The sequence below is a fragment of the Antrihabitans stalagmiti genome (genome assembly GCF_016482825.1).
Classification (GTDB): domain Bacteria; phylum Actinomycetota; class Actinomycetes; order Mycobacteriales; family Mycobacteriaceae; genus Antrihabitans; species Antrihabitans stalagmiti.
The window spans coordinates 1-115,343 of record NZ_JAEMNV010000006.1 but is presented as its reverse complement, the minus strand read 5'-3'; the positions used below and the strand labels follow the sequence as shown (position 1 = coordinate 115,343).

The window sequence follows — 115,343 nt, the reverse complement described above, 5'->3', positions numbered from 1 at the left end:
GCAAGCCCCTCCGGCGAAGGCTCAAGCAGCGAAGCAGGAGGCTGCCAAGCCTGCTGACGCCAAGCCTGCTGACAAGCCCGCCGAGAAGGCGCCTGCCAAGGCCGAGGCTCCGAAAGCCAAGCCCGAGCAGCCGAAAGCCGCGGCAGCACAACCGGCCTCGAAGAGCTCCGATCGGGCGGCACAGTCCACCCCCGCGCCGTCGTCGAACGCACCGAGTCCCAAGGCTGCGTCCAACGGCAAGGCCGAGGAGACGAAGATTCTGCGCGGCGCCGCTGCTGCGGTCGTCAAGAACATGTCGGCATCGCTGACCATTCCGACGGCAACGAGCGTGCGGGCGATCCCGGCGAAGTTGATGATCGACAACCGACTCGTGATCAACAACCACCTCGCTCGTACGCGCGGTGGCAAGATCTCGTTCACGCACCTGCTCGGGTACGCGATCGTGCAGGGCGTCAAAGCACTGCCGAACATGAACCGGCACTTCGCCGAGATCGACGGCAAGCCGAATTCGGTGACGCCTGCGCACACCAACCTCGGCCTCGCAATCGACCTTCCCGCAAAGGATGGTGGCCGCACTCTCGTCGTCGCGGCGATCAAGAACTGCGAGACGATGAACTTCGCGCAGTTCCACGCCGCGTACGAGGACGTCGTCCGTCGTGCCCGCGACGGCAAATTGACGGGCGAAGATTTCGCCGGCGTGACGATCTCGCTGACCAACCCGGGCACCATCGGAACGGTCCACTCGGTGCCGCGCTTGATGCCGGGCCAGGGCACGATCGTCGGTGCCGGTGCGATGGAGTACCCCGCCGAATTCCAGGGTGCAAGCGACGAGCGGATCGCCGACATCGGCGTCGGCAAGTTGATGACGCTGACCTCGACCTACGACCACCGAATCATCCAGGGTGCGGAGTCGGGCGAGTTCCTTCGCACGATCCACAACCTGTTGATCAGCGACGAGTTGTTCGACGAGATCTTCCACGCGATGGGGATTCCGTACGAGCCGATCCGGTGGCGCAAGGACATCCGCGAGCGGGGTGTCGACAAGAGCACGCGGGTGCTGGAAATGATTGCGGCATACCGTCAGCGCGGTCACCTGATGGCCGATTCCGATCCGCTGCGCCTGGTCAAGGACAAGTTCCGCAGCCACCCGGACCTCGACGTCATCACGCACGGACTCACGCTGTGGGATCTCGACCGCGAGTTCAACGTCGGCGGCTTCCAGGGCAAGGAGCGGATGAAGCTGCGCGACGTGCTCAGCATCCTGCGCGACTCGTACTGCCGCCACGTCGGCGTCGAATACATGCACATTCTCGAACCCGACCAGGTCAAGTGGCTGCAGGAGCGGGTCGAGAAGAAGCACGTCAAACCGACTGTTGCGCAACAGAAGTACATTCTGAGCAAGCTCAACGCCGCCGAGGCGTTCGAGACGTTCCTGCAGACGAAGTACGTCGGCCAGAAACGGTTCTCACTCGAAGGCGCCGAGACCGTCATCCCGATGATGGACGCGGTCATCGATCAGAGTGCCGAGCACAGCCTCGACGAGGTCGTCATCGCAATGCCGCACCGCGGTCGCCTCAACGTGCTCGCCAACATCGTCGGCAAGCCCTACTCCAAGATCTTCACGGAGTTCGAGGGCAACATGAATCCGTCGGAGGCGCACGGCTCCGGCGACGTCAAATACCACCTCGGCGCATCGGGCACCTACATCCAGATGTTCGGCGACAACGACATCGAGGTTTCGCTCACCGCCAACCCGTCACACCTGGAAGCAGTCGATCCGGTGCTCGAAGGTCTGGTTCGTGCGAAGCAGGATCTGCTCGACAAGGGTGACGGCGCAGGCGGCTTCTCGGTCCTGCCGCTGATGCTGCACGGCGATGCCGCGTTCGCAGGCCAGGGCGTCGTTCCCGAGACGCTCAACCTCGCGGGCCTGCGTGGCTTCCGCACCGGCGGCACGATTCACATCGTCGTCAACAACCAGATCGGTTTCACGACCGCTCCGGAACTGTCGCGTTCGAGCGAATACTGCACCGACGTCGCAAAGATGGTGGCAGCACCGGTCTTCCACGTGAACGGCGACGATCCGGAAGCGTGCACGTGGGTGTCGCAACTCGCAGTCGACTTCCGGCAGCAGTTCCACAAGGACGTCGTCATCGACATGATCTGCTACCGCCGTCGTGGCCACAACGAGGGCGACGACCCGTCGATGACACAGCCGTACATGTACGACGTGATCGACACCAAGCGCAGCGTCCGCAAGACCTACACCGAATCGCTCATCGGTCGTGGCGACATCTCGCTCAAGGAGGCCGAGGACGCACTGCGCGACTACCAGGGCCAGCTGGAACGGGTGTTCAACGAGGTGCGCGAGCTGGAAAAGTACAAGGCGGAGCCGACCAAGTCGGTCGAGATGGATCAGGTCATCCCGACCAAACTCGTTACCGCCGTGGACAAGTCGATCCTGCAGCGCATCGGCGACGCGTTCGTCAATGTGCCGGAAGGTTTCTCGGTCCATCCGCGGGTCAAGCCGGTGCTCGAACGTCGTCGCGAAATGGCGTACGAGGGCAACATCGACTGGTCCTTCGCCGAGGAGTTGGCGTTCGGCACCCTGATCGACGAAGGCAAGAGCGTTCGCCTCACCGGCCAGGACGTCCGTCGCGGCACCTTCACGCAGCGCCACTGTGTGATCATCGACCGCAAGACCGGGGCCGAGTACACCCCGCTGCACAACATCGGCACCGAGAATCCGGGCCGGTTCGCCGTGCACGATTCGTCGTTGAGCGAATTCGCGGTGCTCGGCTTCGAGTACGGCTACTCGCTCGGCAACCCGGACGCACTTGTGTTGTGGGAAGCGCAGTTCGGTGACTTCGTCAACGGTGCGCAGCCGATCATCGACGAGTTCATCTCGTCCGGTGAAGCCAAGTGGGGTCAGCTTTCCGAGGTCGTCGTGCTGCTCCCCCACGGTCACGAGGGGCAGGGTCCCGACCACACGTCGGGCCGTATCGAACGTTGGCTGCAGCTGTGTGCCGAAGGTTCGATGACGGTTGCGGTTCCGTCGACACCGGCGAACTACTTCCACCTGCTTCGCCGCCACGCGAACGACGGCATTCGTCGTCCGTTGATCGTGTTCGAGCCGAAGTCGATGCTGCGCAACAAACTTGCGGTGAGCAACGTCAAGGACTTCACGGACGGTAAGTTCCACTCGGTGTTCGACGAGCCGACCTACGAGAGCGGCGACGGCGACCGGAGCAAGGTCAAGCGCGTGCTGCTCACGAGCGGCAAGTTGTACTACGAGTTGCTGACGAAGAAGCAGAAGGAGAATCGCGACGACATCGCGATCGTGCGTATCGAGCAGCTGTACCCGATTCCGAGGTACCGGATCAACGAGGCGCTCGACGGCTACCCGAACGCGACCGAATTCTTCTGGGTACAGGAGGAGCCGGCGAACCAGGGTGCATGGCCGACGTTCGGTCTGTACCTACCGGAGTACCTGCCGGAGAAGTTGACCGGGATCAAGCGCATCTCGCGGCGCGCGATGTCGGCACCGTCCTCCGGGTCGAGCAAGGTGCACGCGGTCGAACAGCAGGACATCCTCGACAGGGCGTTCGGGCCGAACGACTAAGTGCTGGAAAGAGATACACGACTGCCACTCGCGCGGGTCGAGCTTCGTCCTCGGACGAACTTCGATCCGCGCGCGTGGTATTTCGACCTGCCTGTGATCGCGGCTCTGCGCGACGACGGCATCGAGTTCGATTCGCCCGTGACGGTGATCGTCGGAGAGAACGGGGTCGGGAAGTCGACACTCGTCGAGGCGATCGCAGGCAGCTGGGAAGGCGGTCTGCGGGCGCAGGATTCGATGTGGTCGGCGGGTTCGGGGGCGGGTGACACCGATCTCGGCAACCATCTGGATTGCATCGGTGCACAACCACGTCCGCACGGCGGCTGCTTTTTGCGATCGGAATCGATGCATCAGCTGTTCGCTGACGAAGACGGTCGGCGGGTTCGAAAGACAGACGCGGTGTGGAGCGAGCTGTCGCACGGACAGTCGTTTCTGCGCTATGTCGCCGAACGTCCGATCGGCATCGGCCTGTGGTTGCTCGACGAACCGGAAGCAGCGCTGTCTTTCCAGTCATGCCTTGCCCTGCTCGGCGTGATCGGCGATCTGGTCGCCGAGGGGTCACAGGTGATCATGGCGACGCATTCACCGGTCCTCGCCGCGTGCCCGGGCGCAGTTATCTGGGAACTCACCGACGAGGGCGTCGAGTACCCGGAGTGGGACGACCTGGACGTCGTGCGAAATTGGCGGACGTTCCTCGACGCTCCCGAGCGGTATCTGCGGCACCTGTAGCGGCTACGCCGCTCGTGAGTCCTTTCGGAGGGCGGAACCACCAAAAGGACTCACGAGGCCGAAGGCCCCAGGAGTGCAGCAGCGATCTCGGGGCCGAGTGCTACAGCAGGCAGGGAACTGACGTGCAGATCGACGAGTTCTTCCCTGGCCAGCTGCGGATCGTTGAGCCACGACAACGTCGCCTCTTCGACGAACGCGATCCAGCCGCGGACCGCGAGCCGGATCCGCGGTGTGACATCGGCGCCGCCGAGCGGAACGTTGGAGAGGATGCGCTCGACGAGGACCGACCGATTCTCTTCGGCGATCGAGCGCATTTCGGGGTCACCGCTCGCGGGTCCGCGCAGGAGCGAGACGTAGCCGTCGCGGTGCTCCGTCACGTAGTCGACGTATCGATTCATGACGTCGGTCAGCATGTCGAACGGCCCGAGCTCGGGGTTCGGCAAGAGTTGCTGGAGCAGTTCGTTGCTGCTGTGGCGGACGATCTCGACGTGAAAATCGCGTTTGGACGGGAAGTAGTGGAAGAGCAGCCCACGCGAGATTCCGGCCATCTTGGCGATCTCGTCGACCGAGATCTGCTCGAGACCGCGCAGCGACAGCATCTTCACGCCCAGCTCGAGCAGCTGGTCGCGGCGCTGTGCGGGGTCGAGCCGGATTCGCTTCACAACTCCCACACAAACACCTTACTGAATATGAGTCAATAGCCTATTGACTAGTTCTCAGTAGGACCTTATCGTTACCTACATGAGTCTCCAGGTTACAGACAATGATGTCGACCAGACGGGCGTGCGATACATCGACACGCTCATCATCGGTAGCGGTTTCGCAGGTCTCGGCGCTGCGATCCGGTTGAGTCAGGAAGGTAAGTCCGACTTCCTCGTACTCGAACGCGGCTCGGACGTCGGGGGCACCTGGCGCGACAACACCTACCCGGGCGCAGCCTGCGACGTGCCGTCGCACCTCTACTCCTACTCTTTCGCGCTGAACCCCGACTGGTCGCGCTCGTTCTCCAAGCAGGGCGAGATTCAGAACTACATCAGCGGCGTCGCACGTAAGTACAACGTGCTCGACAAGCACATCTTCGATTGCCACGTGCAGTCCGCGCACTGGAACAACGAGACCAACACCTGGGCCGTCCAGACCAACAAGGGCAAGTTCGAGGCGAAGATCCTCGTCTCCGCGGTCGGCGCGCTCTGTGAACCGTCGCTGCCCGACATCAAGGGCATCTCCGAGTTCGAGGGCGAAATCTTCCACTCCGCACAGTGGAATCACGACGCCGACCTCACCGGCAAGCGTGTTGCCGTGATCGGCACCGGCGCCTCGTCGATCCAGATCGTTCCGAATATCGCAGCCAAGGTCGAGCACCTCGACGTCTACCAGCGCACCGCGCCGTGGCTGCTGCCGCGTGCAGACCGCGAGTACACCTCGGTCGAGAAGCTCGCCTTCAAGTACGTCCCCGGCTTCCAGCGCCTCTCCCGCGCCGGCATCTACTGGATGCGCGAGACGCAGGTCATCGGCCTTGCCAAGGCACCGATCATGATGAAGCCACTCGAGCTGGTCGCCCGCGCCAAGCTGCGCGTCGAGGTCTCCGATCCCGAGCTGCGCGCGAAGGTCACCCCCGACTTCCAGATCGGTTGCAAGCGCATGCTGATCTCGAACGATTACTACCCGGCCTTGAGTCGCGACAACGTCGACCTGGTCACCGACGGCATCAAAGAGGTCCGCAAGGACGCGATCGTCACCAACGACGGCACCGTCCGTGAGGTCGATGCGATCGTCGTCGCCACCGGCTTCCACGTCACCGACTCCCCCACGTTCGGCACCATCTTCGGCAAGGACGGCCGCAACCTGGCCGACGTCTTCGAGGTCGGCGGCCAGCAGGGCTACAAGGGCTCGGCGATCGCAGGCTTCCCCAACCTGTTCTTCCTCGTCGGCCCGAACACCGGCCTCGGCCACACCTCGATGGTGTTCATGATCGAGTCGCAGATCAACTACCTCGCCGACGCGATCGCGACGATCGAGAAGCAGGGTCTGGCGACAGTCGAGGTCCGCAAGGACAAGCAGGACGACTACAACAGGGACCTGCAGGAGAAGCTGTCCAAGAGCGTGTGGATGAACGGTGGCTGCGCGAGCTGGTACCTGGACAAGCACGGCAACAACACGACGCTGTGGCCCGGGTTCACCTTCGAGTTCCGACGAATGCTCGCCAACTTCGATACCGATGCCTACGACACGACCGTCACGGTCGACACCGACACCGCTGCTACCGCCGAGATTGCGAGCGTCCGATGAGCAAGTTCGACGGCCGAGTAGCCGTAGTCACCGGAGCAGGTTCGGGTATCGGCCGCGCGCTCGCGCTCGACCTCGCTCGGCGGGGTGCCAAGCTGGCACTGTCCGACATCGATACCGAAGGCCTAGCCGAAACTGTCCGCCAGGCCGAGGCTCTCGGCGCCGAGGTCAAGTCCGATCGGCTCAATGTCGCGGAGCGCGAAGCTGTTCTCGCCTACGCCGATGCGGTGCACGCGCACTTCGGCAAGGTCAACCAGATCTACAACAACGCCGGTATCGCCTACAACGGCGATGTGGAGAAGTCCGAGTTCAAGGACATCGAGCGGATCATGGACGTCGACTTCTGGGGCGTCGTCAACGGCACGAAGGCGTTTCTGCCCTACTTGATCGAGTCCGGCGAAGGCCACGTCGTCAATGTGTCCAGCCTCTTCGGCCTACTGGCCGTGCCTGGCCAGAGTGCTTACAACGCAGCCAAATTCGCGGTGCGTGGCTTCACCGAGGCGCTGCGCCAGGAAATGATGGTCAACAAGCACCCAGTCCAGGTCACCTGCGTCCACCCCGGTGGTATCAAGACCGCGGTCGCGCGTAACGCTACGTACGCGGAAGGCCAGGACGCCGCTACCTTCGCCGAGTTCTTCGACAAGAAGATGGCGATACATTCGCCGGAGATGGCCGCTGCGACGATCACTCGCGGCGTCGAGAAGAACCACGGCCGCGTGCTCATCGGGTGGGAGGCCAAAGCCCTCGATCTGCTCGTTCGCGTCAGTGGCTCGTTCTATCAGCGGCTCGTCGCAGAGACCACAAGCCGCATCATGCCGAAGTCGCAGTAGTCGGGGTGCGCAACCTGACGCTGCCCCGCGCACTCGTGGCGACCTTGCTGCGGCCGGTCTACCGGCTCACGCTCAATCCGAGATTGTCCTTTGCGACGCAGCGACGACTTCTCGATGCCGGTGCACCGTTGCAGACGCTGCCGAGTGGCACCCTCGTCCGTGAGCTCACCCTCGCCGGGCGTCGCGCCGAAAAGATCACCGCGGGAGACGATCACCGCTCCGCCGTGCTGTACCTGCACGGCGGTGGCTACACGATCGGGTCGATAGCGACACATCGCTCGATCGCCGCCCACATCGCACGCAATGCCGGTGTGGCGGTGTTCGTCATCGACTACCGATTGGCACCGGAGAACCCTTTTCCGGCCGGTCTCGACGATGCGGAAGCGGCCTACCTCGAGCTCATCGAAGCACACGGGTATACCCCGGAGCAGGTTGCGATCGCGGGCGATTCCGCAGGCGGCGGGCTCGCCTTGGCGACCGCTCGCAGACTGATCGACAAGCACGGGGTGCGGCCAGGCGCACTTGCCTTGATCGCGCCGTGGGTGGATCCCAACGTCGTGAGTCCGAGGGCGAGCGACCTGGTACTCACGCGGCGGTGGTCGATGTCTTGTGCCGCCGCCTATCTCGGCGACGGCGACTCGACCGATCCCGGCTACGCACCACTGCTCGGCAGCCTTGCGGGGTTGCCACCGACCCTGGTGCACGTCGGTACGACGGAGTTGCTGCAGCCACAGGCCGCGCTACTCCGTGACGGATTGGTCGCTGCAGGTGTCGAGGTCGAGTACACCGAATATCCGACCCTGTGGCACTGCGCTCAGCTGCAAGCCTCGATGGTCGAGGACGCGGCTGCTGCGGTCGCCGACCTTTCACTGTTCCTGCGCACTGCGTTCGACAGGGCAGCAGAAGAGGACGTCGCCTGACGTCGGAGGTTGTGCATCACAGTCCGTGCGCATCGAGCCAGGATCTGGCGACGTCGGCAGGCCTGGCGTCGGCGTCGTCGATCTGGCGAACCATATCTGCGAGATCGGCTGTATTCAGCTCGCCTGCAACGATATTGAGTTTCATTCGCTGAGCGTCGGTGAGTGCGCCCGTGCGATACAGCGGCAGGACGTTCTGCGCCGGATAGACGAACTTCTCGTCGGCGAGCGTGACGAGATCGTCGTCCGACCCCGTGGCAGCCGAACCCCGGACAACCGCGACATCGGCGTCTCCCGTTTCCAATGCAGTGCGGAGATCTGCGCTCGGCAGGACTCGCGTTTCGCTGAACCTGCAGCCGTATTCGGTCTGCAATGCGTCGACGACTGATTGCTCCGGCGCCGCGGCCGCAGCCAGTGTCAGCGACGAACATGCAGCGCCGACATCGGACAACGATCGCGCCGACAACTGCGTTGCTCGCGGCTGCGTCATCAGAAAGGCCGGTCTATCCTGTGCCGCAGCGTAATCGGACACCGAAAGCCCGTCAGGCAGTGATCTGTTGAGGACGTCGAATACCTCGTCCGGCGTCGATTGCGTCGCATCGGGATTCAGATAGTCGAGCAGGTCGCCGCTGATTTCCGGCACCAGCGTGATGCCGCCTTCGTCCAGTGCCGCAAGATATTCCGCGCGATCGCCGATGCGTGGCTGGGTCCGTACGGTCGCTCCGGTACGTGCGAGCGCTCCCGCATAGATGTGCGCGACGACTTCGCTCGGAACGGAGTTCGCCGATCCAACGACGATCGTCGCGCCCTGTGCCGCAGGGTCGAGTACCGAATCGGTCCCCCCGCAGGCGACGAGCAATCCGAACGCAGGCACAAGCGCCGCCGCCCTCGCCAACCGTGCATACGCGGACATGCGATCGGTCACCTCGAACCTTTCTCTTGTCGACATCTTCGCCGGGACACCCTTTGTCACGAGTTTGTCGGTACGGGTCGATACACTTGCACCCTAATCGCCGCCGCTGCGCCGGAAGGACACGATGAAAATCGACACCATGTCTACCTCCCCCCGCCGGTGGCTGGTCGCCGCCGTCCTCGCGATCGCGATGGTGTCGACCGCCGCGTGTGGCGGTGACTCGGATCCGCTTGCAGGCGACGGCGGGGAGCGTAGTTCGGATCCGGACACGCTCGTCGTCGGGTCCGCCAATTTCCCGGAGTCGACGACAATCGCGAACATCTATGCAGAAGCGCTGCGTGCGAACAGCTTCGATATCGATACCAAGTTCAACATCGGCAGCAGGGAGTCCTACATCCCGGCGCTGAAGGACGGATCGATCGATCTCATTCCCGAGTACACCGGCAACCTACTGCTCGCGTACTTGGACAAGAACGCCACCGCCACATCGGCTGCCGACGTCGACAAAGCGCTGCTCGCGGCACTCGGACCCGACCTCGCGATCGCCACCCCGGCGCCGGCGGAGGACAAAGACGCCGTCGTCGTCACCAAGGAAACGGCCGAGCGCTGGAACCTCACGACGATCGCAGATCTCGCTCCGTACTCCGCGGAGGTCAAGTTCGCCGCTCCCGCGGAGTTTCAGGAACGCTCGGTCGGTCTGCCCGGGTTGAAGAAGAACTACGACCTCGACATCTCGCCGAACAACTTCGTCGCGATCGCCGACGGCGGCGGTCCGGCAACGGTCCAGGCCCTCGCGTCCGGTCAGGTCACGGCTGCCAACATCTTCACGACGTCACCTGCGATCACGAAGAACGACTTCGTCGTCCTCGAAGATCCGAAGAACAATTTCCCCGCGCAGAACGTTGTGCCGTTGTTCAGCAGCGTAAAGAAGTCGGAAAAGCTGACGAAGGTTCTCGACGCCGTCTCCGCGAAGCTGACCACCGCCGAATTGATCGAACTCAACGAGGCAGTATCGGGCGACAGCAAGACCGAACCTGCCGAAGCGGCGAAGAAGTGGGTTGCAGAAAACGGATTCGACAAACCGATCGGCTGATCGGGGCGAACACGAGGACCCCAACTTCCAGGACGGAACCGCCGATTGTGATCGAGTTCGCGCACGTCACCAAGCAATACCCGGACGGCACAACGGCTGTCGACGATCTCGACCTGCGAATCGACGCTGGTTCGTTCACCGTTTTCGTCGGTCCGTCCGGCTGCGGGAAGACCACCTCGATGCGCATGATCAACCGAATGATCACGCCGACGTCCGGGACGATTCTGGTCGACGGGCGCGATATCTCGACCCTCGATGCGGTTCAGTTGCGGCTCGGCATGGGTTACGTGATCCAGAATGCCGGTCTGCTGCCACACCGGACTGTCGTCGACAACGTGGCGACCGTGCCAGTGCTGCGCGGTGATTCGCGCCGCGAGGCCAGACGTGCAGCCCTCGACGTGCTCGAACGAGTCGGTCTGGATCTTTCGCTTGCGACCCGCTACCCCGCTCAACTCTCGGGAGGTCAGCAGCAGCGGGTCGGCGTTGCCCGCGCACTCGCCGCCGATCCCCCGATTCTGCTGATGGACGAGCCGTTCAGCGCTGTCGATCCTGTTGTCCGCGAGGACCTGCAGGCCGAAATGCAGCGTCTGCAAGCCGAATTGAACAAGACGATCGTCTTCGTCACCCACGACATCGACGAGGCCGTCAAACTCGGCGACCGCATCGCCGTGTTCGGCCGCGGGGGTCGACTGCAGCAGTACGACGCGCCGCAGCGGGTACTTGCCGCGCCCGCAACCGATTTCGTCGCAGAATTCGTCGGACGTGATCGCGGCTACCGAGGTCTGTCGTTCCGTGGCGCAGAAGACGTTGTGCTGCACGACATTAGGACCTCGACCGAAGCCGGTCTGAGTGAACTTCGGCTGCAGCAGGGCGAGTGGGTACTCGTTGTCACCGATGCAGGCGCCCCGCGGGGCTGGATCGACGTTACCGGCGTCGAATCAATACGCGCCGGCAACAGTCTCGCCGACTCCACGTCGGCAGGCGGTTCGTTGTTCGGCAGGGGCGCGGATCTACGACAGGCGCTGGATTCGGCGATCTCCTCACCATCGGGGATCGGCGTCGCCGTGAACGAAGCCGGCGCGGTGATCGGCGGCATCGACGCAGGAGAGGTCATCGCCCAACTCGCCGAACAACGCAAAGCCGAAGACCAGGCCCGCAACAGTAGACATTTCGACGGACAGCATGTCGAAGCGACCGATCGATGAATTACCTCATCGACAACTTCTCGACCGTCCTCGACCTCACGAAGACCCACATCTATCTCTCGCTGGTGCCGCTGATGATCGGACTTGCGATCGCGGTTCCCCTCGGCACAGCTATCCGCAACGTCGGCTGGCTGCGCAAACTCACGCTCAGCGTGGCGAGTATCGCGTACACAGTGCCGTCATTGGCCCTGTTCGTCATCGTGCCGCCGCTCGTCGGACTGAAAGCGGTCGATCCGCTTGTCGTCGTCATCGCGTTGACGATCTACTCGACAGCGTTGCTGATCCGCGCCGTCCCCGAAGCGCTCGACTCGGTTCCCGCTGCGGTCATCGACTCGTCGAACGCGATGGGGTTCGGGTTTCTTCGGCGCGTCCTCACCGTGGACCTGCCGCTGTCGATTCCCGTGCTCACGGCGAGTGTTCGCGTCGTCGCGGTGACCAATATTTCGTTGGTGCCGATCGGGTCACTCATCGGCGTCCACGGGCTCGGTTTTCTGTTCACCGACGGCTACCAGCGTGACTACCTCGACGAGATCGTCGCGGGCATCATCGCGGTCGTCGTGCTGGCACTCGTCATCGACGGCCTGCTCTTCGTCATCGGCCGGCTGCTGACACCGTGGACGCGAGCGGGTAGGCCGAGCGCCAAAAAGGTTGCGGCACTGGCGAAGGCAGCCCAACGATGAAACTTTTCGGCGACGCACTGTCCTACATCGTCGACAACTGGGGCAAGGGTGCCGAAGTCGATGTCCTGCTCGTGCAACATCTTTGGTACAGCTTCCTGGCCGTGTTCGCCGCGGCAGCCATAGCTGTCCCCCTCGGACTGCTGATCGGGCACGTTCGTCGTGGCGAGGCGGTGCTGGTCGGCCTGGTCAATGCCATGCGGGCGCTGCCGACACTCGGACTGCTGACCCTGCTGGTCCTGCTGATGGGGCTCGGTCTGACTCCCCCGATTCTCGCGTTGGTCATCGTCGGTATTCCGCCGTTGCTCGCGGGCACCTACGCGGGCATCGCGAACGTCGACGCCGCGACGGTGGACGCGGCGCGGGCAATGGGTATGACCGAGCCGCGAGTGCTGTTCCGGGTCGAACTGCCCAACGCGCTACCGCTGATTCTCGGCGGACTGCGGAATGCGACGCTACAGGTCATCGCGACCGCAACGGTCGCCGCCTACGTCAACCTCGGCGGCTTGGGGCGGCCGATCTTCAGTGGCCTCGCGCTACGCGAGTTCGATCGTGTGCTTGCCGCAGCGCTGCTCGTCGCCGCACTCGCCGCCGTCGTCGACGGCCTTCTGGCCCTCGTCGTGTGGGTGAGCCAACCCGGCACGGGTAGGTTGCGGCGCACGCCACGCGATGTGACGGCAGCGCTTGCCGACCTCGAACGGAGTGAGGGGTCCCCGCACTCCGTCTGACGGCGTGTGGGGACCCCTCACTCGGAACGACTGAAGTTTAGACAACACCCTCTTTGCGCGCGGCTTCCGCGACGGCTTCGGCAACAGCCGGAGCAACACGCGGATCCAGCGGGCTCGGGACGATCTTGTCGATACTCAACTCGTCGCCGAGCACCGAAAGAATCGCGTTGGCAGCAGCCAGCTTCATACCTTCGGTGATCCGACGCGCACCGGCATCGAGCGCGCCCTTGAAGACGCCGGGGAACGCGAGCACGTTGTTGATCTGGTTCGGGAAGTCGCTTCGGCCTGTCGCGACGACAGCAGCATGCTTGCGGGCGACCTCGGGATGAATCTCGGGGTCCGGGTTCGATAGTGCGAACACGATCGATTCCGGTGCCATGCTCGCGATGAGCTCCTCGGGGATCTTGCCTGCCGAGACACCAAGGAAGACGTCCGCACCGTCGAGCGCTTCGGCCGCGCCGCCGTTACGGCCGGACGGGTTGGTCCGGGCAGCGAGGTCGATCTTGACGTCGGTCAGGTTGGTGCGGTCGGCGCTGACAATGCCCTTGGAATCGAGCACGGTGACGTCGGCGATCCCGGAGGCAAGCAGGATGTTGGCGCACGCGACACCCGCTGCACCGGCGCCGGAGATCACCACGCGCAAGGTGTGCAGATCACGCTTCTGCGCCTTCACCGCACCGAGCAGTGCGGCGAGAACGACGATGGCGGTACCGTGCTGGTCGTCGTGCATAACCGGGCAGTCCAGCGCCTCGATGACGCGACGCTCGATTTCGAAGCAGCGGGGAGCCGAAATGTCTTCGAGGTTCACGGCACCGAAGCTCGGCCGCAGCAAGATCAACGTATTGACGATCTCGTCGACGTCCTTGGTATCGAGCACAAGGGGAATGGAGTTGAGTCCAGCGAACTTCTTGAACAGCGCGGACTTGCCCTCCATAACCGGCAGCGACGCACGGGGTCCGATGTCGCCGAGACCGAGCACCGCGGTGCCGTCACTGACGACGACGACGAGCCGGTCGGTCCAGGTGTAGCGCTTGGCCAACGTCTCGTCGGTCGCGATCGCGCGGCTGACCTGTGCGACGCCGGGGGTGTAGGCAATCGACAGATCGCGCTGCGTCTCGAGCGGTGCGGCCAGCTCTACCGTCAACTTGCCACCGATGTGGGAGGCGAAGATGTCCTCGTCGGTGATCTCGGACAAGTTGCTGCTTTGGGAATTGGTCGCTTCAGTCACAGAGGACACGATGACACTCCTGCTCAGGGCCCGATAACTCGGGTCCGGGTTACTGCCGGGTATGTGGAAACGGGCTGTCGGATTGCGCTTTCCCGCAAGGACGAATGGCGGATCGATCGATCGAAACCGGTGCGTCGGTCTGCCGGACGGGTGAGTCCGAACACGAGATCTGCCGCATTCTCCAGCGCGCGGGGCGGTGGCACCGACGCGCAGATGAAAACTTAGTCTGCCACCGGCCTTTCGCGCGGGGCAATCGAGGGGTCGCCGATACGTTCTTGTGCGATCGGATGCCGCAGCGGCAACGATGACGCTGCGGCCCCGGCGATCACCGTAAGTTACGCGGATTACCCCGGCGTTAGAACCGTCTCGCTGGTTTGCGACATCACAGGTGAGGTCGGGAGCGGTGAGGTCATCGCACCACTGTCAGCCCCACCACTGCGTCCACAGCAGGAGCCCGGTCAGCCCGATCACGACGACCGACGCAGCGAACGACACGAATCCGCGTCTGCGATCGGCAATCACCTGCGCGATCACGACAGCGACGGCGGTGACGACGTGCCACGTGATCGACACGACGCCTGGTCCGGGGAAGTCGCGATCGTTCCCGAGCACCATCGCACCGATCACGACGAGCGTCAGGACCACGACTCCCGCGGCGACAGCACCGCTGAGTCCGCGTATCGACCTTCCCACCATGGAACCCAAACTAGACAACCTCCACTATTGACGCGTTCGACCGACACATTGATCAGGACGCTTGGATGAACCCGCGGACCGAGTCCGCAACGAGTTGTACGGCAATCGCGGCCAACAGCAGGCCTGCAATCCTGGCGAGCAACGTGATCCCGCCTTCGCCGAGTACTCGAATCAACACGGTCGAAAACCGCAGCACCAAATAGAAGATCAGATGGATCGAGACGATCGCGGCCCCGATCGCCAGGTAGGACCCGACGTCGCCGTCGGCCTGGCTGACGTAGACGATGACCGCTGCGATCGCGCCGGGCCCCGCCATCAACGGTGTGCCGAGCGGTACCAGCGCGACGTTGACGTCCTCCGCCGATTTGGACTCTCCACCCTCGTTGCCGCGCAGCAGATCGAGTGCGATGAGAAGAAGCAGCAGTCCGCCTGCGCCCTGCAGGGCGGGAATGCCGATGTGCAGGTAGTTCAGGATCGCTTGGCCACCGATGGCAAAAACGGTGATGACCGTCAACGACACCGCGGGTGCCTGCCACGCCGCGCGGTTGCGTACAGCTGCCGATTTACGGCCGACGAGACTGAGGAAGATCGGCATCGCACCCGGCGGGTCCATGATCACGAACAGGGTGATCAGAACCGAGAGGTAGATGGTGACGTCGAAGCTCATGCGAGACCGCCCGCGAGCACGGGCACACCGGTTGCGGCGGCGACAAGCTTGTCGAATTGCGCTACGTCAGTACTGAAGTCGCCGAGCCTGACCGTCTTGTTGTTGCCGTGATAGTCCGACGACCCTGTGCTCACCAAGCCGAGTTCGGCAGCAAGTTCCGTCAGCAGTGCCCGGTCGTCGTCCGCATGGTCGGGATGATCGATTTCGAGTCCACCGAGGCCACGAGGGGCCAGGCGCCGAATGTGGTCCAGCGACAGCAGCCGACCTCGGAGTCTGGCTCTGGCGTGTGCGATCACCGATACTCCCCCCGCCGCGGCGACCATGTCGACGGCATCGTCGAGAGGCGTGTCAGCCTTCTCCACGAAGTACGGACCGTTCGAGGCCAGCAAGGTGGTGAACGCGTCGTTCACCGTTGCGACCACACCTGCGTCGACGAGTGCGCGAGCCAGATGTGGCCTGCCTGCCGACAACCCTGCTTCCGCCAGGACGGCGTCGGGATCGATGGGCAGACCGTCGGCTGCCATCCGGTCGGCCATCGCTCGCAGCCGTGCGACGCGTTCGCCTCGCAGGCGTTCGCGTTCGACGGCGAACGCCTCGTTCTCCGGATCGAAGAGGTAGGCAAGAAGGTGCACGGCGACGGGCGATCCGTCTTCGCCGTCGCCGAAACAGGACATTTCCATTCCGCGGACCAGCCGCAGGTCAGTGCTCGTTTCGGCGAGAGCGGCTGCGGCTTCGGCCCAGCCTGCCGTCGTGTCGTGGTCGGTGATCGCAATCACGTCGAGGCCCGCCGATGCAGCAGCCAGAACCAACTCGGCCGGCGAGTCAGTGCCGTCCGAGGCGGTGGTGTGGGTATGCAGATCGATGAGCACCCTGACAGTCTCCCAGGCACAGCATTCGCGTGGTATTCCAGGCGTAGCATTCGTGCGTGCCGTCCATCCCACCGCTGGTGTCCTTACGCAAAGTCGGTAGGCATTCCGAACCTGCCAGCACTCGACCCCGCATCCCGATTCCCGCTGCACGCGCGACCGTCGACTGCGCGGTCTATATCGACGGTGTGCGATTGCCTGGCAAGTACACCCACGCGGCCGCGCTCGCCGAGGTCCGTAGTCGTGGCGCCGGTTTTGCCTGGATCGGCTTGCACGAGCCGGACGAAGGCCAAATGGCAAGCATTGCGGCAACTTTCGGTCTGCACGAGCTGACCGTCGAGGACGCCGTCCATGCTCACGAACGACCCAAGCTCGAACGCTACGACGATATGCTGTTCCTCGTCCTTCGCACGGTCAAATACGTGCCGCACGACATTCATGCGATCAGCGAGATCGTCGAGACCGGCGAAATCATGGTCTTCGTGGGCAAAGACTTCGTCGTCACGGTCCGCCACGGCGATTTCACCGGCCTCGCCGGGGTTCGACACGAACTGGAGAACCGACCGGAACGGTTGGCGCTGGGGCCGACAGCTGTCATGCACTCGATCGCCGACCACGTGGTCGACAGCTACGTCGCGGTCACCAAATTGGTCGAGCACGACATCGACGCCATGGAGGAAGACGTCTTCACTCCTGGCTCGACTGTCGCCATCGAGCCGATCTACCAACTCAAGCGTGAGGTCGTCGAACTGCGCCGCTCGGTGAATCCCCTTGCCGCGCCGCTACTCTCGTTGTCGCAAGGCTACGACGGCATGGTGCCCAAAGAGGTGCGGCGATATCTGCGCGACGTCGTCGACCATCACACGTTGGTCGCCGAGCAGATCGCCGACTTCGACGACGCGCTGACCTCGCTGGTCGGTGCCGCGTTGGCAAAGGTTGCGCTGCAACAGAACACCGACATGCGCAAGATCTCGTCATGGGTGGCGATCGCGGCCGTGCCGACGATGATCGCCGGCATCTACGGCATGAACTTCGAGCACATGCCCGAGTTGCAGTGGACCTACGGCTACGGCCTGATCCTGAGCATCATCGGCGTGTCCTGCGTGAGTCTGTTCGTCACGTTCCGTCGCAACCACTGGTTGTGAGCGCACGGGGTCGCGGTGTCACAGCGACGCCGCTCCTCGACCCGGGTCACGTACGTCGATGCCTGCTTCGCGCCACGCGTCCCGCAGCGCGGGCGCGCCGCGCAACCGCACCCACGCCGCCTCCGTACCCGTCAACGGGACGACACTCAGAAATTGAACGGGATCGGCGGGTGGCGGTAGGGCGAGGTCGTCGACATCGGACGCTTCGAGCAGGACCGCGGTGAACGGGGCGTTGCTCCACAGCGGTTCGCCGAGGTCGATCAAGGCGTCGGCGACAAGGACGACGCCCTCGACGGCCGGCGCGGCCGCGAGAATTGCCAGCGCCTTGTGGACGCCGGACGCCACCCCGGTTCCACCGTTGAGGTTCAGCAGCAGTTCCGCACGCGGCCCGCGGTTCGGGTCGGCAACCATCTCGTTCGGATCCGACATCGGATGTCGTGAGCAGCCGACCGTTGCATATCGCACCAGGTCGGCAGCGTCGGGTCCGAACCGCAGAACGTCGATCGGGGCCAACCCGAGAAACGTCACGGATGCGGTGCTCGGCTCGTCTCCACCCAGTTGCTCCCGCAGGTGGGTACGGACAGCGGTATCGACATCGGTCACCGATCCATCTTTACACCCGGCTGCGTACAGACAGTGAACATGCAGCCGGCGAACACACGTCTCGGCACCCGACTGCTCGCGTCGATCGCCGTGGTCGCCGCCTTGTTCACGGTGGTGATCGCCGCGACGATTCCGGCGTCGGACGGCCCCAACGGACTCGACCGCGCGACAGGCTCCTGGGTGACGGCGCTACTCGACGAGCACCACTCGGTTGCGACGATGCTCGCCGCCTGCAGCGATCCGGTTGTGCTGCTTACCGTGTTGTTTCTCGCACTCGCCTATTGCAGCTACAGGAAGCGCTGGCGTGCAGCACTTTTGGTGATCGCCGGGCCATCGGTGGCGACAGCGGCCAATGCCTGGCTTCTCAAACCGCTCTTCGACCGCCGAACCGACGACTATCTCGCCTATCCGAGTGGCCACACCGTCGCCCTCGTCGCAACGATCACGGTGCTGGTTCTCGTTGCGCGGACCGGGCTGCAGCGCGCGGTGATCCTCGGCGGCGGCGCTGTCGCCCTGATCTGCGCGGCACTCGGCATGATCGCACTCGGATACCATCAGCTGACCGACATCCTTGGAGGCATCGGCGCCGCCGCGAGCATCGTCATCATCGTCGCGACGGCACTGGACGGACCCTGGCTCGACACGAGGTGCAGTGATGGCGCGTGACACCGGTTTTCCCACAGCAGATGCCGAGAACGACTTCAACCGCCAACGCCGGCGAGCGGACGTCTCACGGCTCGTGAGCTGGCTGCGCCGCCAACCCGACGACGTCAACACCGTCCTGCCGTTCGACGAAGTTGTCGCTGCTGTCGGCAATCTGGGCGAGCGCCAACGCGGGTTTCAGGTGATCAGGCTCGATTCGATCGTCGGCAGCGTCGACCGAACGCGCGATTTCGATCGGTACTTCCGGCCGACGTCGGCGCGCATCAGAGAACGGTGGAAGCGCCTCGCGGTTGCACAGCGCAAAGGTGAATCGGTACCGCCCATCACCGTGTACCGGGTCGGTTCGATGCATTTCGTCATCGATGGCCACCATAGGGTTTCGGTCGCGTTCGCCATGCACCAGACCACGATCGACGCTTACGTCACCGAGATAAAAACCCGCATCTCCCCGGACGGCATCTCCCAGCGCGGCGATCTGCTCATCAAGGATCATCGCCGCATCTTCCTCACTCGCATACCGCTGACCGGCGCCCAGCGCGACGCGATTCGGTTCGTCGATCCGTGGTGTTATGCCGAACTCGGCGAGTGCGTCGAGGCGTGGGGTTTTCGATTGATGCAGGAGACGGGTGAATTTCTCGATCGTCGGACTGTGGCGCGACGGTGGTTCGGCGAAGAGTTCGTCCCTGTCGTCCGCATGCTGCGTGCAGCAGAGATTCTGCGAGACCACACCGACGCCGAGGCCTACATCTGGATGGCACGTGAGCGCTATCGCCTTGTGCGAGAACACACCTGGAACGACGACATCATCGAGCGGCTGAGCAAGACTGCTCCCGACTGAACGGTACTCGCTAGCCGACCCGCACCTCGTAACTCCCCGCACCGGGATGAGCGAACCGCAGCAGGGCGTGCCCTTCCTTCTCGAGCGCGGTCAGCGCCGACTTGGCAATCTTCGTGAACAGCGATACCTCGAGCAGCACAGCGCCTTTGGTCTTCGTGATCGCGACGAAGCCGACAGCTCGACCGTTGACGAGGACCGCGGGCTTGATGATGCCGTTCTGGGTGAACAGCACAGCTTTGTACTCCTCGTCCAGCACTCGCGTTCGGTCGGCGTACGAGAGCAGCAGATTGTCGAAGGGGGCAAGAATTCGAACCGGCGCAACAACATCCGGACCCGGACGAGGCGCGTCGGGGAGGTCGAACAGTTCGGTACCCGACTCCGACCGAAAGACGATCAACTGCGAGCGAATCCGCTCGACGACCTCACCGAGTCTCGTCAGCCCCGACCAGGCCTGTACGTCCTGAATGCTTGCGGGTCCGTAGGCAGCGAGGTATCGAAAGACCATCACGTCGAGCGAGGGATTCGCCAGCGGCTCGCGGCCGAGCCAGTGCTCGAGCGTTGTGAGCGTCGGCTGACCCGCCTTGCCCCAGATCCCGCGTGGAGGCACCTGGACGAGCGGCAGCAATCCACGGACGCCGTGCGCGAGCGCGGCGGGGTCACGGTCGGGCCAGCGCTCGCCGAGCAACGGACGCAGTTCCGCAGCAGTCAGCGGCGTCTCTTCGACCAGTGCCCGACCTGCCGCCGCGAGGGCGTCGTGGTCGATGCCTTCCAGACCGGCCGCATGCAACGCGTTGAGTCGAAGGTCTCGATCCATCACAGGTTGGACCAGCGGTCGTAGCAGGCGGGCGTCGTCGGCAGCGAGGAGGTGGACGGTGCCACGCATCACGACGATGCGTACTGCGGAGCGGTTCAGCAGCAATTCCGAAAGTTGCTCCGGTGCAAAGTTCTTCAGGCGCGCCCAGAGCGCGAAGTACGGCGCCATCGGCGCCTGCGCCTGCAGTCCGAACGCATGCTCGGTGAACTCGAGCGCCGACATCGACGAGCGCTTCAGCAGCTGTTGGCGCGCCAGCGTCGCACGGTTGAGCGCACGCGCACCGATAGGTGGAATCACGCGGACCATTCTTCCTGTCGTACGTGAGCGGTGTCACCATGGTTGACGCTTCAACTTAAATCGATATAGTTGAAACATGAACTCATCCATCGCCCGCAGCACAGCGCTTCTCCTTGCACGCATCGCACTCGGTGTCATCTTCGTCGCCCACGGCTGGCAGAAGGTCTCCACAAACGGCCTCGACGCCACCAAGGCAGGCTTCGAAGCCATGGACGTACCTGCGCCTGCGCTGTCGGCGTACTTCGCCGCCTACGTCGAACTCATCGGCGGAGCAGCACTCATCATCGGCGCATTGGTCCCGCTCGTCGGCCTGCTGCTGTTCATCGACATGGCCGGCGCATTGCTCACCGTCCACCTCGACAAGGGTCTGTTCGCCTCCGGTGGTGGGTACGAATTGGTGCTGATCCTCGGTGCGACGTCACTGCTCATCGCAGTACTCGGCTCCGGCAAGTTCGGCGTCGACGCGCTGTTCGGCCGTGGCGGAGTCGACGCGACGAAGAACAAGTCAGGCGCACTCGTCTGACGAGTTGCGCTCCGCGCCTCGTGAGTCTTTTCGGTGGTTCCGCCCCCCGAAAAGACTCACGAGTAGTAGGTGGAATTGTGGTCTTGTGCAGGCACTTTGCGTCGAAACCATGTCGGTGGGTGGCGATAAGCTTCGCACATGCTTTCGAACCCGACACCGCAACCCGCCACGGCGGTGGAAGCTGCGATGGTCGCATTCGAAACAGCTCTCCAAGGGTTGCGTGACGTCGGATTCGGCGAACTGTCCAACAACCGCGACCGTCTCGACCTCCTGCAACGCTTCGAAACCGCAACACGCACCATCGCCGGTTTCGGAACCGTCCTGATCGCCGACATGCAGCAACAATGGATCCCCGGCGAACTCGGCGACTACCGCCTCGCCGACGTCCTCGCCGACACCCTCCGGATCTACCACAGCGAAGCCAAAGCCCGCCGCAAGATCGCCGAAGACCTCGGACCCCGCACCGGATTCTCCGGCGCACCCCTGGACCCGATCTACCCGCACACCGCCGCCGCCCACCGTGACGGGGCGATCGACCGTGCCCACATCACCGTGATCCGCGAATTCTTCGCCCAGGTGCCCAGCTACGTCGATGCCGAGACCCGCGAGCAGGCCGAAGCCAAACTTGCCGAGCAAGCCCGGATCCTGCGGCCCGATCAACTCCGCCGCGCAGGCAACCGGATCCTGGCCTACCTCAATCCCGACGGCAACGCACCCGAGGTGGACCGCGAACGCAAACGGACTTTCATCCTCGGTAAGCAGGGCACCGACCTGATGACCAAAGGCAGTTTCTGCGTCGACCCCGAACTACGGGCCTACCTCGAAGCACTGTTCGCGAAATACGCGAAACCCGGGGTCGGGAACCCGGCAGACGCCGACTCCACCGTCGATGCCGAACCTGCCGACGAGGTCGCGCACCGTGACGAACGATCGATCGGGCAACGTCAACACGACGGGTTGAAAATGGTGCTCCGAAACGCACTCGCCTCCGGCACCCTCGGCCAGCACCGCGGACTGCCGGTCACCGTCGTAGCGACCATGACCGTCAAAGAACTCGAAGAGGCATCCGGACAGGCCATCACCGGCGGTGGATCGCTACTTCCGATCCGGGATGTGCTGCGCATGGCACGACATGCCCACCACTACCTCGCGTTGTTCGACGATGATGGCCGCCCCATCTATCTAGGCAGATCGAAACGGATCGCTCAAGGTGATCAGCGTCTGGTGTGTTACGCCCGGGACAAAGGCTGCACCTTCCCGGGATGTTGGCGACCAGCCAATTGCTGTCAGTGTCATCATTGCCGGGAATGGGTGGCCGAACTCGGGCTCACGGATGTGGATCAGCTTGCGCTGGTGTGTGATTCGCATCATCGGTTGGCCGGGGTCAACGACACCGACTGGCACACCATCGTCGCCGGCGCCGACCATCAGTATCCCGGCCGGATTCTGTGGGTACCGCCGAAACACATCGACCCGACCCGAAAACCCCGAATCAATCACGATTTCCATCCCCATGAATACTGGGATCTCGTGTGACTGATCCGCGCTCTCCCGAGCTATACCGCTTACGTGTTAGCCCGGCAGCCCCAAGTTCGCGCCCGTCTTCTGATCGAACACCGATACCTTCGCCGGATCGAACCAGAGCGTCACCGTTGCGCCCTGCGCGGCCTTCGACTCCGCGGCCAGCCGGGCTACCAGTTGCGCACCCTCGCCGGTGGACACACCCGAATCCGCTGCCAGCTCAGCTAGTTCCGCGGACTCGACGGCCGGACCGCCGATGGAGAAGTACACGAACTTGTCCGAGCCCATCGACTCGACGACGTCGACCTGCGCGTCGATGGTCGCTCCGCTGATCTTCTGGTACGTATCGACGAGCGACGCGTCCTCGAAATGCTCGGGCCTGATGCCGATGACAACTTCCTTCGCGGCGTTCTTCTTTCGCAAAGCGTCGCGGGTCGCGTTGGGCAGCGGGATCTCGCCGGTGGAAAGCCGCACGCCGTCCTCGGTCAGTTCGCCGGGAATGAAGTTCATCGAAGGTGAGCCGATGAAGCCGGCAACGAAGAGGTTGCGCGGCAGGTCGTAGAGCTCCTGCGGCGACCCGATCTGCTGAACGATGCCGCCGCGCAACACGACAACTCGATCGCCGAGGGTCATCGCCTCGGTCTGATCGTGCGTCACGTACACGGTCGTCGTCCCGAGCCGCTTCTGCAGGCGCGAGATTTCCGTTCGCATCTGCACACGAAGCTTCGCATCCAGGTTCGACAACGGCTCGTCCATCAGGAAGGCCTTGGGACTCCGGACAATTGCCCGACCCATTGCGACCCGCTGGCGTTGCCCACCCGACAGGTTCGACGGCTTCCGATCGAGATGCTGACCGAGGTCGAGTACCTTGGCGGCGTCCTCGACCCGCTTGTTGATCTCGTCCTTCGACATCTTCGCAAGGGTCAGCGGGAACGCAATGTTCTGCCGCACAGTCATATGCGGATACAGCGCGTAGGACTGGAACACCATTGCGATGTCACGGTCCTTCGGCGCGCGCTCGTTGACGCGCTCCCCCGCGATCCGCAATTCGCCTGTGGAAATATCCTCCAAGCCCGCAATCATGTTGAGCGTAGTCGACTTTCCGCAGCCGGACGGTCCGACAAGGATGATGAACTCGCCGTCGGCGATCTCGATGTTGACGTCGTCGACAGCCTTGGCGCCGTCCGGATAGAACTTGGTTACCTGGTCGAGAACAATGTCAGCCATTGGACTATCCCTTCACTGCGCCGGACGTAAGGCCCGCCACGATGCGTCGTTGGAAGAAGAGCACGAAGATGATGATCGGGATCGTGATGATGACCGCTGCCGCTGCGATCGAGCCGGTCGGTTCCTCGAACTGGGAACTGCCGGTGAACTGAGATATGGCGGCAGGAACGGTGATCGAGCGTTCCGTCGCAGTGAGCGAGATCGCGAGCAACAGGTCGTTCCACGCGAAGATGAAAACCAGGATGGCTGCCGTCACGATGCCCGGTGCAGCGAGTGGTGCGATCACCTTTCGGAACGCCTGGCCCGCCGTAGCGCCGTCCATCTGCGCCGCCTTCTCCAGATCCCACGGGATCTCTCGGAAGAACGCCGACAGCGTGTAGATCGCCAGCGGCAGCGCGAACGTGATGTACGGAATGATCAGGCCGGGCCACGTATCGAACAATCCGACCGCTCGTTCGATGTCGAAAAGCGGTGTCACCAGCGAGATCTGGGGAAACATCGCGATGAGCAAGGCGGCACCGACAAGCGCTTTCTTGCCCGGAAAATCAAGGCGGGCAACAGCATAGGCTGCCATCGTGCCGATGACGACGGCGATGACCGTGGTGATGAGACCGATGCCGATCGAGTTGATCAGTGCACTCGTGAACTGATCGGTATCGAAGATGCCCTTGTAGTTGTCGAGTGTCCACGACTTCGGGATGAACGAACCGTCCTTGATGGTCGCCGCCGACTTGAACGACAGACTCACGATCCAGAGAACCGGTACGAGTGCGTACAGCAGCACCGCGAGATTGACGACAGTCCAGCCGACCTTGCGCTGGCGAGTTTCCGACATGGCTACCGTCCTTCCGCATCTGATCCGGGGGCCGAAGCACCGAACAGTTTGATGAATATGACCGCGATGATCGCCACGCAGATGAAGATCAACACGCTGATCGCCGAACCGAGGCCGAGGTTGAACGCGCCGAACAGGTTGTCGTAGCCCAGAATCGAGACCGACCCCGTGCCGTTACTGCCCTTGGTGAGCACGTAGATGTTGTCGAATATTCGGAACGCGTCGAGTGTGCGAAACAGCAACGCAACCAGGATCGCAGGCTTCATCAACGGCAGAATGATACGAATCAGCCGAGTCCACGCCCCGGCGCCGTCCACCTGTGCGGCCTTGAGCAGGTCGTCGGGCACGAGCGCCAGACCTGCAAGCAGCAGCAGCGCCATAAACGGAATCGTCTTCCACACCTCGGCCAGGACGACGATGGCAAGCGAAGGCAGCTGATTCGTCAGCGGTGCGCTGCCGTCCGGAAGGAGATTGGCGAGATAGCCCGTCTCCGGCGTCCAGGCGTAGTACCAGCTGTAGGACGCTGCGACGGTCACGATGCCGTACGGAATGAGGACAACCGTACGAACCACACCGCGCCCGAAGATGGTGCGGTGCATGATCAATGCCACCACAAGGCCGAGGACGAACTCGATCGCGACGGAGACGATCGTGATGCCGACCGTCACCCCGAACGCGCTCCACCAGTAGCCGTCACTCAGTACCGCACCGTAGTTCGCGAACCAGACGAACGACTTGTCGTCGGGGAACGCAAGGTTGTACTTCTGCATACTCAGCCAGAACGCGTACAGAATCGGGTAGGCGGTCACACCGATCATCAAGATTGCCGCCGGCGCGATCAACAGGAGTCCGAGCCGTCGCTCGGCCTTCTTCCCGTCCGACATCATCTTCGCTGCGGCCTTGTCACGGCCGTCCGCGGGGGCTGCGCCCTGCGCCTCGTTCGTCACTGGCGCGGTCATGGAATCAACCCTTCCGAATTGACAGCCTGGCGAACTTGATCTGCGAGAACGTCGACGTCACCGATCGGATCGATATCCTGCGGCGGATTCAACGAATCGGTCAGCAGGATCGAAATACTCTGGTAGGCAGGCGAAATGGGTCGCACTGCGGCCGATTCGATCGAGCCGAGGACGCCTTCCCATGCCGGGTACTTCTCCTGAAAGGCCTTGTCCTGATACAACTTCGCGAGCACCGGCGGCACGCCACCGTTGACCGCGTTGTTGCGCTGATTCTCTTCGTTGGTCAAACACGCAACGGCTTCCCAGGCTTCGGCCTCGTGCTGGGTCGTCTTCGCGACGCCGATGTTGAAGCCGCCGATGGTCACCTTGGCTGGCTCCCCCTCGATGACCTCGGGGTATGGCGCGCTTCGGAACACCTTCGCGATCGCCGCGTCCTGTTGTTCCGGGGGAACGGATTTCAGGTCGAGGAACGGCACCGCCCCCGCCGTCGCGTTCTCCTTCATACTCGGCAACACGAACGGGTAGTTGACCTCCATAAACGCGTTTCCGAATTCGAGTCCGTTGCGCGCTGTTGCCTCGTCGCTCTGTGAGATCGACGGATCGCGTCCGTCCGCTGTCGCGACGTCCTTCATGATCTGCAGCGCCCGCTGTGTCGCCTCGCGATGTTCCGGGGTGTCGTTGAGGGTCACCGTCTTGCCGTCGTCGGCGACGACCTGGCCGCCCGCGCTCACGAGCAGGGTGTTGAACCACACCATCAGGCCCTCGTACTGCTTGGCCTGCACGCCGATCTGCGCCGGTTTACCTTCGCGCGCATTGGTATTCGCGATGTCGATCGCGTCTTTCCAGGTCTGCGGTGGCACGCCGGCCGGCACCTGGTCGGGTCGGTACCACAGCAACTGCGTGTTCGAGTTGAGTGGAACCGCGTACAGCTTGTCGTCCCACTCCGCGGTCGCGAGCGGACCCTCCAGCGTCGACCCGTCCTTCAGCTTCGCTGCGAGGTCGTCGGGGACGGGCAGGGCCCAGCCCGCTTCGGCGAACTCGGCAGTCCACACGACATCGAGGGTCATGAGGTCGAGGGTCTTGTCGTTGCCTGCGAGTCGACGCGCAAGTTGCAACCGTTGATCGTTGGCGCTCTTCGGCAGAGTGCGCTGCTCCACCTTGTAGCGCCCGTTGGCTTGCGCCGTGCAGGCGACCGCGGCCGCGCTGTACTGCTCGGCGCCGTCCGCAGCGGTATAGAAACTGAGCACGATCCCGCCATCGTCGGAACCACACGCGGCGAGCATCGGACTAGCGACGATGACCGCCGCACCCATAAGCGCCAGTCGTTTTCGTACCCGCACGGACCGCCTCCTGTTTCGCGAATGCAGCGACATACGTCGGCAGGGCTCACGCGAAGGGCGCGCGACGAGTCGACGTTGTACTCGCAACCGGTTACTTGAATAACCTCTGCAAAACTATCTGAAACCAGGCCCGAACGATATAAGAAAGGCCGTCCTGTGTGGGCTAGAGAGCGAGTTTTGCCAGCAGGTCCCGCGCAGCCTCAGCAGATTTCGGATCGCAGAGCACGTCGTAGCGACCGGCGACCAACTGCATCGACGACGCAAAGTCACGTTGCCCTCTGGTAGCGGCGTAGGGAATGGCCGTCGAGATGACGCCGAAGATGATGCCGCCGGTGATACCGACGATCAGTGGTCCGAACATGCTTCCCGTGGTGAACAGCCCGAGCAGGAGACCGAAGAAGACGCCGAGCCAGGCGCCCGAAACAACCCCGCCGCCAATAACTTTGCCCCACGTCAGTCTGCCGAGAACACGCTCCACCTGCATGAGGTCGACACCTACGATGGTCACGTCCTGCACCGAGAACGCTTGATCCGCAAGGAAGTCGACAGCGCGCTGCGCTTCGGCGTACGTCGGATACGAGCCGATCGGCCAGCCGGACGGTGGTGTCGGAAGCCCTTGGCCCGCACGGTTGGAGCTACCCATAGGATTCGTCATGGCTATATTGTGCATCCCGAAACCGCACCTCGGGAGGGTCGGACCACTGCGCGGCCTCTAACCTGACACCCATGGCAGCGGTCAGCAAGGTATTCGCAGCCAGGCTCGCGGGCCTGGTGGTGCTCGGCCCAGACGGCGAGTCGGTCGGCCGCGTCCGCGACGTCGTCATCACCATTCGCATCGGCAGACAACAGCCGCGGGTACTCGGCTTGGTCGTCGAGTTGCTCACCCACAAAAGGATCTTCGTCCCGATGCTGCGGGTGACTGCCATCGAGCCGAGTTCGGTGACGCTGACGACGGGCAATGTCTCGCTGCGCCGCTTCGCCCAACGACTCGGCGAGGTGCTCGTCCTCGCGCAGGTCCTCGACTCGAAGGTCCGCATCGACGATCCGGAACTCCCCGACCTGCACAACGACACGGTGTTGGTCGTCGACCTCGGACTCGAACTGACCCGTAGCCGAGACTGGGTTGCGGCTCGGGTCGCGGTCCGCGGTCATCGTGGTCGGCTCGGCCGTCGAGCACCGCTGCATGTGGTCGATTGGCCGCACGTGCACGGCCTGACGCCGCAGGACCTCGCGCTTCCCGGCCAAGGCGTTTCCCAGATCCTCATGCAATTCGAAGGCCTTCGAGCGGCAGATGTCGCGAACGCCCTTCGGGAACTTCCCGAGAAGCGCAGGCTCGAGGTCGCGATCGCGCTCGACGACGAACGCCTGGCCGACGTCGTCCAGGAATTGCCCGACGACGACCAGATCGATCTGCTCGGCAAATTGAAGGCCGAACGGGCCGCCGACATCCTCGAGGCGATGGATCCCGACGACGCTGCCGACCTGCTCGGCGAGCTGCCCGATGCCGAAGCCGAAACGTTGCTGAGGTTGATGGACCCGGAGGAATCCGAACCGGTCCGGCGGTTGCTCGAGCACTCCCCCGACACCGCGGGCGGTTTGATGACGCCCGAGCCTGTCATTCTCAATCCCGCGACGACTGTCGCCGAGGCGCTCGCTCGGGTGCGAATTCAGGATCTGACGCCTGCGATCGCGAGTCTGGTGTTCGTCGCGCGGCCACCGTCGGCGACACCGACCGGCCATTACCTCGGTTGCGTGCATCTACAGCAGTTGCTGCGCGAACCGCCCGCAAGTCTCGTCGGCGGCATCATCGACAAGGATCTGCCACGATTGCGCCCCGAAACGCCGTTGGCTGCCGTGACGCGCTACTTCGCGACCTACAACCTCGTCTGCGGTCCCGTCGTGGACGACGAGGGGCATCTGCTCGGCGCGGTGACCGTCGACGACGTTCTCGATCATCTCCTTCCCGAGGACTGGCGCGACGAGGAGGGCGACGACAATGAGTGAGAAGAGGGTCGCGACAGAGAAGGCCGCCGTCCAGTCGGCACGGCAGCGACTCGATACGCCCGTCGGTTCGCGTTTCGCCCGGTTTCAGATCGACGTCGAGGCCGTCGGCCGAGTCGGCGAGAGTTTCGCGCGTTTTCTCGGTACCGGACGTTATCTAGCGATCCAGACCGGGATCGTCATCGTCTGGATTCTGCTGAACATCTTTGCGATCAAGCTGCAGTGGGACCCCTATCCCTTCATTTTGCTGAACCTTGCCTTCTCCACCCAGGCGGCCTATGCAGCGCCGCTGATTCTGCTCGCCCAGAATCGGCAGGAGAATCGCGACCGGGTATCGCTGGAAGAAGACCGCGTTCGGGCAGCCCAAACGAAAGCGGACACCGAGTTCCTTGCTCGCGAACTCGCTGCATTACGAATTGCTATCGGTGAGGTAACGACCCGTGACTATTTGCGGCGAGAACTCGACGAAATCAAAGATCTCATGGTCGAGCGTTTGCCGAATTCCGCAGAAGGACGCAAGAATTCAGGAAAAGGATCAGGTTCCGGTAAATCACGACGCCGCGAGACCGAAGCCAAAATGGCCGATTCCGAAGACCGCCCCGTCACAGGTATGTAACCTGGGTCTCGTTGTCCCGAGCGGCCGGTCGAATATCGGTCGCTGACACAATTCTTGCCGGGTGGTGTTTGTGGAATGCGTTTGAAAGCACCGATTACGGTCTCTGCTTTGGTCTTGGCCGGTCTGGTTTCGGCGGGTTCGTCGTCGAACTCCATGCCGAGCGGACCCGATCCGCGAACGCCTGCGCCTTTACTCGCCGCCGCCGAACAACCCGCCGTGACCGGAATCGTCGGTATCGTTCCGACGACCAACAAACCTGCGCGCAAGTTTCGCGAAGCGACTGCAGCCGCCGGCGTCCCGTTCACGGGCGGCGTCCCGTTGCGCGACGTCGCCATTCCCGGAATCGTCGGCGCACTCGGTATTCCCGAGATCGTGTTGGCCGCCTATCGCAACGCCGAACTCGCACTAGCCGCATCCGAGCCCAACTGCGGCGTCAGTTGGAACCTGCTCGCGGGCATCGGAAAGATCGAATCCGGTCACGCTGGCGGTGGCCGAACCGACGCAGCAGGCACGACGGCTGCGCGGGTGCTCGGTCCGACGCTCGACGGCACGCTCGCAGGCAACAACATCATCAGCGACACCGATGGCGGTGCGCTGGACGGTGATTCGATTCACGACCGCGCTGTCGGACCCATGCAGTTCATCCCCGGTACCTGGAAGTTCTACGCATCCGACGGCAACGGCGACGGCGTTTCCGATCCCAACAACGTTTTCGACGCGACGGTGTCGGCAGCCAAGTACCTGTGCTCGGGCGGTCTCAACCTCCGCGATCCGGCTCAGGAGTTGCGCGCCGTGCTGCGCTACAACAACTCGATGGCTTATGCGGCGAACGTGCTCAGCTGGTCGGCCGCGTACCGGACCGGCGGCTCACCATCGGCGGTGTCCATCTCGCCGGACCTGATCCCGCCCGGCGCGTCACCGATCGATGTTTCCGCGCTCACCGAGGCTGCAGAAGACAAGACGACGACACCTTCGACCACTCCGAGCGAGACCCCGTCCACAACGACGACGCCGCCACCCCCACCGATGATCGTGATCCCGGGCCTGCCGCCGATCCCGTGTGGCATCTTCTGCCCGCCGCCACCACCACCGCCGCCCGCGGCAGACGCACCACAGGCTCAGGGCGCAACGCCCGGTGCTCCTGGCGTGATGCTGGAACAGCCGGCACCGGCCGCTGACCCCGCTCCGATGCCTGCTCCCGTGCCGGCGTTCGGGCTGATCCCGCCGCTGTTCCCCATGCCGTAAGCGCCCGGCCGTGGTCACATGATCACGGTAGGGTAACGGAATAATCTCGAATCAGGTACCCTCGACTCCGGTTCAGTAAACGGAGCGCCTCGCACGAGGCAACGGGGAGGTATCGCTAGTGGGTCGCCACAGCAAGGCATCGAGTTCGAACGTTCGACGCAATTCCTTGATCGCGTTGACCGGGCTCGTTCCCGCTGGACTCGTCACCGCGGTGTCCACCGCCGGCGCAGACGCAGGTGCACCCATCTTCACCCAGCAGACCGCGCACGAATCCGTCACTACCGAGCAGGCTTCGGCAGCGCCGATCGCCGCCAGCGTCGTACCGCAGGCGCCCGTCGCCACCCCCGAGCCTGCGCCCGAACCACCTCCAGCCCCCGTGACACCGCCGCTGCCGACGAGCATCGCAGCAGGCGCGCTCGGCATACCGGGCGTCAACCTCGCCGCCTACAGGGCCGCAGCGCAGACCCTGGCCGCCCAGAACCCCGTGTGCAACATGCCCTGGACGCTGATCGCCGGTATCGGTCGCGTCGAGTCGACCCATGCGAACGACGGCAAAGCCGATATCGCAGGCAACCTCACCACCCCGATCTACGGTCCGATCCTCGACGGCAGCCTGTCGGGCAACAACGTCATTCACGACTCCGACGGCGGCGCACTCGATGGCAACAGCGGTTACGACCGCGCTGTCGGACCGATGCAGTTCCTACCCGAGACCTGGAAGCGGTACGCCGCCGACGGCAACGGCGACGGGGTTGCCGATCCGCAGAATCTTTTCGACGCAGCATTGACGACCGGCAAGTACCTGTGCGACGGCAATCTCGACATGCGCGACCTCGGACAGCAGACCAAAGCGATCCTGCGCTACAACAACTCGATGGCCTACGTCGCCAACGTCGTGGCGTGGTCACTCGGCTATGCGACGGGGATCACCCCGCCCGCAGAGGCACTGCCGCGAATTCACTGACCCAGGCCTCCGTAGGATCGAGTTCATGTCAGTCGTCACGGAATCAGCCGTTCGGTCCGCACTCGCGAAAGTGGACGATCCTGAGATCCGCAAGCCGATCACCGAACTCGGCATGGTCAAGAGCATCGACATCGCCGACGACGCCAGCGTGCACATCGTCGTCTGGCTCACCACGGCCGGTTGCCCCATGCGCTCGGAGATCACCGGTCGGGTAACCAAGGCGGTCGCCGACGTCGCAGGCGTCGGCACGGTATCGGTCGATCTCGACGTCATGAACGACGAACAACGCACCGCGCTTCGCAAGTCGTTGCGCGGCGACTCTGCCGAACCCGTCATACCGTTCGCTCAGCCGGGCTCGCTCACCCGCGTCTATGCCGTCGCATCAGGTAAGGGCGGGGTCGGAAAATCAAGCGTCACAGTCAATCTCGCCGCAGCGATGGCGGCACGCGGACTGTCCGTAGGCGTTCTCGACGCCGATATCTACGGCCACTCGGTCCCTCGCATGCTCGGCACGGATGCTCGTCCGACACAGGTCGAGAAGATGATCATGCCGCCGATCGCACACAACGTGAAGATGATCTCGATCGCGCAGTTCACCACCGGCAACACCCCTGTCGTATGGCGTGGACCGATGCTGCACCGCGCACTGCAACAGTTCCTCGCCGACGTGTTCTGGGGCGACCTGGACGTGCTGCTGCTCGACCTGCCGCCGGGAACAGGTGACATCGCGATCTCCATCGCCCAGCTGATTCCGGGCGCGGAAATTCTCGTCGTGACGACACCGCAGCCCGCCGCAGCCGAGGTGGCCGAGCGTGCGGGCGCGATCGCGTTGCAGACCCGTCAGCGCATCGTCGGCGTTGTCGAGAACATGTCCTGGATGGAACTGCCCGACGGCTCTCGTATGGACGTCTTCGGCAGCGGCGGGGGTCAGGCCGTCGCCGACCGACTCACCAAGGCCGTCGGCTCGAACGTCCCTCTGCTCGGCCAGATTCCACTCGAGCAGGCAGTTCGCGAAGCGGGCGACGACGGCGAGCCCATCGTGCTGCGTGATCCGGAATCACCGGCTGCGGTCGCGCTTGCTGCTGTCGCGGAGAAGTTGTCGGTACGGCGTCGCGGTCTGGCAGGCATGTCGTTGAGCATCGACACGACTAAGAATTTCTGAACGCGCCGAACTTCTGAACGCGCCCGCTCAGGTCGCGTCGGTGTCGATCGGTGGGCGTTCGCCCGAATCCGGTTTCGCGAGGTTCGACCCTGACGAACTCGGCTTCGAGAGGTTCGGTGTGTTGGACGCACGGAACTCCGGAGCCGCCGTCGGCTCGGCGGACTTCGGCTTCTCGAAGCTCGTCAGCAGTGAATCGTCGCCGTCGAGAAGGTGTTTCGTGATCAACGACCGCGGCGTCATCCCACGCAGCTGATTGATCTCCGACAGCGGTTTCCGAAGATCGTCGAACTCGGGACCGAGTTCGTCCTTGAGTTGCTGGGTCGCGCCGCTCGCGTAGTTCCTGACCTGACGTAGGGACTTGGTCACCCACATCACCGCACCCGGAAGCCTTTCGGGACCAAGGATGACCAGTGCTGCAACAAGTAGCACCATCATTTCGCCCCAACCGATGTTTCCGAACATGGGTCAGTCCGAACCGAGCGTGATCTGCACGTCGACCAATCGGCCGTCGCGAACGAGCTGCAGCGGAACGGTCGCTCCGATCGCCTGCGATTGCACGGCGACGACCAACTCGTCCGCGTTGGTGACCTCGCGATCACCGACCTTGACGATGATGTCACCCTCGACCAGACCGGCCTGTTGAGCGGGACTGCCATCGCGAACGTTGGCGATCTCGGCGCCGCTGGTCGCGTCGTTGACAACCGACCTGGCGTTCACACCGATGTCCGGGTGGCGCATCACACCGTCTCGAATGAGCGCCTGCGCAACACGGGTGACATCGTCGATCGGGATTGCGAAGCCGAGGCCGACCGAACCGCCGCTCTGGCTGCGAATCGCGGTGTTGATGCCGATCACGCGACCTTCTTCGTCGACCAGCGGTCCGCCCGAGTTACCGGGGTTGATGGCTGCGTCGGTCTGTACGGCATCGATGACGGCGTTGGTGTCGGAGCCTTCGCCGCTGAGGCGTACCGGGCGGTTCAGCGCGCTGACGATGCCGCTTGTCACCGTTTTGCTGAGCCCGAGGGGCGAGCCGACCGCGACGACGTCCTCGCCGACCTGCACGTCGCCGGAACGGCCGAGTTGCGCGACCGTGAGGTTCTTCGCTTCGACCTTCAGGATCGCGAGGTCGGTCTTGGTGTCACGACCGACGATCCGGGCCGGGGTCTTGGTGCCGTCCGAGAACAACACCTGAATCTTCGCGTTGCCGCTCGTATCCGTGGCCGCCATCGAGATCACGTGGTTGTTGGTTGCGATGAAGCCTTCGCCGTCGATGACGACGCCCGACCCCGTCGCAGCGTTGTCGCCGAGCGTCACCTGGATCGAAACCACGGCGGGCAGCACGGCATCGGCGACCTTGGCGACCTGACCACGGGGTTCGTCCGAGTCGGCACCGACCTGCTGCAATTCGACCTTGTTGCTCGTCAGGTCGCCGAAATCGACGGTCAAGCCGACCAACGCCCCGACCGCGCCGCCGAGCAGACCGACGACAAGAGCGATCGCGGCCAGCGACGCAAGAGCTTTCGGAGCGACCTTCGAGCCGAACAGCACTTCGCGAGCGCCGAGTTTACGACCGTCGGGCTTGGTCTCGGGTGCAGGCTTGGCCAACGCAGGCGGACCGAGGCGCGCCGCGGCGTCCGGGTCGCCCCAGGGGTCCGGCTCTTGCGTCGCACCGACGGGAGCGGTGAGGCCTTCGGGATCACGCTGAATGGAATCGGCTTCACCCGGCGGGCGACCGAAGGCCTCGGCCAGGATGGGATCCGGCGGGCGGACCTGCAGGTCCGGCGACGACGCGACCCGGCGAGCAGTGGGTACGAACGAACCCGTCACGCCACTCGGCCTGCCGAACGCGCGGGTGAAGGAATGATCGATCGCGGGACGATATACCGGGCGGGGTCCGAGCACCGGGGCATCAGCAGGTCGCAGGTTGCCGGAGTCCGTTTGCCGTGGCGTGGTCGATTCCGAGGTCACTCGGCAAACTCTACTTGCGCCAACGCAGGGACCACCGCTTGCTCTCGTGCGACGCCGGGTAATCGCGTCCACAACCAGGAAATTCGCCGGTAGGTATCTGACTGAGCGCTCCGAGCAGCGTCGCAGGTATCGACACGTGCGCGGACCGCCGCAACGCACCGCGTGCCTGCTGCTGAGCCTCGACTTCGGCAGCACATTCGGTACAGATGCCAACATGCTGCGCAGCACGAAGATAGGCGTTCATCCGAAGTTCACCGTCGACGTAGGCGGCTATGGCCTCGCTTGCCAGATGTTCGGTCGAGGAGAAACGGCGTACCGGGGGAAGTTTGCCGTCCTCAGAGGACGAACTCCCACTCCCGCTCAATGCCGTCATCAGGTCCTCCCGGTCGTCGCCGAACTTCGTCACCGACCGAGTCATCGGAGTGCGTGTTCGACCTTGTCGTCCGCGTCGTGCTCTGCGTTCTTGGCGTTCTTCGCCAGGTGCTCCCGCAATGCCTGCCGACCGCGGTGGATGCGGCTGCGGACGGTACCCAGCTTCACTCCCAGTGTGGCACCGATCTCCTCGTAGGACAGGCCTTCGATGTCACACAGCACAACCGCGGCGCGAAATTCCGGCGCCAACGAGTCGAGGGCAGACTGTAGATCGGGGTCGAGACGCGAATCGTGGTAGGCCTGCTCGGGCCCAGGGCCTTCGGCGGGAACGCGATCGTAGTCGTCGGGAAGCGCCTCCATCCGAATCCGGTTGCGGCGGCGGACCATGTCGAGGAAGAGGTTGGTCGTGATGCGATGCAACCAGCCTTCGAACGTGCCCGGCTGGTAGTTGGACAGCGAGCGGAACACTCTGATGAAGGTGTCCTGGGTCAGGTCTTCGGCATCCTGCGCATCGCCGGAAAGTCGGTATGCAAGCCGATAGACGCGGTCGGCGTGCTCACGGACGAGTTCGTCCCACGACGGCATGGTCGACTGCTCACCCGTTGCGTCGAAAGCCGCGGTGCCGCTCAGTTCGAACGTCGCGTCGGACTCAGTGGTGGTGTCGGTAGAGGTTTCGGTGGTCGAAATGTTGCCAGCGGCTGTGTTGTCGAGCTCGCCGCCGACCACTCCCGCCCGGGGATCGCCCGGGAGGTTGGAATAGTCGCGTGCCGCACTCACCGTGTGGATGGGTGAAACCTCCTGCTCAGGACCGCGGGGCGTCGAAACGGTTTACACCGAACCCCATTTACGAACTTCAACTCGTCGGTATCGGGCTTTGTTCCCACCGGATCGTCGAGTTTCGTTCACGTGTTCGGCAAGTTCGGCATCCACGGTCGGATGGTCTTGCGTGCCATAACTCTCTCCTGCCCCGATATGCCAGAGGTGAGAATCGCCTGAGGGATGCCTGAGAAATCTTCCGTGTCCGCTGTGGTCGCGCCTCGACGACCCGGGCACACGGCAGCTATAACCTCGGTTCGTGGAAACGAATGCGCAACGAACGTTGAACTACGTCGAGGAATCGGTCGTCGAGGACGAGATTCTGGTGGCTGCGCGGGAGCGCGCCGTCGATCTGGGTGCGGCGCCGGTTCCCCCATCGGTCGGTGCGCTGCTGAGTATGTTCGCTCAACTGCTCGACGCGAAGACGGTCGTCGAGGTCGGCACCGGTGCCGGAATCAGTGGTCTGTGGCTGCTCGACGGCATGCGCGACGACGGCACACTGACCACTATCGACAGCGAACCGGAGCATCAGCGCGCCGCGAAAGACGCTTTCCGATCGGCCGGTATCGCGGGGTCACGAACTCGGCTCATCAACGGCCGCGCCCTCGACGTGCTGCCGCGGCTCGCGGACGCCGGTTACGACCTGGTGTTCGTCGATACGACGCCGGTCGATCACCCGCTCTATGTGGAGCAGGGAGTACGTCTGCTGCGCCCTGGCGGTTTGATAGTGTTCCACAACGCCCTGCTCAGCGGTCGGGTTGCGGATTCGACGCAGCGTGATGCCGCGACCGTCGCCGTGCGCGCTGCCGCACGTGCCATCGCCGAAGACGGGCGGCTGACCAAGGTGCTGATACCGGTCGGCGACGGGTTGCTCTGCGCTTCTCGGGGCTAGCCCTCACCACACGAACGCTCGCTTCGCGATTGGCTGTTGCCAGACGATTGAACAAGTGTTTAAACTGTTGAACATGCGTTCAAGCTCGCCGTCCGATCGAGACCTGACCACCCGCGCCCGAATTCGTGACGCGGCGATCGTGGTATTCGGCGAACAGGGTTTCGGAACCGGCGTTCGAGCAATAGCGACCGCGGCAGGTATCTCCCCTGGGCTCGTCAACCACCACTTCGGTTCGAAGGACGGACTCAGAGAGGCCTGCGACAACCACGTTCTCGAGGTCATCCGCGACGACAAGGCCGGATTCCTCACGGCTCCGAGCGGTGCTGTGATGCTCGAGAAACTAGCTGCAATCGAGGCCTACGCACCGCTCATCGCCTACATAGTTCGCAGCTTCTCGGCCGGCGGCCGGTTGGCCGAATCGCTTTTCGAGCATTTCGTCGACAACACCGCCGACTATCTTGCTGCCGGTGTCGCTGCGGGCACCCTGCGGCCGAGCCGCGACCCGGCCGCGAGGGCCCGCTACTTCACGCTCCAAGGCCTCGGCGGGCTGATGATCTTCTTCCAGATGAAATTCGAAACCGACGTCACCGTCGATTTCGGCGCAGCGCTGCGCGAGTACTCGGAGCTGACGACCATGCCCGCGCTCGAGATCTTCACCGAGGGCCTGCTCACCGACTCGTCTCTGCTCGACGCACTCGTCGAATCACGTTCAACCACATCGAATCAGGAGTCAGCATGACCAGCGCAATCATCACCGTCGACGGCCTGCACAAGCATTTCGGTCACGTCCACGCGTTGGATGGCTTGAATCTCGAAGTCGCACAGGGCGAAGTACACGGGTTCCTCGGACCGAACGGGTCGGGGAAGTCGACGACCATTCGGGTACTACTCGGAATTCTGCGGGCCACGTCGGGCAACGTCCGCCTTTTCGGCAAGGATCCGTGGCGCGACGCCGTCGAGCTGCATCGCGACATTGCTTACGTACCAGGCGATGTCACGCTGTGGCCGAACCTCACCGGCGGCGAGACCATCGACCTGCTCGCTCGTATGCGCGGCGGAATCGACGCCGCCCGTCGGTCCGAGTTGATCGAGCGATACGACTTCGATCCACGCAAGAAGGCACGCACCTACTCCAAGGGCAATCGACAGAAGGTCGCGCTCGTGTCCGCGTTCTCTTCCAACGCCAGTCTGTTACTGCTCGACGAGCCTACGTCGGGTCTGGATCCGTTGATGGAACAGGTCTTTCGCGAATGCGTTGCCGAAGCCCGCGAGCGCGGCGCGACGGTACTGCTCTCCAGCCACATCCTTTCCGAAGTCGACGCACTCTGCGAGCGAGTCACCATCATCAGGGCAGGAAAAACCGTCGAGAGCGGGACACTGGCATCGATGCGGCACCTCAGCCGGACCTCCATCACAGCCGAATTGCTCGGCGACCCAGGCGATCTGAGCCGGATACCCGGCGTCGAAGACATCACGATCGACGGCAACACAGTGCAGTGCCAGGTGGACAGCAGTCATCTCGGCGAACTGATCCGAGTGCTCGGCGACATCGGAGTACGGACCCTCGTCAGCGCGCCACCCACACTGGAGGAGCTGTTCCTGCGGCACTACGAGACCGACGGCGGTGCGGGAAACGTTGCACGCACAACGGAGAAGGTCGGCGCATGAGTACCGCAACTGTGCCGAGAAGTGCTGACCACGAACATCGTTCAGCGCTGTCCAACGATTTCGCGGGTACCCTCTACCAGCTTCGCCTTTTCGCGCGGCGCGATCGCATCGTGCTACCGCTGTGGACGGCAGCACTCGGGTTGCTGCTGCCGATCACCTACGTCGGCAGCATCGAAAGCGTCTACCCGACGGCAGCGGACCGCATCGCCTTCGCTACGACGACGGCAGCAAGTCCAGCCCAGATCGCCATGTACGGACCGATTTTCAACGCAAGTCCCGGCGCCGTCACGATCTGGAAGGCCGGCGCTCTGTACACGATCATCGCGTTGGCTGTCATCCTCACGGTCATCAGACATACCAGGGGCGAAGAGGAGAGCGGTCGGGCCGAGCTCGTCGAATCCGCCTCCGTCGGCAGGTATTCCGGCCTGACGGCAGCGTTGCTCCTTGCGATCGGCGCAGCAGGTCTGACCGGAGTCATGAGTGCCGCCGCGCTGATCGGCGGCGGGCTACCCGTCGGCGGCTCGGTCGGTTTCGGTGCGGCACTCGCCGGCTCGGGAATCGTCTTCGCGGGTGTCGCTGCGATTGCCGCACAGGTCAGTACAGGCGCTCGGGTCGCACGCGGGGTTGCGCTCTCCGTACTGGCTGCGTCGTTTGCGATCCGTGCCGTCGGCGATGCCGGGTCGGGTGCCGCGAGTTGGTTCTCGCCACAGGGCTGGTCGCTGCAGTTGCGCCCGTACGCCGGCGAGCGCTGGTGGGTCCTGTTGCTGCACTTGACGACAACGGTCGTCCTCGTCGGCATCGCCTTCGCACTCCTGCGGCAACGCGACAGAGGCGCGGGACTCATCGCCGAACGTCCCGGTCCACCTGCGGCGACTGCCGCACTTGCCGGCACCCTCGGACTGGCGTGGCGGATGCACCGTGGCACCGTCGTTGCGTGGACGGTCGGACTCGGCCTCTACGGTCTGCTGATCGGCAGTGCCGCCAAAGGAATCGGCGGACAGATCGGGGACAGCCAGGCCATAGTCGACATCATCGAACGCGCAGGCGGTCCGAAGTCGCTGGAAGAATCGTTCATCGGCTTCGGCCTGACGTTCCTCGGCATCGCGGGTTCCGCGTTCGCGATCTCGGCCGCGCTTCGGATGCATGGCGAAGAGGCAGCACAGCGTCTCGAATCGGTCCTCGCCGGTGCGGTCGGCCGGACCCGTTGGGCAGCAAGTCATGTGCTGTTCGCACTCCTCGGTCCCGCGATTGCGATGCTCGTCGCGGGGCTGGCGGTAGGACTGACCTACGGCTCGGCCACCGGCGATATCGGTGGCACCCTGCCCGGCGTCCTCGCAGGAGCACTGGTCCAGTTGCCCGCGATCTGGCTGTGCGCGGGGGTGACCGTCGCGCTCTTCGGTCTGCTCCCCCGGTTCACGTCCCTCGCGTGGGGTGTCCTCGTGACGTTCGTGCTGATCTTCATCGTCGGTTCGATCGCGAACTTCCCGCAGCCGGTGCGAGATCTGGAGCCCTACAGTCACCTACCGAAACTGCCTGGCGGTGAGTTCGTCGCGGCGCCGATCGTCTGGCTGCTGCTACTCACAGCGGCGCTGCTTACGGCAGGTCTGGTCGCCTTACGGCGCCGCGATTTGACCTAGGGCGCTACGCGCCTCGTGAGTCCTTTCGGAGGGCGGACCCTCCAAAAGGACTCACGAGCGGCGTAGCCGCCTAGATCCAAATTCCCTTGCCGACGGTGACGACCCCACCGTTGCTGACCGCGAAACGATCACGGTCGCGGTCCGGATCGACACCGATCACTTCACCGTCACCGACGACGACGTTCTTGTCCAGGATCGCGTGCCGCACGACCGCGCCCTTGCCGATTCGGCAGCCCGGCATCACGACGCTGCCCTCGACTGTGGCACCGGAATCGATCATCACGTTGCTGCTGATCACCGAATTGCGGACCGTCGCCGCGGACAGGATGCAGCCCGCACCGACGATCGACTCCTGCGCGAGACCACCCTGGACGAACTTCGCGGGCGGCAGATTCTCCGACAGACCTCGGATCGGCCAGCGCCGGTTGTAGAGGTTGAACACAGGGTGCACGGACACGAGGTCCATGTGGGCGTCGTAGAACGCGTCGATGGTTCCGACATCGCGCCAGTAACCGCGATCACGGTCGGTCGCACCGGGCACCACGTTGTCCTTGAAGTCGTAGACATTCGCTTCGCCAGCGGACACGAGAGCGGGAATGATGTCGCCACCCATGTCGTGATCGGAGTCGGAGTTCTCCGAATCGGCCTTGATCGTGTCGACGAGCACCTTCGTGGTGAAGACGTAGTTGCCCATCGACGCGAACGTCGCATTCGGGTCGTCGGGCGTTCCCGGCGGATGCGCAGGCTTTTCGAGGAACTGAGTGATCTTCCCCTTCTCGTCGGCGTCGATGCAGCCGAAGGCCGTCGCCTCGCTGCGCGGGACCCGAATACCGGCAACGGTGACGCCCGCGCCGGACTCGATGTGCTGCTGCACCATCTGCTCGGGGTCCATGCGATACACGTGGTCGGCACCGAAGACGACGATGTACTCGGGATCCTCGTCGTAGATCAGGTTCATCGACTGCAGGATCGCATCGGCGCTACCCGTGTACCACCGCGGCCCGAGACGCTGCTGCGCCGGAACCGGAGTGATGTACTCGCCCGCGAACCCGGACAGTCGCCAGGTCTGCGATATGTGGCGGTCCAGCGAGTGCGACTTGTACTGCGTGAGAACGCAGATGCGCAGGTACCCCGCGTTCACGAGGTTGCTGAGAACGAAGTCGATCAGACGATAAGCACCGCCGAAAGGCACGGCTGGCTTAGCTCTGTCTGCGGTCAGCGGGTATAGGCGTTTGCCGACACCGCCGGCTAGCACGATACCGAGCACATGCGGCTGGCTCCTCACATCTGCAAACCTATCCGTCGACAGACTCCACCGCTACCGTGCCCTTCCCAAAACCTACTTTCGGGCCGCTCTCGCCACCGAGCAGCCGAGCGGATACGTTGGGAACGTGAGCACACCGGCGGCCCCCAACGTTCCTATTCGGGTGGCAATGATGACGCGGGAGTATCCACCCGAGGTGTACGGCGGAGCGGGTGTTCACGTCACCGAACTGACGGCGAACCTCGCGGAGCTGTGCACCGTCGACGTCCATTGCATGGGTGTCCCACGGGAGAACGCGACCGTCCACGAACCCGATCCCGCGCTCGCCGACGCGAACCCGGCGATGGTCATGCTTTCCACCCAGCTGCGGATGGCCAATGCGGCCGCAGACGTCGACGTCGTCCATTCGCACACCTGGTATGCGGGCCTGGCGGGTCATCTCGCAGGCGCGCTGTACGGCGTGCCGCACGTGCTCACCGCGCACTCGCTCGAACCGCGCCGACCGTGGAAGGCCGAGCAGCTCGGCGGCGGCTATCGCATCTCGTCGTGGTCGGAACGCAACGCCGTCGAAAACGCCGACGCCGTGATCGCGGTCAGCGAAGGTATGCGACTCGACGTGCTCGACGCCTACCCCGCCGTCGATCCCGCACGGGTCCACGTTGTGCACAACGGCATCGACACCGAGGTCTGGCATCCTGGCCCAGCGCAGGACCCAGCGACGTCGGTGTTGGCCGAGCGTGGCGTGCGCACCGACGAACCGATCGTCGCGTTCGTCGGCCGGATCACCCGGCAGAAGGGGGTCGGGCATCTGCTCGCTGCAGCGGCCGACTTCGACCCGGACATCCAGCTCGTTCTCTGCGCGGGTGCGCCCGACACACCTGAGATCGAAGCCGAGGTCGAACGTGCGGTCGCAGAGCTAAGGAAGACCCGCAGCAACGTCTTCTGGGTTCGCGAGATGCTCCCGACCGAACAGATTCGCGAGATCCTCTCGGCGGCGACCGTCTTCGTCTGTCCGTCGGTCTACGAGCCGTTGGGCATCGTGAACCTCGAGGCGATGGCATGCGAGACCGCCGTTGTCGCCTCCGACGTCGGTGGCATTCCGGAGGTCGTCGACGACGGCAGAACCGGCGTGCTCGTGCACTACAACACCTACGAGCCGCGGGCGTTCGAGAAACATCTCGCCGAGGCGGTCAACGCTGTCGCGGGAGACCCAGCGAAGGCTGCCGAGATGGGTCGAGCGGGCAGGGAACGAGCGATGACCGAGTTCTCCTGGCCTGCGATCGCACGACAGACGTTGGCCGTCTACGCCGACGTCATCGCCACGCGCGGCCGGTAGGTAGCGACGACGACCGACGCGGTGACCGTCGTCGGCATCGGAAGTGTCGCGATCCGCTCGGACCGTTGTTCGGCACTGAGATGCCGAGCCGTCGGACCCATCCCGACGACCGCCGCAATCGCGGACCCGTCGAGTTCCATCGTGAAGTCCACGGCGTGCCTGTCGACGCGGTCGAACCGGCCTGCCATCGACTCGCCGAGCCGCCGCGTCTTGTCGTCGTCGACCCGAACCATGCCGAGTGGTTCGATGAGTTCGCCCAGGTGACGCTGGGTCGGCGTGACGACGACGAACGAACCATCGGCGCACAGGATGCGACGGATCTCGTCGGGGTTGCGTGGCGAGAAGATCGACAGCGCGTGTGTGCACGAGCCGGTGCGAACGGGAAGGTTCTGCCACGCGTCGGCAACGATCGACGCCACTCGCGGGTGGGCGCGAGCCGTTCGCCGTGCCGCGGCTTTCGAGATGTCGACGCCGAGCCCGATGGCGTCCTCGGCCACGTCGACGGCTCGCGAAAGGTAGTGCCCGGTGCCTGCCCCGATCTCGAGGATGCGCAGGTCTGCCGAGTCGCCGACTGCGGCAGCGACAGCCGTGGCGATCGGATCGAAATGGCCGGCATCGAGAAATTCCCCGCGTGCGGTGATCATGTCGGCGGAATCGCCCGTCAGCTTCGTCGCTGCGCCGGCAAGAAGGCTTACGTAGCCCTGCCGCGCAACGTCGAAACTATGGCCTCGTTGACAGAGAACCGTTCGCTCTTCGAGGTCCAGATCCGATCCGCACGCGGGACACACGAGCAGATCCAGCGCATCGGCCAACATTCAGGCCGACCTGTCATACATCAAAGAGCCCCGCGTGCCGAGCGGCATACGGGGCCGGCGACCGAAGCTCGCCTCAGCTGGTAACACCCTTGAGCTCATCACCCAGCGCTGCAGCTTCGTCAGGTGTCAGTTCGACGACCAAGCGGCCACCGCCCTCGAGCGGCACACGCATGACGATGCCTCGCCCTTCTTTGGTTGCCTCGAGGGGACCGTCCCCAGTGCGGGGCTTCATGGCCGCCATCCCTGCTCCCTCCAAGATCTGCGCAGTGGTTCCGCGCCTTGCTGCTCGCTGACAACTCGCGTGTGTTGCGAGTTACGAGGTTCCATTGTTCCCTATCCCGTTGGTCGACGGGTACCTGAGTTGCAAAACGACCGAAATGACGGCACTTCACAACCATTCACCGGACCCAACAATCAGCCAGATGGTCGTCCACCATTCCCGTCGCCTGCATCAACGCGTAGGCGGTGGTCGGGCCTACGAACCTGAACCCGCGCCGCTTGAGTTCCTTTGCCATCGCCGTCGATTCGGGCGTCACAGCAGGCACCTCGCCTACCGTTTTCGGCCGTGCCCGTCGCGCAGGCGCATACGACCACAGCAGTTCGTCGAGGTCGACGTCGAGCGCCTGCACGGCCCGCGCATTCCCGATGCTTGCTTCGATCTTCGCGCGGTTTCGAACGATCTGTACGTCGGTCATCAGACGAGTCACATCTGCCTCGTCGAACGCAGCCACACGGTCGACAACGAACCCGTCGAAGGCCGCTCTGAACGCCGGCCGCTTACGAAGAATCGTGATCCATGCCAGACCCGATTGGAACGCCTCGAGGCACACACGCTCGAACAGTGCGTCCCGCCCGTGGACCGGCTGCCCCCACTCGTGGTCGTGGTAATCGCGGTACAACTCCGAGCCGTCTGCCCATGGACAGCGCACACGATCGTCCGCAGGCGCGACCGTCACAACGACTTGTGCAACGACAGCTCAGCCAACTCTTGGCGCAGCGCGTCGATCTCAGCGCCGAGCCGTTCCAACGCCCAGTCGACCTCGCTGGCTTTGTACCCACGCAACGCCTGCTGAAAGCGCAGGGCAGCAACATCCGCACCCGTCACGCCGGATTCGGGCAACACGGTCGCGGTCGTACCCGACGGGATCGGAGCAAGCTCCTCGGAACGACCGAACACGGTGCTTGCCGCGAGGAACAGCACGGCGCCGACGACGGCGATGATCAACACGTAGAGCAGCATGGTGAGCATGTCACGATCCTGCCACGCCGCTATGGCCTCAGATTGTTCATGGGCGGGCGATCGGACAGCGACACCTCGGTACTGACCGGCGTGAAGGTGTCACCTTCCAGCGGAAACTGTTGCAGCGCCGCGCCGGAGTCCTTGATACCGCAGCGACCGAGCATGGTCCCGACGATCTGTCTGCTCATCACACCGAGGTCCGCGAGTGGCCGATTGCGGTGCTTACGAACGCCGAGGTTCACCTGGCCGATCGCGTGCAGACCGAGTTTGTCGTAGGTGTCGAGCAGCAGGCCTATCTCGACGCCGTAGCCGGGCGCGAACGGTACCGACGCCATCAGCTCACGCGTGCCCGCATACTCGCCACCGAGCGGCTGCAACACACTCGACAGATCCGGTCGCATCGCTGCGAGCAGCGGCCGCGCCACCAATTCGGTGACCCGCCCCCCGCCGTTCGATTCGACCGACCCACCGTGCTGAAGCGGGCGGCGGTAGTAGCCCTTGACCAGATGGATGCCCTCGACGGTGAGCAGCGGTCCGAGCAGTTTCGGAACGAACGCCGGGTCGGGATTGATCAGGTCGGAGTCGATGAACGCGATGATGTCGCCGGTTGCCGCGGCGAGCGAGCGCCACAGCACCTCCCCTTTGCCGGGCACCGGTGCGAGCTCGGGCACGGCCTGTTCACGACTGATGACCTGAGCGCCAGCCGCTCGAGCGCGATCGGCTGTTTCGTCTGTCGAACCGGAATCGAGCACGATCAGTTCGTCGACAAGTCCACCGAGCAGTGGATGGATGGTGTCGATGACACTGGCGACGGTTTGTTCTTCGTTCAGCGCCGGAAGAACGACCGATACGGTCCGTCCGTTCTTCGCGGCGACCAGGTCCGCGACCGTCCAGTCCGGCCTGTCCCACGTGTTCGTCTCGGCCCAGTCGCGGTGCGCGGGCGTGTTGGTGATGTCCGAGATCGTCATGCCAAACCCCTCACGGTATGAGCAGGCTGCCGGGTCCCCAGGATAGCGGCGACCATGTCGACTACCCGTCTCGTCGATGCCACCTCGTGAACGCGGAACACGCGGGCACCCCCGGCTGCTGCCAATGCCGTCGCTGCCAATGTCCCCTCCAGCCGTTCGGTGAGGCCTACACCCAGAGTCTCGCCTATGAAGTCCTTGTTACTGAGCGCCATCAGCACTGGCCATCCGGTGTTTACAAGAACGTCCACGCGACGCAACAACTCGAGCCCGTGATAGGTGTTCTTGCCGAAGTCGTGTGTCGGATCGATGAGAATCGCGTCGTCGGCGACACCGAGTTCACGCGCCCGCTCCGCGGCGCGAACCACCTCGTCCACCACGTCGGCGACGACGTCGAGATAGCGGACGCGATGCGGTCGGGTCCGCGGTGTCGCCCCACCGGTATGGCTGCACACGATGCCTGCACCCAGTTCGGCAGCGACGACGGCCAACTCGGGATCAGCGCCCGCCCAGGTGTCGTTGATGAGGTCGGCACCCGCGGCGACGGCGTGACGCGCGACGCCACTACGCCACGTGTCTGCACTGATCAGCAAGCTCGGGTATTTCGCCCGTACCGCAGCGACGAACGGCACGACCCGTCGCGATTCCTCTGCTTCGTCGACATCGGCGCCGGGACCGGCCTTCACGCCACCGATGTCGATGATGTCGGCACCCTCGTCGACCGCGCGCGTCACCGCATCCATCGCTGCCCGGTCGGTGAAGTTCGCACCCTGGTCGTAGAACGAGTCGGGCGTGCGATTCACGATCGCCATCACGAGCGCACGATCGACCGCGACAGGTTTGCCGCACAGCGTCGTATGCGGGCGCGAATTCATAACTCAATCTTGACACGACCGCGCAGGGCACGGTCGGCACCGACTACCCGCGGGGGGCCTTCGCCGCTGCGACCTCGTCGACGTAACCGTCGTAGGACTCGACGTAGCCCTTGTCGCGCCCGGCGAGGACGTAGAGCTCACCCTCTGCATCCGGCGAGTACCCCTGCTTCCGCAGCTCGACCTTGCGACTCTTGAACGTCGACGTCTGTTCGAGGCTGTCGACGACGCGGATGAACAGCGGGACCGCGTACTTCGGCAGCTGGTCGTACAGGTGCGCTGCGACCTCCTTGCCGTCGAAGGACTTGCCCTCGTTCAGCGTCACCGCTGCCATGCCCGCTTTGCCGTCGGCGCCCTCGATCTCGACGCCGAACACCACGGCCTGCGAGATAGCCGCCTCGGAACCGAGCGCGCCTTCGACCTCGGTCGTCGCGACGTTCTCGCCCTTCCACCTGAAGGTGTCACCGAGGCGATCGACGAACGCGATGTGCATCCAGCCCTGCTTGCGGACGAGGTCGCCCGTGTCGAACCAGACGTCGCCGTCCTTGAAGCCGTCGCGGACGAGCTTCGCCTCGGATGCTTCGTCGTCGGTATAGCCGTCGAACGGCGAACGATCGGTCACCTTCGCGAGCAGCAGGCCGACCTTGCCTTTGCCGACTTTCTTCAGTCGTCCGTTCTCGCCGCGCTTGGCTTTGCCTGTTTCGTCGTCGTACTCGACCACGGCGAAGGGCAGCGGGCTGACACCTGCGGTCTTGTCGACGTTGAGAGCGTTCACGAATGCGATGTTCGCTTCGCTCGCGCCGTAGAACTCGACGATCCGGCTGATCCCGAAGCGTTCCTTGAACTCGTCCCAGATCTCCGGACGCAGACCGTTGCCGACAGCGAGCCTGATGTTGTTCTCGTTGTCGTCCGGCTTCGGATCCTGGTTGAGCAGATACCGGCAGAGCTCGCCGATGTAGATGATGGCGGTCGCCTTGTTGAGGTTCGCGTCGTCCCAGAATCCGGATGCGGAGAACTTGGTGCCGAGCGCAAACGTGGACCGCGATCCGAGCACGGCCGACAGCGCGACCGTCACCGCGTTGTTGTGATAGAGCGGGAGGCAGCAGTAGAGCGCATCCTCGCCGTGCAAGCGAATACCGAGCCCGCCGAGACCCGACATACCTTTGAGCCAACGCATGTGGCTCATCACGCTTGCCTTCGGCATCCCCGTCGTTCCCGAGGTGAAGATGAGGAACGCCTTCTCGCGCCCCGTGATTTCGGAGCAGACGGCTGGATCGGAATCGTCGGCATCGGCGGCGAGCCGATCGAGTTCCTCTGCAGCCAGCACACCGTCGACAGCGCCGTCGAGCGAGTCCAACGCTTCGGTGCACTCGTCGCCGACGACGAGCACACCGCTCTTCAGCAGGCCGATGCTGTGCGAGAGCACGTCACCACGCTGATTGTTGTTGAGCAGCCCCGCTGTTGCGCCGAGCTTGACGATCGCCAGGATGAGGAACAGCGTCTCGGGCCGGTTGTTCATCAGCACGCCGACGACGTCACCTCGGGTGACACCACGATCGGTGAGCACGCTCGCATACCGGTTCACGGTCGCGTTGGAGTCGCCGTAGCTGGTCGACTTACCTTCGAACCGAATGAACGGACGATCCGGACGACTGTGCGCGGCGCGTTGGAAAACGAGGCCGAGCGAGTCCTTCGAGTCCGGGTTCTGCAGCAGGCCGGTGACGTTCTTCGCCATGCCGTACAGATCCGGCGCCATGGCGGGCAGCCGCTTCGCGATCTCGAAAATGCCGACGGTCGCTGGTGCACCCGAGCTCATCTATTCGTCCTTTCGGTAAACCCGCGCAGACATTCGTCCAGCGCTTCGCTTACTACGGTCGTTCGCACAAGCGTGTCCAGTGCCGTTTGCGAGACGAACCCGGTTCCACGCAGCCGATCCAGCCAGGCGAGCAGCTCGTCGAAATGCCCGAACGGGTCGAGTAGGACGACAGGCTTGTCATGCATACCCAGGTACGCGGCGGTCCACGTCTCGAACAGTTCCTCGAGCGTACCGATACCGCCCGGCAGCGTGAGAAACGCGTCGGCGCGCGACGCCATGACCTGTTTGCGCTCGCTCATGGTGTCGGTGACGATCAGTTCGTCGGCCTCGGTGTCGGCGACCTCGCGGTGCACGAGTTTCTTCGGAATGACGCCGATCGTTCGGCCGCCTGCGGTCCGCGTCGCCGCTGCGACAGCGCCCATCATCGAGACGTTGCCGCCACCCGAGACCAACTGCCAGCCGCGTTTGCCGAGTTCGGTCCCGACGGCCGTCGCCAATTCCAGATACTGCGGCTCGTAGACGCCGGACGCGCAGTAGACACATACGGTGAAAGGGCTCACCAGAGGTCCTCCGTGCCGGGTTCGACGTCGACTTCGGTACTTGCAAGTTCGCTTTCGGAGATGATCCGAATGACTTCCTCGACACTGTCGGTCACGTGCAGCAGTTCGACGTCGGCCGCCGACACCTTGCCGCTGGTGAGCAGCGACGACTTGATCCAGTCGATCAGGCCTGCCCAGAATTCGGTCCCGAACAGCACGATCGGGAAGCGCGTCACCTTTCGCGTCTGCACGAGCGTCAGGGCCTCGAACAGTTCGTCGAGCGTGCCGAACCCACCCGGTAGACAGACGAAAGCCTGGGAGTACTTGACGAACATGGTCTTTCGCGCGAAGAAGTACCGGAAGTTGATGCCGAGGTCGACCCATTCGTTGAGGCCCTGCTCGAACGGCAACTCGATACCGAGTCCGATCGAGAAGCCGCCGGCCTCGCTGGCGCCGCGGTTGGCGGCCTCCATGACGCCGGGGCCACCACCTGTGATCACCGCATAACCCGCCGCCGCGAGTGCAGTGCCGAGTGCCTGACCCGACGCGTACTCCGCGCTGTCGACGTGCGTACGTGCGGAACCGAATACCGTCACCGCACGCGGCACCTCGGCGAGAGCACCGAAGCCTTCGACGAATTCACTCTGGATTCGCAGCACCCGCCATGGATCGGTGTGGACCCAGTCCGACGGTCCACGCTGGTCGAGCAAACGCTGGTCGGTTGTACTCGATTCGGTTTTCCTGTCCCGACGAAGCATTATCGGACCGCGATACTTCGGCTCGTTCGTGCCGGACTCGCCTGCCGTTCGATTCGGTATGGACTCCGCTGCTGACATGGCGCATAGGCTATCGGGTCGGGTGTGGTCGCTAGAGTTCGTGGCAGAGGATTACCAGCGAAAGGGGCGGGGCCATGCCGTTGCGGCCAGGTGAGACCATCGGCGGCTATCGCATCCAGAAGGTGCTCGGCGCAGGCGGAATGGGGACCGTCTACCTCGCGAAGCACCCGAATCTGCCACGGATGTACGCGCTCAAGGTGCTCAAGCCGGAGTTGACGCAGGACGACGAATTCCGGCTCCGCTTCCAGCGCGAAGGCAGTCTCGCGGCTTCTCTCGATCACCCGAATCTGATCTCGGTCCACAACCGCGGCGAAGAGGACGGCCAACTGTGGATCGCGATGGCCTACATCGAGGGCACGGACGCGGCCGTCGAAGTGGAGAAGGGTCCACTGGTGATGACCATGCGCCGGGCGTTGCGCATCATCACCGAGGTCGGCAAAGGTCTCGACTACGCACACGGGCAGGGTCTGCTGCATCGCGACGTAAAGCCTGCGAACTTCCTGCTGTCCGGACCGGATCCCGCCGACGAGCGAGTTGTACTGACCGACTTCGGAGTTGCGCGCTCGGCCGAAGACAACCTGCATCTGACGCAGACGGGCACGTTCATCGCAACGATGGCGTATGCGGCACCGGAACAATTGCTCGGCCAACCGCTCGATCACCGCACCGACATCTACGGTCTCGCCTGCGCACTGATGAAGCTGCTCACCGGCTACGAAGCCTTTCCGTCGCCGATTCCGGCGAAGGTGATGATGGGGCATCTGCACGAGCCGCCGCCGCGGCCGAGCACCATCCGTGGCGAGCTGCCGCCGGCGATCGACGCGGTCATCGCGAAGGCCATGGCAAAGGACAAAGCCGACCGCTACGACTCCTGCCGAGAATTCGCCGAAGCTGCGACCGCTGCGCTGACCGAAGCGCCCCACGCGACGGGGCCGGTGGGCACCTATGCGCCGTATCAGGCCGGCCCACAACAGCTCTATGCGAGCGGACCGCAGCCGACGTATCAACATCCCGGTGCGGCGTTCACCGGTCCCAACGGGCATTTCCAGCCGCCACCCAAGCCTGCCCGCAGCATGGGTCTGATCGTCGGAATTTCCGCTGCGGTCCTCGCGCTGATCGTCGGGGTCGGCATCGCCGTCGCCGTCACGAACTCGGGTGGCGATTCCAGCAGTAAAACGGCGGCCAACAGCAGCGCGCAGGCCGTGACAACGACGAAAGCCGGACCGACGACGACAAGTGTGTTCACCTCCGCTGCACCGGCTACATCGGAGGCTCCGATCTCGGCGGCGGACTGCCAGCTCTACGACGGCATCAAGGCCGACGTCGACGCCGCAATCGCCGTCAAGGCGCCCGATCACAGTGATCGCGCCAAAAAATACCGAGGCATCGCCGACGAGATCGATCCTGTCGCCGCCCAGATGGGGCCAGGCAAGGTCAAGGACTACATGAACCAGTCATCTACCGCAGCAAGGCAATTGGCGGACCTCGCCGATCGCGGTGGGGCCAGCGAGGACGAGCTGGAAGGGCTGCGACTGCAGTTCGTCGATCCATGGACGGCGTTGAGTTTTCTCTGCCTATAGATCTGCCTACCCCGTCAGGTATGCGCGCAGCACGTCGGCGACGTGGCTGATCTGGGCGACCGGGACCTGCTCTTCCGGCTTGTGCGCGAGGTTCGGATCGCCGGGTCCGTAGTTGACTGCAGGTATTCCAAGCGCCGCGAAACGAGACACGTCGGTCCATCCGTATTTCGCGCGGAATTCACCACCTGCAGCCTCGACGAGTGCGGCAGCGGCCGGCGCCGACAATCCAGGTAGTGCTCCCGGAGCGCTGTCGGTGATCGCAAAGTCCAGATCGAGTCCGTCGAACAGTTCGCTGACATGGTCGGTCGCCTGAGCGACGGAACGATCGGGCGCAAAGCGGAAGTTGACGTCGAGTTCGACGTAGTCGGGTACGACGTTGCCCGCCACTCCCCCGTTCACCCGCACCGCCGACAGACCCTCCCGGTAGACGCAGCCGTCGATGTCGACCGAACGTGCCGAGTATTCGGACAGCCGCGCGAGAGCCGGACCCAGCTTGTGAATTGCGTTGTCACCCAACCAAGCTCGGGCCGAATGCGCGCGCGTGCCCGACGCCGTCAAACGGGCACGCAGCGTACCTTGGCAGCCCGCTTCGATGTAGCCGCCGGAGGGCTCGCCGAGGATCGCGACGTCGGCGCGTAGCCAATCCGGGAGTTCGCGTTCGATGCGGCCGAGGCCGTTGTACTCGGCGGCGATCTCCTCGCAATCGTAGAAAATTAGTGTCAGATCCTGAGTCGGCTCGGCGACGGTCGCGGCCAGGTGGAGAAACACCGCATCGCCCGACTTCATGTCTACGGTGCCGCAACCGTGCAGGGTGTCGCCCACGCGCCGGGATGGAACGTTGTCGGCGATCGGAACGGTGTCGAGGTGTCCGGCGAGCAGTGCCCGACTACCGAGGCCGCGAGATGTCCTCGCCAACACGGCATTACCGCTCCGGATCACTTCGAAGCCGGTGGTCTGTTCACGGAGCGCGGACTCGACGGCGTCGGCGATCACGGACTCGTCGCGCGACACGCTCGGGATGTCCACCAACGCGGCGGTGAGATCGATCGGGTCGGCGTGCAGGTCGAGGAACGTCACAGTGTCGAGATTACTCAGGGTGTGGCTGTCCGTGCTGCCGGATCGAAACCGCCGGGGATTTCGTAGATGTTGCCGTCGAAGCCCGCGCGGAAAAGCCGACCGTCTGCAAAGCCCGTGCCACCGCGGCCGTAACTCAGCACACTCGACATGGGGAGTCCGCTTGCCAGTACACAGAATTGGTTGCGGCCGTCGACGCGCAGAATCTGACCGGTCAGGTTGGCGGGCACGATCGGGCGGTCACGAGAGTCGAGCGTGAGACCATCTGCTGTCGTCGCGAAATCTCCACCGCCGAAGTCGACGATCGATTCGGGCACACCGGGATTGGCGATCGGAACCCGGCTGATGCCTGGATTCGCGAAGGTACGCGACACGTAGAGGTACGCGTCGCCGCTGCTCAACACCGCCCCGTTCGCACCCTGCACACGCGACCAGTCAGGCTGCACAACACCGTTCGGGTAGACGCGCCCGATCAACTGACCGAAGTCGTTGGTGGCGTAGATGATTCCGTCGCTGCCGACGTCCATCCCGTTGGCTGCGCTCAGCCCCGACGCGATCGGAGTGACGGCGCCGGTCGCAACGTCCACTCTGGCGACGGTACCGGGTCGGGTGGTGTCGCCGATGAGCACCGCCGGACCCGAGTAGCCGACGAGCAAGGTCCCATCGGGTGCCCAGGCGAGCGCGCCCGCGGAATTGCCACCGGGGACGGTCGCGACAACCACTGCGCCCGCCCCGGGTCGGTCGATGCGGTAGATGCGACCGGTGAGTAGATCGGTCGTGTAAGCGCGGCCCTGAGCGTCGACGGTCAAACCTTCGAGCGCAGCACCGGGGATCGATCCGACAAGTACCGGCGCCTGCCCCGCGCCGGCACAGATCGGAGCGGCAACGGCCTGCTGCGATCCGAGCGTCGTGGCAGCGACAACGGCGAACGCTGCAGCAACAACTGCACGCAATGACGACCGGATGGATTTGTTTCCCATTGCGCGAGTGTGGCACGACGGCAGACAACGCGACGAAGTATCGGCTCTTCGAGTGCAGTAGGTGAGAGATATACACCCCATGGGTTGGTTGTGCGGACCCCTCCTCGGCAGGAAACTTGTTGCTATACAGCATGTTTCAGGACATCAGACCAGGAGCGCCCGAGATGGCCAACGCCCGATCACTGTTTCTCGCCAGCACAGGCGCCACCTTCGCCGCTGCAGCGATCGCGCTTTCGACCATCCCGCTCGCTGTCGGTGCCGCAGCACTGCCCCCCACGCAGATCGTGACCGACACCAACTTCTCGGAGGTTTTCCTCGATCCCGGGCAGTACGGCGAACTATTGCCGCAGTAATCTCGTCGTCGTGAGCGCACAGGGAGCAACAGCAGTCGGAATCGCCAATGTGAGTACGGACGGCACCGTCCTCGACACCTGGTATCCAGCGCCCGAACTCGGCGAGTTCGCCGAATCGGGAACGACCCGCCTCGATGGCGACGACGTACCCGCCGACCTGCGCGACCTCGTCGGTCCCGACGCGGCCCGCGGCGTCGACGTCGTTGCTGTTCGCACCACGATCGCCGACCTCGCCGCGGCACCTGCCGATGCCCACGACGTCTACCTGCGCCTGCATCTCATCTCACACCGGTTGGTTCAGCCGCACGGCGCCAACCTCGACGGCCAGTTCGGCCTGCTTGCCAACGTCGTGTGGACCAACCACGGACCCGCGGCTGTCGACGGTTTCGAGACGGTCCGCGCGAAGCTCCGGTCCCGCGGACCCGTCACGGTCTACGGCGTCGACAAGTTCCCGCGTCTGGTCGACTACGTCGTACCGTCCGGTGTTCGGATCGCCGACGCCGACCGTGTTCGTCTCGGCGCCCACCTCGCAAGCGGCACCACGGTCATGCACGAGGGCTTCGTCAACTTCAATGCAGGAACCCTCGGCACGTCGATGGTCGAGGGTCGCATCTCCGCGGGCGTCGTCGTCGGCGACGGGAGCGATATCGGCGGCGGCGCGTCGATCATGGGCACTCTGTCCGGCGGCGGCAAGGAGATCGTCAGCGTCGGTGAGCGGTGCCTGCTCGGCGCCAACTCCGGACTCGGCATCTCCCTGGGTGACGACTGCGTCGTCGAAGCCGGTCTCTACATCACAGCGGGCACGAAGGTCACCGGCCCGGACGGAACGGTCACGAAAGCCGCCAACCTGAACGGCAACAGCAACATCCTGTTTCGACGCAATTCGGTTTCCGGCGCGGTCGAGGTCGTGCCGTGGAAGGGCACCGGCGTCGAGTTGAACGCAGCCCTGCACGCAAACGACTGAGCACAAAAACGACTGACAATTCCTCGGCATTCGACTAACACCGCGTTACATGTTCGCCTCCGGCGACACATTTGCTATATCGATCGCTAAATTGATTCCAAGCGCAGTACACGCGTCACTGTCAGCGCCTAGTGTGGAATCCGCTCGCCTGGCCGAGAGAAACGGGGCGCGATATGAGCGATCAGGGATGCGGCATCGATATCGGTGGTAGCGGTGTCAAAGGTGCGATCGTCGACCTCTCCGACGGTTCGCTCGTCGGTGAGCGAATTCGAATAGACACCCCCCAACCGGCCACCCCCGAAGCCATCGCAGGCTCCGTCGCCGAGATCGTCAAGCAGCTCGGCTGGGAAGGCGCAGTTGGCATTACGCTGCCTGCCGTCGTCACCGGCGGGGTCGCGCGCACTGCGGCCAACATCGACAAGTCCTGGATCGGGACCGACGCCGTCGCCCTTTTCAAGGACGCGTTGGGTGGCAACAGCGTCGTCGTGCTGAACGACGCCGACGCCGCAGGATTGGCGGAGGACAAGTACGGCGCAGGCAAGGATGCCAAGGGCGTCGTGATCTTGTTGACCTTCGGCACTGGGATCGGCTCGGCGGTCATGACCAACGGAGAGTTGGTGCCCAACACCGAGTTCGGGCATCTGGTCGTGGACGGCAAGGAGGCCGAACATCGTGCGGCCTCGTCGATCAAGGAACGTGACGAACTGTCCTACAAGGACTGGGCCAAAGAGGTGTCGCTCGTTCTGACCCATATCGAAGACCTGATGTGGCCCGACCTGTTCGTCGCCGGTGGTGGAGTAAGCCGTAAGGGCGACAAGTGGATTCATCGATTGGACAATCGAACACCCGTGGTACCTGCGGCGTTGCTGAACACAGCGGGAATCGTGGGCGCGGCCATGGCGGCCGAACGGACTTCGAAGGGGAACGATGTCTAGCAGCAGCACTGGAACAACCGACCCGCATGTCGTCGTATTGTTCGGCGCCACAGGCGATCTCGCTAGGCGCAAACTTCTGCCCGGCATGTTTCACCTTTCGATGTCCAAACTCGCACCGGACCTGCGCATCGTAGGAACGTCGCTGGAGGAGATGGATACCGAGAAGTTCCGCGCCATCGCGAAGGAGGCGTGCCACGAGTTCTCCCGGCGCCCGATACTTCCGGAGGAGTGGGAGAAGTTCGAGGAGACGATCTGCTTCGTCCCGACCGCGGATGGTCCGGATGCGTTGTCTGCCGTAGTCCGTGAGCAGGCAGGCAAGCTGGCAGGCGATGTGCGCCTGCTGCACTACCTGAGCGTTCCGCCGAAGGCGGCAACCGCGGTGCTGAGGACGCTCGACGAAGCCGACCTCGTCAAACACGCGCGGATCATCATGGAGAAGCCTTTCGGTGTCGACCTAGCGAGTGCCAAGCAGCTCAATGCGTCGATTCACGAAATCTTCGCCGAGGAGCAGGTCTTCCGGATCGATCATTTCCTCGGCAAGGAACCAGCGCAGAATATTCTTGCGTTCCGGTTCGCCAACGGCTTGTTCGAGCCGATCTGGAATCGCAACTTCATCGAGCACATTCAGATCGATGTACCGGAGAAGCTCACGCTCGAAGGCCGAGCGGCATTTTACGAACCGACAGGCGCTTTCAAGGACATGGTGGTGACGCACCTGTTCCAGATCCTCGCGTTCATGGCGATGGAACCGCCTACCGAGCTTGCGCCTGCCGCCATCAGCGAGGAGAAGAACAAGGTCTTCCGCTCGATGCGTCCGCTCGATCCGAGCACTGTCGTTCGTGGCCAGGTGCGCGGCTATCGCGACGAGCCAGGCGTGTCGCCGGAGTCCGACACGGAGACGTTCGTCGCGCTCAAAGCCGAGATCGACAACTGGCGATGGGCCGGAGTGCCGTTTTATCTGCGCACGGGCAAATATCTCGCCGACGGTCAGCGCATCATTTCCATCGCTTTCCGCGAGCCCCCCAAGAGTATGTTCCCAACGGGTTCCGGTGTCGGCGCGCACGGACCCGATCACCTGACGTTCGACCTCGCCGACGCGTCGAAGATGTCGCTGTCCTTCTACGGCAAACGTCCTGGCCCTGGCATGAAGCTCGACAAGCTGAGCCTGCAGTTCGCGATGCAGGAAACCGAGCGGGTCGGCGATGTGCTGGAGGCCTACGAACGCCTCATCCTCGATGCGATGCACAACGACCACACCTTGTTCACGACATCGGCTGGTATCGAACGCCTTTGGGAGGTATCGCAGCCGCTGCTCGACGATCCACCACCGGTACGTGGGTACGAGCCGGGGTCGTGGGGTCCGAATGCGATTCACCAGCTGATAGCGCCTCGCGCGTGGCGACTTCCGTTCGAACGTGTGTGGCGGAGCAAGAAGTGATGACCAGGAACGAAAGGGTTTTGTGATGCAGCTCGGAATGGTTGGTCTCGGCCGGATGGGTGCGAACATCGTGCGCCGCATCGCAAAGGACGGACACACAGCTGTGGTGTTCGACATGAATGCCGATGCGGTGAAAGAACTCGAAGGCGAAGGTGCCATCGGCGCGACCTCGATGGAGGACTTCGTAGCCAAACTCGAGAAGCCGCGAGTGGCGTGGGTGATGATCCCGGCCGGCATCACGGGTCGTGTGATCGATCAGCTCGCCGAGTTGCTCGAGCCTGGCGACATCATCATCGACGGTGGCAACAGTCGATACCACGAGGACATCAAGCGTGCCAAGGCCTTGAAGCCCAAGGGTATTCACTACATCGATATCGGCACCTCGGGTGGTGTGTTCGGTCTCAAGCGTGGCTTCTGCTTGATGATCGGCGGCGAGAACGAGCAGGTGGCGCATCTCGATCCGATCCTCAAGTCGATCGCTCCCGGCATCGGCGAAGTGGAACGCACGCCCGGCCGCGAAGGCGAGCCGTCAACCTCGGAGCAGGGCTACCTGCACTGCGGTCCCGCTGGTGCAGGCCATTTCGTGAAGATGGTGCACAACGGGATCGAATACGGCGCGATGGCGGCCTATGCCGAAGGTATGAACATCCTCCACAAGGCAAACATCGGATCGCGTGAGGCAGGCGAGTTCTCGGCGGAAGAGACGCCGCTCGAGCAGCCGGAGCTCTACCAGTACGACATCGATCTGAAGGAAGTCACCGAGGTCTGGCGGCGCGGGTCCGTCGTCGCCTCGTGGTTGCTCGATCTCACTGCGGCAGCACTCTATTCGGACCCGACACTCGACTCCTACGGTGGCCGGGTCTCCGACTCGGGCGAGGGCCGGTGGACGATCGACGCCGCCATCGACGAAGGTGTTCCGGTGCCGGTGTTGGCCGCATCGCTGTTCCAGCGCTTCTCTTCACGTGGCGAATCGCTCTACGCGGACAAGGTCCTCTCCGCTATGCGTAAGGCATTCGGCGGCCACCACGAGCTGCCGCACAAGTAGCCCGATACGAAGGCGCCCACCGGAATCCGGTGGGCGCCTTCGTCGTTTGTCGCCGTCAGTGCGCGGGCTGGAACTCCCCCGCCGCGACATCCTGCTCGGCACGGATCACGTGGACGACCGCGTTGATCAGCGCCAGGTGGGTGAAGGCCTGCGGGAAGTTGCCGAGGTGCCTGCCTGTCGCGGTGTCGATCTCTTCCGCGTACAGCTTCAACGGACTTGCGAAGGCAAGTAGGCGCTCGCACAGTTGCTTTGCTCGTCGCAATTCGCCGATTTCGACGAGCGCCGACACCAGCCAGAACGAACAGATCGTGAACGTACCCTCTTCGCCCTCCAACCCGTCGTCCGTCGTGTCCACCTTGTACCGCAGGACCAGTCCGTCGACCGTGAGTTCGTCTGCGATCGCGAGAACTGTTGCCTTGACCCGTTTGTCGTCGGCAGGCAGAAATCTCAGCAGTGGGATCAGCAGTGCCGACGCGTCGAGTGAGTCGTCGCCGTAACGCTGGATGAACACGCCGCGCTTGTCGACGCCGTTGTCCAAGATGTCTGCCTTTATCTCTTCGGCGATCTCGGCCCACTGCTGGGCGTAGGACTTTTCCCCATGCAGCGCAGCAAGTTTCGAGCCACGATCGAGTGCGACCCAACACATCACCTTCGAGGAAACGAAGTGCTGCGGCTCGCCTCTGACCTCCCAGATGCCGCGATCGGGATCCTGCCAGTGTTTGATCGCCTCCTCGACCTGCCGTTTGAGCAGCGGCCAGAGCGACTCCGGCACATGCTCACGGGAGCGCACGTGCAGGTAGACCGAGTCGAGCATCGTGCCCCAGATATCGTGCTGCGCTTGGTTGTACGCACCGTTGCCGATCCGTACGGGCCGAGCGCCGTCGTAGCCGTGCAGGTGTGAAAGTTCGGATTCCTCTAGCATGCGCTCGCCGCCGAGGCCGTACATCACCTGCAGCGTCTGCAGGTTGCCGTCTTCGTCTTCGGCTACGTCGGAGAGGAAGTGGAAGAAGTTGTTGGCCTCGCGGTCGAGCCCGAGGGTGTGCAGACCCCACAGCGCGAAGGTGGAATCCCGAACCCATGCGTAGCGATAGTCCCAGTTGCGCACGCCGCCTGGGGTTTCGGGCAGCGATGTCGTCGCAGCAGCCATAAGAGCGCCCGTCGGGGCGTACGTGAGGCCCTTGAGGGCAAGTGCGCTCTGCTGCAGGTAACCCCGCCACGGATGGTCGGGGAACTTGCCGATCGTGAGCCACTGTCGCCAGCATTCCGAGGTCTGCCACATTTTCTCGGCAGCTTGCTCCTGCGTCTTCGGCGCGGGCAAAGGTGACCACGACAATGCGACGAAGGCTTCGTCACCCTCGACCATTCGGGTGCGTGCCTGGGCCTCACGGCCTTCGAGGCCGAGGCGCAGGTTCGTCGTCAGCTTGAGCGTGGGCTGCGTACCGTCCTTGCTACCGGCACACGTCGCGGTCGCCTCTTCGTAGACCTCGCCGGTGTATTCCCACTTTGCCGACTGCCGGTGGTAATCGAAGGCCGGCTCGCAGCTGACCTCGAGTTCCACTGTGCCGCTTACACATTTCACCATTCGGAGCAGGATGTGCTCGGCATCCCAATCCGTCGGCGCGCGGCGATGGGTCTTCGAGCGCTTGTCGGTGTTGTGCCAGCCGCCCATGATGAGCGCGTCGTGCACTGTGAGCCAACCGGTTTCGGTCTGCCACGTCGTCTCGACGATCAGGCCACCCGGGCGATAGTGCCGCGCGGCAGGGACGTTCTGACCGTACGGTCCGACTCTGAAATGGCCCGCGCTGCGGTCGAGTATCGCCCCGAACACGCTCGGCGAATCCGGGCGTGGGGCGCACATCCACTCGACGGCGCCGTTGGGTGCGATGAGAGCCATCGTCTCGCAGTCGGACAAAAATGCATATTCGTCGATCGGCGGGAACGGACTTCGCATCGGCATTCCCGCGTCCAACGAAACCTTGGACGGGTCGGCATGATCGGTGCCTGCCGTACCGTTGGATTCCGGTACGCCGGGGGCGGGGGCTGCCCGCCGACTCGACTTCTTGGTGGTCTCGTTCGCCGCGGTCGCCATCGAAACATCATCCTCGACGCCGTCCCGGCCTGTCCGCGAATTCGCGTACCGAATTGATACTCGTCTACCGAAACAATTTCGCTTGTCTTAACATTTTTACAAGTTCGGTATTCGGTAAAATAATTCGACTCAGGCCGGGTCGTCCACGCCGGTGGATTTTGTTCAGAAATAGCGCCTATTCACAAATCAGGCGGCGATGCTCTCCTGTTTGGTATCGCGGAACACCATTTGCACCAAATTTCCTGGATTCAGCGTCGAGGTGGCTTTGCGCGCGAAATCGTTCGGAAGCGAGAGTCGGAAGACCTTCTTCCACGCCGATCCGACCTGCTGAACGAGCGAGCCACTGGTGTAAGTCAAGCCGTACTGGTCGAACAGTGCCTGCACCTTCGGCGCGATCTCGGCGTACCGGTTGCTCGGCAGATCCGGGAACAGGTGATGCTCGATCTGGAACGACAGGTTGCCGAACATGAAGTGCATGACCCGACCACCGGAGATATTCGCGGACCCGAGCATCTGTCGCAGGTACCACTCGCCACGGGTTTCGCCGTCGATCGACTTCTTCTCGAACGTTTCGACGCCCTCGGGGAAGTGGCCACACATGATGACCGAGTGGGTCCACAGATTGCGGACCAGGTTCGCCGTCAGGTTCGCGGTCAATGTCGTCAACGCGGACGGACCCGACAACAACGGATGCACAACATAGTCTTTCGTCACCTGCTGTCGAATCTTGCGCAGGACGTTGTTGCGAGCTGCCTTGAATTCGGCCTCGTCCTTGCGACCCTGGAGGTACTTACCGATCTCCAGGTCGTATGCGGCGATGCCGTATTCGAAGAAGCATGCATTGACGAAGTTCCACAGCGGCTGTGCCAGATAGAAAGGCATCCAACGCTGATCTTCGTCGACGCGCATGATGCCGTAGCCGAGGTCGTTGTCCTTGCCGATGACATTGGTATAGGTGTGGTGCAGTTCGTTGTGCGAGTGCTTCCACATATCGGACGGTGACGCGTTGTCCCATTCCCAGGTGGTCGAATGGATCTTGGGATCGCGCATCCAGTCCCACTGGCCGTGCATCACGTTGTGGCCGATTTCCATGTTCTCGATGATCTTGGAAATCGACAGTCCGACAGTGCCCGCGAGCCATGCCGGCGGAAACAGCGAGACGAGTAGAACACCGCGACTGCCGAGTTCGAGCTTGCGCTGAAAGTCGATGACCTTACGGATGTAGGCGGCGTCGCGCTCGCCACGGTTGGAGATCACGTCCGCACGGATGGCGTCGAGCGCCTTACCGAGTTCTTCGATGTCGTCGGCGGACAGGTGAGCGATCGGATTGTTCGGCTTCTTCTGCAGTGTGGTCATGAGATGCCCTTCGCGGGGTGTTGGAGATCGATGTCAGAGATCGATGTCGCAGGAGCCGGCAGCTGCCGACACACACGTTTGAATCAGTACCCCGTCGCCTGTTGCGGCGGTGGTGATGTCGCCGTTTCGCAGATCGCGAACGGCTCCTTCGCGTAGTGGAACGACGCAGCCGAAGCAGATGCCCATACGGCATCCGGACGGCATGATGACCCCGGCGGCTTCGCCTGCGTCGAGCAATGTCTGTGAACCTTCGGCTTCGACGACTGTGTCCGATTGTGCGAACGTCACGGTCCCGCCTTCACCCGCGGCGATGACGGTTGCCCGGAAGCGTTCGGTATGGAGGCGATCGGCGATGCCGTCGCCGGCCCACCGCTGTTCGACTGCGTCGAGCATCCCGGCGGGGCCACATGCCCAGGTCTCGCGATCGGCGACGTCGCCGACGAGTTCGTCGAGTTCGGCAACATCGAGCATGCCGTCGGAATCGGTGTGCTTCTCGATCAATCGAATGCGACCGGCACGGGCGAGTTCACGCAATTCGCCTCCGAAGATCACGTCGTCCGACGTCGGTGCCGAGTGCACGATGACGACGTCGTCGAGTTGATCGACGTGGTTGCGCAGCATCCCCATCACCGGCGTGATGCCGCTGCCAGCGGTAAGGAAGAGCACCTTCCGCGGCAGGTCGACTCCGAGTGTGAAGTCACCTACTGCGTGGTCGAGCTGGACGATCGTGCCAACTTTGGCCTCGCGGACCAGGTGGTTGCTGACTTTTCCGTTCGGAATCGCTTTGACGGTGATGGTGATGTTGCCGTCGACGCGGCCGATGTCGGAGGTCAGCGAGTACGCACGCCACTGCCTGACCCCGTCGACGTCGACGCCGACGCGGATGTATTGGCCGGGCGTATGTACCTTCCAGCCACGGCCCGGCTTGATGACGATCGTCGCAGCGTCGCGGGTCTCGCGCCGGATCGCCACGATCCGGCCTCGTAGCTCGGTGCCGAAGAGCAGCGGGTTGACGATGCCGAGGTAGTCGGCCGGAACCAACGGAGTCGTGACAAGCTCCGCGAACTTGACGGCGCGGTCGCGCAGCTTTGTTGTCGTCCTAGCTGCGGTCCTGGTCGCAATCGTTGTCATAGAACAAGCCTCGCCTACTCAGGGGTATAAACTCTTGTCCTATGAACGTGAACGACTACGTCACATTTGTTCGCAATGAATAGTTTTTGAGGAAGCGCGTTGCCGAAACCCGAGAACGAACCTGCCCGCGAGTACCGCGCGGTCTCCGACCTCGAGCTGGACGGCGACATCATCGCCGCACTGCAGGCCGGTCTGCCGTCGGTAGCCGAGCACACCGTGGCCGCCATCATCGTCGAAGTTCCCAGCTACACCGGCGCACTCACCGGAACGATGGGCCACAACATCGAAAATGCGGTCCGGATGGCGCTCGCCGTATTTCTGCGCTTGGCTGCACGGTCGAAACACTCCGATCCCGGCTCGCCGCTGGCACCGGCCTTGGACGCCGCTTACGAACTCGGGCGTGGTGAGGCACGCAACGGTCGAACGATGGACGCGCTGCTGTCTGCCTACCGCGTCGGCGCTCGGGTCGCGTGGCGTGAGCTGTCGACGACCGCCGTCGCCGGTGGACTACCCGCACCGACGATGGCGAAATTCGCGGAGTTGGTCTTCGAGTACATCGACAGCCTTTCCGCGTCGAGCGCGTCCGGCCACACCGACGAACTCGCAACGTCGGGTCGCGTACGCCAGCGTTACCTCGACAGGCTCGGCAAGGACCTGCTCACCGGCGCCGCGATCGAGAAGCTGGTCGCCAGCGCCGAGCGTGCCGACTGGACCCCACCCGACACCCTCACAGCCGTCGCACTGCCGGTCGAGCAGGTCCGTACCGTCATGGTCGGACTGCCGAACACCACGCTGCAACTCGTGGAAGACCTGCCCGGCGTCGACGCCGCCGACACCGTGGCCGTACTCCTCGTCCCGGATCTCGGCGGCAGCGACAGGCCTCGCCTTTTGCACGCGCTGGACGGTCACGATGCAATCGTCGGTCCGGCACGCGTATGGACCGATGTGCTGACGTCCTATCGGCGCGTACTCCGAGGTCGTGCGCTGCCTCGGTCGACCGACGCGACGGTCCTCGATACCGACGCTCGCCTCGCCGAACTCGTCCTCGGCGCTGACGCGGACGCACTTGCCGATCTGCGGCACCAAGTGCTCGCTCCCCTGGCGACGCTGCGACCGAACACCGCCGAGCGGCTCGCAGAAACCCTGCGGGCGTGGCTGTTGCACCAAGGCAATCGTGACAACGTCGCCGCCGCGCTGTTCGTCCATCCGCAGACCGTCCGATATCGCATGGGCCAGTTGCGCGACCTGTACGGCGAGCGCCTCGACGATCCGCAGACGATCCTCGAATTGACTGTGGCGCTGGCACTTCCAGCGGAGTGAGCGCTCTATTACTACAACTACTCGCCGAGCAGCTTCTTCTGCACCTTGCCCATTGCGTTGCGTGGCAGCGATTCGACGACGACGATGCGGCGCGGACGCTTGTGCGCGGACAGCTCCAGTGCGACGAAGTCGATCAGAGCATCGGCGACGACATCTGCACCGGCGCGCGGAACCACGTACGCGACGATCCGCTGACCCAGATCCGAATCAGGAACGCCGATCACCGCAGCTTCGGCGATCTGCGGATGCCCGAGCAGCGCGGTCTCGATCTCACCTGCCCCGATGCGGTAGCCGCCGGATTTGATCAGGTCCGTCGACTCGCGCCCGACGATTCGGTGGAAGCCGTCGGCATCGACGACCGCCACGTCGCCGGTCTTGAACCAGCCGTCCTCGGTCCAGTTGCGTGCGGTGTCGTCGGGTCGGCCGAGATAGCCGTCGAAGAGCATCGGTCCGCGCACCTGCAGTCCGCCGACGCTCTCGCCGTCGTGGGCCACATCGTTGTCGGCATCGTCGCGCAGTCGAGTCTCGACGCCGGCGACCGGCCTGCCGACCCAGCCAGGACGACGCTCGCCGTCGGCCCGCGTCGACAGCGTGATCATCGTTTCGCTCATGCCATAACGCTCGACAGGAGCGTGCCCGGTGAGCTCGGCCAGCTTGTCGAAAACGGGAACGGGAAGTGGCGCGCTGCCGGAGACGAGCAGCCTGGCACCGCTCAGCGCGCGGGCGGCCTCGGGGTCGTCCGCGATTCTCGACCACACCGTCGGAACCCCGAAGTACAGCGATCCCTTCGCGGCCGCATAGGCGTCCGGCGTCGGTTTGCCGGTGTGAATCACCGGGCTGCCGACCCGAAGCGGACCGAGCAGACCGAGGATCAGTCCATGCACGTGAAACAGCGGAAGTCCATGCACCAGAACATCGTTGGGCGTCCACGCCCAAGCGTCGGCGAGTGCGTCGAGCCCCGCGGCGATCGCCTTTCGGCTGAGCAACACGCCCTTCGGCGGCCCGGTGGTGCCCGACGTATAAAGAATGAAGGCGATGCTCGACGGCGTCGGCTCAGGGTAGGTGTGCCACGAGCGAGCGTGCAGACGGACCGGGACGACGGGCAGATCGGTCTCGTCCGGCGCCTCGCCGAGCCACGCTTGCGCACCGGAATCTCGGAGGAAATGCGCGACCTCGGTCGGCCCCGAATCCGGCGGGATCGGCACCACGGTGACGCCTGCGATCAAACATCCCAGAATCGCGAGCACCGTTCGCGGCGTCGGTTTCGCGAGCACCGCAACGCGGTCGGCGCGGGCGATACGTTCGGCAACCGATGTCGCGGCGCCGATCAGATCGCTGCGAGAAAGTACGGCATCGCCGATGGTGACGGCATCCGGGATGTCGTAACCGCCTGCAACGGCGAAGGGGTCCAATGATCGCAACAGCACCGACTCACCGTACCGTCGCGATCGAACGGAGGAAGAACCTGAGGTTCGACGGTCGCTCGGCAAGCCTGCGCATGAAGTAGCCGTACCACTGCGCGCCGTACGGCACGTAGACGCGCATCGTGTATCCCTCGGCCGCGAGACGCAGTTGCTCGACGTCACGGATACCGAACAGCATCTGTTGCTCGAAGGTGTCGCGGCCGCGGTCGGTGCGGCGGGTCATATCGCCTGCAGCAGCGATGATTTCGGGATCGTGCGACGCGACCATCGGATAGCCGGCGCCGAGCATCAGGATCTCGAGACAACGTCGATACGACGCATCGACCTCCGACCTGCTCTGGTAGGCAACCGATTCCGGCTCCCTGTACGCGCCTTTGCAGAGCCGAATGCGCGAGCCCGGACCTGCCAGCTCCCGGCAGTCGGCTTCGGTTCGCCGCAGATACGACTGCAGAACCGCACCGAGCCAGGGAAACTCGGTTCGCAACTCACGGACGATCCGCAACGTCGAGTCGGTGGTGGTGTGATCCTCGGCGTCGATCGTCACCCAGATCCCAAGCCGCTGAGCATGTTCGCACACCGTCCGCGCGTTCTGCGTCGCGATCTTGTCGCCGTCGACCGGTAGTGCCTGACCGAGCGCAGAGAGTTTCATCGACACTTCGAGTGGCGCGATCTCGTTGTTCGGATTCATCGAGGCCGGCAGTCGCAAGCCTGCCAAGTCGTCGAGCAGGGCGAGATACTCGCCCACTGTCGCCTCCGCCTGTGCGCGGTCGGTGGTGTCTTCGCCGAGAAAGTCGATGCTGATCACGCGTCCCGATTCGAGGAGTGCTGCAACGACCTTCAATACCTCCGGCCGCGTCTCGCCCGCGATGAAGCGAGTGACGATCCGCCTTGTCACCGGCGCTTTTGTCAACGCCGCCTTCAGCTTCGACGAGCGCGCTGCCGCAAGGATCGCAGGCCGGAGTGGATTGGACAGCCGCGGATTCGACAGGATGGTCATGCCGATCCACCCTGCATGTGGGGGTACCGGTAGTCGGTCGGCGGAACGAACGTTTCCTTGATCGTGCGGGGAGATGTCCAGCGCAGCAGGTTCAGTGGCGATCCGGCCTTGTCGTTGGTTCCCGATGCCCGCGCGCCGCCGAAGGGTTGCTGCCCGACGACGGCTCCCGTCGGTTTGTCGTTGATGTAGAAGTTCCCGGCGGCGAATCGTAAAGCCTGCGAAGCGGTTTCGACGGCGTAGCGGTCGTCCGCGAGTACGGCACCGGTCAGCGCGTATGGCGCGGCCGAATGCACCTCCGCGAGAACAGCTTCGAACGAGCCCGCCACCGAATCGTCGTAGACGTGCACGCTGAGGATCGGGCCGAAGTACTCGGTGGCGAATGCCTCGTCGTGCGGATCGGTCGCCAGCAAAACGGTCGGCCGCACGAAGTAGCCCTCGGCATCGTCGTAGCTGCCGCCGACCGCGATCTCGACTCCCGCTGCAGCCCTTGCCCGTTCGATCGCAGCGACGTTCTTGTCGTAGGCCCGACGGTCGATCAGGGCACCACCGAAGTTGGACAGGTCGGTCACGTCGCCGTAGGTCAATTCGTCGACCTCCGCCAGAAAGTCGGCACTCATCCGGTTCCACACCGAGCGCGCAATGTAGGCGCGTGACGCTGCCGAACATTTCTGACCTTGATACTCGAACGCGCCGCGAACAAGAGCGGTCCGCACTGCGTCAGGATTCGCCGACGAGTGCGCGACAACGAAGTCTTTCCCACCCGTCTCCCCTACCACTCTGGGATAGCTGCGGTAGCCGCCGATGTTCTCGCCGACCTTGCGCCACAGGTACTGAAAAGTCTTGGTGGATCCGGTGAAATGGATACCCGCAAGCCGCCGGTCCACCAGCGCGACCTCCGACAGAGCGGTCCCGTTGCCGGTCACCAGATTGATCACGCCGGGTGGCAAGCCAGCGGCTTCGAGGAGTCGCATCGTCGCGTATGCCGCGACCGTCTGGGTCGGCGATGGTTTCCAGACGACCGTATTGCCCATCAATGCCGGTGCTGTCGGGAGATTGCCCGCGATCGCAGTGAAGTTGAACGGCGTGATGGCGTAGACGAACCCTTCGAGCGGTCGGTACTCGAGCCTGTTCCATACCCCGGGCGACGACATCGGTTGCTGCGCAATGATGTCGCGCGCGAAGGCGACGTTGAACCGCCAGAAGTCGACCAGCTCGCACGGCGCATCGATCTCGGCCTGTTGCACGCTTTTCGACTGCCCGAGCATCGTTGCCGCCGCGATCGTCTCGCGCCACGGTCCCGCGAGTAGGTCCGCCGCCCGGAGCAGCACAGCAGCGCGCTCGTCGAACGGCAACGCTCGCCAATCCGCAGCTGCGGCCGTCGCGGCGTCGATCGCGGCAGCAGCCTCGGCCTGGGTCGTCTCGGAGATTGTGCCGAGTACCTGGCTGTGCCGGTGTGGTGCCACGACGTCGGACCGCGCGCCACTGCCCGCGCGACGTTGGCCGGCGATCACCAACGGAACGTCGACGGGGTTGTCGGCGACCGTGGTTAGCGCCGCTTCGAGCCTTTCGCGCTCGGGGCTACCCGGTGCATAGGAATGGACGGGCTCGTTGACTGGCGACGGAACCGCTGTAATCGCGTCCATACTCCAGGCTAACCCCAGGGCCGAACAGTTGCGTGGCGACTGCGTAGTTCGACTCGATGCACGGATGTTCGGTACGTCCCCGCGGGGACGCGCGGGCTGGGTCCCGACGTCCCCGCGGGGACGCTCGATGGCCCGTTCGTGTCGGTGACGCGACTGCTCGGTGTCCGGGCAACGATTGGACTTGGTGCGGAAATCGGCGTGCGGCTGATCGTTGGTGTCGTCTCGTGTCACCCGCCGCGCCACTTGACGTCCCCGCGGGGACGTTTCGGCCGATCCGTTTCGTCGGTGGGTCAGGCGTTCGGGTATCGACGAGCCTGGTGTTCGAGTCGGCCTTGGCCTGATCGCGGAGCTGGTCGGATCTGTTCGATGCCCGCGTCCGGGCGTCCCCGCGGGGACGTTTCGTCGATCATTTCTTGTCGGTGGGTCGCGGTAGGTTTGTCGAACATCAGTTCTATCGAAACGGGGAGATTCGATGAACACCACAGAACTACCGACAGACCACCCGACACAACGGCCGATCGAGGAGATCGAAACCGAAATCTGTTCTCTCGCCGGGCAAATCGCCGCCGCCACCGCACGATTCCTGGTCCTGCTGGCCGAATTCGACGCCCGCCGCGGCTGGGCCGGCTGGCAACTGCACTCCGCCGCCCACTGGCTGTCCTGGAAAGCCGGTATCAGCCTGCACACCGCCCGTGAACAGGTCCGCGTCGCGAACGCCGTCACCGTATTACCGCGGATCGCGCAGGCATTCGCCGAGGGCCGGGTGTCCTATTCCAAAGTTCGTGCTCTCACCCGGGTCGCGACACCGCACACCGAAGAATCGTTGCTGCGCATCGCCCTGCAATCACCCGCCGCGCATCTGGACCGACTCGTCCGCGGCCTCGTCAAACAAGCCCGCACCCCGGATGACACCAACAACAACACCGACACCGACCGCGCTCGTGGGCGGTGGTTCTTCGACGACGATGGCTACCTGGTGGTGATGGCCCGATTCCTTCCCGAGGACGGGGCCCGATTCCTCGCCGCCCTCACCCGCGCCGAGTGTGAACGGACCCGCACCGACGACAACGAGCCGGATCTGACCGCACCGGCACCCTCGAATCCGGTTCCGGCGATGGTGGCGATGGCCGAGACCCTGTGCACCGCCGAGTCTCCGGTCGTGTCTCCGTCCGCGGATGTGTTGGTTCATGTCGGTCCCGACGGGACACCACTGGACGCTCCGCATGCTCATCTCGACGATGGACCCGGCCTCGATTCGCAGACTCTGGAGGCGGTGTTGTGTACCGCGTCGGTGCGGCTGATCCGGCACGGGCGTCTCGGACCGACCATCGCCTGGGATAAGTCTCGACGTCGGCCGAGTCGAACCCTGCTGCGGCAGTTGTTGATCCGGGATCGGTGCTGCACGGTTCCGGGCTGTGGCCGCACGAGGTTTCTGCATGCGCATCACGTTGTCTACTATTCGCGGGTTGGTCCGACCGATCTCGACAATCTGACCCTGCTCTGCGGTGAGCATCACCGCGCGTTGCACGACGGGCTGTTCACCATTACTGCCGACGGCAATCAGCGCTTCACCTTCGCAGACCTCGACGGACGCAGAATCGACTACGCCCCACTGCTGTCCGGCGACGTCGACGACCTCACCCACCGCTACCACTACGTCGATCCCGATGCCGTCACGGCCGACTGGTCCGGCGAACCCCTCGATGCCAGCTTCGCCACCGACGTCCTGCTCCGCAACTGGGACCTCGAGCAACGCCGACGCGACGCAGCGTTGGCAACGGCGGCCTAACCCGGCAGCAGACCTCGGACCGTGTCGATAGTGTCGGCATCACGGGCATCCTTGTCGGGTCGGTACCGCAGGACCCGTGCGAATCGCAGCGCCACTCCCCCTGGATACCGCCGACTCACCTGCACGCCGTCCAACTCGATCTCGACGACGATCTCCGGACGTAGGTACACCGTCTGGGCGTCGCGGCTGCTCTCGTGTTTCGGGAATTCCTCCGTCTGCCACGCGAGCAGCTTGTCGGTGAGGCCTTTGAAGGTCTTGCCGACCATGATCGGCGGGCCGCCGTCGGGGTCGCGCGCGCCGAGATGCAGGTTGGACAGCAACCCCGTCCGTCGCCCGTATCCCCACTCGGCGCCGAGCACAATTAGGTCGATCGTATGGACCTGCTTCACCTTCTGCCACGTTCGACCGCGACGTCCAGCGGCGTACGGCGCAGCGAGCGATTTCACCATGACGCCTTCGTGACCGTCGCGCAGGGCAGCAACCAGATAGTCGGTCGCTGCCTCGTCGGTCGGCCGTTGCACCGACGGAATTCGATGGTCCGGCGCCGCTCGTTCGAGCGCGTCGAGCCTGGCCGACAACGGTTCGTCGAGCAGGTCGACCCCGTCGAGGTACAGACAATCGAAGAAGTAGGGGTGCAAGAGCAATTCGCCTGTGTCAGCACCGAATCGGCTCATCGTTTCCTGGAACGGCCGGGGACGGCCACTGTCGGCGAGAGCAAGAGTTTCGCCGTCGAGTACGACGGACTCGCACGGCAAGGCTTGCACGAGCGAGACCAACTCCGGGACGCTCGGCGTGATCTCGCGCAGGGTGCGGGTAAAGATTCGGACCTCGTCGCCGTTGCGGTGCACCTGAATTCGGGCGCCGTCCATCTTGTACTCGACGCTGATATCGGCGCCGAGTTCGGCGAGTGCATCAGCAAGTCCCTCGGCAGGCGAGGCCAGCATCGGCTGCACAGGACGCCCGACTTCGAGCTCGAACTTCGACAGTTCGTCGAGGCCTCCGCGCAACGCCGCGACCGCCGTCGTCGGCAGTGCGCCGGACAACATAAACGCCCGACGTACCGGGGCGATCGGCAGGCCGGCGGCAGTAGCGACAGCGTCGGTCATGATTCCGACCAGCGCGCCCTGCCGCAGTTCGCCGGTAAGCAGACGGATCACAAAGCTCTGCTCCTCGGCTGTCGCAGCCGCGAAGAGTTCGCCGACGAGTTCACGTCTACGCAGCACCGATCCCGCACCGGACAACCCGGCAAGCTCCTCGATCATTTCGTCGACCGCCATAACCGTGAGCGACGGTGCATCCGCAGGATCGACACGCAGATCGGTCAGCGTGCGCCACCCGGTGCCGATCCGCCGCTGCCGAGGTTCGCCCGCAAGCCACGCGACGGCCGGTTCGATCTCCTCCGGCGCCAAGGCCCGCAGCAACGTGGCCAGCGATTCGATCTTGGCCTTCCGCGAACGAGTACTACCGACCGCGGCTGAGGTGGCGACTATCTCGGCAAAGAGCACACCCCCATAGTTGCCTACTCCACCGACAACTAACCCTCCGACAGCCTGTCCACGGCCGCTGCGATCCGCTCGTCCGTAGCGGTCAACGCGATCCGCACATGCTTCGCGCCGCTCGGACCGTAGAACTCGCCTGGGGCGACGAGGATCCCGAGCTCGGCGAACCAGTCGACCGTCGTGCGGCATGTTTCGCCGCGCGTGGTCCACAGGTAGAGGCCGGCTTCGGAAAGATCGACCTGGAAGCCCGCATCACGAAGCGCGGCAAGCAGGGCCGTCCGCCGTGCGCGGTAGCGTTCGCGCTGCTGAGACTCGTGTTCGTCGGTGTTCAACGCCGCCGTCATCGCTGCCTGCACCGGGAACGGCACCATCATTCCCGCGTGTTTGCGGACCGCGAGCAATTCGGCAACCAGGGCGGCGTCACCCGTGACGAAGCCGGCACGGTAACTCGCGAGGTTGGAAGTCTTCGACAGCGAGTGGATGGCAAGCAGTCCTGTGTGGTCGCCGTCGCAGACTCGGTCGTCGAGTATCGACGGCGCCTCGCCCTCCCAGGTGAGGCCTAGGTAGCACTCGTCGGATGCCACGATCGCACCACGCTCACGGGCGTAGGCGACAACCTTGCGGAGATGGTCGACGGGCAGCACCTTGCCGGTCGGGTTGGACGGCGAGTTGACGAAGATCAGCGCAGGCGAATCCGGGCCGAGCTGTGTCAACCCGTCGGCGCGGACAACTCGCGCCCCAGCCAACAACGCGCCGACCTCATAGGTCGGGTAAGCGAGTTCCGGAGTGACGACAAGGTCGTCGGGACCGAGGCCGAGCAACCGCGGTAGCCAGGCGATGAGTTCTTTGGTGCCGATGACCGGCAGCACAGCCTGCTCGTCGAGACCTGTTATGCCGTAGCGCCGCTGCAACGATTCGACGGCGGCAACCCGCAGCTCGCGGGTGCCGTGTGTCGTCGGGTAGCCCGACACCGCCGAGACCGACGCCAACGCGTCACGGATAGTCCCGTCGACCGGATCTACCGGCGTACCGACCGAGAGATCGACGATCCCGTCCGGATGGGACTGCGCCAGCGCTTTCGCGGAAGCAATTGTGTCCCAAGGAAAATCGGGCAGGATGGCCGAAACCGGCGTGCGGGCCAACTAGCCCTCGCTCATGGGCGGCAGAGCCTTGACGAACGGCGGATCGTAGTCGACCTTCCCGAGCTTCGCGGCGCCGCCAGGCGAGCCGAGCTCGTCGAAGAAATCGACATTTGCGTTGATGTATCCGGTCCACTGATCCGGGGTGTCGTCTTCGTAGAAGATCGCTTCAACCGGGCAGACCGGCTCGCACGCCCCACAGTCGACGCATTCGTCGGGATGGATGTAGAGCATCCGACCACCCTCGTAGATGCAATCAACGGGGCACTCTTCGATGCATGCCTTATCCAACACATCTACGCACGGTTCAGCGATGATGTAGGTCACTGGCCTGCTCTCCTTGTTCCGAAACGTTGCTCGACAACCCTCACGCGCGCGGTAAACCGCCCGTGGACAGTATCCCCGCCCACGTCGGCCCTACCGTTGTAAGTCTGCCCTAACTGGCTGCGATCCATTGTTGGCCGGCTTTCGCCGCCCGTGACAACGCACCGAATTCACCGAAGTAGTCGGCGACGACGCCGACCGCCGGAAGCATCCCGAACAGCCGAAAGATCTTTTTCGGCCGCGGCCGTTTGCCGAGTTCGTCGGTGATCCCACGCACGATCTTCGTGATTCGCCACAACGCCTTTGCCAGGGCGAACGGCGTCCACTTGCTGTCCTGCTCGGCCTCGGCAAGCTGTCCCGCCGCCGCAGCTGCCTTTGCCGACGCGCCGCCGATATTTCGCTGACACAGCACGGCCGCTATCAGTTCGACCTGCTTGTGCTGATCGACGATCCCGTATTCCCGCGCGACGGCACAGAGCACGATCGATTGGTTTGCGAAACCGAGCGCATCCTGCAGCGGCAGGCGTTGCAACAGCGCACCGAACACACCCGGATACGCGACGACCAGGTTGTTCAACGCACCGACGCGACGGACCCACCACGCCGAGCGCTCGTGCAGACTCATCCCCTCCCAGGACTTCGTGCCAGGTACGTCTGCGGTGTTCAACACCCACGCCATGGCATCCAAGCCGCGATCGACGACGGAATCACCGGATGGTTCGGTCCGCTTCGTCCGGCCTCGCAACCCGAGCGGATCGATCGTCGAAAGCACGTCGAGCACCGGGTTGATGACCCACACCGCCCGACCGAGGACGGCCGCGACCTCTTTGTCCGTGATCGCTTCGCTCACGCGACGTGGACCTTGTCCGCGTAGGCAGTGGTGCGCTGCCGAGCCGGACGGTCGATGCCTTCGGCGATCGCGCGCAACTCGGCGACCGACTTCGACGAACCGTGTTCCGACCCGGCCATCCGAGAAATGGTCTCTTCCATCAAAGTTCCCCCAAGATCGTTGGCACCGCCCGCGAGCATCACGCGACTGCCGGTGACCCCTAGTTTGACCCAGCTGACCTGAATGTTGTCGATGCTGCCGTGCAACATTATTCGAGCGAGCGCGTGCACCGCGCGGTTATCGCGATTGGTCGGTCCTGGTCGGGCAGCGCCCGCAAGGTAGAGCGGCGAGGACTGATGCACGAACGGCAGCGGCACGAACTCGGTGAATCCGCCTGTCTTGTCCTGGATTCCGCGCAGTACGCGCAGGTGTCCGACCCAGTGCTTCGGATTGTCGACGTGGCCGTACATCATCGTCGAGCTGGACCGGAGACCGACCTGGTGTGCGGTGGTGACGACGTCGACCCAGGTCGCGGTCGGCAGTTTGCCCTTGGTGAGGATCCAGCGAACCTCGTCGTCGAGGATCTCGGCCGCCGTACCGGGAATGGTGTCGAGACCTGCCTCGCGAAGATCGATGAGCCAGTCACGAACGCTCTGTCCACCACGTGCCGCGCCGTTGACGATCTCCATCGGGCTGAAGGCGTGGACGTGCATCGAGGGCACTCGGTTCTTCACCGCGCGAACCAGATCCGCATACCCGGTGGCGGGCAGTTCGGGATCGATACCACCCTGCATGCAGACCTCGGTCGCACCTTGGACATGCGCCTCCCACGCCCGGTCGGCGACGTCGTCCATCGACAGCGTGAACGCGTCGGCGTCGCCCTTTCGCTGCGCGAAGGCACAGAACCGGCAGCCGGTGTAGCAGATGTTGGTGAAGTTGATGTTTCGGTTGACGACGTAGGTGACGGTGTCGCCGACCGCCTCCTTTCGGAGCGCATCGGCAAGTGCAACAACAGCTTCCAACCCCGGACCCTCGGCCGTCGCGAGGGCGAGGTACTCGTCGTCGGTGCAGCCTGCCGGATTACGCTCCGCCGAGCGAAGTGCCGCAACGAGATCGGTGTCGACGCGGACGGGAGCCGCCAGCGACAGCACCTGCTCTCGAACGGTGTCCCAGTCGCCGAACGCGCTACCGAGGTCGCTGCGGGTTTCGGTGTTGCGACCGTCGGTATCGATCGACGCGTTCAGGTCGGTGCGCCCGGTCGACTCCCACGATTCGTCCGGTTCCTGCCACGGTAGCCCGACCGGCAAGGTGTCGAGTTTCGCAAGCCCGGTCTCCGGATCGGCGAGCGCCTGCACGTGTGCTGTGATGCGCGGATCTATCCACGGATGACCGGCAAGGACGTACTTCGGTTGTGCGGCAGTGCGTTCGGTCAGCGTGTAGCCGGCCGCGGCGGTGATCTCGGCAAGCGTGTCCAGGTTCGGCCACGGGCGTTCCGGATTCACATGGTCGGGCGTGAGCGGCGACACGCCACCCCAGTCGTCGACTCCCGCACCGATGAGCGCAAGGCACTCGGTGTTGGAGACGAGGTTCGGCGGCGCCTGGATCCGCATGCCAGGACCGAGCAGTAGCCGCGCAACGGCGATCGTCGCGGTGAACTCTGCGATTCCTGCGTCTGGTGCGCCGCGCATCACCGTGTCGGACTTCGCGAGGAAGTTCTGCACGATCACTTCCTGCACATGCCCGAAAGCCTTGTGCGACTTTCGGATTGCCATGATCGACTCGGCGCGATCGGTCAGCGTCTCACCGATGCCGACGAGGATGCCCGTCGTGAACGGCACACTCAGTCGCCCTGCGTCGGTAAGGGTTCGGAGTCGAACCGCCGGGTCCTTGTCGGGACTTCCGTAGTGGCACTGCCCTTTTTCGGTGAACAGCCGGGTCGACGTCGTCTCGAGCATCATCCCCATCGACGGCGCAACGGGTTTGAGCCGGGAGATCTCCTCCCAGCTCAGCACACCCGGATTCAGATGCGGCAGCAGGCCGGTCTCCTCGAGCACACGAATCGACATGGCGCGCAGGTAATCCAGTGTCGAGTCGTAGCCACGGGCGTCGAGCCATTCCTTCGCTTCCGGCCAGCGCGCCTCGGGTCGGTCCCCGAGCGTGAACAACGCTTCCTTGCAACCCAACTCGGCACCGCGGCGAGCGATCTCGAGTACCTCGTCCGGCTCGAGGAAAGCGCCGTGCCCTTCGGCCCGCAGTTTGCCGGGCACGGTGACGAACGTGCAGTAGTGGCACTTGTCGCGGCACAGCCGCGTCAGCGGGATGAACACCTTGCGCGAGTACGTGACCGTCTTCGGTCGGCCTGCGGCCTCCAAACCAGCGTCACGGACTCGCGCGGCACTCAGACAGAGGTCCCGCAGATCGGCGTCGCGCGCCTGCAGCAGCACAACGGCCTCGTCGACGTTCAGGGTCGCCCCATCCCGTGCCCGTCGCAGCGCACGGCGCATCGCGGACGGGGTCGGCACAGTCGGTGGTGCGGCGGGCAAGATCGGGTCCGGCAGCAGGGTCACGGTTCGATCATGCGCCACTACCTACCCGCCCTGCCACCGGGAGGGTCGTTCCCCAGGTCCGCGCACGATCGTGGACGATGGCTGTATGACTCCGATCGTGACGCTGTGACTCCGACCGTGACGATGGCCGACCCCGCCTGGCGACCGAGCCCGAAGGCCAAAGCGCTGTGGGCCATCAACGCGGCTCTGCTGTGGGTTGTCCCCTTCGTCGCTCAGATCGTATGGGCAATCGTCGACGGCGACGCTACGTCGGCGGTACACGTTGGAGTGTTCGCCGCGAGCGTGGTCCTCGCTGCTGCTCACATCGGTGGCGTGCCGATGTGGCGGTATGCGGTCCATCGCTGGGAGGTGAGCGACACCGCGGTCTACACCCGAACCGGCTGGTTCACGCAGGAGCGCCGCATCGCTCCGATCTCCCGCGTCCAGACCGTCGACACCGAGCGTGGACCTATCGGTCGGATGCTCGGCTTGGCCACAGTCACGGTGACGACCGCATCGTCGGCCGGGGCGGTCAAGATAACCGCGTTGGACAACGAGGTCGCCGATCGCACCGTCGCGCAGCTCACCGAGATCGCGGCCAGAAACACCAGCGACGCAACCTGATTCAGCGAAACGCCGCGACATTGGCAGCGGCCCATTGCGCGAACGTCGTTCCTGGCCTGCCGGTGATCTCGGCTACGGTCTGGACCGCGAGTTGCGGTGCCTCGACCAGCGACGCCACCCCGTCGACGTACCAGCGGGCGTATTCGCCCATGCCTGCTGCCAACTCGGCTACCGCGGCCTCGTGGTCGAGTTCGACGTAGGAGATCTCGCGCCCGAGGACGGAGGCGATCGCCGCGAGCTTCTCGTCGCGGCGCAGGCACTCCGGACCGGTCAGCTCGTAAGACTTGCCGACGTGGGAATCGTCGAGGATGGCATGGGCGGCGACCGCGGCAATGTCGGACAGGTCGATGGCCGCATTGGCCGCGGCGCGATAGCCGTCGCGTACGCGGTCAGTCGTTCGGATCTGATCGGACCACATCAGGTAGTTGTCCATAAATTCGCCGGGTTCGAGATGCGTCCACCCCAGCGAGGACGCTTCGACCGCCGTCTCGATCGGCTCCCATCCCGTCCCGACGGCACCGGCGAGGTCGACGATGCGGCCCACGCCCGCCTGTTCCGCCAGCGCGACTGCGTCCGTCACGGTCGGCGGATGCGGCGCGAGGTAAAGCACGTCGACGCCGCGCAGCGCTTGTTCCAGCGTGTCGAGTCGGCCGACGAATCCGGTCACGACGTCGACCTCCGCCGGCAGGGCAGCGCTCTCTGGATCTGTCGTCAGGGCCCGCACGTCGGTTGCGCCGAGGCGCAGCAGTTCATCGACGACCAGCCTGCCGACGTTGCGTGTCGCGCCTGTGACCAGCACCTTCATGGACACCCCTTTGTCGTATGACATACGAATTCAGTTCTTGTCGTAGGGTATACGAAAATCAGGCGGACAGGGAAGGTTGTGGCAATGGAACACAGCGGTACCGGCGATCCCGACCGGATCCTGCCGCTGCTGTGGCGACATCATGCGACCTCTCCCGATCGGCCGGCAGCCGGGCGTAGACCGAAGCTGACGGTCGACGACGTTGTGGGCACAGCCATCGCCATCGCCGACGCCGACGGCCTCGCGGCGGTGTCCATGAACCGGGTCGCCACTGCCCTCGGCGTAGGAACGATGACGTTGTATACGTACGCGCCATCGAAGGGCGAACTGCTCGACCTGATGGTCGACGCGCTCCTGGTAGCAAAGGCGTTGCCTGCGCCCGGCGAACCACGCCCCGCCTCGTGGCGCGAGCAGATCGAGCTCTACGCGAAGGCCACACTCGCCCAGTACCACCAGCATCCGTGGCTCGGCCAGATTTCGACCGTCCGTCCGCCGATCGGCCCCGGCATGCTCGCCGACAGCGAATACGTGCTCTCGACGCTTGTCGACCTGCAGCTGAGCGCACGCGAGACAACTGCAGCCGCGGAGGCCATCACGACATTCGTCACGGCAACGGCGGCGACCGAGAGCGAAGCGGCCGACCTCGAACGACGAACGGGCCAGACGAACGACGCCTGGTGGGGCGATCGCGACCGGCTCTGGCGGGATTACTTCGACCCGAAACGTCACCCGACGATGAACGCTGTCTGGAACGCGGGTGGGTTCGATTCGTCGACGGAGCAGGCGATGTCGGGCGCTCACGCTTTCGGGCTTGCTCGACTACTCGACGGCATCGAAGCCGGTAGTTTCGAGACATGACAGACCTGGTGCCCGACGAAGCTTCGGGATCGGAAGCCATCGCCGCCGAACAGGAGCAGCCGTGGCTGCGGTTGGACAAGCGCATGCTGCTGGTCCATCCGGTGAACGAGGCAGTCAAATTCCTGCCCGTGCTGCTTGCGTCCTTCTTCATCGGGGCTCAGAGCGGCAACCACATGTGGAGCCTCGTCGCACTTGCGGTAATCGTGACGTTTGCTCTATTGCGCTGGTTCACAACGAGTTATCGCATCGGCGCGGTTCACATCGAGCTTCGCACCGGACTGTTCCAGAAGAAGTTGCTGTCGATACCGCGCACCCGGATTCGCTCCGTCGACTCCGAGGCAAGCCTGCTGCACAGGGTGCTCGGGCTCTCCATTGTGCGGATCGGCACAGGTACACAAGCCGGGACCGGTGACGAGAAATTTCTGCTGAACGCCCTCGATGCGTCGCTCGTACCCGGCCTGCGGGCCGCGCTACTGACCAAACCCGCTCCGCAGGAGACTGATTCGCTGGACAAGGCCCAACCACCGGTCGCCGCAACAGAAATCGCGCACTTCTCACCGAGTTGGGTCAAGTACGCGCCGTTTTCCTCGACCGGCGTCGTTGCAATCCTCGCGGCTGTCGGCATCGCCTTCCAATACGGCCTCGGTCAGCGCATCGCAGACTCCAGCGTCGTGTCCGACAGTGTCGACGCAGGAGCACGTTTCGGAATTGTCGTCGTCGTGGTCGTCGGCCTGCTGCTGCTCCTGCTGCTTGCCAGCATCTTCGCGTGCGTCCGCTACCTGCTGACCTACGGCGGTTTGGAGGTGATCGACGACGGTCGCGTCCTCCACGTCAATCACGGATTGCTCAAGACCCGGCAGACCTCGTTGGATCGGGCTCGGCTGCGCGGCGCAACATTGAAAGAGCCTCTGCTGCTACGCCTCGCGGGTGGCGCGAACCTCGACGGCATCATGACCGGCGTGAGCGCGGAGAAGCAGGAGTCCTCGCTTGTGCTGCCGCAAGCACCAGCGGCGCAGGCTCGTCGTGTGCTCGCACAGTTGATCGGCGACGCGACACAGGGCACAGCAGCACTCACCTCGCACGGACCGATTGCGCTGCGCCGCAGGTTCACCCGGGCCCTGCTGCCACTCGTCGCCGTTGTCGTCGGGTTGCTCGTCGCACAGGTCGCTGGGTGGGACGTCCCCTGGTACGTCTGGATCGCCATGGTCGTTGCCACCGTCGCGGCGATAGGGCTGGCCTGGGACCGCTATCGCGGCCTCGGTCACGTGATACTGCCCGGTTGGCTTGTCACACAGAGCGGTTCGCTCGATCGAGATCGCGACTGCCTGGAGTCCGCGGGAATCATCGGCTGGACGGTTCGGCAGAGCTTCTTTCAACGACGAGCGGGCGTGGCAACGATCGTCGCGGCGACGGCGGCTGGAAAACGGCACTACGAGGTCCTCGACCTGCCGATCGGCGATGCCTGGGCACTCGTCGACGCCGTCACGCCCGGTGCAGGCGATATCTGGGTGCGTGCCGACCGATAAAGCTAGGGTCGGGCCATGCACGACAACCGCCAGCTTGTCGAAGGACGCCTCGCTCGATTCAACGACGAACGCGTGACGCCGGCCGTCTATCAGGCCTTCGCTCCGGTGACGATCACCGCGTGGACCGTCCCCGACGAGCCCGTGCCGTTCGCCGACGCGGTGCGGCAGAAGTATTCGCCGATCGACATCGGGACCGCATGGGGCAAACCGTGGGGAACGATGTGGATCCACGCAACCGGGTCCATCCCCGAGGAATGGCTCGACGCACGGGGCAGGCTCCCCCGCGGCCTCGCCACCGAGTTGCTCGTCGACCCCGGCTTCACGGGCGGGCCGGGATTCAACGCCGAGGGTCTGGTGTTTCGACCCGACGGCAGTACCGTCAAGGCGATTTCGCCGTACAACGCGTACGTGCCTGTCGATCACCGTCAACCACTCGACGTCTACATCGAAGCTGCAGCGAATCCCGACATCGGGATCTCCGGATTCCGGCCGACAGCGTTGGGCGACAAGGCAACCGCGGGCGACGGTCCGATCTACAAGCTAGCGCGAGTGCAGTTCGCACTGCGCAACACCGTGGTTTGGGAATTGCAGCAGGACATCGCCGTCCTCGGCGGGCTGATGCACGCACTGCCCGTCGATCTGCCGCGCAGGCACGAGATCCTGCGGGCGTTCGAGCGCATGCTCGACATCGTCGACCCCGAGGATGTCGCGGGTACAGCGGCAGCGGGTCGGGCAGCATTGGCCGAGGCGTTCGCCAAGCCCGCATATGCGAGCGCGCACAACCTGATCGCCGTCGGCCACGCACACATCGACTCCGCGTGGCTGTGGCCGATTCGAGAGACGATCCGCAAATGTGCGCGCACGTTTTCGAACATGGTCGACCTGATGGACCGCTACCCGGACTTCACCTTCGCCTGCTCATCGGCTCAGCAGTTCGCCTGGATCAAGGAGCACTACCCCGAGCTTTTCACTCGCATCAAGGCCAAAGTTCGTGCAGGCCAGTTCATTCCGGTCGGCAGCATGTGGGTCGAGGCCGACACGAACATGCCGGGCGGTGAAGCGATGGCGCGACAGTTCGTCGCAGGCAAACGCTTCTTTCTCGACGAGTTCGGCCTCGACACGCTAGAGGCGTGGCTGCCCGACTCGTTCGGCTACTCCGCTGCTCTGCCGCAGATCGTCAAATCGGCTGGTGCCGACTACTTTCTGACGCAGAAGATCTCCTGGAATCAGACCAACAGGATGCCGCACCACACCTTTGCCTGGGAAGGTATCGACGGCACCCGAGTCTTCACTCATTTTCCGCCGGTCGACAAGTACAACTCGGAGTTGCACGCCAACGACCTCGCGCACGCGCAGAGCAACTATCGCGAGCAGGGCGTCGGCACCGTCTCGCTGATCCCGTTCGGGTACGGCGACGGCGGTGGTGGCGCGACCCGGGAGATGCTGGCCGTCACCGAGCGTGTCCGATCGCTCGAAGGTTCTCCGACAATGGAACTCGGCACCCCGATCGACTTCTTCCGCCGAGCCGAGGCGGAATACCCGACTCCCCCTGTGTGGTCCGGCGAGCTGTATCTCGAGATCCACCGCGGAACCTATACGACACAGGCGAATACGAAGCAGGGCAACCGGCGTAGCGAACACTTGCTGCGCGAGGCCGAACTCTGGGCAGCTACGGCGAGCGTCAGGGCCGGTGTCGAGTATCCATATGCCGAACTCGAGGAGATCTGGCACCTGGTGCTGCTGCAGCAATTCCACGACATTCTGCCCGGCAGTTCGATCGCGTGGGTACACCACGACGCAGAACGCAACTACGCGGCCATCGCAGGGCGGCTGGAGAAGGTGATCGCCGCCGCGCTCGCAACACTTAGCGGTATCGGTGGCGGCAAGGGCACCGGCCGCGGCCGAAAGGCATTGACCTTCAACGCGGGACCATACGAACGCGACGGCGTCGCAAGCCTCGGCGCAGGCATCGCCGAGCCGGCCGACGCGGTCGTCCCGCAGAAGTATCGCCGTGGGTACGTTCTCGACAACGGCGTGCTTCGCGCGGTGATCTCGGCGAAAGGTCTGATCACGTCTCTGACGGACTACGCGACCGGACGCGAAGCGATAGCGCCAGGCACGGTCGGCAATCTGCTGCAGCTACATCGTGACATCCCGAATCAGTGGGACGCCTGGGACATCGACGAGTTCTATCGTCGCAACGTCACCGATCTGACAACGGTCGAAAACCTGTCGGTCGACGGCGACGAGGTGGTCGTCGAGCGGGTGTTCGGGAAGTCGAGAATCACGCAACGACTCCGGCTCGGGGCGGGTTCGGCTGCTCTCGAGATCGTCAACGACATCGACTGGCAGGAAAGCCAGAAGTTGCTCAAGCTGGCATTTCCTGTCGACGTCCACGCCGATCGCAGCGCGTCGGAAACGCAGTTCGGGCACGTCTTTCGGCCGACACATTCGAACACCTCATGGGATGTCGCGAAGTTCGAGATCTGCGCGCACCGCTGGGTGCATGTCGGCGAACCGGGTTACGGCGTTGCGGTGGCCAATGATTCGACCTACGGCCACGACATCGGGCGACGCACCCGCGACGACGGCGGAACGACGACGACGATCCGCCTGTCGCTGTTGCGTGCGCCGCACTATCCCGATCCGACGGCCGATCTCGGGCACCATGTCTTGCGGGTGTCGATAAGTCCCGGCGCTACCATCGCCGACGCGGTCGCGGAGGGCTATCGAATGAATCTGCGGCCGCGAACTGTTCGCGGCACCGAGTCCTCGGTGGAACCGCTTGTACGCGTGTCGAATCCGGCCGTCGTCGTCGAGGCGGTGAAGCTGGCGGAGGATCGCAGCGGTGACGTGATCGTCAGACTGTACGAATCTCGCGGTGGCAGAGCAGATACGACGCTGACCGCGGGGTTCGACTACTCCGCTTTCGAGTGCACCGACCTGTTGGAGCGGACCACCGATGGCCCTGCAACGGAAGGTGCCGAAGGCGCAATCACGTTGCGCCTTCGGCCTTTCCAACTGGTGACGTTGCGCTTCGGTACCTAGTTCTTCTCGTCACCCTCCACCGGCAGGTTCGCCACGACCGGGTATTCACCGGTGTAGCCGACCCGCTCCTGCGCGACCCTCATCACCTTGTCGCGCACGAGATACCAGCCGCCGATCAACGACGGGATGATGATCAGAATTGCGTAGAAGTTCCACACGTTCTCGTAACACATAAGAACGGTGACCGCGCCGAGGAAGATGAGCGTCGCGTAACTCGAATACGGCGCGAGCGGCGTCCGGAACGCTGGTCGCGTCAAGATGCCCTTCTGTGCCCACCGGTACATCTGGATCTGGCACGCGACGATCATGGCCCACGACGAGATGATGCCGAGCGCAGCCAGGTCGAGTGCGATGTTGAACGCTTCTGCAGGAACGATCAGGTTGAGCACGATGCCGAACAGCGTGATCACGCCGGTCAGCGCGATACCGCCGAATGGCACACCGTTTTTGTTCATCTTTCCGGTGAATGCCGGTGCGCTGCCGTTCATTGCCATCGAACGCAGGATGCGCCCGGTGGAGTAGAGGCCGGCGTTGAGGCTGGACAATGCAGCGGTGAACACGACCAGGTTCATGATGCCGCCTGCAGCGGGAACGCCGATGCGTGAGAAGAACGACACGAACGGACTGGTACCTGCCTGGTACACGGTGTACGGCAGCAGCAGTGCGAGCAGCACGAGCGAGCCGACGTAGAAGACCGCGATACGGGCGATCACCGAGTTGATGGCACGCGGCATGATCTTCGCCGGATTCTCGGTTTCACCAGCTGCTGTGCCGACCAGTTCGACTGCGGCGTAAGCGAAGATGACGCCCGTCGTCACGACGATCAGTGACCAGATTCCTTCTGGGAACAAACCGCCGTTGTCTCGCAGGATCGTGAAGCCGGTGTCCTGGCCCTCGATCTTGTAGCGCCCGCCGAGGAACACAAGTCCGACGACGAGGAACGTCATAAGTGCGACGACCTTGATCAGTGCGGCCCAGAACTCCATCTCGCCGAACACCTTGACCGAGATCATGTTCATCCCGAGCACCAGAATCAGTGCGATCAAGGCGATCAGCCACTGCGGAATGACGTCGAACATCCCCCAGTAGTGGATGTAGAGCGCGATTGCGGTGACGTCGACGATGGCTGTCATCGCCCAGTTGAAGAAGTACAACCAGCCTGCGACGAACGCGGACTTCTCACCGAAGAATTCGCGGGCGTAGGAGACGAACGATCCCGACGACGGTCGGTGCAGAACGAGCTCACCGAGACATCGCAGGATCAGGAACACGAACACGCCACAGACGGCATAGACGAGGAAGAGACCGGGGCCCGCCTCGTGCAAACGGCTGCCTGCTCCCATAAAGAGGCCGGTGCCGATCGCTCCGCCGATCGCGATCATCTGGAGCTGACGTGGCTTGAGACCCTTGTGATATCCCTCGTCCTCGTGGGCAAGGGATGAATTGTCGTACCCGGTTGTCGGCGTTGCGGTCATTGTTGTCCTCGCAAGATGGTCGGGATCGCCCTGGTAGAAACAGCGGTGGTCGAAACGGTGGTGGTCGAAACTGGGTTGGTCAAACGTTTGATGGCTCTATAGTTTTGACAACGTAGTTCGTCATGGAGAGTTCGGGAAGAGAATGTGTGTAAAGAATGAGTGACCTGACTCGAGACCGTTCGGTACGGACGGTCGGCGGCCAGCAACTCGGCCGAGCGATACGCACTATGCGCCGAGAGCGCTCCCTGACGTTGACTCAACTCAGCGAACGCAGTGGCTTGTCCGCGCCGTTCCTGAGTCAAGTCGAAAACAACCGCGCGAACCCGTCGTTGGCGTCGCTCGCGCTCATCGCGGCCGCACTGGAGTGCGCCACCATCGACATCATCGGCGCCGCGGACGCCGGCCGAATCGTCGAAATCACTTCCGCACCGCCGTTGTTCGACGATGGCGATCGATCGCTCAACCCCCGCGGTGGCGAGGTGAACGTCGTCGAGTCCCGACGCCGCGAGGGCGGGGAAACTGTGCCCGTGCGGCACCGGCACGATTGCGTTCTCTACGTTGCCCGCGGCGATGTCGACATCACCGTCACACCGCCGAGCGGTCCGCAGGTCCATCGCCTCGACGCGGGTGCCAGCGTCGTGTGTGCGGCAGGTGTGCCCTACCACTGGTCGGCGGTCAGTGGCGAAGCCATCGTTCTTGCGATCAGGGTCGACGACAGGGTGGTCGCGCGGCACGAGTGATGCCGTTCGGCTTTGCGGCCCAGTCGGATTCATGCGACATCCACCGCCGAGTTCGCAACCGCGCCACGTGTCGCACTGACAAGCGCGTGCATGCCTGCGACAGCCGAGTCCGGATCGCTTGCAGCGATACGGTCTATCACCGCTTCGAGTCCCTGGTGCATCCCTTCGCGGATCGGCCAGAGTGCGGCGGCGATGTCCACGTGACGAGTCAACGCGTTCCACAGTTCATAGGCAACCACGTCGAGGACGTCGTTGCCGCTGGATTCGATCAATCCGGCATACGTTGCGGCAAGCAGACTTTCCCAGACTTCTGGGTCTCTTTCGGCGCCGAGCAACCGGCCGAGTTCACCGAGTGAGCGGATCTGCTCGGGGGCTGCGCGCAGCGCCGCGACTTCTGCGGCTTCGGTCGCGATCGACGCCCAGGCGTCCACAAGTTCGCCTCTGGACATGGTGTCGGCGAACGACATCGTCAGATGACCGACTGTCAGGCTGTCAGACAGGTTCACGTCTCATATGGTGTACGACACATGGACGGGAGTCAATACCTGAGTAGAACCTGAGCGACATATTCTGGAAGTCGGGTTGACCTGGGAGTAATGATGAGCAAAAGTTCACACATGAACCTGTCCGACAGCTGGGCCGACCGACAGCCGACCTCGTCACGCGTCGGTGCAGCAGAGGCTGTACTTGCCGATCTCCGAGCCGCAATCGAGAACGGTGACCTGCCCGTCGGAACCAAACTGCCTGCCGAAGCAACGCTTTCTGCCCGCTACAGCGTCAGTCGATCCGTCGTTCGCGAGGCCCTACGCTCGAGCACCGCACTGGGATTTACCGAAACACACACCGGCAAAGGCACTTTCGTCATCTCCGATCGCCCTCGATCCGAGCCGGTGTTCGGCGAGTACTCGGCAGGGGCGCTCCGCGAAGCCCGACCCCACATCGAGGTGCCCGCCGCCGGCTTCGCCGCACTACGCCGAACCGATGTACAACTCGCCCAACTACGCGAGCTGGTCGACAAGATGGATGCGGAAACCGATCCCGCCGAATGGGTTCGACTCGACGGCGAGTTCCACCTCGCGATCGCGGCGGCAAGCGGCAACGGTGTGTTCGCGGCCGTTGTCGGCGAACTTCGCGACGCGCTGTCCCAACAGTCGAAGATGATCAACAAGCTGTCCAAACGGCAGCAGGCATCGGGTGTCGAGCATCGCGTCATACTCGACGCCATTGCCGACGGCTCCTACGAAGGCGCGGCCAACGCGATGTCGGACCACCTACGCATCGTCGAAAGCACGGTTGTATCGCTGTTTCCCGCAAGCACGGAGTAGGCGTCAGTAGAACCCGCGAAGGGCGTGAGTGACGAGTTCGACGAACTCGCTGCACGAGGTGTAGCGCTGCCCTGGCTGCTTCGCCAACGCGCGGCTGATGATCGGATCGACCGTCGCAGGTATCCACCGGCGACGGCGTGACAGCACCGGTGGCGGCGAGGAGATCTGCGCACTGGTGATCGCGAACATGTTCGGCAGCGGAAACGGCGGCTTACCGGTCAACAGCTCGACGGTCGACGACGCGAGCGCATAGACGTCGGTCGCAACCGAAAGCGGTTGAGCCTGCAGGACTTCCGGTGCTGCGTAGGGCAGCGATCCGACGATGTGGCCGCTCAGCCCGCGCGGTCGGGTGTTGTCGATCATGCGGGCGATCCCGAAATCGGTCAGCACCGCGTTACGCGGAGCCGCATGTGCGATAAGAAAATTCGACGGCTTCACGTCCCGATGCAGCACACCCCGCGCGTGCGCGTAGTCCAGTCCCGCAGCCATCTGCGCAAGCACCCCGAGCACGAGCGCCAGGTCCGGACGGGCCCGCGGTCGCGGAATCAAGGCTGTGCCGCTTACGCCGAAGATGTACTGCATCGTCATCCACTGCTGACCGTCGTAGTCGCCGAAATCGTGGACGTCGACGATGTTCGGATGCTCGAGCATCTTCGCGATGTCGAATTCGCACCGAAACCGTGCCCGGACCGCCTCGTGCACAACGACGTCGGGGTTGAGAATCTTCAGCGCTTCCAGCTCACCCGTACGTGTGTTCTCCGCAAGATAGACCGTGCTTGTGCCACCGCGACCGAGCACGACGCGCACGACGCAGTCCGATATGCGTTGATCGGGCTGCAGCAACATGCCTCAGATTATGACCGCATCCGCGGCCCCGGACGACGCGAAGGCACGATGTAGGGGTGAAGCCGCGCTCGATCGCCGACCTCGATGCTGCAGTCGCGACGTGTCGTGCGTGTCCACGCCTCGTCACATGGCGGGAACAGATCGCCCGCGAAAAACGCGCTGCCTTCCGCGAACAGACGTACTGGGGACGAGCGGTTCCCGGTTTCGGACCCGACGATGCGGCGTTGCTCATCGTCGGACTTGCACCCGCGGCGCACGGTGCGAACCGGACCGGACGGATGTTCACCGGCGACCGCAGTGGTGACGTGTTGTATGCGGCATTGCACGCGGTGGGGTTGGCCAACCAACCGACCTCGGTCGCCATCGACGACGGTCTGCTCCTGCGCGGCACCCGAATCACCGCACCCGTGCACTGCGCTCCCCCGGACAACAAACCGACGACCGACGAGCGCGATCGCTGCAGAACCTGGCTCGACCTGGAATTGAGTTTGCTGGCACCGACGATTCGAGCGGTCGTCGTGCTCGGTGGATTCGGTTGGCAGGCCTTGCTTCCCGTGCTGTCCGATGCTGGCTGGACGGTGCCGAAACCGCGACCGAAGTTCGGCCACGGCGTGCACTACGAATTGCCGGGAACTCGTCCGCTGCATGTGTTCGGCAGCTATCACGTGAGCCAGCAGAACACCTTCACCGGCCGTCTGACGCCAGTGATGTTGGAGGCGGTGTTGGCCGATGCAGCTGCGGCTGCCGGACTTGCTAGGACGTGATTGGAGCTGGAAACGGTTGCTGCGCATATCTGTACAGCAACCCCGCAGCCGGAAGGACGCCGAGCGCGAACAGCAGCAGTGTCGGCCACTCCCAGGTCAGAACGACGTCGTTACCCGGCCCGCCCATCATGCCGAGCAGAAACCCGATCACCCACGCGAGCAGCGGCGCGGCGACGAAACCCAGTCTGTCGCTGACGTTTCGCGCGAGCATGACAAGTGCGACGTTGACGAACGCCGCGACAACCGCACTGATCGGGAACGGCGTCGCTCCGAGATAGGTCGGCAGGTAGAGCATTTGAAGTATCGCTGCCAGAAACCCGTCGAATACGAGTACACCGAGCGCGATGGTCCCGACCAGGTCCGGCTTCATAGTGAACCTGCTTCCGGTAGCCCTGCGAACAGGTCGTGTTCACGGCCGTCCGACCCGAGCGGGCCGATCTGCCCGCGGACGAGAATGTAGTGCTCGTTGGTGAGGATCGGCGCGATCAGGTTGTTGGACAACGCGTATTCGGTGCCGCTGGCAGCGACGGTCACCTGGGTCGCATGCGCACGCAGCGCCGACCGCTTCGCGTCGAGCGCCGTCTGCACGTCGATCACGGTTGTCACCGATTCCGATGGGACGGTGCACAGTTCGTCGATGCGCGGTGCCGACCATTCCGGCGGAACGACCTCGATCGCAGCGATCGCCGACAGGAGTTCGCCGGCGTCGACGACTGTCCAGTAGAACTTCGCCGGATCCCATGCAGCGCCGGCTTCCGGGAAAAGATCGGTACCTGCGGCCTCGACAGCCGCCGTCGTGATCCGATGTGCCTGAATATGATCCGGGTGGCCGTAACCACCGACAGGGTCGTAGCCGACGACCACGTCAGGACGCAGTTCCCGAATGACGCCGACGAGTGCGGCGACGGCCTCCCCCTCGTCCGCGTTGACGAAGGCACGCGGGTTGGCTGCCGACGGGGTGCCTGCCATACCCGAATCCCGCCATCGGCCCGCCGCGGAAAGGAACCGAGGTCTCCTCGCCCCGAGTTCGCGAAGAGCCGCAGTCAATTCGAGAATCCGGTAGCCACCAAGCTGATTCGCGCGATCGGCAACCAACTCCGACCACTGCTCGCCGATCACTTCGCCCTCTTCACCGAGCGTGCACGTCAGGACTGTCACCTCGACGCCGAGGCTCGTGTAGTGGGCGATCGTGCCACCGGTTGTGATGGTCTCGTCGTCGGGGTGCGCGTGCACGAGCAGCAGCCGTCGAGTCGGTGTTGGTGCCGGAGTCACCCTTCCCGCCTGGACCAACTGTCTGCATCGGCAAAGATGCCGACTTGGATCGCGCCTGTCAGCGACACTCCTTCGACGCCGGAACCCGCCGCGACGACGGTCGTGTCCTGCAGGATCGGCAGTACTGTCGACAACTCCCAGAGCTTCGGCTCCAGTTGCGCCGCAACGGCAACGATGTCGGCCGGCCCACGCAACGTCGAATCGATCACCGGCTGCAGCGACGGATCACACGCACCGGACAGATTGCTCGGCGCCCGGCTGTTGGGAGCCTCCTGCGGCGCGGACGGAGTCGGAGTCGTGTCGGGGCCGGGAGTGGACGGCGCCCCCGGTGTGGTCGTCGGCGAGCATCCGAAACGCGACGCCAGTGCGGTCGCTCGATCGGAACCAGAGCGAACCCAGCCGACGATCGCGTCGATCTCCCGATCGACAAGTGCGTCGCCGTAGAGGTCCGACGCAGGTAGTCGCACCGTCGAGGCATCGATTCCTGCGGCACGCAGTTGGTCGACGGCCGTGCTCGCGACGGCAGCCGCCACATCGTCTTCCTCGGGAGTGCCGATGCGCAACGTCAGCGCATCGCCGTCCTTGGTGATCCGGCCGACACCTGGCGGGATCTCGCCAGGAACAGGGCTCGTCGAGGCCGGCGCCGCGTCCTGCCGGACATAGCCGGCCGACGCAAGCAACGCGAACGCCTGGTCGCGGTCCAACTGCGGCGGTGCGGTCGGCGTATAGCCCGCATCCGACGGCGAAAGTATCTGCGCGCGAGCAGGTTCGACCGTCGCCCTGCTACCGGCGCCGACCGTCGCCAGCAGCGCCGGATCGAGCATCCCGAGTACGCCTGCACGGACCCGTACGTCGGTCAGCTCACCCACACGAGCATTGAGCGCCAACTGCAGTACCCGCGGCTGAAAGATGGTTGCCGTACGCACCTCGGGGATGGCCGAGAGTTGCGCAGCCACCGCGTTTCCGCCGTGAATGACGGCGATCTGCGCGTCGTCGGACCGTATCGAATCCGCAAGCTGCGCAGGCGCTCCCGCGCGTCGCATCAGGATCTGGTCGGGCTTGGCAGGCGCGTCCCAGAATCGATCGTTGCGTTCGAGAACAACTTCGTCACGACCGCGGTCGATCGATTTGATATGAAAATGGCCGCCGGACACCGGAATACTCTCGGCCAGTCCGCGTGCGAAGCCGCCGGGCGAATCCTTGACCAGGTGCGCGGGAAGCAAGTTCGTGAACAGTTCGCGCCACGCCGGGTAGGGGCTGTCCATCGTCACCGTTACCGTCTTGCCGCCGCCGGAGGACCCGACATCGCGAATCCGTCCATAGCCGGCTGCGTCGACCGTTCCGGGCTCTTTGATCATCTGCTGCCAGAGGTAGAGAAAATCCTCGGCGGCGATCGGTGCTCCGTCGGACCACTGCGCTTCGTTGCGAATCTGGTAGGTGATCGTGAACGGATCCTGCGACGTCACGTCTGCCGACACCATCATGGTCGGATCGAGGTTCCACTGCGTCGTACCCGGACCGCCTTCGCCGACAACCGGACGGAAGGGGCTCGGTAGAACGAGCGCCGCCACAGCGGAGTTGGTCGGCGACTGGTCGGCGAGCAGATGCGGGTTGAAACCGACGCCGACGTCGTCGATCGCGACGACGACCGTATTACGGGTCGCAATCGCGGTCGGCGGGTTCGGGCTGTCGGTGCTTTCGATCGGTGGAGGAGGATCGGCAGTGCACCCGGTGACGCTCAGCGCACAGACGGCAACTGCCGTCGCGATGCGTCGCGCTACCCGAGTCTGCACATACCCTCCTTCGACACGAGCCGCATCGATTACAGAGCAGCCTTGTCGCGAGCCTTACGACGCGACAGATCGCGCGCTCGCTCGGTCGCGTTGAGCATCACCTTACGCACGCGGACGACGTCGGGTCCGACCTCGACACACTCGTCCTGCGAGCAGAATTCCATCGCACCTTCGAGATCGAGCTTGATCGGTGTCGCGAGCGTTTCCATGACGTCGGCCGAGGACTGCCGCATGTTCGTCAGCTTCTTCTCACGCGTGACGTTGATGTCGAGATCTTCCTGGCGCGGGTTGATGCCGACGACCATGCCCTCGTACGTCGCAGAACCGGGCTCGACGAAGAAGGTGCCACGATCGGCGAGCTGAGTCATGGCGTAGGGGGTCACGTTGCCCGCACGGTCCGAGACGAGCGAGCCGGTGTGCCGTGCCCGGATTTCGCCTGCCCACGGCGCGTAGCCGTGGAAAACGGCGTTCATGATGCCCGTACCGCGAGTGTCGGTGAGGAAGTCGGTGCGGAAGCCGATGAGACCACGCGACGGGACGATGAATTCCATTCGGACCCAACCGGATCCGTGGTTGGTCATCTGCACCATCTTGCCCTTGCGGGCTGCGAGCAGCTGGGTGATCCCACCGAGGTGCTCTTCGGGGACGTCGACAGTCAGCTCTTCGAACGGCTCGTGCACCTTGCCGTCGACGACACGGGTGACCACCTGCGGCTTGCCGACGGTCAGCTCGAAGCCTTCGCGGCGCATCTGCTCGACGAGAATGGCCAGTGCCAACTCGCCACGACCCTGGACCTCCCAGGTGTCGGGACGTTCGGTCGGGATGACTTTGAGCGAGACGTTGCCGACAAGCTCGGAGTCGAGGCGAGCCTTGACCAGGCGAGCGGTCAGCTTCTTGCCACCGTTGCGGCCGGCCAGCGGCGAGGTGTTGATACCGATGGTGACCGAGATGGCGGGCTCGTCGACCGTGATCCGCTTCAGTGCAACCGGATTCTCGGGGTCGGCGAGCGTGTCACCGATCATGATTTCGGGGATACCAGCGATGGCGACGATGTCGCCTGCGACGCCCTCTTCGGCCGGATGGCGTTCCACACCCTCGGTCGCGAGCAACTCGGTGATCTTGACCTGCTTGATGCCGTCGCCGTGCATCCACGCGACGGTCTGGCCCTTCTTGAGCTTGCCGTTGTGGATACGAACGAGCGCGAGCCGACCGAGGAATGCCGAGGCATCGAGGTTCGTGACGTGCGCCTGCAGCGGTGCTTCGACATCACCCTTCGGCGCGGGGACGTAGCTCAGCAGCACGTCGAAGAGTGCGTCGAGATTCTCCGCGTCGGGAGCATGGCCGTTTTCGGGCTGCTCCTTCGACGCCTTGCCTTCACGGCCCGATGCGTAGAGAACGGGGAGATCGAGCGCGAGCTCCGCAGCTTCCGCGGCTTCGTCGTCGAGGTCCGACGCCAGGTCGAGCAGCAGGTCGTGGCTTTCCGAGACAACTTCGGCGATACGCGCGTCGGGACGGTCCGTCTTGTTGACAACCAGGATCACCGGCAGCGACGACGCAAGCGCCTTGCGCAGCACGAAGCGGGTCTGCGGAAGCGGGCCCTCCGATGCGTCGACGAGCAGCACGACGCCGTCGACCATGGACAGTCCACGTTCGACCTCGCCACCGAAGTCGGCGTGGCCGGGTGTGTCGATGACGTTGATGACAGTGACGCTGCCGTCTTCGTGGTGCTTATGCACGGCGGTGTTCTTCGCGAGGATGGTGATGCCCTTTTCGCGCTCGAGATCACCGGAGTCCATCACGCGGTCGACGAGCTCTGCTCGCTCGGCGAAGGCGCCGGATTGGCGAAGCATGGCGTCGACAAGGGTGGTCTTGCCGTGGTCGACGTGTGCGACGATGGCGACGTTGCGAAATGTAGTGCGCGACACGCTTGGTCTCCTGAGCTGATTCTCCCGCGCAAGGTCGATCGCACGGATTCTGGGCTGCCGTGGAACATGAAAGATCGAACGACGCGCTTTTGCGCTCGGTTCGGGCTACACGGCCACGAACAGACTACCGCGCAACACCGCTCCGAACTTCCAGCCGTCCGATTGAGGGTAGGCTCAGCTAGGCAAATGGGCAGCACAAGAGGAGCGAAAACCGGACATGGGCAAGGTCAAAGCCGACAGGGTCTCGGGCCTCAAACCGAAGAAGAAGTGTTGCCGCAGCAAGAATCGCTGCCTCAAATGCCCGGTCGTCATCATGCGAATGAAGAAGGCCGAGAGCGCAGGCATGACGGGCAAAGATCTGCGGAAAGCACTCAAGAAGGCTCGCGCGGCATAGGCCGCTTCGCGGCTCGTGCGTCTTTTCGGCGGGCCCGCCCACCGAAAAGACTCACGAGGCGCGCAGCGCCCGCTCCAGATCCGGCAGCCACATTCGGTCGTTCGGCACCAGATCCACAGCAGGCAATTCGGCTGCCGAGAACCAGCCGATGGCGGCGTGATCCAGCGCGCGAGGGATGCCCGACACAATCTCGGTCAGATACGCCCGCAGGACAAGGCCATCTGCCAACGGCACCTCGACGCCGATTCGCTCGCCCGCCTCGGTCTCGATGTCGAGCTCTTCACGCAGCTCGCGTCGCAATGCGTCCGTAGGCGTCTCACCTGGTTCGACCTTGCCGCCAGGCAATTCCCACAGCCCGTCGAGCGCGGCGGGCCGACGTCGCTGCGCAAGCAACAATCGACCGTCGACGACGATCGCTGCGGCAACCACCACGCAGACGTTCATGGCACCATCATGCGGTATGGCAACCAAGTTGACCGACCCCGAAATCGCCGCCGCGCTGACCGACCTGAACGACTGGTCGAAGGTCGACGCGACACTGACGAAAACCTTCGAACGACCGACCTTCCCCGAGGCGATCGACTTCGTTCGCGCGGTAGCCGTCGAAGCCGAATCGGCGAATCATCATCCCGATATCGATATTCGCTGGCGCAAGGTCACGTTCACACTGTCGACGCATTCCGAGGGCGGGCTCACCGAACTGGATGTGGCGCTGGCTCGGGCGATCGACCGACTCGCCGAAGGCTGAGCACACCGGTCCATCGGGTCGCGCCGAGCCAGACGAACCACGCTGCCACGCCGATCACGTTCACCGCACCGAGCCAGGCCAGAACACCTGGGCGTGAGATGTCCCACACCGACGTCTGAACCAACGTCAATGCCCACGGAACTCCCAGAGCGGTGGCCGCAAACCAGTACCAGGCCAGCGCTCGCGCACCGCGTCGATGCCGCATCGGTCCGTAGCTCAGCCAGATGAGCAACGGCGTCACCCACACCCAGTGGTGCGCCCACGAGATCGGCGAGACGACCAGCCCGAGGAACTGCACGACGAGCAACGCACCGAGAGCGTCCGACGCAGCGAGCGCACGCCAGGCAAGCGCGGCGAGGACAACCGCGATCGCCACCCCGACGAGCCACGCCGGACCCGTCCCGACGTCGTATCCCGCCAACCGGCTCAACGCTCCGCGCAGCGACTGATTCGCGACCGACCCGACTGGACCGATCCTGGTTGCGTCGCCGATCAGATTCGTGAAGTAGTCGCGTGACTGGTTGCCGATGAGGGCGAAACTCAGGCCGATCGTCGCTGCGAACGCGACCGCCGACCACCCGACCGTCGCCGGACGCCGTCTGAGGAGAAAGTAGAGGCCGCTGATCGCGGGCGTGAGTTTGACGCCGGCGACAAGACCGACGAGTGCGCCGCTGATCCACCAGCGGGCGCTTCGCGCAGCAGCGAGTACCGCCGCGACGATGAAGACGTTGACCTGCCCGCATTCGAGAGTCGTTCGCACGGGTTCGGTCCACAGGGCGACCGCGCACCAGATCATGGTGGCGTTGCGGCGGTCTGGCCGTTTGTCACCTTTCGCGGTGTCGTCCAAAGCGGTGTCGATCAGTTCGAAACTGATCCGAACCACGAGGTACATCGCGCCGATGGTCGCCACCTGCCACGCAAGGCCGACGACTGTGAACGGCAGGTGATGCAGCGGATAGAAGAGCAGCGCGGCGAACGGCGGGTAGGTGAAAGGCAACGCAAAGTCGGGACTACCGAACGAGGTGCTGAATTCGTAGAGCTGGTTGTCGGCCAGCGCTGCCGAACCGTCGACGTAGACACGCAGATCGACGAGGTTGAGGCCGTTGGCCGACAGCGCGGTCCACAGCAGTCGCGTCGCCGCCGACACCGTGAGCAATATGATCGCGACGGTTCGTAGCGGGAGCCTCGTTCGGGGTGCGCTGGGAGCGGAAGTGTGCAGGGCAGCTTCGACCTCGACGGCAGTCATCGGCGATGAGCCTATCGGCGCAAAGTAGGGTCTGCAGTTTGTTAGCATCTACCGAATAACAGTTGTATCAATATTCACTTTGATCACTCCTGTAACAGCTATCGTCACGGGTGGTGACCTGTCTTCGACAGGGGCATAGACTCCGCGGCTGTACAAGATCCGGGCGCGCTACATAGAGTGGCGTCCCGAGTCGGCAAGCACGGGCCACGGCCGGTTTTTTTGCATTACCGAACAAGGATGGGGACACAGTGCGTCGAACCCGAGGAACTCGCAGAGCCATTACGGCACTCGCGATCGCGGCTGCAGCCGCAATGGCCGCACCGGGAGTTGTGTCGGCCGAGCCGATCCCGGCAGTGCCTGCGATTCCGCAGGACGTCCCGATCGATGCGCTCGCCTCGCTCGCCCCAGCGATCCTCGGCGCAGCTGCAGGCCCCATGGACATCGCGGAAGGCCCGCAGGGCGCGCTCATCGAGCAGCTGAAGCTTCTGCAGCAGTCTCCGGCACTGCCCGAGCAGCTCAAGTCGACGCTCGACCGCATCATCAAATTCCTCGACGGCAGCGGTGGCGGTGGCCCTGCCATTCCGCCGTCGGACGGTCCCGTCATCTCCCAGTTCCTCTACCCGACGATCGGTAGGGGCTGCATCTCCGACACAGCAGACTCGGTCGGCACAGCGCTAGCCGTTGCCGGTCCCGCCAAACTGCCGCCTCCCGGACCCGCAGCGGGCCAGGCAGGCTTCGTCTTCACCGCGCTCGGCACCAAGACCGTCGCCGACACCCAGGGCGACAAGCTCACGGTCACGTGGCTGAACATCGACAACCGCAAGACGCTGACGCAGCCGCTGACCAACGCTTCCAAGATCAACCCGGACGGACCGGCAACGCTCTCGGCCATCGCCGACACCGGCCCTGGTCGCGTACTCGCGGTCGTTTCGGGATCGCTCACCACTCAGGCAGCCGACGCCGCACCGCGTACCTGCACATTCCTGCCGACAGTCGGAATGTTCTCCGTCGCATAACATCTCCACACATGCGAAAGCCCGGGGACGAAAGTCCCCGGGCTTTTGTGTTGGGTCGGAGTGTTGGTCGGGAGTTGATCGCGCTACGACGAACCGCCGGCCGAGCCGCTCGACATCGCTTGGTACAGCCAGCCGAGTGCGGTGTAGAGGAGGTCGATCATGAGAGAGACCACTGTCCATAGTCGGGGGCGAGAATCGAATTGAGGTCGATCCCGATGCCGTCGATCCGCCGCTTGTCGATCTCGAACTGATGCAGCTGCGCATCCGGATGGACGTAACCTTCCGGAGTTCCCCAATCGTGTTGCCAGAACCAGGATCCGAGGCCCGCGGCGGTTGCGAGGTCGATCGTCGGGGAGTTGGCGTAGACGCCCGTGTTCTCCTTGCCGACCACCGCTTGCCAGCCGAGCAGGTAGGGCGCGATCATCGTCGCGAATTCGATCGGGGTCGGATTGTCGTCGATCGACGCGTAGATCGGCCGATTCGCGGGACCACCTGCGGCAAGGTGCAATTCGAGTCCGCGGTCGGCGTGCCGTTTGCCTGCTTCGAGTCCGCCACGCCAATCGGCTGTCGTACCTTTGCCGAACTGATAGCAGGACACGATCTCGAGACCGGCGTCGGTCAGCGCCTCCGCCTCCTCGGCACGTAGGGGTTTGCCCATCATCCACTCGGCGCCTTTGCGGCGATCCGACACATACCTGATCGCGCCGACGTGCCCGGCCTCGAGGATCGCGTCGGCCGACGGCACTCCGCCGGAATAGTCGATGAGGGTGCCGAGGTCCGAATCAGCCTGCGCCACAGCGGCATTGACGCCCATAGCGGCAGCGCCGAGCGCGCAGGACCCTGCGGCGGCATAGCGGAACAGCTCTCTACGGGATACCTGCACTTGCGTCCTCGCTAACGGAATTTTCTTTCGATGACTACCGGCGCGCCTTCCCCAGTTCATTGATGCGCGCCGGTAGCTTCGATCGTTTACATATTTCACCACACTAACTCTGACGCCGCTAGACACTCGAGAAACTTTGACCTCATGAGTTTCAGCAGTCACAAGACTTCGTGATCGTCGCGCTCTCGCGTAATCTCGTCGCCGGGCGGGAAACACAACACACTTAGCGCGGCTGCACGCCGCGCACACCGGGGGGTAACACGATGCCGTACGCAATACTCGGCTTGATCACGATGGTGCTGTGGATCTACTGCATCGTCGACGTGATCACCTGTCCCGAAACCGAAGTCCGCAACCTGCCCAAGCTCGCCTGGTTGCTGATCGTGCTGCTGATTCCGACCATCGGCTCGATCGTCTGGTTGGTCGCCGGGCGACCCGTCGGCCCGGACAGGCGCTACGACAGACCGACTGCAGGCAGCTACGTCGAGTACGAACGACCGGGTCGGGCAGTCGCGCAGAACCCCGAGGACGACGCGGAATTCCTCCGCCGCTGCCGTGAACGCGCCGAACAGCAGCGCCTCGAAGCCAAGCGCCAGAAACGCCCAACCGACGACAGTGCGTAGGCCGGATTAGTCGGAGTAGTCGAACCAGGCGAACCGGTCAGGCGCTGGCAATCCGCTCCGCAACATCGACCGTACGACCACTCTGGTCGGCGACTTCCTCGGCGACGACGGCAGCGACCTGTTCGGCGATCTCCCGCTTGACGTTGCCGACCACACCGAGCATCGAAGCGCCGAGACCCTTGGCCTTGAGGTCGATCTTGATGGCATCCACCTCGGGCGCCGGAACGTCGACGACGATCACCAGATAGTCGGCCGCACGAGCAGTCAACACGAGCGGTATGCCGATCTCAGCCGTGTAGTGGTTCTGGCGGCCCATCGCGATCGTCAAGTCGAGGGTCACCGGGATGAGTACGTCGAAGACAACGATGTCGCCCGGACGTTTGGCGACCTTCGGCGTGCCGATGTTGCCGGTCGCGTTGACCTCCGCCATGTTCTTCGGACCAGCCTTCAGCGGACCGATCGTCAGCTCACGACCCGAGAGATCGGCGACACCGTCTTCGATACGTTTCTGCGTGATCGCGGTCTGATAGAACGCGGTGCCGAACTCCTCGTAGGTCATCCACGTGAAGTTCAGATCCAGGTTCTCCTTGGGATCGTCGTTGATTCGGGCAGCGATATCGAAGATCCGGCCGCGGAGTGAATCCTTCTCCGACAGCATCGCATTCAGCCTGGTAGCGACCTCACGGCGAATCACCTCGCCCATCGGTTCCAGCAGCCACTGCCATGCTGCGCCGAGCGCCTCGGCACGGACGACGAGCTTCACGTCGCGGTGTGTGATGCGCGGGATGTCGATGACGATGCGCAACGGACGTGCCGCGCGCGCCGACAGCACCAGCTTGATCTCGACACCGACCTGTATTCGAATTTCCTGCCCGAGTCGCAGGACTACGGCCAGCGATGCGGGGACAAGCAGGTCGTAGGCGACCTCGCTACCCTCGTGTCGGGTGATGGTCGGATCTCCGACATTGCCCTCGGCGACGAACCCTGCGAGCCCAGCGGGCCCCAGCTGCAGAGGCCCGATCTTGATGCCTTTGCCGGCCATTCCCTCGATCGCGGCCGTGATTCGATCGATCGTGACGGCATCGTCGAAGAATCGAGAGCCGAAGTCGCCGTAGCTGATCCACGTCAGTCCGCGGTCCGTCGTCGGCTCGGCCGAGTCGTGGTCGGTTTCGGTCATCTGCAGGTCCCCTTCGCCATCGCATCCTTGCGAGCAACGGACCTACGATACCTGCGGTTCGCCGCGCAAATGTGCGTACTCGACAGGTGACTCGAATACTCACACTCGATGAGTAGTTCTCCTCTCCAACGCCGCTCTACGTGAAGGCACTGTCGTTGACATGCCAACTTTCGAGTCGCGGACGATCCGCTCCCCCTTTCCGAGTGCAGCGGAGGTCGAGGCGAACACACCACCGCAGCGGGATCGGTCGCTCGATTTCGTTCGCTTGTTTTCGTTGGTCGTTGTGATTGCCGGACACGGCATCATGCTGCTTGTGACGGTGGGTCCGGACAGCCTGATCTTCGGCAATCTGCTGAGCGAATCCTTTGCGCTCCAAGCATCGACGTGGCTGCTGCAGGTGCTTCCGCTGTTCTTTTTCGCGGGCGCCGCCGCAGGTGCACTCGGGTGGCGACGCGGTGCCGGCTGGGGCGCGTGGCTCATGCGACGCGCGCAGCGACTCTACCGACCTGTCTTCTTCTACGTTGCCGCGTGGATCGTCATGTTGATTGCCGCGAAACCTGTTGTCCCACAGTATGTACACAACGCGGTCGCGGGGTTGAGCATCCAATTGCTCTGGTTCATCGGCATTTACGTCGTAGTTCTCGCGTTCGTTCCGGCACTGGCTCGCATTACCCGCGCAAGTCAGCTCGGCTTCGTTGTCGGCGGCCTCGTCGGCGGAGCAGCACTGATCGACGCGGTTCGGCTCAACGGTGGCCCGATGATGATCGGCTACGTCAATATTCTCGTGTGGCTCATCCCGGCGGCGCTCGGTGTCGGCTACGTTCGCGGACTACTGGCCCGCCGTTGGGCACTGCGGATCGCCACTGCTGCACTCGGTTTCGACGTCGTGCTCGTGACCGCCGGACCCTACGACGTGAGCCTGGTGACGATTCCAGGTCAGCAACTGTCGAACATGACGCCCCCGTCGCTACTGCTCGCCGGGCACACCATCGTGCTGTCGTGTCTGTTCGTCGTCGCGGCACCGTGGTGCGCACGCGCCATGCGGCACGCTCGATTGTGGTGGTTCGTTGCGATCGGCAACCGGGGCGCCATGACGCTCTACCTCTGGCACATGCCCGCGCTCTTGATCGTGAGCGCGGTCAGTCACGTTCTCGGACATGACCGTTCGACGCCGACGCAGCCGGGATTCGGCACGCTGCTCCTCGCCCAACTCGTGGCGTTCGCTGCGACGACCGCTGGGCTGTTCGTACTGCTGCAGCCGCTGGAGAACCGGCCGATCGATCGGTGGGACGACGCGGTCGCCGAGGTCGGTGGCGTCCGCAATATCGTGGTCGGCGCCGTCGTGATCTGCGCAGGTCTCGCCAATCTGCTTGCTGCCAAATGGGGACTCGCAGGCCCTGGCGTGTGGTGCACGGGCGCCGCGGCCGCATTCCTACTCCTGGCTCGCCTGCAGACCCGGGTCCGGCGGACGGACGACGCACCACTCGTTACCTTCGGGGTCGAGCAGCACCTGAAAGCTGCCCGCCGTGTCGGACACGACCCCGCCGACCGCGACGGCGCCCATAGTTATTGCAGCTGAGGTAGCCACGCCGATGTCGTCGACAAGGACGTCCAGGTGGACCCTGTTCTTCACCGCTTTGGCTTCGGGCACCCGCTGGAACGCCAACCTGGTCCACCCCGGCGGATCGACGTAGGCCCAGGAGTCGCTGCGACGCACCGGATCACCGCCGAGCACGGTCGACCAGAAGGTGGCAAGGAGCAACGGCTCCGTGCAATCGAAGACCACTTCGTCGATGCGTCCGAGCATCGGCCGAGCCTACTCGCGGGAGTCGGCGCGGCCCGGCCATACCGAGCGCACCGACAGAATTTTCGTAGACTGTCGACAATGGCCATGCCGGAATCACGCGAGTCGCTCCCGATGAGTCTCGTCGAACTCGCAGCAATGCGGGTCCGCGACGAGATTCTCAGCGGCGCCCTCGAGCCCGGCGAGCGCATCATCGAAGAGCAGCTGTGCGGCAGATTGGGCATCAGCCGAGCGCCACTGCGCGAAGCTTTGCGACTGCTCGGTCAGCAGGGTCTGGTCGAGCATCTCCCCCGGCGCGGATCACGTGTTGCAACCTGGTCACCGACCGACATCCTGCAGCTCTACGACCTCCGGCACCTGCTTGAGCGGTACGCGATCGAGAAGGCGCTACCGCTGCCCCAGGACGCCGAGGTCGATCCCCTCGCGCGCATCCGGACTGCCCTGGCGGAGATGGAACACCATGGCGAACACGGCGACGAGCTGGCCAAGGACGACGCCCATCGACGTTTTCACGCCGCGGTCGTCGGTTTGGCCGACAATCGCCAGCTCGAAATCGCCCTCGAGCCCGTGCTGCTGAAGCTGCAGCTTCCGATGGCCATCAATTTGCGCGAGGAAGCGCGGCGCCACGATCCGCAGGACGGCATTCGCAGACACCTCGCGATCCTCGAGGCTCTGGAAGCCAACGACGTCGACCGTGCGGTCGCTGCGGTCGAGCACCACGGCGAGTTGTCCTACCTCGAGCTCGGATAACACAATCGACACGTAAGCGTTCCAGGGACGCCACGCATTCTGTCGACAATCGACAGCATGACTTTTTCTGCATGCGGAACTGGACCTGTGCTCGGGCCGTCGGTCGCGGAGATCGTGGACTCGCACGCAAGCGGCTCGGGCTCGCCCGTCAAGACCGCGATGCGGGTCGCCGACGCGATCGAAGCGCGCGGCGACGACGGCACCTGGATATCGGTGGTGCCACGCGATCGACTGCTCGCTGCGGCGCGTGAAATCGAAGCACGCCCCGGCGCGCGAGCCCTCCCGCTCTACGGTGTGCCCTTCGGAGTGAAGGACAGCATCGACGTGGCAGGCGTGCCGACCACGCTCGCCTGTCCCGACTTCGCCTACACGGCCGAAGAGACTGCACCCGCGGTGGCGCGACTGCTGGCAGCAGGCGCGCTGTACGTCGGAAAGACCAGTCTCGATCAGTTCGCGACCGGGCTCAACGGCACCCGAACGCCGTACCCGATTCCTCGAAGTGTGTACGGCGACAACATGATTTCCGGTGGTTCGAGTTCGGGCTCGGCACTCGCCGTAGCTCTCGGTCAAGTCCCGTTCTGCGTCGCAACCGATACCGCCGGATCCGGTCGAGTACCTGCCGCGCTCAACGGCGTGGTCGGCTTCAAACCGTCACGCGGCGTGATCAGCACCGTCGGCTTGGTTCCGGCCTGCAAGTCGCTGGACTGCATCACCGTGATGGCGGGCTGCATCGAAGACGTCGACCGCACCTTCGACGTGCTTGCCGGACTCGACGACAACGATTCGTGGAGTCGATCACGCGGACCCTCCTACGGCGGCACACCGATTCGGATCGGCCTCCCCGACGCAACAGATCTCGAATTCTTCGGCGACGAGTCCATGGCGGCAGCACATTTCGCGATTCGCAAGAAGATTCTGCGCAGCGCAGCGACGACGGTCGCAGTCGGCCTCGGACCCTTTCTCGATGCGGGTGCGCTCCTCTACCAGGGGCCATGGGTCGCCGAACGCCTCGTCGAGTTCGCCGACTTCCTTGCCGCACAACCGGATTCGATCCATCCCGTCGTTCGCGACATCCTGCGCAGCGGCGAAAAGTACACGGCTGTCGATGCATTCCGAGCCCAGCAACGACTGCAGGAACTACGAGCCGAGGTCGGGCGTGGGTGGCGAGACATGGACGTTCTGGTCCTGCCCACGATCGGCACGACGTTCACCGTCGACGAAGTACTTGCTCGGCCGATCGAATGCAACACCGTACTCGGGCACTACACACATTTCGGAAACCTGCTCGACCTCGTCGGTGTGGCTGTGCCGATGGGACTTACGGCCGACGGCCGACCCGTGAGCGTGATGGTGCTCGGGCCGGCCCTGTCCGACGACACGGTGCTGCAGGTTGCCGCACAACTGCTCGACGAGCCGCGCAGTCACTCCGATGAGCTTGCCCACGAGCCACTTTCGCAATCCACCTACACGCTAGAGGAGCAACTGTGAATACCCCGACCGTTTCGTCCGCTCGTCCGTCACCGTTCACCCTGACGCCGGGCGCGACCGCACTGATCGTCATCGACATGCAGCGAGACTTTTTGCTGCCCGGCGGTTTCGGCGAAAGCCTCGGCAACGACGTCGCGTTGCTGCAACAGGTGGTCGGTCCGCTGACCGACCTCCTCGCCGCGGCACGAGCGGCAGGCATCCTCGTTGTGCACACCCGGGAGGGCCACGAACCCGACCTCTCCGACTGCCCTCCTGCGAAACTCGCGCGCGGTAACCCGTCACAGCGCATCGGCGACCCAGGTGCGTTCGGGCGCATCCTGATTCGCGGCGAGTACGGCCACGACATCGTCGACGAACTCGCTCCGATCGACGGTGAGGTCGTCATCGACAAGCCGGGCAAGGGCGCGTTCTACGCGACGTCTCTGCAGGATGTGCTTGTCGCCGAGGACATTACCCAACTTCTGGTCACCGGAGTCACCACCGAGGTATGTGTGCACACGACGGTGCGTGAGGCGAACGACAGAGGCTACGAGTGCCTCGTCGTATCCGATTGCGTCGGTTCGTATTTCCCGGACTTTCAGAAGATCGGTCTGGACATGATCAGCGCGCAGGGCGGCATCTTCGGGTGGGTCGCCGACACGTCCGCTGTGATACCGGCACTTGCCGCGCTCGCAGAGTTTTCCGCCTCGTCCACCCGCCAAGCCAGCTGAAGGGATTCCGTCATGAGTACAGATGTAGACACCCCGTCCGAATCTCCCTCCGACACAACGCCGCCGACCCCACCGCCGGCATCCGTCAAGGCGCTGCCGTGGTGGACGCGCGGCGACACCAACGCCTTCTTCGGCCTCGGCTTCAACATCCTCGTCAACGTCCTGACGCTGACGGTGCTGATGACCGGAGTAGTGAAACTTCCCGGCGACGACGTGTTCGGCACGGTCCTACCCGCGCTCGGTATCGCATTGATACTCGGCAACCTCTACTACACGCTGCTTGCCCGCAGACTTGCCAAGCGCGAAAACCGCACCGACGTAACGGCATTACCGTACGGACCAAGCGTTCCGCACATGTTCATCGTCGTCTTCGTCGTCATGCTGCCGGTGTATCTGGCGACGAACGACCCCACCGCGGCGTGGCAGGCCGGGCTGGCATGGGCGTTTATGATCGGCGTCATCGTGATGATCGGCGCATTCGTCGGTCCCTACATTCGCAAGCTCACCCCGCGCGCCGCAATGCTCGGCACGCTCGCAGGAATCTCGATCACCTTCATCTCGATGCGACCGGCAGCGCAGATGTGGGAAGTCGCCTGGATCGGTCTCCCTGTACTCGCGATCATCCTGATCGGCTTCTTCACGAATGTGAAGCTGCCAGGCAATATTCCGGTCGGCTTGGCCGCATTGCTGATCGGCACGGCGATCGGGTGGATCGGCGGCTACATGTCCGCTCCCGATGTGTCCGCGGCAGTGCGTGACATCGCGATCGGGCTCCCCGACCTGCGCCTCGACATGCTCTTCTCCGGCCTCGGTGACCTTGCGCCACTGCTAGGAACCGCAATCCCGTTGGGCATCTACAACTTCACCGAAGCGATGAGCAACGTGGAGAGTGCCGCAGCAGCAGGTGACGACTACAACCTGCGCAGTGTCCTGCTCGCCGACGGCGCCGGCGCGGTCGTCGGTGCTGCTTTCGGTTCGCCGTTTCCGCCGGCCGTCTACATCGGGCACCCCGGCTGGAAGGACGCGGGCGGTCGGATCGGCTACTCGCTCGCCAGCGGCTCCGTCATCGGATTGTTCTGCTTCCTAGGGCTTTTCGGCGTACTCGCGACGATTCTGCCCATCCCTGCGATCGTCCCGATTCTGCTCTACATCGGTCTGCTGATCGGCGCCCAGGCCTTCCAAGCCGTACCGAAACTGCATGCTGTCGCGGTGGTCGCGGCACTCCTACCGAACCTCGCGCAATGGGCGAGCGGATTGGTCGACAATGCACTTGCCGCAGCGGGCACGACGGCTGACAAGGTCGGCAGCGAAGCGCTCGGCAACGCCGGAGTCGTCTACGACGGCTTGAAGACACTCGGCGAAGGTGCGGTGCTCACTGGACTGGTTCTCGGCACCATCGTCACCTTCATCCTCGACAAGAAGCTCGTGTACGCGGCGATCGCCGCCGCGGTCGGAGCCGTCCTCTCGTTCATCGGACTGATCCACGGTGAATCCGTCGCGTGGGCCGCCAACCCGACTGTCGCGCTCGGGTACGTGTTGTTCGCGATCGTGTGTGCTGCATACGCACTGTTGCCGTCGGCCAAGACGCCACCCGAGGTCGTACAGGACGAGGTCGCCTAACCTGGTTTCGTGACGACGGCACGGGTGGACAGTTGGACGTGGGCGGTGCGGCTTTTCAAAACGCGGTCGAGCGCGGCGACCGCCGCCCGCGCCGGCCACGTTCGCGTCAACGGTGTCTCGGTCAAAGCGGCGCACCCCGTACGAATCGGCGACGAAGTGCGGGTGCGTGTCGCGGGCACCGAGCGGATCGTCGAAGTGGTGCGCATCGTGACCAAACGGGTCGGCGCTCCGATCGCAGCGGAATGCATCATCGACCGAAGTCCGCCACCGCCGCCCCGTGAGGTTCTCGCGTCGATCCCGCAACGCGACCGCGGCGCCGGGCGGCCGACCAAACGTGATCGCCGCGAACTGGACCGACTGCGCGGGCACTCCTCAGCAGATCAGGTTGCGGCAGAACCGTTCTCGCCAGATCAATTCTCACCAATTCAGGAGTAGAACGACTCCAGTTCGACCAGCGCCGACTCCAGATACGCCGCAAGCTGACCGAGGTCGGGTACGGCGTCCGGACATCCGACGATGCCGAAATCGAGTGTGCCTGCCAAAGTCGTCGCATTGATTGCGACGGCAAGTCCGTCGTCGAGTACCGATGCCGGATGCAGGGCAGCGAGGCGCGCACCGTTCCAGTACAAGCGTTCCATCGGTCCCGTCACATGCGACACCACGAGATTGAACGGCGGCGGCGCGGAGGTGCGTACGCCGGCAAGCATCTTCGGCGTCATCGCAGCGACCGACGACACCAACGAACTTGCCTTGCCGACCGAACTCGCCATCTTCCTGCCCGTCGCGAGCGACGACTTGATCGCAGTCAAGCGATCGCCCGGATGTTTCGTCGTCGTACCCAGCTGGCAGAAGACGGTCTCGACCTTCGCATCCGCGTTGGCGTCACGCGTCCGTTTGACGACCGGAACCATGGCGACCAGCGACGTCTGCGGCAACGCATTGCGGTCGAGCAGATAGTTTCTGACGGCACCTGCGGTCATTGCGAGCACAAGCTCGTCCAGGTCGGAACGCGAAAACCTGCGGACGACGTCGAGGCGGCTCGACGTGAACGAGCGCGTGACGAACTCCCGTCGCGCGCCGACCGGAACGTTGAACATCGTCTTCGGCGCCCGGTACGGCACGGCAAGGTTGCGGTCGGCAAGTGCGCGACCTGCAACCCGCGCCGAGTCAGGGACCATCTCGGCGAGTCCGGTCAGGCGTTTACTACCCATCCGCAACAGCGATCCGAGGCTGGTGTCCGGTGTGGGCTGCGGGGCTTGCGGGGCTGCAGGCGCGGGTTTGCGAGCAGCGATCTGATGCCAGGGCGCCCGGACCGTCGTGTCGGTGGGATCCTTCGACAACGTCCGCTGGACCAGTTGGACCAACTGCACGGCGCTCACCCCGTCCATAAGTGAGCGGTGCACTTCGAGGAACAGTGCGAAGCGGCCGTCTGCCAGCACATCGACGAGGTAGGCGCCCCACAGTGGCCGCTCGCGGGTCAACAGCGTGCCGTGCCAATCCGAGACCGCTGCGAGAAGTTCGTCGACGCCTGCGGGTTCAGCGATACGCATGAGCCGTACGTGTTTGCGGATGTCCACGTCGAGGTCGGTACTCCAGGCGAGCGGACCGACAACTCCGCCCATGGCCGTCATCGGCTTCTTGCGGAACTCCGGCGCCAAGTCGTGGTCGGCAACGATCTGCTCGTAGAGCGCCTCGACGAACTCCGAACCCGCGCCCTTCGGCGGTTCGAACAACATCAACAACCCGACGTGCATCGGGTGGTCGCTCGATTCCGCGAGGACATAGGACGCGTCGGTTACTTGCATGAACTCCACGCGGGGTTCCTCCGATGCGACGCGGTTTGCTGGTTGCCGCATGGTACCGGTGCCCCGGTCCCCCGCGCTCGCTATCCTGCCGCCATGACTGTCCTCGCAATTCTGGTGCTGGTCGCCCTGCTCGCCGCCCTGATCTTCTCCGGCTACGCGCTGCACAGATTTGTGATCCGACCCAACCGCAAAACTCTCGCGTACCGCATGTCGAAGGACTTCGACAACGAGAAGGTCGTCCGGCAACAGTTGCTCGTCGACCTGATGTGCGTCGAATCGGACACAGCGGCGGCCGTGAACGGCTTGGGCGCACTCGTGCTGTCGCCGCGCCGCCTCTGGTTTCACCATTCGGATTCGCTTGTGACGCTGGATATTCCGCTGACCACCATCACCGAGTGCACGCTGGTCCCGCGCCACCTGGGCAAGTCGACCGGGCGTCCATTGCTTATGGTGCGCTACACCACCGCGGCGGGACCGGACAGCGCGGCGTTCCACCTGCCCTATCCCGACGAGTGGCGACTCGCCCTCGACAATCTGCGTAAGCCGATCAGTTCGTGACGAGCGTCGTGTGGACCGGCGTCGGGTACCGCGAAATGTCGAGTACCGGGCAATGCGCGTCGGCGGCAGTTCGGAGTTCGCTGTAGCGCTCGGCCGACTCGGGGCCGGTGATTCGCACCGCAAGCCGAACCTCGCCGAAACCCGCACGGACATCGTCGTTCAGCCCGAAGAAGCCCTGCACATCCAGATCGCCCTCTGCCTCGATGGCGAGATCGTCGAACGCGATTCCGAGCTTGTCCGCCCAGAATCGGTACGTGACGACCTGGCACGAGATGAGGGCCGCCAAGTAGAACTCGACGGGATTCGGTGCCGAGTTCTCGCCGCCGAGGGCGGGCGGTTCGTCGACTGCGATGGTGTAGTTGCCCAGCGTTATCGAGCTGCCGACCGCGCCCTGCGAGGTACCCGACCCACGAAAGACGACGTGCGCGTTCGCGGGACTGTCGGCGACAGCGGCCGCCGTCGCGTCGATGATTGCGCCGAGCTGAGTCGTCGATGCTGTTGTCATGTGCCCGAGCCTATTTCGCTACTCCACGCGACGCCGCGATTGTAATCGCGCTGAGTCGAAGGGTTCACCCGTCCTGGGAACGCACGCTCAGGGTCGACCACTCGGCGGCTGTGAGGGCACGTTCCGCGACGGGTAGAAGTTGCGATTCCTCCTGTGCCGCATGCTCTTCGAGCACTTCGGAAAGGGCATCGAGTGCAGCGGTGAGGCGCGCCCGTTCGATCGCCGCAGCGGCACCGACGAATGCTGCCGTACGTGCTTGCGCGCAGGTCAGCAGGCGGTCTATCCGTTCGTGCTGTTCCTCGGCGCAGAGCACGAGCACCGAGTCGGCGGGCGCACGGTCGAGCACTGCTGGCCACACGATCTCGTCCTGCGATCTGGTGTGACGGCGCAGTGCAGCGACGGCTCCGGCCAGTCGTCGCGCGACCTCGGCAGCACCGCCGCGATCACCGTCGGCAACACCCTGCACGAGTCGGTGCAACGTCCGAAAAACTCTGCAGTGCTCGTCGTGCAGCAAAATCGCTCGATGGTCCACGGACCAAGGGTGCCGCGAGCGGCTTGTAGCCGACTAGGAACGCGGTCGGCGCTGCTGCCACCGGGCTTGTCTAGGCTTGTCCAGCTATGGTTTCGATCCGCGTGCTCGGCTCCCTTGACGCCGCAATCGGGCGCGAGAGCATCGATGTGGGCGGTCCACGCCAACGAGGTGTCCTCGCGCTACTTCTCGTTGCCCGCGGGGAGGTCGTATCGGTGGATCGTCTCGTCGACGATCTGTGGAAAGGCGAACCACCGCCCCGTGCACTCGGTGCGCTGCAGGCCTACGTTTCCAATCTGCGCAGGGTGCTCGAGCCGAACCGACCGCCGCGCGCGCCGGCCGAGATCTTGGTCAGCCAGGCACCCGGTTATGCCCTGCGTCTGGCTACGTCGGCGGTGGATGCCTGGCAGTTCGAAGCCGACGTCCGCGCGGCCGCGACTATCGACGATCCGATTCGCCGCCACACAGCGCTGGATGAGGCTCTCGGGTTGTGGCGAGGCCCAGCGTTTGCGGAGTTCACCGGCGAACCGTGGGCGACTGCCGAAGCGCACAGACTCGACGAGCTTCGACTCTCCACACGTGAACGACGGGCTGCCGCCGCACTCGACGCGGGCGACGCCATCGCCGCCGCTGCGGACGCCGAAGCACTCACCGGCGAATATCCCCTACGCGAAGAGGGCTGGCGACTACTTGCTCTCGCCCGCTATACGGCAGGCAGGCAAGCGGAGGCGTTGTCCGCGCTACGACAGGCCCGCGACGTTCTTGCCGAGGAACTCGGCATCGATCCGGGGCCCGCGCTGATTCGTCTAGAGGCCGATCTGCGTGCGCAACGGATCCCGGTTCGTCAGCCGGAACCCGCGCGAGCAACAGTCGCACGCAACGAGCCAATGGACACCGCCGTTTTCGTCGGCAGAAAGCCCGAGTTGCAAGCTCTGCATGCCGTCGCCTCGACGCCTGCGCACGGCGGGCGGTCGCGGGCGGCTCTTGTGTCCGGCGAGGCGGGTAGCGGTAAATCGACTCTGCTGCAACGTTTTCGGACCGAACTCGAAGCCGACGGTTGGCGCGTCGTCGTCGGCCGCTGTCCTGAGACCGACGGCGCTCCCCCCGCCTGGCCGTGGGTGGAGTTGCTGCGTTCTCTCGCCGGCGAGGTGGACCCCGGTGAGCATCGCGACACCCTCGCACCCCTGCTCGACGACCGTCGCGGAAACGCCACCGACCCGAACGCGGCATTCGGCCGTTTCCTTTTGCACCGAGCCGTCGCTACCTACCTCGACACTGCAGCGCGCGATCGCCCACTCGCGATCTTTCTCGACGACCTCCACCGCGGGGATGCCGAAACCCTCGCACTGCTCAGCAGCGTCACGGAGTCGTCGTCCGTGTTCACCGTCGTTGCCTACCGACCCGACGAAGTAGGTCCACAGCTCGAACACACACTCGCGGGCATCGCGACCTCCACGCAGGCGCGGATCCGACTGACGGGCCTGAACGCTGTCGACGCCGCACAACTCGTTCGGGCGGTCTCCGGCGTACTTCCGGACGGTTCCACGATCGAGAAGCTCACGGAGCGTACCGGCGGAAATCCGTTCTACCTGCGCGAAAGCGCGCGTCTACTCGGCAGCGAAGGTGAGTTGGTCGCGACCTCGGAAGTGCCGGAAGGGGTAAGGGACGTGCTGCGCAGGCGGTTCGCACGGCTCCCCGAGGTTGCGGTGTCGATACTGCGACTGATGGCCGTGATCGGCCGCAACGCCGAGGTCGACGTGCTGCTGCGTGCGGCCGAGGTGGACGAGGACACCGTCCTCGACGCACTGGATGCAGGGGTTGTTGCCGGGCTGCTCGACGAACCGGGTCCAGGCCGGGTGCGATTCACGCACGCACTCGTTCGCGACACCCTGTTCGGCGATCTGTCTCGGCTCCGACGCTCGCGGTGGCACCTACGGGTCGCCGAGGCGGTCGAGGCTGTTCGGCCCGGCGACGTTGCGGCCCTGGCGCACCATTTCGGCGAATGCCTTTCTCTGGCAACCGCGCGTCGCGCCGCGGACTACGCGATCGCCGCGGGCGAGCAGGCCGAACGGCGGTTCGCGCACGATCGTGCGGCAGCCTTCTATTTGCGAGCGGTGGCTGCACTGGACGTGCTCGACAGCGCAGGCACGGTGACACAGCAGAGTGTCGCGTCGCACGTGGACCTGATCTCGCGGGCAAGCAAGGCCTACCTCGCGTCCGGCGCCAACATCCCAGCTCGCGAAGCCAGGGACCGCGCTGCATCGCTCGCGGCCGCCGCAGGCCGCGACGACTTGATCGTCGCTGCCCTCACAGCCTGGGACGCGCCGACGCCGTGGCTCAACAGGATCTACGGGACCGTCGACGACCGCTTGGTCGACATGATCGAAAGCGCTTTGAGCACAACAGAACTTACGCCGGCGCAGCGTTGCCGTTTGCTCGTCGTTCTCGTCGAGGAAGTCAGCGGCGAACAGTACGAGAAAGCGTGGGCTGCAGCGACGGAGGCAGAGCGACTCGCACGCGAGATCGGCGATCCACACGTCCTCGGACTGGCGCTGAGCAGCAACCTGTCCCTACACGACCCGACGATGACGCGGTCCGCGCGCGACCGGCTTGCGGCGGAGATGATCGTGCTCGGTACCGAGTACAACATGCCTGCCATCGCCTTGATCGGTCACTACGTCGCCATGCAGGCCGCGGCCGCATTCGGTGAAATCGAGCTCACTGTCGAGCATCTCGATGCCGCAACGGCCATCGCTGACCGCTATCAGTGGCGCCAGGCGCAAGGCACCAACATGTCGGCTCGCGGGTTCGTCGCGCACGCCCGCGGCGACCTCGACGAGGCCGAAAAGTGTTATGCGACAACAAACGACATTTTCGTACGGCACGGTGCAACCGATGCAACCGGCACCTACGCCGTCGCGCTCTTCTCGATTCGGCTCACACAAGGCCGGGTCGGCGAGCTCGCACCGATCATGACCGCGGTAGCGACGTCCGCGCCCGACGCCGTCGCGGATCCACTCGCCGTCGCACTGCTGGCCATCGGCGACACCGCCGGTGCGCGCGCCGCACGGCAGCAGGTTCGACCGATTCGTATCGACTTCTTCCGATCACTGTTCCTTGCCGTCCGCGGCCTGGCTGTCGTCGGGCTTGGAGCACACGACGAGGCTCGTACCGTGTACAACGAGCTACTGGCCTATGCCGGTCAAATCGGTGGTGCGAGTACAGGTTCGGTCGCCATCGGACCGACGGACACAATCCTCGGCGACCTTGCCATGTTGCTCGGCGACACTGCAGTGGCGGCCGCGCACTACGAGGTCGCCGAACAACTGGCGGTGCGGTGCGGCTGCCCGCAATGGATCGACGAAGCGCAACGTCGTCTCGGGCACTGACGCCTCGGAAACTGACGGACTCCAAGTGTTCTACTAGTGGCCACGCCCATCCTGACGAAGACAATTCTCGATTACGAGGCTCTCGTTTACACAGTCTTCGGAGGACACCATGAGTTCCCTACTTCATAGGGTCGGTGCGGCGAGTGCGACTCGGCCGTGGCGCGTGATCGGCATGTGGGTGACCCTGGTGCTGATCGCATTCGGATTGGCCGCAGGAGTCGGCGGTAGCCCACAGGACAACTACACCATTCCGGGTGTCGACGCGCAGGCCGGCACGGACCTCCTCACCGAACGGTTCGTCGAATTCTCGGGAGCCGACGCTCGCATCGTCGTGCACTCCGACACCGGCAAGGTGCCCGCCGGCGAACTCACCACGTTGAGCGAGCGACTGTCGAAGGTGGCAGGCGTGAGCGCGGTCGCTCCCCCACGGGTTTCGGCCGACGGTGACACCGCGCTGATCGACCTCAGCTACAGCGTCCCCGTCACCGACTTCAGCGGTACCGAAGGTATCGACGCGCTCAGGGCAGCGACCGCACCGACCGAGGATGCCGGCTACCAGGTCGAACTCGGCGGGCAGATCCCCGAAAACATCTCGGCGCCTTCGGGTGTGGCGGAAGCGATCGGCATCGTCGTCGCCTTGATCATCCTGGTGTTCGCGTTCGGTTCGATCGTCGCCGCCGGATTGCCGCTCGCGGTTGCGTTCGTCGGCGTCGGAATCGGGTCCGCGCTGATCACCGTCATGGCCGGCTTCACCGACATCAGCAACATCGCGCCGACGGTCGCAACGATGGTTGGCATCGGTATCGGCATCGACTACGCATTGTTGCTGGTCACACGCTATGCCGAAGGACTACGCGGCGGGATGAGCGTCGTCGACGCCGCTGCCAGAGCCAATGCAACGGCAGGCATGTCGGTGATCTTCGCCGGTACCACCGTCCTCGTCTCGCTGTTCGGTCTGAAACTCGCAGGCATTCCGGTCTACTCGTCGTTCGGCTACGCGACGTTCGCGATGGTCGCCTCCGTCATGTTGGCGTCGGTCACCTTGGTTCCAGCGCTGTGTGGTCTCGCCGGTCATCGGGTGTTGAGCAAGCGCAGTCGCAAAGCGACAGCAGTTGTGGCGGCGGACGCACCCAGGGTCTCCAAGACCGAACTCTGGGCGACCAGGGTCGGTGAGAAGCCGTGGCCGTTTGCCGTTGCCGCGCTGCTACTTTTGCTGCTGCTGGCAGCGCCCGTACTGCAGATGCGCACGTGGCCACAGGATTCCGGCAGCCAGCCGACGTCCAACACGACCCGACTTGCCTACGACATCGTCAGCGACGAATTCGGCCCGGGCGCCAATGGACCGTTCATCGTCGCCATCGATCTGGACCACACCTCCGACAGCGAGGTGAATGCGCTGGTCGCTACGTTCAAGGCTGATCCTGGCGTCGCGCAGGTGTCCCCCGTGATCCGCAACGCGGCGGGCACAGCAGCGATCGTTCGGGTCGAAGCGAAGACCGGACCGCAGGATGCCGCAACGCCCGAGACGCTCACCCGGTTGCGGTCGGCACTGCCGGAGACCTCACACGTGACAGGTCTGACGGCGATCTTCTCCGATATCTCGAATCGGTTGGCCGACAGGTTGTGGCTCGTGATCGCGGTCGTCGTGACGCTGGCGGTAATCCTGATGACTGTGGTGTTCCGCGCACCGGTGGTTGCCTTGAAAGCTGCTGCAATGAACCTGCTTTCGGTTGCAGCGGCCTACGGCGTGATGGTCGCGGTGTTCCAATGGGGTTGGGGCGCGGAACTTCTCGGCCTACCGCACGAAGTGCCCGTGTCCAGCTGGGTCCCGATCCTGATGTTCACGATCCTGTTCGGGCTCTCCATGGACTACGAGGTGTTCCTACTCTCGCGAGTCAGGGAATTGTGGCTGAAGACGGGCGACGCCCACACCAGCGTGATCAAGGGGCTCGCGTCGACGGGTCGCGTCATCACCAGTGCGGGTGCGATCATGATCGCGGTGTTCGCAGGGTTCGCGATGGATTCCGACATCACGGTCAAGATGATGGGCGTCGGCCTCGCGACGGCGGTTCTCGTCGACGTGACGATCGTCAGGATGGTGCTCGTCCCTGCGACGATGTCGATCCTGGGCAAGGCCAACTGGTGGATCCCGGCCTGGCTCGATCGGGTGTTGCCGAAGTTCGACGTCGAAGGCAGCGATCAGGCGGGCGAGCCGGCCCCCAAGGAGCCGATAAACGCATAGGCAGCAAGCTGCTCGTGAGTCCTTTCGGAGGTTGGGACCTCTGTTGAGTCCACATACATATGAGACACCTGATGTCTACATACATGTGGGACAGGTTGTTGGATAGATAGGTGATGGCACCTGAGACCGGGCTTGGATCGATCCATGCCCAGATCGGATG

Annotated in this window: 107 protein-coding genes and 1 pseudogene (1 of these 108 running past the window's edge); 52 read left to right on the top strand and 56 right to left on the bottom strand. The window is 64.1% G+C overall.

Annotated elements, in window-relative coordinates:
- Together JGU71_RS18965 and JGU71_RS18960 are read left to right on the top strand one after the other, a co-directional pair.
- On the top strand, positions 1–3,619 hold the 3' portion of the coding sequence (locus JGU71_RS18965) for a multifunctional oxoglutarate decarboxylase/oxoglutarate dehydrogenase thiamine pyrophosphate-binding subunit/dihydrolipoyllysine-residue succinyltransferase subunit (RefSeq protein ID WP_233529800.1). It extends 137 nt beyond the left edge of the window; 3,619 of the gene's 3,756 nt are visible here — the last part of the coding sequence; its start codon lies off the left edge, out of view; the stop codon is at positions 3,617–3,619.
- A gap of 21 nt (positions 3,620–3,640) precedes the next feature.
- Positions 3,641–4,345, top strand: coding sequence for an AAA family ATPase (locus JGU71_RS18960; protein ID WP_233529799.1), 705 nt, complete (start codon positions 3,641–3,643; stop codon positions 4,343–4,345).
- Between the two features lie 50 nt (positions 4,346–4,395).
- Here JGU71_RS18960 and JGU71_RS18955 read toward each other — a convergent pair whose 3' ends face one another.
- Positions 4,396–5,016 carry a TetR/AcrR family transcriptional regulator gene (locus JGU71_RS18955; RefSeq protein WP_199705853.1) on the bottom strand — a complete coding sequence of 207 codons (621 nt, stop codon included), beginning with the start codon at positions 5,014–5,016 and terminating at the stop codon, positions 4,396–4,398.
- Between the two features lie 70 nt (positions 5,017–5,086).
- On the opposite strand from JGU71_RS18955, the gene JGU71_RS18950 reads away from it, so the two are divergent.
- The 3 genes from JGU71_RS18950 to JGU71_RS18940 are packed head-to-tail and all read left to right on the top strand — an operon-like array spanning position 5,087 to position 8,381.
- Positions 5,087–6,634 (top strand): flavin-containing monooxygenase, encoded by a 1,548-nt coding sequence (locus JGU71_RS18950; RefSeq protein WP_199705852.1) that lies wholly within the window; start codon positions 5,087–5,089, stop codon positions 6,632–6,634.
- Positions 6,631–7,461, top strand: coding sequence for an SDR family NAD(P)-dependent oxidoreductase (locus JGU71_RS18945; protein WP_199705851.1), 831 nt, complete (start codon positions 6,631–6,633; stop codon positions 7,459–7,461). Before JGU71_RS18950 ends, JGU71_RS18945 begins: the two co-directional genes overlap by 4 nt.
- 5 nt (positions 7,462–7,466) lie before the next feature.
- Positions 7,467–8,381: an alpha/beta hydrolase gene (locus JGU71_RS18940; protein ID WP_199705850.1), complete on the top strand. Its 915-nt coding sequence runs from the start codon at positions 7,467–7,469 to the stop codon at positions 8,379–8,381.
- 16 nt (positions 8,382–8,397) lie between these two features.
- On the opposite strand, the gene JGU71_RS18935 is transcribed toward JGU71_RS18940, so the two are convergent.
- A complete protein-coding gene (locus JGU71_RS18935; RefSeq protein ID WP_199705849.1) occupies positions 8,398–9,291 on the bottom strand; it encodes an ABC transporter substrate-binding protein in 894 nt (297 codons plus the stop codon).
- A 139-nt stretch (positions 9,292–9,430) separates the two neighbouring features.
- On the opposite strand from JGU71_RS18935, the gene JGU71_RS18930 reads away from it, so the two are divergent.
- The 4 genes from JGU71_RS18930 to JGU71_RS18915 are packed head-to-tail and all read left to right on the top strand — an operon-like array spanning position 9,431 to position 12,994.
- Positions 9,431–10,384, top strand: a complete 954-nt coding sequence (locus tag JGU71_RS18930) for an ABC transporter substrate-binding protein (protein WP_233529751.1) — start codon at positions 9,431–9,433, stop codon at positions 10,382–10,384.
- A 47-nt stretch (positions 10,385–10,431) separates the two neighbouring features.
- Complete coding sequence (locus tag JGU71_RS18925) at positions 10,432–11,589, top strand: ABC transporter ATP-binding protein (RefSeq protein WP_199705847.1); 1,158 nt, start codon at positions 10,432–10,434, stop codon at positions 11,587–11,589.
- On the top strand, positions 11,586–12,269 hold the full coding sequence (locus tag JGU71_RS18920) for an ABC transporter permease (RefSeq protein ID WP_199705846.1): 684 nt from the start codon (positions 11,586–11,588) through the stop codon (positions 12,267–12,269). Before JGU71_RS18925 ends, JGU71_RS18920 begins: the two co-directional genes overlap by 4 nt.
- Complete coding sequence (locus JGU71_RS18915; protein WP_199705845.1) at positions 12,266–12,994, top strand: ABC transporter permease; 729 nt, start codon at positions 12,266–12,268, stop codon at positions 12,992–12,994. The genes JGU71_RS18920 and JGU71_RS18915 overlap by 4 nt, the downstream gene beginning before the upstream one ends.
- Before the next feature lie 37 nt (positions 12,995–13,031).
- On the opposite strand, the gene JGU71_RS18910 is transcribed toward JGU71_RS18915, so the two are convergent.
- The 4 genes from JGU71_RS18910 to JGU71_RS18895 all read right to left on the bottom strand — a co-directional run bounded on the left by JGU71_RS18910 (position 13,032) and on the right by JGU71_RS18895 (position 16,454).
- Entirely contained in the window at positions 13,032–14,231 is a 1,200-nt protein-coding gene (locus JGU71_RS18910) for an NAD(P)-dependent malic enzyme (protein WP_199705844.1), read from the bottom strand.
- A 414-nt stretch (positions 14,232–14,645) separates the two neighbouring features.
- Entirely contained in the window at positions 14,646–14,918 is a 273-nt protein-coding gene (locus tag JGU71_RS18905) for a hypothetical protein (RefSeq protein ID WP_199705843.1), read from the bottom strand.
- 52 nt (positions 14,919–14,970) lie between these two features.
- On the bottom strand, positions 14,971–15,585 hold the full coding sequence (locus JGU71_RS18900) for a MarC family protein (protein WP_199705842.1): 615 nt from the start codon (positions 15,583–15,585) through the stop codon (positions 14,971–14,973).
- Positions 15,582–16,454 carry a PHP domain-containing protein gene (locus JGU71_RS18895; protein ID WP_199705841.1) on the bottom strand — a complete coding sequence of 291 codons (873 nt, stop codon included), beginning with the start codon at positions 16,452–16,454 and terminating at the stop codon, positions 15,582–15,584. The genes JGU71_RS18900 and JGU71_RS18895 overlap by 4 nt, the downstream gene beginning before the upstream one ends.
- 56 nt (positions 16,455–16,510) lie before the next feature.
- Between JGU71_RS18895 and JGU71_RS18890 the strand changes: the two genes are divergently transcribed.
- The gene (locus JGU71_RS18890) at positions 16,511–17,596 is read left to right on the top strand and encodes a magnesium and cobalt transport protein CorA (protein ID WP_199705840.1); all 1,086 of its coding nucleotides are present in this window, start codon (positions 16,511–16,513) and stop codon (positions 17,594–17,596) included.
- A gap of 18 nt (positions 17,597–17,614) precedes the next feature.
- Here JGU71_RS18890 and JGU71_RS18885 read toward each other — a convergent pair whose 3' ends face one another.
- Positions 17,615–18,199, bottom strand: coding sequence for a suppressor of fused domain protein (locus tag JGU71_RS18885; protein ID WP_199705839.1), 585 nt, complete (start codon positions 18,197–18,199; stop codon positions 17,615–17,617).
- Between the two features lie 39 nt (positions 18,200–18,238).
- On the opposite strand from JGU71_RS18885, the gene JGU71_RS18880 reads away from it, so the two are divergent.
- Both JGU71_RS18880 and JGU71_RS18875 read left to right on the top strand, forming a co-directional pair.
- Positions 18,239–18,865, top strand: coding sequence for a phosphatase PAP2 family protein (locus JGU71_RS18880; RefSeq protein WP_199705838.1), 627 nt, complete (start codon positions 18,239–18,241; stop codon positions 18,863–18,865).
- Positions 18,855–19,700 (top strand): chromosome partitioning protein ParB, encoded by an 846-nt coding sequence (locus JGU71_RS18875; RefSeq protein ID WP_199705837.1) that lies wholly within the window; start codon positions 18,855–18,857, stop codon positions 19,698–19,700. Before JGU71_RS18880 ends, JGU71_RS18875 begins: the two co-directional genes overlap by 11 nt.
- Before the next feature lie 10 nt (positions 19,701–19,710).
- On the opposite strand, the gene JGU71_RS18870 is transcribed toward JGU71_RS18875, so the two are convergent.
- The gene (locus JGU71_RS18870) at positions 19,711–20,808 is read right to left on the bottom strand and encodes a winged helix DNA-binding domain-containing protein (RefSeq protein WP_372433207.1); all 1,098 of its coding nucleotides are present in this window, start codon (positions 20,806–20,808) and stop codon (positions 19,711–19,713) included.
- A 79-nt stretch (positions 20,809–20,887) separates the two neighbouring features.
- Here JGU71_RS18870 and JGU71_RS18865 point away from each other — a divergent pair, with 79 nt between their 5' ends.
- Both JGU71_RS18865 and JGU71_RS18860 read left to right on the top strand, forming a co-directional pair.
- Positions 20,888–21,334, top strand: coding sequence for a DoxX family protein (locus tag JGU71_RS18865; protein ID WP_199705835.1), 447 nt, complete (start codon positions 20,888–20,890; stop codon positions 21,332–21,334).
- Positions 21,335–21,472: 138 nt separating this feature from the next.
- Entirely contained in the window at positions 21,473–22,870 is a 1,398-nt protein-coding gene (locus JGU71_RS18860; RefSeq protein WP_199705834.1) for an HNH endonuclease signature motif containing protein, read from the top strand.
- A gap of 36 nt (positions 22,871–22,906) precedes the next feature.
- Here the strand turns inward: JGU71_RS18860 and JGU71_RS18855 are convergent, their stop codons facing one another.
- The 5 genes from JGU71_RS18855 to JGU71_RS18835 form a co-directional block, all read right to left on the bottom strand.
- The gene (locus tag JGU71_RS18855; RefSeq protein WP_199705833.1) at positions 22,907–24,082 is read right to left on the bottom strand and encodes an ABC transporter ATP-binding protein; all 1,176 of its coding nucleotides are present in this window, start codon (positions 24,080–24,082) and stop codon (positions 22,907–22,909) included.
- A 4-nt stretch (positions 24,083–24,086) separates the two neighbouring features.
- Positions 24,087–24,917: a carbohydrate ABC transporter permease gene (locus tag JGU71_RS18850; RefSeq protein WP_199705832.1), complete on the bottom strand. Its 831-nt coding sequence runs from the start codon at positions 24,915–24,917 to the stop codon at positions 24,087–24,089.
- Positions 24,918–24,919: 2 nt separating this feature from the next.
- Entirely contained in the window at positions 24,920–25,876 is a 957-nt protein-coding gene (locus tag JGU71_RS18845) for a carbohydrate ABC transporter permease (RefSeq protein WP_372433202.1), read from the bottom strand.
- Entirely contained in the window at positions 25,873–27,189 is a 1,317-nt protein-coding gene (locus JGU71_RS18840) for an extracellular solute-binding protein (protein WP_372433206.1), read from the bottom strand. Before JGU71_RS18840 ends, JGU71_RS18845 begins: the two co-directional genes overlap by 4 nt.
- Positions 27,190–27,379: 190 nt before the next feature.
- A complete protein-coding gene (locus JGU71_RS18835; RefSeq protein ID WP_199705830.1) occupies positions 27,380–27,871 on the bottom strand; it encodes a YflT domain-containing protein in 492 nt (163 codons plus the stop codon).
- A 71-nt stretch (positions 27,872–27,942) separates the two neighbouring features.
- Between JGU71_RS18835 and JGU71_RS18830 the strand changes: the two genes are divergently transcribed.
- From JGU71_RS18830 to JGU71_RS18810, 5 genes are all read left to right on the top strand, one after another.
- Complete coding sequence (locus JGU71_RS18830; RefSeq protein ID WP_199705829.1) at positions 27,943–29,220, top strand: magnesium transporter MgtE N-terminal domain-containing protein; 1,278 nt, start codon at positions 27,943–27,945, stop codon at positions 29,218–29,220.
- A complete protein-coding gene (locus tag JGU71_RS18825; RefSeq protein WP_199705828.1) occupies positions 29,213–29,833 on the top strand; it encodes a DUF1003 domain-containing protein in 621 nt (206 codons plus the stop codon). Before JGU71_RS18830 ends, JGU71_RS18825 begins: the two co-directional genes overlap by 8 nt.
- A 75-nt stretch (positions 29,834–29,908) precedes the next feature.
- Positions 29,909–31,078: a lytic transglycosylase domain-containing protein gene (locus tag JGU71_RS18820; protein WP_199705827.1), complete on the top strand. Its 1,170-nt coding sequence runs from the start codon at positions 29,909–29,911 to the stop codon at positions 31,076–31,078.
- 118 nt (positions 31,079–31,196) lie between these two features.
- Positions 31,197–32,042 (top strand): lytic transglycosylase domain-containing protein, encoded by an 846-nt coding sequence (locus JGU71_RS18815; RefSeq protein WP_199705826.1) that lies wholly within the window; start codon positions 31,197–31,199, stop codon positions 32,040–32,042.
- Between the two features lie 25 nt (positions 32,043–32,067).
- Positions 32,068–33,204: an Mrp/NBP35 family ATP-binding protein gene (locus tag JGU71_RS18810; RefSeq protein ID WP_199705825.1), complete on the top strand. Its 1,137-nt coding sequence runs from the start codon at positions 32,068–32,070 to the stop codon at positions 33,202–33,204.
- Positions 33,205–33,231: 27 nt separating this feature from the next.
- Here the strand turns inward: JGU71_RS18810 and tatB are convergent, their stop codons facing one another.
- Genes tatB through sigE form a run of 4 tightly spaced genes read right to left on the bottom strand, consistent with a single transcriptional unit; the run spans position 33,232 to position 36,231 of the window.
- Positions 33,232–33,666, bottom strand: coding sequence for a Sec-independent protein translocase protein TatB (gene tatB / locus JGU71_RS18805; protein WP_199705824.1), 435 nt, complete (start codon positions 33,664–33,666; stop codon positions 33,232–33,234).
- A 3-nt stretch (positions 33,667–33,669) separates the two neighbouring features.
- Positions 33,670–35,172 carry a S1C family serine protease gene (locus JGU71_RS18800; protein ID WP_199705823.1) on the bottom strand — a complete coding sequence of 501 codons (1,503 nt, stop codon included), beginning with the start codon at positions 35,170–35,172 and terminating at the stop codon, positions 33,670–33,672.
- Positions 35,173–35,182: 10 nt separating this feature from the next.
- Positions 35,183–35,545, bottom strand: coding sequence for a hypothetical protein (locus JGU71_RS18795; protein ID WP_307829735.1), 363 nt, complete (start codon positions 35,543–35,545; stop codon positions 35,183–35,185).
- Between the two features lie 41 nt (positions 35,546–35,586).
- A complete protein-coding gene (gene sigE, locus JGU71_RS18790) occupies positions 35,587–36,231 on the bottom strand; it encodes an RNA polymerase sigma factor SigE (protein ID WP_199706077.1) in 645 nt (214 codons plus the stop codon).
- A 388-nt stretch (positions 36,232–36,619) separates the two neighbouring features.
- Here sigE and JGU71_RS18785 point away from each other — a divergent pair, with 388 nt between their 5' ends.
- The 4 genes from JGU71_RS18785 to JGU71_RS18770 all read left to right on the top strand — a co-directional run bounded on the left by JGU71_RS18785 (position 36,620) and on the right by JGU71_RS18770 (position 40,557).
- Positions 36,620–37,252, top strand: a complete 633-nt coding sequence (locus JGU71_RS18785) for an O-methyltransferase (protein ID WP_199705822.1) — start codon at positions 36,620–36,622, stop codon at positions 37,250–37,252.
- Between the two features lie 73 nt (positions 37,253–37,325).
- Positions 37,326–37,991, top strand: coding sequence for a TetR/AcrR family transcriptional regulator (locus tag JGU71_RS18780; RefSeq protein ID WP_199705821.1), 666 nt, complete (start codon positions 37,326–37,328; stop codon positions 37,989–37,991).
- Positions 37,988–38,920: an ABC transporter ATP-binding protein gene (locus JGU71_RS18775; protein WP_199705820.1), complete on the top strand. Its 933-nt coding sequence runs from the start codon at positions 37,988–37,990 to the stop codon at positions 38,918–38,920. Before JGU71_RS18780 ends, JGU71_RS18775 begins: the two co-directional genes overlap by 4 nt.
- Positions 38,917–40,557, top strand: coding sequence for an ABC transporter permease (locus tag JGU71_RS18770; RefSeq protein ID WP_199705819.1), 1,641 nt, complete (start codon positions 38,917–38,919; stop codon positions 40,555–40,557). The genes JGU71_RS18775 and JGU71_RS18770 overlap by 4 nt, the downstream gene beginning before the upstream one ends.
- 70 nt (positions 40,558–40,627) lie before the next feature.
- On the opposite strand, the gene glgC is transcribed toward JGU71_RS18770, so the two are convergent.
- On the bottom strand, positions 40,628–41,842 hold the full coding sequence (gene glgC, locus JGU71_RS18765) for a glucose-1-phosphate adenylyltransferase (RefSeq protein WP_199705818.1): 1,215 nt from the start codon (positions 41,840–41,842) through the stop codon (positions 40,628–40,630).
- A gap of 136 nt (positions 41,843–41,978) precedes the next feature.
- Here glgC and glgA point away from each other — a divergent pair, with 136 nt between their 5' ends.
- A complete protein-coding gene (gene glgA / locus JGU71_RS18760) occupies positions 41,979–43,157 on the top strand; it encodes a glycogen synthase (RefSeq protein WP_199706076.1) in 1,179 nt (392 codons plus the stop codon).
- Here the strand turns inward: glgA and JGU71_RS18755 are convergent.
- The 9 genes from JGU71_RS18755 to JGU71_RS18715 form a co-directional block, all read right to left on the bottom strand.
- A complete protein-coding gene (locus JGU71_RS18755) occupies positions 43,124–43,972 on the bottom strand; it encodes a putative RNA methyltransferase (RefSeq protein ID WP_199705817.1) in 849 nt (282 codons plus the stop codon). The two genes, glgA and JGU71_RS18755, sit on opposite strands and share 34 nt — an antisense overlap.
- 73 nt (positions 43,973–44,045) lie before the next feature.
- Positions 44,046–44,213, bottom strand: coding sequence for a DUF3117 domain-containing protein (locus JGU71_RS18750; protein ID WP_003406247.1), 168 nt, complete (start codon positions 44,211–44,213; stop codon positions 44,046–44,048).
- 157 nt (positions 44,214–44,370) lie between these two features.
- Positions 44,371–44,928, bottom strand: a complete 558-nt coding sequence (locus JGU71_RS18745) for a DNA-3-methyladenine glycosylase I (protein ID WP_199705816.1) — start codon at positions 44,926–44,928, stop codon at positions 44,371–44,373.
- A complete protein-coding gene (locus tag JGU71_RS18740) occupies positions 44,925–45,221 on the bottom strand; it encodes a DivIVA domain-containing protein (RefSeq protein WP_199705815.1) in 297 nt (98 codons plus the stop codon). The genes JGU71_RS18745 and JGU71_RS18740 overlap by 4 nt, the downstream gene beginning before the upstream one ends.
- Positions 45,222–45,241: 20 nt before the next feature.
- Positions 45,242–46,180 carry a glucosyl-3-phosphoglycerate synthase gene (locus tag JGU71_RS18735; protein ID WP_199705814.1) on the bottom strand — a complete coding sequence of 313 codons (939 nt, stop codon included), beginning with the start codon at positions 46,178–46,180 and terminating at the stop codon, positions 45,242–45,244.
- The gene (gene folP / locus JGU71_RS18730) at positions 46,177–47,052 is read right to left on the bottom strand and encodes a dihydropteroate synthase (RefSeq protein ID WP_199705813.1); all 876 of its coding nucleotides are present in this window, start codon (positions 47,050–47,052) and stop codon (positions 46,177–46,179) included. Before folP ends, JGU71_RS18735 begins: the two co-directional genes overlap by 4 nt.
- A gap of 43 nt (positions 47,053–47,095) precedes the next feature.
- Positions 47,096–48,865, bottom strand: coding sequence for a long-chain-acyl-CoA synthetase (locus JGU71_RS18725; protein ID WP_199705812.1), 1,770 nt, complete (start codon positions 48,863–48,865; stop codon positions 47,096–47,098).
- Entirely contained in the window at positions 48,862–49,425 is a 564-nt protein-coding gene (locus tag JGU71_RS18720) for an LOG family protein (protein ID WP_307829718.1), read from the bottom strand. Before JGU71_RS18720 ends, JGU71_RS18725 begins: the two co-directional genes overlap by 4 nt.
- A complete protein-coding gene (locus tag JGU71_RS18715; protein ID WP_233529783.1) occupies positions 49,422–50,162 on the bottom strand; it encodes an LOG family protein in 741 nt (246 codons plus the stop codon). The genes JGU71_RS18720 and JGU71_RS18715 overlap by 4 nt, the downstream gene beginning before the upstream one ends.
- 152 nt (positions 50,163–50,314) lie before the next feature.
- On the opposite strand from JGU71_RS18715, the gene JGU71_RS18710 reads away from it, so the two are divergent.
- Complete coding sequence (locus JGU71_RS18710) at positions 50,315–51,820, top strand: serine/threonine-protein kinase (RefSeq protein ID WP_199705810.1); 1,506 nt, start codon at positions 50,315–50,317, stop codon at positions 51,818–51,820.
- 6 nt (positions 51,821–51,826) lie between these two features.
- On the opposite strand, the gene dapE is transcribed toward JGU71_RS18710, so the two are convergent.
- Both dapE and JGU71_RS18700 read right to left on the bottom strand, forming a co-directional pair.
- Positions 51,827–52,897, bottom strand: coding sequence for a succinyl-diaminopimelate desuccinylase (gene dapE, locus JGU71_RS18705; protein ID WP_199705809.1), 1,071 nt, complete (start codon positions 52,895–52,897; stop codon positions 51,827–51,829).
- A gap of 14 nt (positions 52,898–52,911) precedes the next feature.
- On the bottom strand, positions 52,912–53,874 hold the full coding sequence (locus JGU71_RS18700; RefSeq protein ID WP_199705808.1) for an SMP-30/gluconolactonase/LRE family protein: 963 nt from the start codon (positions 53,872–53,874) through the stop codon (positions 52,912–52,914).
- Between the two features lie 164 nt (positions 53,875–54,038).
- Between JGU71_RS18700 and JGU71_RS18695 the strand changes: the two genes are divergently transcribed.
- The 5 genes from JGU71_RS18695 to gnd all read left to right on the top strand — a co-directional run bounded on the left by JGU71_RS18695 (position 54,039) and on the right by gnd (position 58,609).
- A complete protein-coding gene (locus tag JGU71_RS18695) occupies positions 54,039–54,227 on the top strand; it encodes a hypothetical protein (RefSeq protein WP_199705807.1) in 189 nt (62 codons plus the stop codon).
- A 10-nt stretch (positions 54,228–54,237) separates the two neighbouring features.
- Positions 54,238–55,191, top strand: a complete 954-nt coding sequence (dapD, locus tag JGU71_RS18690) for a 2,3,4,5-tetrahydropyridine-2,6-dicarboxylate N-succinyltransferase (RefSeq protein ID WP_199705806.1) — start codon at positions 54,238–54,240, stop codon at positions 55,189–55,191.
- Between the two features lie 173 nt (positions 55,192–55,364).
- Complete coding sequence (ppgK, locus tag JGU71_RS18685) at positions 55,365–56,126, top strand: polyphosphate--glucose phosphotransferase (protein ID WP_199705805.1); 762 nt, start codon at positions 55,365–55,367, stop codon at positions 56,124–56,126.
- The gene (gene zwf, locus JGU71_RS18680; RefSeq protein WP_199705804.1) at positions 56,119–57,564 is read left to right on the top strand and encodes a glucose-6-phosphate dehydrogenase; all 1,446 of its coding nucleotides are present in this window, start codon (positions 56,119–56,121) and stop codon (positions 57,562–57,564) included. Before ppgK ends, zwf begins: the two co-directional genes overlap by 8 nt.
- A gap of 25 nt (positions 57,565–57,589) precedes the next feature.
- The gene (gnd, locus tag JGU71_RS18675; RefSeq protein WP_199705803.1) at positions 57,590–58,609 is read left to right on the top strand and encodes a phosphogluconate dehydrogenase (NAD(+)-dependent, decarboxylating); all 1,020 of its coding nucleotides are present in this window, start codon (positions 57,590–57,592) and stop codon (positions 58,607–58,609) included.
- A 55-nt stretch (positions 58,610–58,664) separates the two neighbouring features.
- Here the strand turns inward: gnd and JGU71_RS18670 are convergent, their stop codons facing one another.
- From JGU71_RS18670 to JGU71_RS18660, 3 genes are all read right to left on the bottom strand, one after another.
- Entirely contained in the window at positions 58,665–60,566 is a 1,902-nt protein-coding gene (locus JGU71_RS18670) for a glycoside hydrolase family 15 protein (protein ID WP_233529781.1), read from the bottom strand.
- 318 nt (positions 60,567–60,884) lie between these two features.
- Entirely contained in the window at positions 60,885–62,054 is a 1,170-nt protein-coding gene (locus JGU71_RS18665) for a fatty acid desaturase family protein (protein WP_199705801.1), read from the bottom strand.
- Positions 62,055–62,087: 33 nt separating this feature from the next.
- On the bottom strand, positions 62,088–63,185 hold the full coding sequence (locus JGU71_RS18660; protein ID WP_199705800.1) for a ferredoxin reductase: 1,098 nt from the start codon (positions 63,183–63,185) through the stop codon (positions 62,088–62,090).
- A gap of 99 nt (positions 63,186–63,284) precedes the next feature.
- On the opposite strand from JGU71_RS18660, the gene JGU71_RS18655 reads away from it, so the two are divergent.
- On the top strand, positions 63,285–64,505 hold the full coding sequence (locus JGU71_RS18655; protein ID WP_199705799.1) for a PucR family transcriptional regulator: 1,221 nt from the start codon (positions 63,285–63,287) through the stop codon (positions 64,503–64,505).
- Positions 64,506–64,522: 17 nt separating this feature from the next.
- Here JGU71_RS18655 and JGU71_RS18650 read toward each other — a convergent pair whose 3' ends face one another.
- The 3 genes from JGU71_RS18650 to pruA are packed head-to-tail and all read right to left on the bottom strand — an operon-like array spanning position 64,523 to position 68,569.
- Positions 64,523–65,932: an acyl-CoA synthetase gene (locus tag JGU71_RS18650; RefSeq protein ID WP_199705798.1), complete on the bottom strand. Its 1,410-nt coding sequence runs from the start codon at positions 65,930–65,932 to the stop codon at positions 64,523–64,525.
- 4 nt (positions 65,933–65,936) lie between these two features.
- Positions 65,937–66,926: a proline dehydrogenase family protein gene (locus JGU71_RS18645; protein WP_199705797.1), complete on the bottom strand. Its 990-nt coding sequence runs from the start codon at positions 66,924–66,926 to the stop codon at positions 65,937–65,939.
- Entirely contained in the window at positions 66,923–68,569 is a 1,647-nt protein-coding gene (gene pruA / locus JGU71_RS18640) for an L-glutamate gamma-semialdehyde dehydrogenase (RefSeq protein ID WP_199705796.1), read from the bottom strand. Before pruA ends, JGU71_RS18645 begins: the two co-directional genes overlap by 4 nt.
- A 472-nt stretch (positions 68,570–69,041) precedes the next feature.
- On the opposite strand from pruA, the gene JGU71_RS18635 reads away from it, so the two are divergent.
- Positions 69,042–70,358: an HNH endonuclease signature motif containing protein gene (locus tag JGU71_RS18635; protein ID WP_199705795.1), complete on the top strand. Its 1,317-nt coding sequence runs from the start codon at positions 69,042–69,044 to the stop codon at positions 70,356–70,358.
- Here the strand turns inward: JGU71_RS18635 and JGU71_RS18630 are convergent.
- The 5 genes from JGU71_RS18630 to JGU71_RS18610 form a co-directional block, all read right to left on the bottom strand.
- Positions 70,355–71,863 carry an ATP-dependent DNA ligase gene (locus JGU71_RS18630; protein ID WP_199705794.1) on the bottom strand — a complete coding sequence of 503 codons (1,509 nt, stop codon included), beginning with the start codon at positions 71,861–71,863 and terminating at the stop codon, positions 70,355–70,357. The genes JGU71_RS18635 and JGU71_RS18630 overlap by 4 nt on opposite strands.
- A gap of 29 nt (positions 71,864–71,892) precedes the next feature.
- A complete protein-coding gene (gene dapC, locus JGU71_RS18625) occupies positions 71,893–72,999 on the bottom strand; it encodes a succinyldiaminopimelate transaminase (protein ID WP_199705793.1) in 1,107 nt (368 codons plus the stop codon).
- Positions 73,000–73,323, bottom strand: coding sequence for a ferredoxin (gene fdxA, locus JGU71_RS18620; protein ID WP_199705792.1), 324 nt, complete (start codon positions 73,321–73,323; stop codon positions 73,000–73,002).
- Between the two features lie 109 nt (positions 73,324–73,432).
- A complete protein-coding gene (locus JGU71_RS18615) occupies positions 73,433–74,170 on the bottom strand; it encodes a hypothetical protein (RefSeq protein ID WP_233529749.1) in 738 nt (245 codons plus the stop codon).
- Entirely contained in the window at positions 74,167–76,710 is a 2,544-nt protein-coding gene (locus tag JGU71_RS18610) for a bifunctional FO biosynthesis protein CofGH (protein WP_199706073.1), read from the bottom strand. The genes JGU71_RS18615 and JGU71_RS18610 overlap by 4 nt, the downstream gene beginning before the upstream one ends.
- A gap of 129 nt (positions 76,711–76,839) precedes the next feature.
- Between JGU71_RS18610 and JGU71_RS18605 the strand changes: the two genes are divergently transcribed.
- Complete coding sequence (locus tag JGU71_RS18605) at positions 76,840–77,319, top strand: PH domain-containing protein (protein ID WP_199706072.1); 480 nt, start codon at positions 76,840–76,842, stop codon at positions 77,317–77,319.
- Between the two features lies 1 nt (position 77,320).
- On the opposite strand, the gene JGU71_RS18600 is transcribed toward JGU71_RS18605, so the two are convergent.
- Positions 77,321–78,148, bottom strand: coding sequence for an NAD(P)H-binding protein (locus JGU71_RS18600; protein ID WP_307829717.1), 828 nt, complete (start codon positions 78,146–78,148; stop codon positions 77,321–77,323).
- A gap of 60 nt (positions 78,149–78,208) precedes the next feature.
- On the opposite strand from JGU71_RS18600, the gene JGU71_RS18595 reads away from it, so the two are divergent.
- From JGU71_RS18595 to JGU71_RS18585, 3 genes are read left to right on the top strand one after another with little or no spacing between them, the layout of a single operon-like run.
- Positions 78,209–78,982 (top strand): TetR/AcrR family transcriptional regulator, encoded by a 774-nt coding sequence (locus tag JGU71_RS18595; protein WP_199705791.1) that lies wholly within the window; start codon positions 78,209–78,211, stop codon positions 78,980–78,982.
- Complete coding sequence (locus JGU71_RS18590; protein WP_199705790.1) at positions 78,979–80,508, top strand: PH domain-containing protein; 1,530 nt, start codon at positions 78,979–78,981, stop codon at positions 80,506–80,508. Before JGU71_RS18595 ends, JGU71_RS18590 begins: the two co-directional genes overlap by 4 nt.
- Positions 80,509–80,523: 15 nt before the next feature.
- The gene (locus JGU71_RS18585; protein WP_199705789.1) at positions 80,524–83,556 is read left to right on the top strand and encodes an alpha-mannosidase; all 3,033 of its coding nucleotides are present in this window, start codon (positions 80,524–80,526) and stop codon (positions 83,554–83,556) included.
- Here the strand turns inward: JGU71_RS18585 and JGU71_RS18580 are convergent.
- Positions 83,553–85,031, bottom strand: a complete 1,479-nt coding sequence (locus JGU71_RS18580) for an amino acid permease (protein WP_199705788.1) — start codon at positions 85,029–85,031, stop codon at positions 83,553–83,555. The genes JGU71_RS18585 and JGU71_RS18580 overlap by 4 nt on opposite strands.
- A 155-nt stretch (positions 85,032–85,186) precedes the next feature.
- Between JGU71_RS18580 and JGU71_RS18575 the strand changes: the two genes are divergently transcribed.
- Complete coding sequence (locus JGU71_RS18575; protein WP_199705787.1) at positions 85,187–85,771, top strand: helix-turn-helix domain-containing protein; 585 nt, start codon at positions 85,187–85,189, stop codon at positions 85,769–85,771.
- A gap of 29 nt (positions 85,772–85,800) precedes the next feature.
- Here the strand turns inward: JGU71_RS18575 and JGU71_RS18570 are convergent, their stop codons facing one another.
- A complete protein-coding gene (locus JGU71_RS18570; protein ID WP_199705786.1) occupies positions 85,801–86,277 on the bottom strand; it encodes an FCD domain-containing protein in 477 nt (158 codons plus the stop codon).
- A 111-nt stretch (positions 86,278–86,388) separates the two neighbouring features.
- On the opposite strand from JGU71_RS18570, the gene JGU71_RS18565 reads away from it, so the two are divergent.
- Positions 86,389–87,096 (top strand): FadR/GntR family transcriptional regulator, encoded by a 708-nt coding sequence (locus tag JGU71_RS18565; RefSeq protein WP_199706070.1) that lies wholly within the window; start codon positions 86,389–86,391, stop codon positions 87,094–87,096.
- Between the two features lie 3 nt (positions 87,097–87,099).
- Here JGU71_RS18565 and JGU71_RS18560 read toward each other — a convergent pair whose 3' ends face one another.
- Positions 87,100–87,942, bottom strand: coding sequence for a serine/threonine-protein kinase (locus JGU71_RS18560; protein ID WP_199705785.1), 843 nt, complete (start codon positions 87,940–87,942; stop codon positions 87,100–87,102).
- Positions 87,943–87,998: 56 nt separating this feature from the next.
- Between JGU71_RS18560 and JGU71_RS18555 the strand changes: the two genes are divergently transcribed.
- A complete protein-coding gene (locus JGU71_RS18555) occupies positions 87,999–88,706 on the top strand; it encodes a uracil-DNA glycosylase (RefSeq protein ID WP_199705784.1) in 708 nt (235 codons plus the stop codon).
- On the opposite strand, the gene JGU71_RS18550 is transcribed toward JGU71_RS18555, so the two are convergent.
- Genes JGU71_RS18550 through typA form a run of 4 tightly spaced genes read right to left on the bottom strand, consistent with a single transcriptional unit; the run spans position 88,696 to position 93,696 of the window.
- Positions 88,696–89,076 carry a hypothetical protein gene (locus JGU71_RS18550; protein ID WP_199705783.1) on the bottom strand — a complete coding sequence of 127 codons (381 nt, stop codon included), beginning with the start codon at positions 89,074–89,076 and terminating at the stop codon, positions 88,696–88,698. The two genes, JGU71_RS18555 and JGU71_RS18550, sit on opposite strands and share 11 nt — an antisense overlap.
- Positions 89,073–89,978: an N-acetyl-1-D-myo-inositol-2-amino-2-deoxy-alpha-D-glucopyranoside deacetylase gene (gene mshB / locus JGU71_RS18545; protein WP_199705782.1), complete on the bottom strand. Its 906-nt coding sequence runs from the start codon at positions 89,976–89,978 to the stop codon at positions 89,073–89,075. Before mshB ends, JGU71_RS18550 begins: the two co-directional genes overlap by 4 nt.
- On the bottom strand, positions 89,975–91,771 hold the full coding sequence (locus JGU71_RS18540) for an ABC transporter family substrate-binding protein (protein WP_199705781.1): 1,797 nt from the start codon (positions 91,769–91,771) through the stop codon (positions 89,975–89,977). Before JGU71_RS18540 ends, mshB begins: the two co-directional genes overlap by 4 nt.
- Before the next feature lie 29 nt (positions 91,772–91,800).
- Entirely contained in the window at positions 91,801–93,696 is a 1,896-nt protein-coding gene (gene typA, locus JGU71_RS18535; protein ID WP_199705780.1) for a translational GTPase TypA, read from the bottom strand.
- A gap of 217 nt (positions 93,697–93,913) precedes the next feature.
- Here typA and JGU71_RS18530 point away from each other — a divergent pair, with 217 nt between their 5' ends.
- On the top strand, positions 93,914–94,090 hold the full coding sequence (locus tag JGU71_RS18530; protein WP_199705779.1) for a hypothetical protein: 177 nt from the start codon (positions 93,914–93,916) through the stop codon (positions 94,088–94,090).
- A gap of 51 nt (positions 94,091–94,141) precedes the next feature.
- On the opposite strand, the gene JGU71_RS18525 is transcribed toward JGU71_RS18530, so the two are convergent.
- The gene (locus JGU71_RS18525) at positions 94,142–94,534 is read right to left on the bottom strand and encodes a (deoxy)nucleoside triphosphate pyrophosphohydrolase (RefSeq protein ID WP_199705778.1); all 393 of its coding nucleotides are present in this window, start codon (positions 94,532–94,534) and stop codon (positions 94,142–94,144) included.
- Between the two features lie 16 nt (positions 94,535–94,550).
- Between JGU71_RS18525 and JGU71_RS18520 the strand changes: the two genes are divergently transcribed.
- Positions 94,551–94,838 (top strand): 4a-hydroxytetrahydrobiopterin dehydratase, encoded by a 288-nt coding sequence (locus JGU71_RS18520; RefSeq protein ID WP_199705777.1) that lies wholly within the window; start codon positions 94,551–94,553, stop codon positions 94,836–94,838.
- Here JGU71_RS18520 and JGU71_RS18515 read toward each other — a convergent pair.
- Positions 94,783–96,084, bottom strand: a complete 1,302-nt coding sequence (locus tag JGU71_RS18515) for a mannosyltransferase (protein WP_199705776.1) — start codon at positions 96,082–96,084, stop codon at positions 94,783–94,785. The genes JGU71_RS18520 and JGU71_RS18515 overlap by 56 nt on opposite strands.
- Positions 96,085–96,332: 248 nt before the next feature.
- On the opposite strand from JGU71_RS18515, the gene JGU71_RS18510 reads away from it, so the two are divergent.
- Positions 96,333–97,100: an Rv1157c family protein gene (locus JGU71_RS18510; protein ID WP_199705775.1), complete on the top strand. Its 768-nt coding sequence runs from the start codon at positions 96,333–96,335 to the stop codon at positions 97,098–97,100.
- A gap of 157 nt (positions 97,101–97,257) precedes the next feature.
- On the opposite strand, the gene JGU71_RS18505 is transcribed toward JGU71_RS18510, so the two are convergent.
- Positions 97,258–97,983, bottom strand: coding sequence for a DUF1906 domain-containing protein (locus JGU71_RS18505; RefSeq protein ID WP_307829716.1), 726 nt, complete (start codon positions 97,981–97,983; stop codon positions 97,258–97,260).
- A gap of 263 nt (positions 97,984–98,246) precedes the next feature.
- Here JGU71_RS18505 and JGU71_RS18500 point away from each other — a divergent pair, with 263 nt between their 5' ends.
- A complete protein-coding gene (locus tag JGU71_RS18500) occupies positions 98,247–98,606 on the top strand; it encodes a PLD nuclease N-terminal domain-containing protein (protein ID WP_199705773.1) in 360 nt (119 codons plus the stop codon).
- Between the two features lie 37 nt (positions 98,607–98,643).
- Here JGU71_RS18500 and JGU71_RS18495 read toward each other — a convergent pair whose 3' ends face one another.
- Complete coding sequence (locus tag JGU71_RS18495) at positions 98,644–99,783, bottom strand: hypothetical protein (protein ID WP_199705772.1); 1,140 nt, start codon at positions 99,781–99,783, stop codon at positions 98,644–98,646.
- A 160-nt stretch (positions 99,784–99,943) separates the two neighbouring features.
- Between JGU71_RS18495 and JGU71_RS18490 the strand changes: the two genes are divergently transcribed.
- Positions 99,944–101,362 carry an acyltransferase family protein gene (locus tag JGU71_RS18490; RefSeq protein ID WP_199705771.1) on the top strand — a complete coding sequence of 473 codons (1,419 nt, stop codon included), beginning with the start codon at positions 99,944–99,946 and terminating at the stop codon, positions 101,360–101,362.
- On the opposite strand, the pseudogene JGU71_RS29950 reads toward JGU71_RS18490, so the two are convergent.
- Positions 101,315–101,590 (bottom strand): annotated as a pseudogene (locus tag JGU71_RS29950) (VOC family protein); the annotation flags it as partial. The gene JGU71_RS18490 and the pseudogene JGU71_RS29950 overlap by 48 nt on opposite strands.
- A gap of 78 nt (positions 101,591–101,668) precedes the next feature.
- Here JGU71_RS29950 and JGU71_RS18485 point away from each other — a divergent pair.
- From JGU71_RS18485 to JGU71_RS18465, 5 genes are read left to right on the top strand one after another with little or no spacing between them, the layout of a single operon-like run.
- Positions 101,669–102,337, top strand: a complete 669-nt coding sequence (locus JGU71_RS18485; RefSeq protein WP_199705770.1) for a GntR family transcriptional regulator — start codon at positions 101,669–101,671, stop codon at positions 102,335–102,337.
- Positions 102,338–102,394: 57 nt separating this feature from the next.
- Positions 102,395–103,825 carry an allophanate hydrolase gene (locus tag JGU71_RS18480; RefSeq protein ID WP_199705769.1) on the top strand — a complete coding sequence of 477 codons (1,431 nt, stop codon included), beginning with the start codon at positions 102,395–102,397 and terminating at the stop codon, positions 103,823–103,825.
- On the top strand, positions 103,822–104,535 hold the full coding sequence (locus tag JGU71_RS18475; protein WP_199705768.1) for a cysteine hydrolase family protein: 714 nt from the start codon (positions 103,822–103,824) through the stop codon (positions 104,533–104,535). Before JGU71_RS18480 ends, JGU71_RS18475 begins: the two co-directional genes overlap by 4 nt.
- A gap of 12 nt (positions 104,536–104,547) precedes the next feature.
- Positions 104,548–106,155, top strand: coding sequence for a SulP family inorganic anion transporter (locus JGU71_RS18470; protein ID WP_199705767.1), 1,608 nt, complete (start codon positions 104,548–104,550; stop codon positions 106,153–106,155).
- A 9-nt stretch (positions 106,156–106,164) separates the two neighbouring features.
- Positions 106,165–106,590: an RNA-binding S4 domain-containing protein gene (locus JGU71_RS18465; protein ID WP_199705766.1), complete on the top strand. Its 426-nt coding sequence runs from the start codon at positions 106,165–106,167 to the stop codon at positions 106,588–106,590.
- Here the strand turns inward: JGU71_RS18465 and JGU71_RS18460 are convergent.
- Complete coding sequence (locus JGU71_RS18460) at positions 106,581–107,960, bottom strand: wax ester/triacylglycerol synthase family O-acyltransferase (RefSeq protein WP_233529772.1); 1,380 nt, start codon at positions 107,958–107,960, stop codon at positions 106,581–106,583. The genes JGU71_RS18465 and JGU71_RS18460 overlap by 10 nt on opposite strands.
- Before the next feature lie 93 nt (positions 107,961–108,053).
- On the opposite strand from JGU71_RS18460, the gene JGU71_RS18455 reads away from it, so the two are divergent.
- Positions 108,054–108,518, top strand: coding sequence for a hypothetical protein (locus JGU71_RS18455; protein ID WP_199705764.1), 465 nt, complete (start codon positions 108,054–108,056; stop codon positions 108,516–108,518).
- On the opposite strand, the gene JGU71_RS18450 is transcribed toward JGU71_RS18455, so the two are convergent.
- Both JGU71_RS18450 and JGU71_RS18445 read right to left on the bottom strand, forming a co-directional pair.
- Positions 108,508–109,023 carry an OsmC family protein gene (locus JGU71_RS18450; RefSeq protein WP_199705763.1) on the bottom strand — a complete coding sequence of 172 codons (516 nt, stop codon included), beginning with the start codon at positions 109,021–109,023 and terminating at the stop codon, positions 108,508–108,510. The genes JGU71_RS18455 and JGU71_RS18450 overlap by 11 nt on opposite strands.
- Before the next feature lie 64 nt (positions 109,024–109,087).
- Complete coding sequence (locus tag JGU71_RS18445) at positions 109,088–109,555, bottom strand: hemerythrin domain-containing protein (RefSeq protein WP_199705762.1); 468 nt, start codon at positions 109,553–109,555, stop codon at positions 109,088–109,090.
- Positions 109,556–109,641: 86 nt separating this feature from the next.
- Here JGU71_RS18445 and JGU71_RS18440 point away from each other — a divergent pair, with 86 nt between their 5' ends.
- Together JGU71_RS18440 and JGU71_RS18435 are read left to right on the top strand one after the other, a co-directional pair.
- Positions 109,642–112,941 carry an ATP-binding protein gene (locus JGU71_RS18440; RefSeq protein WP_199705761.1) on the top strand — a complete coding sequence of 1,100 codons (3,300 nt, stop codon included), beginning with the start codon at positions 109,642–109,644 and terminating at the stop codon, positions 112,939–112,941.
- A 109-nt stretch (positions 112,942–113,050) separates the two neighbouring features.
- On the top strand, positions 113,051–115,183 hold the full coding sequence (locus tag JGU71_RS18435; protein WP_199705760.1) for an MMPL family transporter: 2,133 nt from the start codon (positions 113,051–113,053) through the stop codon (positions 115,181–115,183).
- Positions 115,184–115,343: the final 160 nt, after the last annotated feature.

What these genes read in the sequence shown, in the direction of transcription:
- JGU71_RS18750 (WP_003406247.1), bottom strand. Translation starts at nt 44,213, where the DNA reads ATGGCGGCCATGAAGCCCCGCACTGGGGACGGTCCCCTCGAGGCAACC.
- JGU71_RS18930 (WP_233529751.1), top strand. Translation starts at nt 9,431, where the DNA reads ATGTCTACCTCCCCCCGCCGGTGGCTGGTCGCCGCCGTCCTCGCGATC.
- JGU71_RS18590 (WP_199705790.1), top strand. Translation starts at nt 78,979, where the DNA reads ATGACAGACCTGGTGCCCGACGAAGCTTCGGGATCGGAAGCCATCGCC.
- JGU71_RS18550 (WP_199705783.1), bottom strand. Translation starts at nt 89,076, where the DNA reads ATGAAGCCGGACCTGGTCGGGACCATCGCGCTCGGTGTACTCGTATTC.
- JGU71_RS18780 (WP_199705821.1), top strand. Translation starts at nt 37,326, where the DNA reads ATGCGTTCAAGCTCGCCGTCCGATCGAGACCTGACCACCCGCGCCCGA.
- JGU71_RS18840 (WP_372433206.1), bottom strand. Translation starts at nt 27,189, where the DNA reads ATGGGTGCGGCGGTCATCGTCGCTAGTCCGATGCTCGCCGCGTGTGGT.
- ppgK (WP_199705805.1), top strand. Translation starts at nt 55,365, where the DNA reads ATGAGCGATCAGGGATGCGGCATCGATATCGGTGGTAGCGGTGTCAAA.
- JGU71_RS18585 (WP_199705789.1), top strand. Translation starts at nt 80,524, where the DNA reads ATGCACGACAACCGCCAGCTTGTCGAAGGACGCCTCGCTCGATTCAAC.
- JGU71_RS18755 (WP_199705817.1), bottom strand. Translation starts at nt 43,972, where the DNA reads ATGTTGGCCGATGCGCTGGATCTGCTCGTGTGTCCCGCGTGCGGATCG.
- JGU71_RS18530 (WP_199705779.1), top strand. Translation starts at nt 93,914, where the DNA reads ATGGGCAAGGTCAAAGCCGACAGGGTCTCGGGCCTCAAACCGAAGAAG.
- zwf (WP_199705804.1), top strand. Translation starts at nt 56,119, where the DNA reads ATGTCTAGCAGCAGCACTGGAACAACCGACCCGCATGTCGTCGTATTG.
- JGU71_RS18945 (WP_199705851.1), top strand. Translation starts at nt 6,631, where the DNA reads ATGAGCAAGTTCGACGGCCGAGTAGCCGTAGTCACCGGAGCAGGTTCG.
- JGU71_RS18700 (WP_199705808.1), bottom strand. Translation starts at nt 53,874, where the DNA reads ATGGGAAACAAATCCATCCGGTCGTCATTGCGTGCAGTTGTTGCTGCA.
- JGU71_RS18635 (WP_199705795.1), top strand. Translation starts at nt 69,042, where the DNA reads ATGAACACCACAGAACTACCGACAGACCACCCGACACAACGGCCGATC.
- JGU71_RS18665 (WP_199705801.1), bottom strand. Translation starts at nt 62,054, where the DNA reads ATGACCACACTGCAGAAGAAGCCGAACAATCCGATCGCTCACCTGTCC.
- JGU71_RS18560 (WP_199705785.1), bottom strand. Translation starts at nt 87,942, where the DNA reads ATGTTGCTGCAGCCCGATCAACGCATATCGGACTGCGTCGTGCGCGTC.
- JGU71_RS18660 (WP_199705800.1), bottom strand. Translation starts at nt 63,185, where the DNA reads ATGACAACGATTGCGACCAGGACCGCAGCTAGGACGACAACAAAGCTG.
- JGU71_RS18920 (WP_199705846.1), top strand. Translation starts at nt 11,586, where the DNA reads ATGAATTACCTCATCGACAACTTCTCGACCGTCCTCGACCTCACGAAG.
- JGU71_RS18670 (WP_233529781.1), bottom strand. Translation starts at nt 60,566, where the DNA reads ATGCCGATGCGAAGTCCGTTCCCGCCGATCGACGAATATGCATTTTTG.
- JGU71_RS18880 (WP_199705838.1), top strand. Translation starts at nt 18,239, where the DNA reads ATGCAGCCGGCGAACACACGTCTCGGCACCCGACTGCTCGCGTCGATC.
- JGU71_RS18735 (WP_199705814.1), bottom strand. Translation starts at nt 46,180, where the DNA reads ATGACGATCTCGGACATCACCAACACGCCCGCGCACCGCGACTGGGCC.
- JGU71_RS18645 (WP_199705797.1), bottom strand. Translation starts at nt 66,926, where the DNA reads ATGACCATCCTGTCGAATCCGCGGCTGTCCAATCCACTCCGGCCTGCG.
- JGU71_RS18460 (WP_233529772.1), bottom strand. Translation starts at nt 107,960, where the DNA reads ATGCAAGTAACCGACGCGTCCTATGTCCTCGCGGAATCGAGCGACCAC.
- JGU71_RS18830 (WP_199705829.1), top strand. Translation starts at nt 27,943, where the DNA reads ATGGCAGCGGTCAGCAAGGTATTCGCAGCCAGGCTCGCGGGCCTGGTG.
- JGU71_RS18580 (WP_199705788.1), bottom strand. Translation starts at nt 85,031, where the DNA reads ATGACCGCAACGCCGACAACCGGGTACGACAATTCATCCCTTGCCCAC.
- JGU71_RS18515 (WP_199705776.1), bottom strand. Translation starts at nt 96,084, where the DNA reads ATGACTGCCGTCGAGGTCGAAGCTGCCCTGCACACTTCCGCTCCCAGC.
- JGU71_RS18795 (WP_307829735.1), bottom strand. Translation starts at nt 35,545, where the DNA reads ATGACGGCATTGAGCGGGAGTGGGAGTTCGTCCTCTGAGGACGGCAAA.
- JGU71_RS18500 (WP_199705773.1), top strand. Translation starts at nt 98,247, where the DNA reads ATGCCGTACGCAATACTCGGCTTGATCACGATGGTGCTGTGGATCTAC.
- JGU71_RS18740 (WP_199705815.1), bottom strand. Translation starts at nt 45,221, where the DNA reads ATGCTCACCATGCTGCTCTACGTGTTGATCATCGCCGTCGTCGGCGCC.
- JGU71_RS18520 (WP_199705777.1), top strand. Translation starts at nt 94,551, where the DNA reads ATGGCAACCAAGTTGACCGACCCCGAAATCGCCGCCGCGCTGACCGAC.
- JGU71_RS18480 (WP_199705769.1), top strand. Translation starts at nt 102,395, where the DNA reads ATGACTTTTTCTGCATGCGGAACTGGACCTGTGCTCGGGCCGTCGGTC.
- JGU71_RS18525 (WP_199705778.1), bottom strand. Translation starts at nt 94,534, where the DNA reads ATGAACGTCTGCGTGGTGGTTGCCGCAGCGATCGTCGTCGACGGTCGA.
- JGU71_RS18470 (WP_199705767.1), top strand. Translation starts at nt 104,548, where the DNA reads ATGAGTACAGATGTAGACACCCCGTCCGAATCTCCCTCCGACACAACG.
- tatB (WP_199705824.1), bottom strand. Translation starts at nt 33,666, where the DNA reads ATGTTCGGAAACATCGGTTGGGGCGAAATGATGGTGCTACTTGTTGCA.
- JGU71_RS18595 (WP_199705791.1), top strand. Translation starts at nt 78,209, where the DNA reads ATGGAACACAGCGGTACCGGCGATCCCGACCGGATCCTGCCGCTGCTG.
- JGU71_RS18875 (WP_199705837.1), top strand. Translation starts at nt 18,855, where the DNA reads ATGGCGCGTGACACCGGTTTTCCCACAGCAGATGCCGAGAACGACTTC.
- folP (WP_199705813.1), bottom strand. Translation starts at nt 47,052, where the DNA reads ATGAATTCGCGCCCGCATACGACGCTGTGCGGCAAACCTGTCGCGGTC.
- JGU71_RS18855 (WP_199705833.1), bottom strand. Translation starts at nt 24,082, where the DNA reads ATGGCTGACATTGTTCTCGACCAGGTAACCAAGTTCTATCCGGACGGC.
- JGU71_RS18435 (WP_199705760.1), top strand. Translation starts at nt 113,051, where the DNA reads ATGAGTTCCCTACTTCATAGGGTCGGTGCGGCGAGTGCGACTCGGCCG.
- JGU71_RS18825 (WP_199705828.1), top strand. Translation starts at nt 29,213, where the DNA reads ATGAGTGAGAAGAGGGTCGCGACAGAGAAGGCCGCCGTCCAGTCGGCA.
- JGU71_RS18865 (WP_199705835.1), top strand. Translation starts at nt 20,888, where the DNA reads ATGAACTCATCCATCGCCCGCAGCACAGCGCTTCTCCTTGCACGCATC.
- JGU71_RS18860 (WP_199705834.1), top strand. Translation starts at nt 21,473, where the DNA reads ATGCTTTCGAACCCGACACCGCAACCCGCCACGGCGGTGGAAGCTGCG.
- JGU71_RS18710 (WP_199705810.1), top strand. Translation starts at nt 50,315, where the DNA reads ATGCCGTTGCGGCCAGGTGAGACCATCGGCGGCTATCGCATCCAGAAG.
- JGU71_RS18440 (WP_199705761.1), top strand. Translation starts at nt 109,642, where the DNA reads ATGGTTTCGATCCGCGTGCTCGGCTCCCTTGACGCCGCAATCGGGCGC.
- JGU71_RS18900 (WP_199705842.1), bottom strand. Translation starts at nt 15,585, where the DNA reads ATGAGCTTCGACGTCACCATCTACCTCTCGGTTCTGATCACCCTGTTC.
- gnd (WP_199705803.1), top strand. Translation starts at nt 57,590, where the DNA reads ATGCAGCTCGGAATGGTTGGTCTCGGCCGGATGGGTGCGAACATCGTG.
- JGU71_RS18935 (WP_199705849.1), bottom strand. Translation starts at nt 9,291, where the DNA reads ATGTCCGCGTATGCACGGTTGGCGAGGGCGGCGGCGCTTGTGCCTGCG.
- JGU71_RS18455 (WP_199705764.1), top strand. Translation starts at nt 108,054, where the DNA reads ATGACTGTCCTCGCAATTCTGGTGCTGGTCGCCCTGCTCGCCGCCCTG.
- JGU71_RS18565 (WP_199706070.1), top strand. Translation starts at nt 86,389, where the DNA reads ATGAACCTGTCCGACAGCTGGGCCGACCGACAGCCGACCTCGTCACGC.
- JGU71_RS18820 (WP_199705827.1), top strand. Translation starts at nt 29,909, where the DNA reads ATGCGTTTGAAAGCACCGATTACGGTCTCTGCTTTGGTCTTGGCCGGT.
- JGU71_RS18950 (WP_199705852.1), top strand. Translation starts at nt 5,087, where the DNA reads ATGAGTCTCCAGGTTACAGACAATGATGTCGACCAGACGGGCGTGCGA.
- JGU71_RS18605 (WP_199706072.1), top strand. Translation starts at nt 76,840, where the DNA reads ATGGCCGACCCCGCCTGGCGACCGAGCCCGAAGGCCAAAGCGCTGTGG.
- JGU71_RS18715 (WP_233529783.1), bottom strand. Translation starts at nt 50,162, where the DNA reads ATGCTTCGTCGGGACAGGAAAACCGAATCGAGTACAACCGACCAGCGT.
- JGU71_RS18915 (WP_199705845.1), top strand. Translation starts at nt 12,266, where the DNA reads ATGAAACTTTTCGGCGACGCACTGTCCTACATCGTCGACAACTGGGGC.
- JGU71_RS18835 (WP_199705830.1), bottom strand. Translation starts at nt 27,871, where the DNA reads ATGACGAATCCTATGGGTAGCTCCAACCGTGCGGGCCAAGGGCTTCCG.
- JGU71_RS18905 (WP_199705843.1), bottom strand. Translation starts at nt 14,918, where the DNA reads ATGGTGGGAAGGTCGATACGCGGACTCAGCGGTGCTGTCGCCGCGGGA.
- JGU71_RS18845 (WP_372433202.1), bottom strand. Translation starts at nt 25,876, where the DNA reads ATGACCGCGCCAGTGACGAACGAGGCGCAGGGCGCAGCCCCCGCGGAC.
- JGU71_RS18575 (WP_199705787.1), top strand. Translation starts at nt 85,187, where the DNA reads ATGAGTGACCTGACTCGAGACCGTTCGGTACGGACGGTCGGCGGCCAG.
- JGU71_RS18600 (WP_307829717.1), bottom strand. Translation starts at nt 78,148, where the DNA reads ATGTCATACGACAAAGGGGTGTCCATGAAGGTGCTGGTCACAGGCGCG.
- pruA (WP_199705796.1), bottom strand. Translation starts at nt 68,569, where the DNA reads ATGGACGCGATTACAGCGGTTCCGTCGCCAGTCAACGAGCCCGTCCAT.
- JGU71_RS18770 (WP_199705819.1), top strand. Translation starts at nt 38,917, where the DNA reads ATGAGTACCGCAACTGTGCCGAGAAGTGCTGACCACGAACATCGTTCA.
- JGU71_RS18695 (WP_199705807.1), top strand. Translation starts at nt 54,039, where the DNA reads ATGGCCAACGCCCGATCACTGTTTCTCGCCAGCACAGGCGCCACCTTC.
- JGU71_RS18450 (WP_199705763.1), bottom strand. Translation starts at nt 109,023, where the DNA reads ATGACAACAGCATCGACGACTCAGCTCGGCGCAATCATCGACGCGACG.
- JGU71_RS18490 (WP_199705771.1), top strand. Translation starts at nt 99,944, where the DNA reads ATGCCAACTTTCGAGTCGCGGACGATCCGCTCCCCCTTTCCGAGTGCA.
- JGU71_RS18850 (WP_199705832.1), bottom strand. Translation starts at nt 24,917, where the DNA reads ATGTCGGAAACTCGCCAGCGCAAGGTCGGCTGGACTGTCGTCAATCTC.
- JGU71_RS18495 (WP_199705772.1), bottom strand. Translation starts at nt 99,783, where the DNA reads ATGACCGAAACCGACCACGACTCGGCCGAGCCGACGACGGACCGCGGA.
- JGU71_RS18810 (WP_199705825.1), top strand. Translation starts at nt 32,068, where the DNA reads ATGTCAGTCGTCACGGAATCAGCCGTTCGGTCCGCACTCGCGAAAGTG.
- JGU71_RS18775 (WP_199705820.1), top strand. Translation starts at nt 37,988, where the DNA reads ATGACCAGCGCAATCATCACCGTCGACGGCCTGCACAAGCATTTCGGT.
- JGU71_RS18485 (WP_199705770.1), top strand. Translation starts at nt 101,669, where the DNA reads ATGGCCATGCCGGAATCACGCGAGTCGCTCCCGATGAGTCTCGTCGAA.
- JGU71_RS18725 (WP_199705812.1), bottom strand. Translation starts at nt 48,865, where the DNA reads ATGAGCTCGGGTGCACCAGCGACCGTCGGCATTTTCGAGATCGCGAAG.